Source organism: Cognatundibacterium jejuense (assembly GCF_014284255.1).
Classification (GTDB): Bacteria; Pseudomonadota; Gammaproteobacteria; order Burkholderiales; family Burkholderiaceae_D; genus Undibacterium; species Undibacterium jejuense.
Genome location: NZ_JACOFV010000006.1, coordinates 1 through 115,343 on the forward strand (window position 1 = coordinate 1; position 115,343 = coordinate 115,343).

92 protein-coding genes, 1 tRNA gene and 2 pseudogenes (1 of these 95 running past the window's edge) are annotated in these 115,343 nt (G+C 47.3%); 32 read left to right on the top strand and 63 right to left on the bottom strand.

What is annotated here, in order from left to right:
* Positions 1-227, top strand: a pseudogene (locus H8K32_RS07760) (hypothetical protein); the annotation flags it as partial.
* On the opposite strand, the gene H8K32_RS07765 reads toward H8K32_RS07760, so the two are convergent.
* Positions 213-716, bottom strand: coding sequence for a hypothetical protein (locus H8K32_RS07765; protein WP_186911920.1), 504 nt, complete (start codon positions 714-716; stop codon positions 213-215). The pseudogene H8K32_RS07760 and the gene H8K32_RS07765 sit on opposite strands and share 15 nt — an antisense overlap.
* A gap of 359 nt (positions 717-1,075) precedes the next feature.
* Here H8K32_RS07765 and H8K32_RS07770 point away from each other — a divergent pair, with 359 nt between their 5' ends.
* The 3 genes from H8K32_RS07770 (at position 1,076) to H8K32_RS07780 (ending at position 4,942) form a co-directional block, all read left to right on the top strand.
* Entirely contained in the window at positions 1,076-2,005 is a 930-nt protein-coding gene (locus H8K32_RS07770; RefSeq protein WP_186911921.1) for a peptidylprolyl isomerase, read from the top strand.
* 114 nt (positions 2,006-2,119) lie between these two features.
* A complete protein-coding gene (locus tag H8K32_RS07775; protein WP_186911922.1) occupies positions 2,120-2,698 on the top strand; it encodes a hydrolase in 579 nt (192 codons plus the stop codon).
* Positions 2,699-2,782: 84 nt separating this feature from the next.
* On the top strand, positions 2,783-4,942 hold the full coding sequence (locus tag H8K32_RS07780) for a C1 family peptidase (protein ID WP_186911923.1): 2,160 nt from the start codon (positions 2,783-2,785) through the stop codon (positions 4,940-4,942).
* 73 nt (positions 4,943-5,015) lie between these two features.
* Here H8K32_RS07780 and H8K32_RS07785 read toward each other — a convergent pair whose 3' ends face one another.
* The 3 genes from H8K32_RS07785 to H8K32_RS07795 all read right to left on the bottom strand — a co-directional run bounded on the left by H8K32_RS07785 (position 5,016) and on the right by H8K32_RS07795 (position 9,510).
* Positions 5,016-7,394 carry a DEAD/DEAH box helicase gene (locus H8K32_RS07785; RefSeq protein WP_186911924.1) on the bottom strand — a complete coding sequence of 793 codons (2,379 nt, stop codon included), beginning with the start codon at positions 7,392-7,394 and terminating at the stop codon, positions 5,016-5,018.
* 356 nt (positions 7,395-7,750) lie between these two features.
* On the bottom strand, positions 7,751-8,548 hold the full coding sequence (locus H8K32_RS07790) for a transporter substrate-binding domain-containing protein (RefSeq protein WP_186911925.1): 798 nt from the start codon (positions 8,546-8,548) through the stop codon (positions 7,751-7,753).
* A gap of 32 nt (positions 8,549-8,580) precedes the next feature.
* Positions 8,581-9,510 carry a pyridoxal-phosphate dependent enzyme gene (locus tag H8K32_RS07795; protein WP_186911926.1) on the bottom strand — a complete coding sequence of 310 codons (930 nt, stop codon included), beginning with the start codon at positions 9,508-9,510 and terminating at the stop codon, positions 8,581-8,583.
* 114 nt (positions 9,511-9,624) lie between these two features.
* Here H8K32_RS07795 and H8K32_RS07800 point away from each other — a divergent pair, with 114 nt between their 5' ends.
* On the top strand, positions 9,625-10,299 hold the full coding sequence (locus H8K32_RS07800) for a GGDEF domain-containing protein (RefSeq protein WP_186911927.1): 675 nt from the start codon (positions 9,625-9,627) through the stop codon (positions 10,297-10,299).
* A gap of 107 nt (positions 10,300-10,406) precedes the next feature.
* Here the strand turns inward: H8K32_RS07800 and H8K32_RS07805 are convergent, their stop codons facing one another.
* Together H8K32_RS07805 and H8K32_RS07810 are read right to left on the bottom strand one after the other, a co-directional pair.
* Positions 10,407-10,571 carry a hypothetical protein gene (locus H8K32_RS07805; protein WP_186911928.1) on the bottom strand — a complete coding sequence of 55 codons (165 nt, stop codon included), beginning with the start codon at positions 10,569-10,571 and terminating at the stop codon, positions 10,407-10,409.
* Between the two features lie 5 nt (positions 10,572-10,576).
* Positions 10,577-11,353 (bottom strand): hypothetical protein, encoded by a 777-nt coding sequence (locus H8K32_RS07810; protein ID WP_186911929.1) that lies wholly within the window; start codon positions 11,351-11,353, stop codon positions 10,577-10,579.
* Positions 11,354-11,742: 389 nt separating this feature from the next.
* Here H8K32_RS07810 and H8K32_RS07815 point away from each other — a divergent pair, with 389 nt between their 5' ends.
* Positions 11,743-12,816 carry an OmpA family protein gene (locus H8K32_RS07815; RefSeq protein WP_186911930.1) on the top strand — a complete coding sequence of 358 codons (1,074 nt, stop codon included), beginning with the start codon at positions 11,743-11,745 and terminating at the stop codon, positions 12,814-12,816.
* A gap of 121 nt (positions 12,817-12,937) precedes the next feature.
* Here H8K32_RS07815 and H8K32_RS07820 read toward each other — a convergent pair whose 3' ends face one another.
* The 5 genes from H8K32_RS07820 to H8K32_RS07840 form a co-directional block, all read right to left on the bottom strand.
* Positions 12,938-13,804, bottom strand: coding sequence for a DMT family transporter (locus H8K32_RS07820; protein WP_186911931.1), 867 nt, complete (start codon positions 13,802-13,804; stop codon positions 12,938-12,940).
* 110 nt (positions 13,805-13,914) lie between these two features.
* On the bottom strand, positions 13,915-14,670 hold the full coding sequence (locus H8K32_RS07825) for a LytR/AlgR family response regulator transcription factor (RefSeq protein WP_186911932.1): 756 nt from the start codon (positions 14,668-14,670) through the stop codon (positions 13,915-13,917).
* Positions 14,671-14,692: 22 nt separating this feature from the next.
* Positions 14,693-16,051, bottom strand: coding sequence for a sensor histidine kinase (locus H8K32_RS07830; RefSeq protein WP_246447206.1), 1,359 nt, complete (start codon positions 16,049-16,051; stop codon positions 14,693-14,695).
* 137 nt (positions 16,052-16,188) lie between these two features.
* Complete coding sequence (locus H8K32_RS07835; protein ID WP_186911933.1) at positions 16,189-16,635, bottom strand: ANTAR domain-containing response regulator; 447 nt, start codon at positions 16,633-16,635, stop codon at positions 16,189-16,191.
* A 120-nt stretch (positions 16,636-16,755) separates the two neighbouring features.
* Positions 16,756-19,260: a S9 family peptidase gene (locus H8K32_RS07840; protein ID WP_246447208.1), complete on the bottom strand. Its 2,505-nt coding sequence runs from the start codon at positions 19,258-19,260 to the stop codon at positions 16,756-16,758.
* Between the two features lie 345 nt (positions 19,261-19,605).
* On the opposite strand from H8K32_RS07840, the gene H8K32_RS07845 reads away from it, so the two are divergent.
* From H8K32_RS07845 to H8K32_RS07855, 3 genes are all read left to right on the top strand, one after another.
* Complete coding sequence (locus H8K32_RS07845) at positions 19,606-21,627, top strand: methyl-accepting chemotaxis protein (protein ID WP_186911934.1); 2,022 nt, start codon at positions 19,606-19,608, stop codon at positions 21,625-21,627.
* Between the two features lie 14 nt (positions 21,628-21,641).
* Positions 21,642-21,821 carry a hypothetical protein gene (locus tag H8K32_RS07850; protein WP_186911935.1) on the top strand — a complete coding sequence of 60 codons (180 nt, stop codon included), beginning with the start codon at positions 21,642-21,644 and terminating at the stop codon, positions 21,819-21,821.
* Between the two features lie 116 nt (positions 21,822-21,937).
* Entirely contained in the window at positions 21,938-23,467 is a 1,530-nt protein-coding gene (locus tag H8K32_RS07855) for a peptide MFS transporter (RefSeq protein WP_186911936.1), read from the top strand.
* A 105-nt stretch (positions 23,468-23,572) separates the two neighbouring features.
* On the opposite strand, the gene H8K32_RS07860 is transcribed toward H8K32_RS07855, so the two are convergent.
* The 4 genes from H8K32_RS07860 to H8K32_RS07875 all read right to left on the bottom strand — a co-directional run bounded on the left by H8K32_RS07860 (position 23,573) and on the right by H8K32_RS07875 (position 27,734).
* Positions 23,573-24,751 carry an acetyl-CoA C-acetyltransferase gene (locus H8K32_RS07860; protein WP_186911937.1) on the bottom strand — a complete coding sequence of 393 codons (1,179 nt, stop codon included), beginning with the start codon at positions 24,749-24,751 and terminating at the stop codon, positions 23,573-23,575.
* Between the two features lie 209 nt (positions 24,752-24,960).
* Positions 24,961-25,521, bottom strand: coding sequence for a phasin family protein (locus H8K32_RS07865; protein ID WP_186911938.1), 561 nt, complete (start codon positions 25,519-25,521; stop codon positions 24,961-24,963).
* Between the two features lie 207 nt (positions 25,522-25,728).
* The gene (locus tag H8K32_RS07870; RefSeq protein WP_186911939.1) at positions 25,729-26,232 is read right to left on the bottom strand and encodes a methylated-DNA--[protein]-cysteine S-methyltransferase; all 504 of its coding nucleotides are present in this window, start codon (positions 26,230-26,232) and stop codon (positions 25,729-25,731) included.
* A 17-nt stretch (positions 26,233-26,249) separates the two neighbouring features.
* Positions 26,250-27,734 (bottom strand): DNA-3-methyladenine glycosylase 2, encoded by a 1,485-nt coding sequence (locus tag H8K32_RS07875; protein WP_186911940.1) that lies wholly within the window; start codon positions 27,732-27,734, stop codon positions 26,250-26,252.
* A 255-nt stretch (positions 27,735-27,989) separates the two neighbouring features.
* Between H8K32_RS07875 and H8K32_RS07880 the strand changes: the two genes are divergently transcribed.
* A complete protein-coding gene (locus H8K32_RS07880) occupies positions 27,990-30,152 on the top strand; it encodes a M3 family metallopeptidase (protein WP_246447210.1) in 2,163 nt (720 codons plus the stop codon).
* Positions 30,153-30,360: 208 nt separating this feature from the next.
* On the opposite strand, the gene H8K32_RS07885 is transcribed toward H8K32_RS07880, so the two are convergent.
* Complete coding sequence (locus H8K32_RS07885; RefSeq protein ID WP_186911941.1) at positions 30,361-30,705, bottom strand: energy transducer TonB; 345 nt, start codon at positions 30,703-30,705, stop codon at positions 30,361-30,363.
* 130 nt (positions 30,706-30,835) lie between these two features.
* Positions 30,836-32,605: a methyl-accepting chemotaxis protein gene (locus tag H8K32_RS07890; RefSeq protein ID WP_246447211.1), complete on the bottom strand. Its 1,770-nt coding sequence runs from the start codon at positions 32,603-32,605 to the stop codon at positions 30,836-30,838.
* A gap of 520 nt (positions 32,606-33,125) precedes the next feature.
* On the opposite strand from H8K32_RS07890, the gene xdhA reads away from it, so the two are divergent.
* The 3 genes from xdhA to guaD are packed head-to-tail and all read left to right on the top strand — an operon-like array spanning position 33,126 to position 38,255.
* The gene (gene xdhA, locus H8K32_RS07895) at positions 33,126-34,616 is read left to right on the top strand and encodes a xanthine dehydrogenase small subunit (RefSeq protein ID WP_186912086.1); all 1,491 of its coding nucleotides are present in this window, start codon (positions 33,126-33,128) and stop codon (positions 34,614-34,616) included.
* Entirely contained in the window at positions 34,613-36,952 is a 2,340-nt protein-coding gene (gene xdhB / locus H8K32_RS07900) for a xanthine dehydrogenase molybdopterin binding subunit (RefSeq protein WP_186911942.1), read from the top strand. The genes xdhA and xdhB overlap by 4 nt, the downstream gene beginning before the upstream one ends.
* A 4-nt stretch (positions 36,953-36,956) precedes the next feature.
* The gene (guaD, locus tag H8K32_RS07905) at positions 36,957-38,255 is read left to right on the top strand and encodes a guanine deaminase (protein WP_186911943.1); all 1,299 of its coding nucleotides are present in this window, start codon (positions 36,957-36,959) and stop codon (positions 38,253-38,255) included.
* Positions 38,256-38,575: 320 nt separating this feature from the next.
* Here guaD and H8K32_RS07910 read toward each other — a convergent pair whose 3' ends face one another.
* A complete protein-coding gene (locus tag H8K32_RS07910) occupies positions 38,576-41,350 on the bottom strand; it encodes a TonB-dependent receptor domain-containing protein (protein WP_186911944.1) in 2,775 nt (924 codons plus the stop codon).
* Positions 41,351-43,006: 1,656 nt separating this feature from the next.
* Positions 43,007-43,549 carry a c-type cytochrome gene (locus H8K32_RS07915; RefSeq protein ID WP_186911945.1) on the bottom strand — a complete coding sequence of 181 codons (543 nt, stop codon included), beginning with the start codon at positions 43,547-43,549 and terminating at the stop codon, positions 43,007-43,009.
* Positions 43,550-43,959: 410 nt separating this feature from the next.
* Here H8K32_RS07915 and H8K32_RS07920 point away from each other — a divergent pair.
* The 4 genes from H8K32_RS07920 to H8K32_RS07935 all read left to right on the top strand — a co-directional run bounded on the left by H8K32_RS07920 (position 43,960) and on the right by H8K32_RS07935 (position 49,336).
* Positions 43,960-44,034, top strand: a tRNA-Arg gene (locus H8K32_RS07920).
* Positions 44,035-44,335: 301 nt separating this feature from the next.
* The gene (locus tag H8K32_RS07925) at positions 44,336-47,113 is read left to right on the top strand and encodes a M16 family metallopeptidase (protein ID WP_186911946.1); all 2,778 of its coding nucleotides are present in this window, start codon (positions 44,336-44,338) and stop codon (positions 47,111-47,113) included.
* Between the two features lie 540 nt (positions 47,114-47,653).
* Positions 47,654-48,454 carry a substrate-binding periplasmic protein gene (locus tag H8K32_RS07930; RefSeq protein WP_186911947.1) on the top strand — a complete coding sequence of 267 codons (801 nt, stop codon included), beginning with the start codon at positions 47,654-47,656 and terminating at the stop codon, positions 48,452-48,454.
* Positions 48,455-48,574: 120 nt separating this feature from the next.
* On the top strand, positions 48,575-49,336 hold the full coding sequence (locus tag H8K32_RS07935; RefSeq protein WP_186911948.1) for a substrate-binding periplasmic protein: 762 nt from the start codon (positions 48,575-48,577) through the stop codon (positions 49,334-49,336).
* Positions 49,337-49,396: 60 nt separating this feature from the next.
* On the opposite strand, the gene dinB is transcribed toward H8K32_RS07935, so the two are convergent.
* Positions 49,397-50,449, bottom strand: coding sequence for a DNA polymerase IV (gene dinB / locus H8K32_RS07940; protein WP_186911949.1), 1,053 nt, complete (start codon positions 50,447-50,449; stop codon positions 49,397-49,399).
* A gap of 152 nt (positions 50,450-50,601) precedes the next feature.
* On the opposite strand from dinB, the gene H8K32_RS07945 reads away from it, so the two are divergent.
* Positions 50,602-51,069, top strand: coding sequence for a thioredoxin family protein (locus tag H8K32_RS07945; protein WP_186911950.1), 468 nt, complete (start codon positions 50,602-50,604; stop codon positions 51,067-51,069).
* 201 nt (positions 51,070-51,270) lie between these two features.
* Positions 51,271-53,649, top strand: a complete 2,379-nt coding sequence (locus H8K32_RS07950; protein ID WP_186911951.1) for a PAS domain-containing sensor histidine kinase — start codon at positions 51,271-51,273, stop codon at positions 53,647-53,649.
* A gap of 31 nt (positions 53,650-53,680) precedes the next feature.
* On the opposite strand, the gene H8K32_RS07955 is transcribed toward H8K32_RS07950, so the two are convergent.
* Positions 53,681-54,721 carry a helix-turn-helix transcriptional regulator gene (locus tag H8K32_RS07955; protein ID WP_186911952.1) on the bottom strand — a complete coding sequence of 347 codons (1,041 nt, stop codon included), beginning with the start codon at positions 54,719-54,721 and terminating at the stop codon, positions 53,681-53,683.
* Between the two features lie 308 nt (positions 54,722-55,029).
* Here H8K32_RS07955 and H8K32_RS07960 point away from each other — a divergent pair, with 308 nt between their 5' ends.
* From H8K32_RS07960 to H8K32_RS07970, 3 genes are all read left to right on the top strand, one after another.
* Positions 55,030-56,631: a GMC family oxidoreductase gene (locus H8K32_RS07960; RefSeq protein ID WP_186911953.1), complete on the top strand. Its 1,602-nt coding sequence runs from the start codon at positions 55,030-55,032 to the stop codon at positions 56,629-56,631.
* Between the two features lie 323 nt (positions 56,632-56,954).
* Positions 56,955-57,779 carry a D-hexose-6-phosphate mutarotase gene (locus H8K32_RS07965; RefSeq protein WP_186911954.1) on the top strand — a complete coding sequence of 275 codons (825 nt, stop codon included), beginning with the start codon at positions 56,955-56,957 and terminating at the stop codon, positions 57,777-57,779.
* 69 nt (positions 57,780-57,848) lie between these two features.
* Positions 57,849-60,617 (top strand): M16 family metallopeptidase, encoded by a 2,769-nt coding sequence (locus tag H8K32_RS07970; RefSeq protein WP_186911955.1) that lies wholly within the window; start codon positions 57,849-57,851, stop codon positions 60,615-60,617.
* Between the two features lie 620 nt (positions 60,618-61,237).
* Here the strand turns inward: H8K32_RS07970 and H8K32_RS07975 are convergent.
* The 4 genes and pseudogenes from H8K32_RS07975 to H8K32_RS07985 form a co-directional block, all read right to left on the bottom strand.
* Positions 61,238-61,561, bottom strand: a complete 324-nt coding sequence (locus tag H8K32_RS07975) for a hypothetical protein (RefSeq protein ID WP_186911956.1) — start codon at positions 61,559-61,561, stop codon at positions 61,238-61,240.
* A gap of 1 nt (position 61,562) precedes the next feature.
* Positions 61,563-62,381 (bottom strand): RHS repeat-associated core domain-containing protein, encoded by an 819-nt coding sequence (locus tag H8K32_RS20570; protein ID WP_186912087.1) that lies wholly within the window; start codon positions 62,379-62,381, stop codon positions 61,563-61,565.
* 172 nt (positions 62,382-62,553) lie between these two features.
* A pseudogene (locus tag H8K32_RS20340) lies at positions 62,554-62,703 on the bottom strand (IS6 family transposase); the annotation flags it as partial.
* Positions 62,704-62,818: 115 nt separating this feature from the next.
* Positions 62,819-63,460: a YcbK family protein gene (locus H8K32_RS07985; RefSeq protein WP_186911957.1), complete on the bottom strand. Its 642-nt coding sequence runs from the start codon at positions 63,458-63,460 to the stop codon at positions 62,819-62,821.
* A gap of 336 nt (positions 63,461-63,796) precedes the next feature.
* Here H8K32_RS07985 and H8K32_RS07990 point away from each other — a divergent pair, with 336 nt between their 5' ends.
* A complete protein-coding gene (locus H8K32_RS07990) occupies positions 63,797-64,993 on the top strand; it encodes a GIN domain-containing protein (protein WP_186911958.1) in 1,197 nt (398 codons plus the stop codon).
* Between the two features lie 114 nt (positions 64,994-65,107).
* Here the strand turns inward: H8K32_RS07990 and H8K32_RS07995 are convergent, their stop codons facing one another.
* The 5 genes from H8K32_RS07995 to H8K32_RS08015 all read right to left on the bottom strand — a co-directional run bounded on the left by H8K32_RS07995 (position 65,108) and on the right by H8K32_RS08015 (position 70,247).
* Entirely contained in the window at positions 65,108-65,536 is a 429-nt protein-coding gene (locus H8K32_RS07995) for a hypothetical protein (RefSeq protein WP_246447213.1), read from the bottom strand.
* A gap of 28 nt (positions 65,537-65,564) precedes the next feature.
* Positions 65,565-66,473, bottom strand: coding sequence for a TraB/GumN family protein (locus tag H8K32_RS08000; RefSeq protein ID WP_186911959.1), 909 nt, complete (start codon positions 66,471-66,473; stop codon positions 65,565-65,567).
* A 97-nt stretch (positions 66,474-66,570) separates the two neighbouring features.
* Positions 66,571-67,365 carry a substrate-binding periplasmic protein gene (locus tag H8K32_RS08005; protein WP_186911960.1) on the bottom strand — a complete coding sequence of 265 codons (795 nt, stop codon included), beginning with the start codon at positions 67,363-67,365 and terminating at the stop codon, positions 66,571-66,573.
* 29 nt (positions 67,366-67,394) lie between these two features.
* On the bottom strand, positions 67,395-68,165 hold the full coding sequence (locus H8K32_RS08010; protein WP_186911961.1) for a CPBP family glutamic-type intramembrane protease: 771 nt from the start codon (positions 68,163-68,165) through the stop codon (positions 67,395-67,397).
* 36 nt (positions 68,166-68,201) lie between these two features.
* Positions 68,202-70,247, bottom strand: coding sequence for a UvrD-helicase domain-containing protein (locus H8K32_RS08015; protein WP_186911962.1), 2,046 nt, complete (start codon positions 70,245-70,247; stop codon positions 68,202-68,204).
* A 118-nt stretch (positions 70,248-70,365) separates the two neighbouring features.
* Here H8K32_RS08015 and H8K32_RS08020 point away from each other — a divergent pair, with 118 nt between their 5' ends.
* On the top strand, positions 70,366-70,848 hold the full coding sequence (locus tag H8K32_RS08020) for an AtaL-like protein (RefSeq protein WP_186911963.1): 483 nt from the start codon (positions 70,366-70,368) through the stop codon (positions 70,846-70,848).
* 15 nt (positions 70,849-70,863) lie between these two features.
* On the opposite strand, the gene H8K32_RS08025 is transcribed toward H8K32_RS08020, so the two are convergent.
* Genes H8K32_RS08025 through H8K32_RS08045 form a run of 5 tightly spaced genes read right to left on the bottom strand, consistent with a single transcriptional unit; the run spans position 70,864 to position 75,323 of the window.
* Positions 70,864-71,436, bottom strand: a complete 573-nt coding sequence (locus H8K32_RS08025) for a DUF4405 domain-containing protein (protein WP_246447214.1) — start codon at positions 71,434-71,436, stop codon at positions 70,864-70,866.
* Positions 71,384-72,208, bottom strand: coding sequence for an FAD:protein FMN transferase (locus H8K32_RS08030; RefSeq protein WP_186911964.1), 825 nt, complete (start codon positions 72,206-72,208; stop codon positions 71,384-71,386). Before H8K32_RS08030 ends, H8K32_RS08025 begins: the two co-directional genes overlap by 53 nt.
* Positions 72,205-72,735: an FMN-binding protein gene (locus tag H8K32_RS08035; RefSeq protein ID WP_186912090.1), complete on the bottom strand. Its 531-nt coding sequence runs from the start codon at positions 72,733-72,735 to the stop codon at positions 72,205-72,207. The genes H8K32_RS08030 and H8K32_RS08035 overlap by 4 nt, the downstream gene beginning before the upstream one ends.
* A 14-nt stretch (positions 72,736-72,749) precedes the next feature.
* On the bottom strand, positions 72,750-74,096 hold the full coding sequence (locus tag H8K32_RS08040) for a hypothetical protein (RefSeq protein ID WP_186911965.1): 1,347 nt from the start codon (positions 74,094-74,096) through the stop codon (positions 72,750-72,752).
* 51 nt (positions 74,097-74,147) lie between these two features.
* Positions 74,148-75,323, bottom strand: coding sequence for a cytochrome-c peroxidase (locus H8K32_RS08045; protein ID WP_186912091.1), 1,176 nt, complete (start codon positions 75,321-75,323; stop codon positions 74,148-74,150).
* 333 nt (positions 75,324-75,656) lie between these two features.
* Here H8K32_RS08045 and H8K32_RS08050 point away from each other — a divergent pair, with 333 nt between their 5' ends.
* The 6 genes from H8K32_RS08050 to H8K32_RS08075 all read left to right on the top strand — a co-directional run bounded on the left by H8K32_RS08050 (position 75,657) and on the right by H8K32_RS08075 (position 82,836).
* Entirely contained in the window at positions 75,657-76,745 is a 1,089-nt protein-coding gene (locus H8K32_RS08050; RefSeq protein ID WP_186911966.1) for a polymer-forming cytoskeletal protein, read from the top strand.
* Positions 76,746-76,981: 236 nt separating this feature from the next.
* Positions 76,982-79,075 (top strand): S46 family peptidase, encoded by a 2,094-nt coding sequence (locus tag H8K32_RS08055; protein WP_186912092.1) that lies wholly within the window; start codon positions 76,982-76,984, stop codon positions 79,073-79,075.
* Positions 79,076-79,256: 181 nt separating this feature from the next.
* On the top strand, positions 79,257-79,880 hold the full coding sequence (locus H8K32_RS08060) for a paraquat-inducible protein A (RefSeq protein ID WP_186911967.1): 624 nt from the start codon (positions 79,257-79,259) through the stop codon (positions 79,878-79,880).
* A complete protein-coding gene (locus H8K32_RS08065) occupies positions 79,867-80,535 on the top strand; it encodes a paraquat-inducible protein A (protein ID WP_246447216.1) in 669 nt (222 codons plus the stop codon). The genes H8K32_RS08060 and H8K32_RS08065 overlap by 14 nt, the downstream gene beginning before the upstream one ends.
* Complete coding sequence (locus H8K32_RS08070) at positions 80,528-82,210, top strand: PqiB family protein (RefSeq protein WP_186911968.1); 1,683 nt, start codon at positions 80,528-80,530, stop codon at positions 82,208-82,210. Before H8K32_RS08065 ends, H8K32_RS08070 begins: the two co-directional genes overlap by 8 nt.
* Positions 82,207-82,836, top strand: coding sequence for a PqiC family protein (locus H8K32_RS08075; protein ID WP_186911969.1), 630 nt, complete (start codon positions 82,207-82,209; stop codon positions 82,834-82,836). The genes H8K32_RS08070 and H8K32_RS08075 overlap by 4 nt, the downstream gene beginning before the upstream one ends.
* Before the next feature lie 24 nt (positions 82,837-82,860).
* Here the strand turns inward: H8K32_RS08075 and H8K32_RS08080 are convergent, their stop codons facing one another.
* Positions 82,861-85,695 (bottom strand): putative bifunctional diguanylate cyclase/phosphodiesterase, encoded by a 2,835-nt coding sequence (locus H8K32_RS08080; RefSeq protein ID WP_186911970.1) that lies wholly within the window; start codon positions 85,693-85,695, stop codon positions 82,861-82,863.
* A 366-nt stretch (positions 85,696-86,061) separates the two neighbouring features.
* Here H8K32_RS08080 and dbpA point away from each other — a divergent pair, with 366 nt between their 5' ends.
* Positions 86,062-87,456, top strand: coding sequence for an ATP-dependent RNA helicase DbpA (dbpA, locus tag H8K32_RS08085; RefSeq protein WP_186912094.1), 1,395 nt, complete (start codon positions 86,062-86,064; stop codon positions 87,454-87,456).
* A 111-nt stretch (positions 87,457-87,567) separates the two neighbouring features.
* Here the strand turns inward: dbpA and H8K32_RS08090 are convergent, their stop codons facing one another.
* The 21 genes from H8K32_RS08090 to H8K32_RS08190 all read right to left on the bottom strand — a co-directional run bounded on the left by H8K32_RS08090 (position 87,568) and on the right by H8K32_RS08190 (position 107,531).
* A complete protein-coding gene (locus tag H8K32_RS08090; RefSeq protein WP_186911971.1) occupies positions 87,568-88,098 on the bottom strand; it encodes an SLATT domain-containing protein in 531 nt (176 codons plus the stop codon).
* A gap of 61 nt (positions 88,099-88,159) precedes the next feature.
* Entirely contained in the window at positions 88,160-88,762 is a 603-nt protein-coding gene (locus H8K32_RS08095) for a hypothetical protein (RefSeq protein ID WP_186911972.1), read from the bottom strand.
* Between the two features lie 122 nt (positions 88,763-88,884).
* The gene (locus tag H8K32_RS08100) at positions 88,885-90,918 is read right to left on the bottom strand and encodes a primosomal protein N' (protein ID WP_186911973.1); all 2,034 of its coding nucleotides are present in this window, start codon (positions 90,916-90,918) and stop codon (positions 88,885-88,887) included.
* A 529-nt stretch (positions 90,919-91,447) separates the two neighbouring features.
* The gene (hemE, locus tag H8K32_RS08105; protein ID WP_186911974.1) at positions 91,448-92,533 is read right to left on the bottom strand and encodes a uroporphyrinogen decarboxylase; all 1,086 of its coding nucleotides are present in this window, start codon (positions 92,531-92,533) and stop codon (positions 91,448-91,450) included.
* Positions 92,534-93,067: 534 nt separating this feature from the next.
* On the bottom strand, positions 93,068-93,892 hold the full coding sequence (locus tag H8K32_RS08110) for a PPK2 family polyphosphate kinase (protein WP_186911975.1): 825 nt from the start codon (positions 93,890-93,892) through the stop codon (positions 93,068-93,070).
* A gap of 3 nt (positions 93,893-93,895) precedes the next feature.
* Positions 93,896-94,330 (bottom strand): CoA-binding protein, encoded by a 435-nt coding sequence (locus tag H8K32_RS08115; protein ID WP_186912095.1) that lies wholly within the window; start codon positions 94,328-94,330, stop codon positions 93,896-93,898.
* A gap of 111 nt (positions 94,331-94,441) precedes the next feature.
* Positions 94,442-94,864 (bottom strand): F0F1 ATP synthase subunit epsilon, encoded by a 423-nt coding sequence (locus H8K32_RS08120; protein WP_186911976.1) that lies wholly within the window; start codon positions 94,862-94,864, stop codon positions 94,442-94,444.
* A 71-nt stretch (positions 94,865-94,935) separates the two neighbouring features.
* Positions 94,936-96,339: a F0F1 ATP synthase subunit beta gene (gene atpD / locus H8K32_RS08125; RefSeq protein WP_186911977.1), complete on the bottom strand. Its 1,404-nt coding sequence runs from the start codon at positions 96,337-96,339 to the stop codon at positions 94,936-94,938.
* Between the two features lie 30 nt (positions 96,340-96,369).
* Complete coding sequence (gene atpG, locus H8K32_RS08130) at positions 96,370-97,239, bottom strand: F0F1 ATP synthase subunit gamma (protein ID WP_186911978.1); 870 nt, start codon at positions 97,237-97,239, stop codon at positions 96,370-96,372.
* 29 nt (positions 97,240-97,268) lie between these two features.
* Complete coding sequence (atpA, locus tag H8K32_RS08135; RefSeq protein WP_186911979.1) at positions 97,269-98,810, bottom strand: F0F1 ATP synthase subunit alpha; 1,542 nt, start codon at positions 98,808-98,810, stop codon at positions 97,269-97,271.
* A gap of 26 nt (positions 98,811-98,836) precedes the next feature.
* Positions 98,837-99,370, bottom strand: a complete 534-nt coding sequence (locus H8K32_RS08140; protein WP_186911980.1) for a F0F1 ATP synthase subunit delta — start codon at positions 99,368-99,370, stop codon at positions 98,837-98,839.
* Positions 99,371-99,372: 2 nt separating this feature from the next.
* Entirely contained in the window at positions 99,373-99,843 is a 471-nt protein-coding gene (locus H8K32_RS08145) for a F0F1 ATP synthase subunit B (protein WP_186911981.1), read from the bottom strand.
* 66 nt (positions 99,844-99,909) lie between these two features.
* Positions 99,910-100,152, bottom strand: coding sequence for a F0F1 ATP synthase subunit C (atpE, locus tag H8K32_RS08150; RefSeq protein WP_186911982.1), 243 nt, complete (start codon positions 100,150-100,152; stop codon positions 99,910-99,912).
* Positions 100,153-100,241: 89 nt separating this feature from the next.
* Complete coding sequence (gene atpB / locus H8K32_RS08155; RefSeq protein WP_186911983.1) at positions 100,242-101,081, bottom strand: F0F1 ATP synthase subunit A; 840 nt, start codon at positions 101,079-101,081, stop codon at positions 100,242-100,244.
* A complete protein-coding gene (locus H8K32_RS08160; protein ID WP_186911984.1) occupies positions 101,078-101,422 on the bottom strand; it encodes an ATP synthase subunit I in 345 nt (114 codons plus the stop codon). The genes atpB and H8K32_RS08160 overlap by 4 nt, the downstream gene beginning before the upstream one ends.
* A gap of 178 nt (positions 101,423-101,600) precedes the next feature.
* On the bottom strand, positions 101,601-102,143 hold the full coding sequence (locus H8K32_RS08165; protein WP_343067947.1) for an RBBP9/YdeN family alpha/beta hydrolase: 543 nt from the start codon (positions 102,141-102,143) through the stop codon (positions 101,601-101,603).
* A 95-nt stretch (positions 102,144-102,238) separates the two neighbouring features.
* Positions 102,239-103,132, bottom strand: a complete 894-nt coding sequence (locus H8K32_RS08170; protein ID WP_186911986.1) for a ParB/RepB/Spo0J family partition protein — start codon at positions 103,130-103,132, stop codon at positions 102,239-102,241.
* Positions 103,133-103,134: 2 nt separating this feature from the next.
* Positions 103,135-103,911, bottom strand: a complete 777-nt coding sequence (locus H8K32_RS08175; protein WP_186911987.1) for a ParA family protein — start codon at positions 103,909-103,911, stop codon at positions 103,135-103,137.
* Between the two features lie 20 nt (positions 103,912-103,931).
* On the bottom strand, positions 103,932-104,582 hold the full coding sequence (gene rsmG / locus H8K32_RS08180) for a 16S rRNA (guanine(527)-N(7))-methyltransferase RsmG (RefSeq protein WP_186911988.1): 651 nt from the start codon (positions 104,580-104,582) through the stop codon (positions 103,932-103,934).
* Complete coding sequence (mnmG, locus tag H8K32_RS08185; protein ID WP_186911989.1) at positions 104,582-106,537, bottom strand: tRNA uridine-5-carboxymethylaminomethyl(34) synthesis enzyme MnmG; 1,956 nt, start codon at positions 106,535-106,537, stop codon at positions 104,582-104,584. Before mnmG ends, rsmG begins: the two co-directional genes overlap by 1 nt.
* Before the next feature lie 232 nt (positions 106,538-106,769).
* The gene (locus H8K32_RS08190) at positions 106,770-107,531 is read right to left on the bottom strand and encodes a sulfite exporter TauE/SafE family protein (RefSeq protein WP_186911990.1); all 762 of its coding nucleotides are present in this window, start codon (positions 107,529-107,531) and stop codon (positions 106,770-106,772) included.
* A gap of 166 nt (positions 107,532-107,697) precedes the next feature.
* Between H8K32_RS08190 and H8K32_RS08195 the strand changes: the two genes are divergently transcribed.
* Positions 107,698-108,855 (top strand): iron-containing alcohol dehydrogenase, encoded by a 1,158-nt coding sequence (locus H8K32_RS08195; protein ID WP_186911991.1) that lies wholly within the window; start codon positions 107,698-107,700, stop codon positions 108,853-108,855.
* Between the two features lie 453 nt (positions 108,856-109,308).
* Here H8K32_RS08195 and H8K32_RS08200 read toward each other — a convergent pair whose 3' ends face one another.
* The 6 genes from H8K32_RS08200 to H8K32_RS08225 all read right to left on the bottom strand — a co-directional run.
* Complete coding sequence (locus H8K32_RS08200; RefSeq protein WP_186911992.1) at positions 109,309-110,289, bottom strand: branched-chain amino acid ABC transporter permease; 981 nt, start codon at positions 110,287-110,289, stop codon at positions 109,309-109,311.
* An 11-nt stretch (positions 110,290-110,300) separates the two neighbouring features.
* Positions 110,301-111,185, bottom strand: coding sequence for a branched-chain amino acid ABC transporter permease (locus H8K32_RS08205; RefSeq protein ID WP_186911993.1), 885 nt, complete (start codon positions 111,183-111,185; stop codon positions 110,301-110,303).
* Positions 111,186-111,298: 113 nt separating this feature from the next.
* The gene (locus tag H8K32_RS08210) at positions 111,299-112,510 is read right to left on the bottom strand and encodes an ABC transporter substrate-binding protein (protein WP_186911994.1); all 1,212 of its coding nucleotides are present in this window, start codon (positions 112,508-112,510) and stop codon (positions 111,299-111,301) included.
* Positions 112,511-112,596: 86 nt separating this feature from the next.
* Positions 112,597-113,319, bottom strand: coding sequence for an ABC transporter ATP-binding protein (locus H8K32_RS08215; RefSeq protein WP_186911995.1), 723 nt, complete (start codon positions 113,317-113,319; stop codon positions 112,597-112,599).
* Entirely contained in the window at positions 113,316-114,089 is a 774-nt protein-coding gene (locus tag H8K32_RS08220; RefSeq protein WP_186911996.1) for an ABC transporter ATP-binding protein, read from the bottom strand. Before H8K32_RS08220 ends, H8K32_RS08215 begins: the two co-directional genes overlap by 4 nt.
* A gap of 187 nt (positions 114,090-114,276) precedes the next feature.
* Positions 114,277-115,343: the 3' portion of a GMC family oxidoreductase gene (locus H8K32_RS08225; RefSeq protein ID WP_186911997.1), read on the bottom strand. Its footprint extends 559 nt past the window's final position; only the last 1,067 of its 1,626 coding nucleotides appear in the window; its start codon lies beyond the right edge, outside the window — the gene reads right to left on this strand; its stop codon occupies positions 114,277-114,279.

The following is a 115,343-nucleotide window of genomic DNA, read 5'->3' on the forward strand; positions in this document are numbered from 1 at the left end:
TACCTCGCAATATGGAATTAAAAGCCTTTGATCCTCATCGCAAAGAATTTAGCTGCATGTATGAAGTCGACCACGTCCCGCCGGTTGATCCGGAGGCGGAAGCCTGGTTTCAGGAAGGCATGCGTGTCGCGGGACGTGATTTGCAACCTAATCAGCGTTACCAAATCACGCACAAATTACTCGACTTCCGTTGTACTCTCACTACTAAGTCCTCATTTGTCGTGTAGCGAACATGCCTGCACTTTGGCCCCAAAGAAATTTGCTTGTAATTGAAACGCCTGCAAGATTCTTTGTCGTCCGGGTTCATCCTCTGGCAAGGCAAATACGACTTTTAAAAATTTGGGTGCATGGGCAGCGCGACTACTGCCGATATCGTTTGCCAATAAATCTTGCTCGAGCAATGTCATTACCGACGGGATGACATGTTGTTGTGCGGCACGCATTTCTTCCAATACTTCGGTCTCAGTCACATTCACTGTGTCGTGTGCGCCTTGAAATTTCTTTACGCCGCCAATGTTGACTGCCATACCGCCGGTAATTTCAAATTCGGTCGCGGATAGCCGCTCGTAATGAAATGCCTCCCAGCCTGGTACACCACGTCTACGTTGGGCGACCACGGCCATCGCGGCGGCGGCTGTACCACCGCCATTGATCATTCCGACAGGCAACATTTCCGCTAAACTTGGCGGGATGGGGGCGTTGATAGGTTCGGTCATGACAATTTCTCACTCTAAAGATGCTGAAATGCCATTGTATGCTGAGTCGGTGCAGGGATCATATAAGATCGTTTGGACATAGCCGGAGCGCAGATAAAGGGGAACTTATTGATAAAAAGACTGCCCAAGCAGCCAGACCATGGAAGAAACCTACCTGCGAGCAACGATGACAGATTCGTGACATTTTGAGCAGAATTGCTGCAAGAACGTAACGAAAAGTGAATATCTAGCAAGAAGCCCCTAATCACAGGTAGAATTCAGCGTCATTTAATTTGGAAGCATCTCTCTACGTGATATCTACGTCAGATATGCGATGATATTTATTCGCTGCACAGCAGTTCAACTTTAAGGAAATATTCATGTCGATCAAATCCCGCGTGGTTTTGGGTAGTGCTATTGCGTTGTTCGCGCTGAGCGCTTGTAATGATAAAGATAAAGCGGCATCTGCCACGACAGCTGCGGCAACTGATAGCAAAGAAGCAGTTGCAGCGACCGTCAACGGTACCCCTATCGCGAAAAAACAACTGGATCAGATCATGCAGCAACAAGCTGCTCAAGGGATGCCTGACAATCCAGAAACACGCAAAATGGTGATCGACAATCTGGCAATGCAAATCATCGTTGCTCAGGAAGCCGAGAAAAAAGGCCTGGATAAAGCACCTGAAGTGAAAGAACAGCTGGAAATGGCACACATGTCCATCCTGGCAAATTCTTTTGTTAAAGATTACATGAAGACAGCAACAGTGACTGATGAAGCGCTGAAAGCTGAGTACGACAAGTTCAAAGCTTCCCAAGGCGGCAACGAATACAAAGCACGCCACATCCTGGTAGCGACTGAAGCTGAAGCGAAAGACATTATCGCTAAAATCACTAAAGATCCAAAAGCGTTTGATGGCTTGGCAAAATCCAAATCCAAAGATCCTGGTTCTAAAGACAAAGGCGGCGATCTGGGTTGGTTTAACCCACACAATATGGTGCCTGAATTCGGTAACGCTGTAGCGAAACTCGAAAAAGGTAAATTCACGACTGAACCTGTTAAATCTCAGTTCGGCTACCACGTGATCATGTTGGAAGACTCACGTCCATTGGCAGTACCGTCCTTAGAAGAAGTAAAAGCCGGTATGACTCAGCAATTGCAACAGCAAAATCTGAAAAAAATGCTGGACGACATGAAAGCAAAAGCAAAGATTGATATCGTTGCTGCACCAGCTGCAGCTTCTGCTGCGGCAGTAAGCGCGGCACCTGCTGCACCAGCATCAACTGCAACTGAAGCTGCTGCATCTAAGTAATCGCCTTATCCTTCAAAAATGGCTCATCACCTCACGGTGGTGGGCCATTTTTTGTTTGCCAATTCGGTTTTTTAAACTGTACTTTAGTTTAGGTGTCACACATAGGAGAAGCACATGTTGGAATTAAATCCAAAATCAACCGCCTTAATTCTGATTGATCTGCAAAATGGCATTACTGCGTTGCCACTGGCACCGCGCTCTGGCGCTGAAATTTGTGCTATCTCTGAACGTCTGGCGGCGCAGTGTCGCACAGCGGGTGCTACCGTAGTGTTGGTCAATGTTGGCTGGGCAGCGGACGGTGGTGATGTCTTGAAACAGATGGTTGATGTACCGATGGCGAGACCCGCTGGTGGCTTATCGGCCGATTGGAGTGATCTGGTACCTGGCCTGGCACAGCCTGGAGATTTACACGTCACCAAACATCAATGGGGAGCTTTCTACGGCACCGATCTGGATTTGCAATTACGTCGCCGTGGCATAGACACCATCATTCTGGGTGGCATAGCAACTAACTTTGGTGTCGAATCGACCGCCCGTGCAGCCTGGGAACATGGCTATCAAACCATCGTTCTTGAAGATGCTTGTAGTAGCATGAGCGAGGAATTACACCGCATGAGCACGCAGCATATACTGCCACGCATCAGCCGCGTCAGAAGCTGTGCGGATATACATTTCCTTACATCGACGGACTAAGATTTGACCTCCTGCTTTGTGTAGAAAATGCAATAATGACGCCGCAAATGTTGCGTCATTATTCTTACCAAAACAGGATTATGCATGCCAAATAATAATTTCGTCTGGACTGGCAGTGAGATCACGCTGGACGTGCGTCCAGATCGTCTGGATATACGTGACCGTCAATTCACACCGGCGGTACGCCACCTTCACCCAACTTGTCCTTCTCCAGATTGGGTCGCTGCGCATTGGCAGGCATATGTCGATGCGGGCATGATCTTGAATCAAGGGTCAGCTGGTGCCTGCACCGGGTTTGGTCTGTCCGCAGTGATTAATTATCTGCATTGGTGCGAGAACCCCGATCATCAGCAAGTCAGCCCGCGCATGGTTTACCACCTCGCCAAATTTTACGATGAATGGCAAGGTGACGACTATGTTGGTTCCAGCTGCCGTGGTGCGCTTAAAGGTTGGAATAAACATGGCGTATGCAGCCGCGATCTGTGGCCATTTACCGTGCATGCTAATAACACTGCCGTCAGTTGGGAGGCACCAAAAACAGGTTGGGAACAAGACGCCCAAACACGGCCATTGGGTGTGTATTATCGCATCAACAAAGACAGCATCAGCGATATGCAAGCAGCACTTGCAGAGACGGGAGCAGTGTATGTATCGGCCAGTGTGCATACCGGCTGGTATTTGTCTTCCTATCGGCAGCCTAAAAAGCCGCAGCCACTGACCAACCTAGATCAATTACCTTTGATTCCGGCACAAGCTCAAGGCATCGGTGGCCATGCGTTTGCTTTGATTGGTTATACCTCGCAAGGCTTCGTGGTTCAAAATTCCTGGGGGACGGGATGGGGATGTCAGGGTCTGGCAATACTCACTTATGAGGACTGGCAAAATAATTGCACTGATGCGTGGGCGGTCTCCCTTGGTGTGCCAAGCAGCGGTGTCAGCGCCTACGCCAGTACCGATTCTTACACGCCATTTCAATCCGGCCCGTCGATGCTCGCGGGATTAGTACCACCGATGGCGAGTAGGCGAAGCGGGCCTCCTCAACATAAAAAACCAGTCCACGCTGCGCACAGTCTACCGCCGCTGAGTCTGGACCAGGCCTATGGTTTGAGTCTTGTCATGGATAATAATGGCGCACTTATTCAACGGTTGGTGGCATTCAAAAATGCCGCTACCAGCGCCGAGCACATTGTCTATCATGCGCCGCTCGCCGCTTACACCCAACATAAATCAAAACGTGCTTTCAAACTCACGCTGTTTGCGCTCAGTGGTCTGGCGGATGAAGACACTACCCTGGCACATATTGCCTCGCTGGCACCGTATTTTCTGGCGAATGGCAGTTATCCAATTTTCCTGACATGGAATAGCGGTCTGGGTGATAGCCTGGATCAATTGCTATCGAGTGAATTTTCTACAGCTGGTAAAAGCACCGCGCAAGACATGAGCATAGAAAGCTACGCCGCGACCAATGGTGGCAAAGCCGAGTGGACGCTGTTAAAACAAAATGCCGAACTATCTGTGCTCAATGACAGCCCACCACGCGGCTTGCATGTACTGGCGCGTTATTTGCAAAAATTGGCGAACGAAATTGGCCAAGACCATATGGAAATTCATCTGGTAGCTCATTCTGCAGGCGCACAACTGATTGGCAACTTGTTGCCGTATCTGAAAAAATTGAAGATCAAAACGTGCAGCTTGTTCGCTCCGGCTTGCAGCTTAGATTTTGCCAATGCAAAATTTTTACCTGTACTGGAATCGGGTCTGATTGCACGCAACCAATTTCATTTGCACGTATTATCCGACGAACTGGAAAAAACTGACAATGTAGCGCAGATTTACAGCAAATCTTTGCTGTATCTGTTGGCACGTAGCTTTGAAGCTCGACATAAAACGCCAATGTTAGGCATGGCAACGTCTTTGGACGCTGATTTTTTTTCCGGAAAAATCAAGGACAATGCACAATGGAATCCGGCGGCAATTCCAGCGCTCAGAAAATGGAACGACACGTATTGGGGTAAACAATTGCCTAGAGGATTTGCAGCTAAAGGGCAAGGTTTAACACCCAAGCAAGCGAGCACTTTACATATCCAGCAGCAACGCTACGTGCATAGCGGTCATGAGGCATTACGGGCAGGTCATACGACGTTTGATTACGATGAAAAAACCATCAGTGCAACACTTTTGCGCATCGCCGGAATGAAGCCGGACCAGACTTTGCCATATCCGGTTGGCAATTTAAACTTGTAAAAAACATTTTGAAATTTTGCATAAAAAAACCGCCATCAAACCAACGATGGCGGTTTTTTTTCATTGCTTTAATTTACTTCGATGGCTTACGACGCGTCGTGCCGCTGTCTTTATCAAACTTTGACGGACGACCATTCGAGAACTTACCTGCTGGCTTGCTATCGGAACGGCTGTCAGAACGCGCACCTGGCTTGCCTGCTGCCTTTTCTAATACGCGACGATCGCCACCAGATTTTTTCTGTCCTGCCGGGAAATCATGCGCCACGCCACCACTGGTTGGCTCGCCGACTGGGCTGATTTTAATCTGCTTACCAGCAACCCATACACCTTTGAGTTGCGCCAGCAATTCAGGTGGCATACCAACCGGTAAATCCAACGTGCTGTGATTATCAAAAATATCGATACGACCAATGTATTTTGCTTCCATGCCTGCCTCATTGGCGATGGCACCAACGATATTGGCTGGCGTTACGGTATCGGCTTTGCCGACTTCAATGCGGTAAGTTTGCATAGGAACGCTGACCTTGCCTTTGGACGCTTTTTCTTTTTTAGGCTTGGCGGGACGGTCGTCTTCATCTGGTGCGCTAAACGCACGTTCTACCACCTGATTCATACGGCTACCAGGTGCAGCGTCAGCGATACGTGGTGCGCGTTCAGTGCGCTCTGTACGTTCAGCACGTGGTTCGCTACGCGGCGAACGGGCTGGCGCGGAGGTACTGCCGCCTGCTTTTTCAGCACTGATGCGCAAAGACTGACCAGCAACACGAACGGATTTCAAATGATCGAGCATGTCTGCTGGCAAATCATCTGGCAAATCGAGAATCGTGTAATCGTCGTAAATGTCGATGCGGCCGATAAATTTGGATTCGATATTCGCCTCATTGGCAATCGCGCCAACGATATTACCCGGTTTAACACCATGTTCGTGGCCGACTGCGATGCGGTAAGTTTGCATACCTGGTTCCGCAGTACGTGGGCTATGCTCGCGACGGACACTGCGGTCTTCGCGTTCAAAACGATCACCACGGTCACGGCCAGGGCGGTCACCGCGATCACCTCTGTCGCCGCGATCATTACGTGCAGGGCGCTCATCACGCCAGCTATCATCGGACTTCACTTCTTTGCGATTTTTATCCAACAACAAAGGTTCGTCGCCGCGCGCCATTTTGGCTAACGCAGCAGCAATTTCGATAGCCGGAATATTGTGTTCACGCTCGTAATCTTCGATCAGCGATGTGTATTCGTCCAGACCACCTTCTGCTAATGCGGTGGAAATCTGATCTTTAAAGCGGGCGATACGCACATTGTTGACCGTTTGTATCGTCGGCAATTCCAGTGGAGACACGGGTTGGCGAGTAGCGCGTTCAATCGCTTTCAAGAGATTTTTTTCACGTGGAGTGATAAACAAAATCGCCTCGCCGCTGCGGCCAGCGCGGCCAGTACGGCCGATACGGTGAGTATAGCTTTCTGGATCATACGGTACGTCGTAGTTAATCACGTGGCTGATACGCTCTACGTCCAGACCGCGGGCGGCGACGTCGGTCGCAACCAAAATATCGATCTTGCCGTCTTTTAATTGCTGAATCGTGCGTTCACGTTGTTGCTGATTGATATCGCCATTGATTGCTGCAACGGAGAAGCCTCTTGCATCCAGTTTGGCGGCCAATTCTTCAGTGCCCAGTTTGGTACGTGCAAAGATGATCATGCCGTCGAATGTTTCTGCTTCCAGAATACGGGTTAACGCATCCAGCTTATGCATTCCGGAGACTAACCAGTAACGCTGGCGAATATTATCGGCAGTGCCAGTTTTAGCGGCAATTGTCACTTCAGCAGGCTTATTCAGATAAGTTTGTGCAATACGCTTAATCGCTGATGGCATCGTGGCCGAGAACAAGGCAGTCTGGCGACCTTCCGGTGTTTCTTGCAAAATGCGTTCAACGTCGTCAATAAAGCCCATGCGCAACATTTCGTCGGCTTCATCGAGAACCAATGTTTTAATTTTGGACAAATCCAAAGAACCCTTGTCCAAGTGATCAATCACCCGGCCTGGTGTACCAACGACCACGTGCACGCCACGGCGTAATGCTGATAATTGTGGGCCATAGCTTTGGCCGCCATAAATCGGCAACACGTGAAAACCTGGAATATGGCGGGCATAAGTCTGGAATGCCTCGGCAACCTGAATTGCTAATTCGCGGGTTGGTGCCAGCACCAAAGCTTGCGGTGTAGTTTGACGGATATCTAAGCGTGACAAAATCGGCAAGGCAAACGATGCCGTTTTGCCGGTACCAGTTTGCGCTTGGCCCAGGACATCGCGGTTATCCAGCAAAATAGGAATCGTTGCCGCCTGAATAGGGGAGGGTGTTTCGTAACCGACATCTTGTAAGGCGCGCAATAAAGGCGCACTCAGTTGCAGATCGGAAAAAGTAATAATAGGTGTGGATTCTGACATGGCGATGCTCGCTCGTTCGCTCGTATCGCAGGATGCGACAAGATTTGGGGCGTAGTTTACTCTGTTGTCATACAGTCAGGGAGAAACTACGGCTTAGTTTGCACAAAAAACAGGCAATTCTTCCTGAAAAGCCTACTTTTCCAGCTAAAAGTTAGTTTTAGAGCTATCTTTTTTTGCTCTTTTGTGAAAAAGAAATCGTTTAGCTTATTTAAAAAATTTTAAAAAAATCAAAACCTTTCAACGCAGAGACACCGAGACACAGAGAAAAATTGAACAAAATACCGCTTTTCTTAGGGTGGCCGTAACCCGTGCTAATCTCTCGGCGCTACCATTTGGCGGGTTGCAAGCTCACTCTCTTACTTCGCCATCAACCCATATCGACGCAACATTGCGTCTTGTTCACCATTCGCTTGAATATGAGCAATTGCCCGATTGATTTGCTCGATTTTCCAGACTGATTTTTGCGATAAACCACATTGGGTCGAGAGTACTGAGAACGGGGTCTTAGACAAAACAAACTGATCGCGTTGGTCTGGGAAATTTTTGAAATAGCCTTCAATCTCTGCCTCAGAACTGATTAAACCGTCTGCGCCACCCTTGGTCAGCAAACGAAACATACTTGAAACATCAGTTAAGTCGATACGTTTGATTTTTCCTGTTGCGACCTCTTTATCAATTTGTGGATAAAAATAACCTAGACGCGTGGCTATTTTTTTATCGAACAATTGCTGCGGAAATTGATTTAAAACAGGTTTGTCACGTAACACCACAACACGTTCAATCTGCGGCAAATTTGGTAAAGACCAAAATAGCTGATCGCGATTGTCTGTCCATTGCGGACTGAAATAGCACACCATATCAGCCTGACCAGTAAATAGGGCTTGCTCTACACGACGACGGGAGTAGACCACATACATCGTGCTTGCACCGATTTCTTTCGCAATTGCATCACCGAAATCTTTGAGTACGCCACCAGTCAGGTGGCTACTTTGATCAAATATATTCAGCGGATAGCCGAGTGTATCGAATACGGCAAACTTGATTTCCTGTTGTGCCTGTTGTGCCTGAACGTTTGCTGAAAACAGCCAGCAGCTCAGCAGCATCAGAACTGTGCTTCTTAGCTTAACAAAAACCAAATGCGTTCGATGTTTCACGCTGTCTTATCCTTCATCAAGTTAATGATTGTTCACGTATTCATCACGGGCATCAAACTGGAGGAATAAGGAAACCCACGGTTACCTTGCAGGCCGCCTGTATGAATTGCCACAACTCTTGTTCGTTCAGGAAAATACGCTTGCATACAAAGCGTATGTAGCGCAAATAGCATTTTTCCAGTGTAGACGGGTTCCAGCGGGATTCCAGTCTGACTTACAAAATTTTTGCAGAAAGACATTAGCACAGAACTAATTTTCGCGTAGCCACCATGGTGAAAATCAGTCAACAGACGATAGTTATCGTATTCGGGGTAACCAGCCTGTTGCAACAAATTTTTAATATCATTATGCAAATAATCTGCATTATTGAATGCAGCTACACCAATGACCTGACTCTTTCTCTCAGCACCCGCCAATACCCCTGCCATTGTCGCGCCAGTACCACATGCGAGCATGAAAACATCAGGGCAGCTTCCGATGCTAGTGCTTACTTCGGCTACTAATTCAGCGACGCCGTGCAATGCTGCAGGGCTACCACCTCCTTCAGGCAACCATACGTGTTGCGGACTCACCTCTGGCAGACACTGACGCCAATAATCAGGTTCGTCGCGCAGTTGTCGGTAGCATTCCCGGCCGACATAGCGTATTTGCATCCCTAAGCGGCGGCAATCCTCAAGCATCGCACTGTCCATGCCGTCAGCAGCACGTATCAATGCCGTCGACGCATAACCCAAGATAGCAGCAGCATGAGCCAAAGCATGAATATGGTTAGACCAGAGTCCGCCCATACTGACCAGATGTGGGTGCTTTCCTTGCAAAGCCATCAATGGATATTTCAATTTACGAAACTTGTTACCAGATACCTGGGAATGCAAAAGATCATCCCGTTTGACCCAAAGGTCTATCCCCGGGAATAAATCACTGTAAACTCGCTGACAAGGAGAGGAAGAGGCAAAGAACACGATGCAATTCTGACGGCGATGATGGTAAAGTAGTATTGTACGCGTACCATCTGCATGAAGTGAATGTCGCTTTGCCGTTCACCGCACCTGGTACTCATTTTGACCGGAGAGGACATGCCCGCAGATCTCGATCAGCCACTCGTCAGTGCCAGACATCAATTATCAGAATTGATTAAACAAATCAAAGAAACCGGGCAGCAAGACAATCTCTTGCCGACGCTGGAGACGGTATTGACCAAGCTTGAAGGATTGGCACAGCATGACCACCTGACCGGCGCACTCAACCGACGCACTTTACTCAGCATGCTCGAAGCTGAATTGGCGCGTTCTTATCGTACCGGACATACGTTCTCGTTTGCCGTCATCAGCGTCGACGGACTTGAAAACATCCTTGAAAAACATGGGCAAGCTGTGGCTAAACAGGTCTTGCAAATGCTCAGTAAAGAGGCCTTAGACATGTTACGCACGCTTGATTCCTTTGGTCGTGTCGCCGCAAATGAGTTCGCCATTGTGATGCCGACAACTTGGCTTGATCAAAGCATGAAAGCGATTGCACGTCTCAAAAAACGAACTTCTGCAGTAGATTGGAATAAACTGGCGCCAGATTTAGTCATCACGTTTTCGACTGGGCTGACCACCAACGCGATTAAAGATACAGCTGAAACCATGCTGCAACGTGCCACAATCGCATTACAAAATGCCAAAGCCAAAGGCCCTGATAGCATCACCGATATAGATCCTCCTTTACCAGAATACGACCCTAACGCTCCCGAAAATAATCCACTCTGAACGTAACAATGAGTAGAAATAAATGACATGTGCCAGCATGCTCAAGAAGTTTTGTGGTATTTCAATGGTGGCAATGCGATTGAATTTGTCCTTTATCGACATTTACCTCAAGGAGAGGTAGCGCATGAACGCGCTGCCTGAATGGTCTGGGACTGGATATCATGGAATTTACCAAGATACAAAATTCCCAAAAAGAGACTAGCAGCAACACCGATGAATACCAGCAGTTCAACGATGGCCTGCCCGCGCAATAATGAACGATCCACTGACATAAGCATTATTTCACGTCGAAAACTGTTGAATTAATGGGCACGTTGGCTTTGACTGAGACAGGCTTTGTAACAAGCACACCAAATTGATCTTTTGTAAGAAAATTGCGCGCATATGCTGGCAAAAATTTTCCATCAATTTGGATAAACTTGGTTATTCCCTTTGGTTCTAAAATACAAAACTCCCCTAAGGCTTTGTTGAACTCGCTACTTGCTTGGCATTTGAGCGGTATCCCGTTGACAACTTTAGGAACGGAATAGAGGGAAGTATCTTCCGCCGGCTCTTGGACCATATCCACCTGAAACTGCGGCCCAACGCGCTCACCGTTTTCTTGCACGTCAACTGCATAGCTCTTACCATTCTTTATTATCAGGTGCGATTCGGTTTTTACAATCGACGTTCCACAGCCTTTCTCTGGCACGTCGTCGTTGATATTGATACCGTAGCTAAAGTTGCTATGTAAATAGTTTTTGCCATCACTGATGTAGACGTCCTTATCGATGATGAAATCGACTGGCACGTTCACAAAAGGCTTCACTGGTAAATTTCTTGCTTTTGCCAATTCGACACAGGATTCATAAATCGTTTTGTACCAGTCACGGTATTGGGAGAAATTTTCTGGTTGAGTAACGGTGACGACTTCGTACGTCTGTCCCGCAACGCTGTTGGCATCACTATTTGTTGCATCTGAACTGTCCGCACTATTGCCGCACGCAACCAATTGAAAAGTGAGCATGGCAACGACACCAAATTTGACCTGTCCGTATTTCTTGTTTAACTGCATGTTGAATCTCCGCCTAATAAGCTTGCAATTGGAGGTAAGCCTTTCGTGGCATCAGCGATACCACGCGCGACTCTTCAATCGGTGGCGAGCGAGGCTTGCCAATAAGGATTAAAAAAACTCAGCTACTCAGTCATACCTTGACCTAGCCGACGATGACATAAAACGAATTTGTTCATGATTTCTCGGTTAGGTTATAAAATGAAACTAAATACTGCGGGCGAAGAGTAATGTGAAAAACAAATTACGTTTTGACAATTACACATTGTTACACTCCTCATAGCAACGTTAAACTAGAAAGATTTGTTCATTAAAATCTTGCTATTGAAAAAAAGTAGTCGTACTCCCCCACAAATACCGCACATCTTTACCTATATCAAACGTCGAGTTAAATGAAAAAACTATCGTTATCAACATTAAGTATCTGCCTGATCACTTTTTTAAGTATCGCGGGCTGCAATAAAAAACCGGTTGAAGCACATTCTGTGAACCCGGCTGCCAGTCCAGCGAGCGCCGCGTCGGAAACTGCGACGCCACCTACAATCGCTGCAACACCTGCAGCTCCAACTGCAGCAACGCCGTTTGATCTGGACTCCGTTGCCATGACTACTGTTAACCTGCCGCCATTTCCTTATGTTGACTATCCGGTAACGTTAGACGAAAGTTATCGCTCTGGATTACCTCCTACGCCATTTGATATTGCTTATGTCATTGCAGGAAATGAGTTAAAAACCGTAGAAGGAAAAGTGTCGATACGCCACTTCCCCAACAATCCAGCAAAGCTCTCTGTGGTCGCAGCACAGCGCAATTATGACGAAGCGATCAAAGCACTTGGTGGTGTGAAGGTGAATAAGCTTGAGCCCACAGATCCTGCCTTTATAAAAGCGCAACCAGGCGGACTTGAAACTCTTTTGGGGAAATTGCATATCAACGATAGTCCGCGCTCCGATAATCATGGCCTTGAGTCGTTTAGCCAATACCTTATCCGCACCAACAAAACCAATATCTGGATAGCTGTCATTGAAGAAAACGGTGGAATAACGACCACATTGGTCACCGTAGAAGAAAAAGCACTGGAACAAAGTGTTGCACTGATTAAGGCAGATGCGATGGCGGCAAGTTTGCAAACACAAGGTCATGTTGCCCTGTATCTTTCCTTCGATACTGACAGTGATATGATCAAAAGTGCGAGCAAACCGGTCGTAGAAGAAATCGTTAAACTGCTACGTTCAGATGACAAGTTACAACTCAATATCGAAGGTCACACCGACAACGTCGGTTCAGCTGAACATAACAAAACCCTGTCGCTAGCGCGTGCGCGTGCGGTAGTGAAGGAAATCACCGATAAAGGTATAGCCGCTGCGCGACTCAATGCGATTGGTCTTGGTGCAGAGAAACCTCTGCAAGACAATACGACAGAGCAAGGCAGAGCAAAGAATCGTCGCGTCGAGTTGGTAAAGCGCTGATTGGCTGGCGCTAAGTTGTACAACACAACTTAGCATTTCACAATTCCCAACTCACTACAGTTTAAGTCAGCCAAAGATCTCCGATAATCCAAATACCGCGACATCACGGTATTTGGAAGTCTCATTTTTTTGCGGGTGTCAACACGACCAAGCATGTCGCAAGCACTACCCCGGCGCATCCTGCCAGAGTGCTCAACGTGATATTTTCGTTGAGAAATAAAAATCCCCACAATAAAGCAAACAAGGGAATCAAAAACGTCACCGTCAGTGCCTTGGTAGGACCAATGTCGTGAATCAAACGGAAGTACAACAAATAGGCAATCGCGCTGCAAAGCAGGGACAGCGCGGCAGCGGCCAGCACAATGGTAGTCGTGACAGCGCCTGGAACGGGTGAAAATGGCAACGACGGTAACAGAAATAGCGCACCACCCACCTGAGACGCTGTTGCCATTAAAACCGGATTGACGTCGACCGACAGCTTCTTGGTATATACACCAGCTAAGGCATAACAAATCGTCGCCGCAGAACATGCCAGCAATGCCAGCAATAACTCGGTACTCCATTCCACTGGCCCCAACCGTACCAGCATGGCTACTCCAAGCACGCCGACCAACATGCCTGCCATTTTACGTAGTGTGAATTTTTCTCCTAAAAAAATCGCTGCCATCACTGCGCCCCACAAGGGACTTGTCGCATTCATAATCGCCGAGTACCCAGCTGGAATATGCTGCGCCGCATAGGCATAAAAGACTGCAGGTAAGGCAGTGCTGATGGCACCAAGTATCAGGAACGATTTCCAATACTGACGGAAAACAATCGGCTGTTTGCTGACTAACATCCAGGCAATCAGTGCCAGACCGGCCAGACCAACGCGGATCTCAGCCGTCCAGAATGCGCCAAGCACAGGAGCGATAATGCGCATGAATAAAAACGAGGCACCCCAAATCGCCGCCAGGCTAAATAATCGGAATAAGTCACTACTGCGCATGTCGGTTCCAGATAATCCAAAGAGCGTCAGCTTAACAAAGACTGCGGTTCTGCGCTCGCCAGAATCGGACACAAGATAGCAGACAATCTGCTCAGGATTGTAGATACAAATTACATAGGCTTAAAGCACCAGGCGTAGGCTTGACTGACTTTGAGTTTTTCATTACTACCATGCAATTCAACCGTGTAACGCCCCATCTCGTCGCGGTGTGCTTTGGATATCGCATCGGCGCGCACCACCACGCTGCGGTGAATTTGCCAGAATTGTTCACTATCGAGACCATCCATAATTTCTTTCAGTGGTTTGCGCACGTGGGCTTCATCGCTTGCGCATACCACCCGGGTATATTTTTCATCCGAAGTAAAAAACAGGATTTTATCGATCGCGAACATCTTGATCGTATCGCCAACACTGGCGCTGACCCAACGTATCCGCTCCGGCGCATTGCTGCGCAGGCGTTTATCTAACGCCGACATTAACTGGCTGATATCGGGCGCATCTTGCTTGCTGTCGATCCGTGTTTTCAAACGCTCTATGGCTTCAATCAGACGCGCTTGTAATATTGGTTTAAGCAAATAGTCCACAGCGCCAGCCGCAAACGCGTCAATCGCATAACTGTCATACGCCGTGGTGAACACGGCATGACAACGCCCTTTGACGGCATGGGCGACGTCTAAACCTGTCATGCCCGGCATACGGATATCTAAAAAGGCGATATCTGGTTGGTGTTCGTGTATCGCCTCAAGTGCTTCTGCGCCGTGTTCGCATTCAGCAACGATCTTTAATTCTGGCCATAGTTCAGCCAACATACGGCGCAGCTCTTTGCGTGGCAAATCTTCGTCTTCTGCGATGATTGCAGTCGTCATATTTTTCTCCCACCGTCTCTGATTATTTTTCTAAAGGTAAGCAAATGATTGCGGTAACACCGCCTTCAGGATTGGCTTTTAAAGTCAGGTTCGCAACATCGCCATACATCGATGCAAGGCGTTCTCTGATGTTTTCCAGACCAATGCCAGAGCCACTCGTCGTGCCACCAAAGCCAACACCATCATCTGCCACGCTCAGCTCAAGCAAGCTTTGCTTATCAAACACCAGTTCACGTGCGTTGATTGCAATATGAGCTGGCCCTATTTTTGGTTCAACGCCATGTTTGATTGCATTTTCGACCAGGGAAATTAACATTAAAGGCGGCAAAGCAGCATCTGCAATTTCAGATTCAATCGAGAAATTCAGGCGTGGAATTCTGGCCTGCATCAAATTCAAATAAGCACGAGCAGCATCGAGTTGCTGTTGCAGCCGTGCTTGAGAAGAACTGCCATCTGAGCGAAATTTTGGGATGGTCGTCCGTAAATAATCGACCAGATGATCAACGATTGCGGTTGCTCTGACTGGTTCGGTATTAATCGCAGAGCGCACGCCAGCTAAAGTATTAAACAGGAAATGGGGCTCCACTTGCGCCACCAACACCGACAAACGTAATTCAGCTTCGCGCCTGGCTTCTTGTGCCTGCTTTAGTTCACGCAAACGCTGATCTTCCAACAGCCGTTTTTTCTGACGGAAAAACAGCCACAGGTCAAATCCACCACCCAAAGAAATCACGATTAAGGTGTCGACGAAGCCGTTCACAACCGGTGTTAAGAACTGGTTGATATTTTGATTCGCTTCTTTAGCTGTTTGCTCATCTGACGATGCAGCGGTGGAGGCGGCACTTACTTGGGGTTTTGGTTTTACAGAATGGAAGCTGTTAATTCCACTCTCCAACTCTTTACTTGCCGGACTATTGTGTCCCTCAAATTTGGCTGCAAATTCAAAGCTGCCATGTACTTTTTTTTCTGAGCTGACCCAATCACAAAAATAATCGGATAATTGATAGATGCCATAGCTGAGCAATCCGCCAAATACCAACGCCAATGTCAGGTAAATAGCTTCTTTTTTTTCGACAAACTGAAGCTGCCGTACTAACACAGCCAAACCCGGCCCAGTCAGGTATAAAGCCGACACACCTATACTAATTGGCAACATCACCGGTAATACTTTACTCAGCGGCAAACTCAATAGCGTTGTGATTACCAGGATAAGCAAATCGATCACCACCAGTGGTATCAGCCATGCCAGGCTTCGATAGTAATACCATGTGCGCGAAAAAACCGGATAGTTGCGTGCCCGGGTAAGCCAGCTGTCACTACCGATTGAAACTTCAGGCGGTAGTGGCTGTTCAGTGGAGCGATTATCTATTTTAGTCATCATCCTTATGTTCCCTCAGGCAAAAGCATCGCTACTCAAGCTTAGCGAATCAACGCAAATTTAAGGAAAATCAGAATAGAAATGGAAGTATGCGACGAAATCGCAGATAGCCTGATGAAATCAGGCCAAAGCGCGATGGATTACGCAGTATCACCGGCGACCTGATCGCCGCTGACGTCGTCAGCACCGGATTCAGTCACGGCAGGTCGTTGTTGTTGCTTGGCAATCCGAACGATGGTGTTGCGTATCGAACTCAATACCGCGACAGAATTGAACGGTTTGACGATAAAACCTTGTACGCCACGTTGTTGGGCAGCTTGCAAAATTGTGGCATCGATCTTAGAAGAAACCATAAACAACAATGTCTTTGGTAATTCTTTACGCAAATTATCAAGGATAGCCAAACCTTCTTCATTCGCTTCGCCGATATCGATACAAATAATTTGCGGTTTGAGTTTGATCACCCGCGCCAAACTGGAAGGTGTCAGATTCGCATCACCAATCACTTCATGACCACCGTTATTTAATACGGATGTCAGCAAATTTCGGGCAACGGCATTCGCATCCAGGATAACGGCTTTAAGCATAAGTACACCATGAAGTTTGAGTCATCTGCATATTAATGCAAAAATATAAAAAGTAGTAAACCAGGTGCTGTCGTTGGCACATTCTGTGGCTGGTTTGCCCTGATTTGCTCGCATTGCAGCCTAGCGATTGCTATCTTCCCGTCCACCTACCTCAGGTTTTGCGTTTTTTACGTACATATCCAGCCAACGATCTTGCTCCCATAACATCTGCATAATGGATTCACGGGCGCGATAGCTGTGACTTTCGTTTGGTAACATGACCAGACGAGTCACTGCGCCCAGGCCTTGCAAGGCCTGATACATGCGTTCACTCTGTAGCGGGAAAGTGCCGGTATTGTTGTCTTGTTCGCCATGAATCATGAGTAACGGGTCTTTGATCTGGTTAGCAAAGTTAAACGGCGACATATCCTGATACACTTTTTCAGCCTGCCAGAAATTTCTGTCTTCAGATTGGAAACCAAAGGGTGTCAATGTGCGGTTGTATGCGCCGGAACGTGCAATACCGGCGCGGAACAGGCGGGTATGGGCGAGCAAATTTGCCGTCATAAACGCACCGTAACTATGACCACCGATAGCGATGCGATGGCGATCAGCGACGCCAAGCCGCACCACTTCATCGACAGCGGCTTCTGCATCCATTTTCAATTGTTCGATATAGGTATCATTTGGCTCCCTTTTACCTTCGCCAATAATCGGCATACCTGGACCATCCAGCACGGTATATCCACGCGCTAACATCACCGTCGGGCTGTTATACGAAATGCGGTTGTATTTATAGGCCGAACCTGTGACTTGTGCTGCTGCATCCGCCGTTTTGAATTCACGCGGATAAGCCCACATCAACATCGGGCGTGGTCCATCACGCTTAGGCTCGTATCCTGCTGGTAAGTACAAAGTCGCACTTAACTCTACGCCATCAGCACGTGCATACCGGATTTGTTGCTTTTTTATGCCCTTTAATTGCGGCAAAGGTGTAGCGAAATTCGTTAATGCGCGTGGCGATTCGTTGCCAGCGAGATCACGTACAAAATAGTTTGGACGCTCATCGCTCGATTCTCTGCTCGTAATAATCCTGCTACCATTGTCATTCAAGAGCCCCACCACGTGTTCATAATAAGGCGCTTGTGAACGGAATAAATGTACGCTCTGTTTGGTGGTGAGATCGTATCGGTCTAAGAAAGGTCGATCACCTTCAGGACTCGCGCCCAGACCAGCGAGAAAAATGGCTTTTTCGTCTGGCGTAGTTTTCAAGGTCGGTAAACCGAACTGATTCAACTCGATCACCGGATTACCCTGATTGGCGTATTGATCTTCCGTCTTACGACTAAACAGCAATTCCGGTTTAGCATCGGCAGCGCCGGGATGGATACGCCAGGTGCGGGTATCACGGGTTTTCCACCAACTTTCTGTGACGAGAGCCAAACCATCATTGCCCCACTGCACGCTGGCAAAACGCCATGCCAGTTCCATCAATTTTTGTGGTGGTGTATTAAACGGTGCTGGTTGTTGTACCAGCAAATCGCGTACTTTGGCGGTAACTTCCGGATCACCGCCAGCCTGCGCTTCCAGCCAATACAGGGTCGCGGGCTTGTCGGTGCGCCAGCCAAAATCACGCGGCCCCAGCTGGACTGCATCACTACCGATGGGTAAGCGCTCACGCATAGGGCGTTCAGCGACAGTCTTTATTTTCTTACCTTGTTTATCCCACAGTTCGATTAATTGACCGAAGCGATCCATGGGCAACATCGTGGAATAGGGACGGCGTAATTGCGTGGTCAAGATCATTTTGCCATCGGGTGACACCAGTGCTTTACTGAGAGTCAACACCGGATTTAGACGGTGCAATTCACCTTTGGTATTTACAAAACCTAATTGCGTTTGCAGTTCCCAATCCAATATTGCCGAATCGGTAGGTGTTTTGAGCATATCTGGGTAAGTGCGGTTTTGGGTAGTTTTGCCACCCTTGGTTTCCAGGGTATTTGGGCCGTCTGGGATAAATGGCGCGGGCGGCAAAGGCTTTTGACGCAGTGGCAGTAAATGCACAAATAATTGCTCGGACCCATCGCTCCATTCAAAACCGGGGCTGGTGGTTGCATTTAATTTATCGGCAATCAGCCGGTGCACTCGCGCTTTCTTGACATCGAGCAGCCATAACTCTACTCCACCCTCGACCCAGCAACTAAATGCGACCCATTGCTCATCGGGTGACCATGCAGTGTCGGCGATACGTGGATTCTTGGGCAAGCCACTGACTGCAACGGTTTTTCCGGTTGTAACATCGAGGATACTGAGGCCATTTCCGAACTCAAACTGACTCGCGGCACGAGTACGCGGATTGATGCGTAAGCCAGCGAGTCGCAATTCAGGCTGCGCAACTTCGGCGATGCCCGGCAAACCTGGCAACGACATCAACAAGGCAGTTTTACGTTGGGGACCTAACTTAAAATTCGGACCGCGTGGTGCATCAACGATCGCCTGCAACTCGGGTGGTGGCATTTTGTAGATGCCGTCATTGGGATTCACTGCTCTTGCGCCATTCGCTGATAAACAAAAAGGTGAGACAACCAGCAACAACAAAGGGGTCAGTCGGCGCAAGTTCGAAGGCATAGTCAAATAATGATGCATGTTTCTGAGTTCAAGACGCGGTCAATGAAAAATGAGGACCCAAATTGGGGGCATACATGAATGAGCTACCAATCTCATTCTGCCTGGAAAGTACAGCAGTGTAGCGCGACGCCATTCTTTGTCTACTGATAATTTTGAAATAGCGGTAAGGTCAACCGTATTTGCTGCAGCGCACATGGCTGCGCTTTTTACGACAAATACCGTCGCTTTTTCATGCTTTTTTCGTATTCTCAGTGTGCAATTGAGCATGAGACTCGCTCCTTAGGCTAATTATCCTTAGTATGATGCCTGTGTAGCGGGTGTCATTTCGCAACGAATGCAACTAGTCCATAAAAAGAGATTAATATGTCAACAACATCACCTACCTGGTTTGCCAACCTGGGTTTGCGCGGGAAAATGCTCATCGCGGTATTAGCGATGGTTGTGATCGGCTTCACCGTCACCACCAGTTTACTCAGTTTCCAGGCCAGCAAGATGCAATCGGAATCGGCTGAACAATATGCAACGCAATTGGCGATATATAACGCCGGCCTGATTACCGAAAAAATCGATCTCGCCCTGCATGCCGCCCGCAACATGGCTGCTAATCTGGCCGCGATGCAAGCGTCTGGCCAAGCGAACCGCGCGAATGCCGACCTGTTGTTAAAGAGCATCCTGGAAAGCAATCCTGAATTTACCGGTGTCGGCACTATCTGGGAACCCAATGTGTTTGACGGTAAAGATAGCGAATACATAGGCAAACCCGGACACGATGCGACAGGGCGCTACTTACCGTATTGGAATCGTGGCAGCGGTCAAACCCAGGTGGAAGCCTTGACTGATTACGACAAGGAAGGCGCTGGTGACTATTATTTGCTGGCCAAAAAGAGTGGTAAAGAAGTCCTGTTGGAACCATACATGTACAAAATCGCTGGTAAAGACGTATTCATGACGACGATAACCGTGCCGATTGTGATCGCTGGTAAGTTCGCGGGTGCGGTCACGGTTGACCTGCCGGTGGCAGGCTTTCAGCAAGAGGTGAGTAAAATTCGTCCTTACGAAACCGGTTATGCAAGTTTGTTATCGAACAAAGCAGTGTTTATCGGCGACGTAGACGCTAAGCGTGTAGGTACTGAATTAGGAAAATTATCCGGTAACGAAGCGGCGTTATCCGCCATTGCTCATGGCGAAACATACTCAGATACGATAGACGATACGAATTTAAACACGCGTATGTACCGGATTTTTGTGCCTATTCGCATCGGTGGTAGCGATACGCCGTGGTCATTTGTGATCAACGCTCCGGAGGACAAAATTCTGGCTCAGGTGCGTCACCTGCGAAACGTTTCTATCATCGTTGGCTTCTTAAGCGTGCTGGTGGTATCGGCAATGCTGGTCTTTGTCATCAATAAGTTAATCATCCGCCCTCTCGGTGGGGAGCCCGATGTTGCAGTGGATATCGCCAGACGCGTTGCAGAAGGTGATTTAACTACACATGTTGAATTGCAAGCCGGTGATCAAAGCAGCATGTTGTATGCGCTGCATATGATGCAGGTGCAATTGCGTGGCATCGTTGGTGCGATTCGCGAAAGTAGTGAATTTGTATCGGGCGCTTCAAGTGAAATTGCAAAGGGCAATCTGGATCTGTCGCAGCGCACCGAAAATCAGGCATCCTCGCTGGCACAAACAGCCAACAGTGTCGAACAGATGAACGACACCGTGAAAAAGAATGCTGATAATGCCGAGCAGGCGCGCCAACTGGCGGTTTCTGCTTCCCACACGGCACATCGCGGCAGTGCCGAAGTTGAAAAAGTGGTGGCGACCATGCAAAATATTTCGGTTGAATCACGCAAAATGTCCGACATCATCGCGACCATAGAAGGAATTGCTTTCCAAACCAATATTCTGGCCTTGAATGCCGCCGTAGAAGCTGCGCGGGCTGGCGAGCAAGGTCGTGGCTTCGCTGTTGTGGCGAGCGAAGTGCGCAATCTGGCTCAACGTAGTGCCATTGCCTCCAAAGAAATCAAATCATTAATTGAAAATTCTTTGCACAAGGTGAATGAAGGTACGGTAGTGGTCGATGCGGCTGGTGCCACGATGAAAGATATTTTGTCTGCGGTTGAAGGTCTGTCGACCATCCTCGACGAAATTTCAACCGCCTCGTCGGCGCAGAGCCAGGGTATTGCACACATTAACGGCGAAATCAGCCTGATGGATGAATCGACTCAGCAAAATGCGGCTCTGGTAGAAGAATCCGCCGCTGCAGCCGACTCATTGAAAGATGAAGCGCAAAAACTGTGGCAGTCGCTGACAATTTTCAATATTGGCAATAATGCCCCATCAGCAAGCTCATCCTCTGTGGCAAAACGCATACATCGTGCGCCTTGAAGTGGTGCTTTGCAATGAGCTGGATAGACCAGCTTAAAGGCATCCTAGCCTTTCAAAACACAAGGATTATCGAACTTGCGCAAGGAAAAGGTGAGAAAAAGCGACTGATTCTCGCCTTTTTTGAAAATCTCATTGGCACACTTTTTGCTGCATCGCAGCATATGTCTTTCTATATGAGTTTTTCATCGTGGTAAGCTAGCCGCCGAATTGATGCAATTCGAAACATTTTGCATTCAATATTGAAAATTAATTTGCCACAAAAGTATTTAAAAAGTATTTATTAACTAAAAACCAAAAAACGGAGAGCAGTTTGAACAAAATTCAACCATCCGGGGCGCACACCATCCTCGGGCACCCTGACAGCTTATTTGTCCTGTTTTTCACAGAAATGTGGGAACGTTTTTCTTACTACGGCATGCGTGCATTGCTGGTCTTGTTTCTGGTCACGAGTGCCGCAAAAGGCGGTTGGGGCTGGACCCGTGAAGAAGCAACCGCGCTATATGGCTGGTACACTGGTCTGGTATATCTGACACCTATCCTCGGTGGCTATATTGCTGATCGTTTCCTTGGCAGTCGCCGTTCTGTGGTGCTCGGTGGTTTCATTATTGCCGCCGGACACGCGTCACTCTTATTTGATACACCAACGATGTTTTACGTAGGTTTATCACTGGTGGTTGCCGGTACGGGACTGTTTAAACCGAACATTTCCGCCATCGTTGGTCAGTTGTATAACAAAGATAACGAACACGCACGTGATTCCGGCTATACCCTGTTTTACATGGGTGTGAATTCTGGCGCGTTCTTCGGTATTTTGTTGTGCGGCTATATCGGTGAAAAAATTTCCTGGTCGTATGGCTTTGCGCTGGCTGGCGGTTTTATGCTGTTGGGCGCTATTCAGTTCTTCCTCGGCCAGGGTATTTTCGGCGATATCGGTTTATCTAAGTCGCAACAGAAAACAGAAGTCGTCGCTGAAGTCGAACCTGAACCGCATATCGTTAAAGACCGATTGAAAGCGATTTTCGTTTTCTCTTTCTTTACGATTTTCTTTTGGTTCGCGTTTGAACAAGCGGGTGGTTCTATGACCATTTTTGCTGCCGATTACACCGACCGCACACTGGTTGGTACCAGCGGCATGCTGTTTAAAGTCGTCAACAGTCTGATGACGGTGATACCAACGGCGATTCTGAGCTGGTTGTTGCTGAAATTGTTTGCTGGCACGGCAAAACGCTATCTGGTATCGAATCTCCTGTTGATCACCTGTATCGGTATCATCTGGGCGTTGGTGATCTGGATGCTGGGTCGTGAATTCGGGATGTCACAATCAGACGTACCCGCAACCTGGTTTGGTGTACTGAACTCCTTCTTCCTGGTGATTCTGGCGCCGATGTTCTCTAAGATGTGGGATAAATATTGGTCGCCAAGCGGTCCGATCAAATTCGGTACTGGTCTGGTGTTGCTGGGTCTGGGTTTTGCTGCCTTGTCTTACGGCGCAGCAGGTATCCCTGCTGGTGCAAAAACAGCTTCTGTCAGCATGGTCTATCTGATCGCCGCTTACTTCTTCCATACGATGGGTGAGCTCTGTCTGTCACCAGTTGGCTTGTCGTATATCAGTAAATTGGCACCACAACGCCTGTTGGGTCTGATGTTTGGTGTCTGGTTCCTGAATACATCAATCGCGAATAAGCTTGCAGGTATGAGCGGTAGCTACATCGATAAAATCTCGGAAACGTATTCTCTGTCGACGTTCTTCCTGATCTTCACTATCGTTCCTATTGCTGCTGGTATCGTGATGATGCTGTTGAACAAGTGGATGGCGAAGAAAATGCACGGTATTCACTAACATCGGTGCGGTTTGCTTTAAAGTATAAAAAATCCCCGCTTGCCAAAACAAGCGGGGATTTTTTTATGGCGATATCAGCATCAATACCGCATCGAGTTCAACATATTACGGACGTTCAATTGCCAGTGCGACACCCATGCCGCCGCCAATACACAGGCTAGCCAGGCCTTTTTTGGCGTCACGACGAATCATTTCATGGATCAGGCTGACCAGAATGCGGCAACCAGATGCACCGATAGGATGGCCAATCGCGATCGCACCACCATTGACGTTGATCTTGCTGGTGTCCCAGCCCATTTCTTTATTCACACCAATAGCTTGTGCAGCGAACGCTTCGTTGATTTCCATCAGATCCAGATCTGCATGCGTCCAGCCGGCTTTTTTCAAGCACAATTGTGCTGCCGGTACCGGGCCCATGCCCATGATCGTTGGATCGATGCCAGCAGATGAATAAGCTTTGATGCGCGCCAACACTGGCAAACCCAGCCCTTCTGCTTTCTTGGCAGACATCATTATCACTGCTGCCGCACCGTCATTGAGACCGGAGGCATTACCTGCTGTCACTGTGCCGTTTTTGTCGAACGCTGGACGCAATGCTGACAGAGATTCGAGCGTGGCACCATGTTTAATGAACTCATCGGTATCAAAAACCACCGTGCCTTTTTTGCTGACGATTTCTACCGGAATGATTTCATCTTTGAATTTACCGGCTTTTTGTGCTGCTTCTGCCTTGTTTTGAGACGCTAAAGCAAACAAATCTTGCTCTTCACGAGACACGCTGTATTTCTTCGCAACGTTTTCAGCAGTGATACCCATGTGGTACTGGTTGTACACGTCCCACAGACCATCAACGATCATGGTATCGACCAGTTTGGTATCGCCCATGCGGAAGCCATCGCGGGAGCCATTCAATACGTGCGGCGAAGCACTCATGTTTTCCTGACCACCCGCAATAATCACATCGGCATCGCCCACTTTAATTGCCTGGGCTGCCAGATGCGTCGCTTTCAGGCCGCTACCACAGACTTTATTGATCGTCATTGCTGGGACGGTGTCTGGCAAACCGGCTTTGATGACTGCCTGACGTGCGGCATTTTGACCAACACCCGCGGTTAAGACTTGTCCAAGCAATACTTCATTAACCTGATCACCATTGAGACCAATTTTGGCTAACAAGCCCTTGATCACAATCGCACCTAATTCTGATGCCGGGATTTTTGCCAGGGAGCCACCAAATTTACCAACGGCAGTACGACCAGCAGCAACGATTACAACGTCTTGCATATGAATTCTCCAGTTTTCCAAAAAAATGAAATGCTTAGCAATAATTGAAACATTCACGCTTTACAACAAGCTGACAGATTACACCACCAACGACAATAACGGCGGCCTGAACTAAATTTCAGACGAAAAAAAACCCCCGTGGGAGTCGGGGGCTTTTAGCTTTTTCACTAAGCACGAAAGTTTATAAAAAATTCGCGCTTAATTTTTAATTACTTCTTTTTAGCAGTTGCTTTTTCAGCAGCTTGTGTAAATTGCTGAGTTGCTTTGCTGAGGTTTTCTTCCAAAGTCTGAACAGCTTGTTTCGTTGTTTTAGACAGTTGTTCGTAGCCTGCGTTGATGTTACCAACAACCGATTTCAAAGCAACAACAGCTTGTTCGGAACCAGCTGGTGCATTTTTTGTCACTTCGTCGATCAAACCGATTACTTTCGTGTTTGTTTCAGCGATGTGTGCTTCAACTGCTTTAGTGAATTCTTGCTGAGTTGCCGTTGTGATGCTTGCCAGGTGACGGCCATATGCCAGTGCTTTTTCTGCACTTGGTTGGGCTTGAGCTGCTGTCAATGTGAAGAATTCTTGTGGATCTTTAGCAGCCATTAATTGCTTAGCAGTTGCTGTACTTTCTTCGAAAGATGCTTTAGCAGCATTGACGTTCAGAGCAAACAATTGCTCCAGACCTTCAAATGCTTTTTTGTTCAATGCTGTCAAAGAAGCAAATTGTGCTTCCAGGTTAGTTTTAGTAGCAGCGATAAATTGTTCTGGTGATGTAGTCATGACATTCTCCGGTAGTGAGGATTAAGTAATCGGCAGCGCCTACCACGAATTTGTTTATGGTGCACCGCAACAACCCTGATTCTACACGTCGGATTTTATACGTCAAGTACTTTTTGTGCATCGCACCAAAATGAGCTAAATGATATTACTTGGCATAACAGCAATACTCAATATCCATGCGGGTTTCCAGCTTTTTTAGATAACTTATCAAGTCAACCGCAAACTCAAGGACTGATGTTTTTCTGCCTCAAACTTGAGCAGGCTTTGTTTATTTTTTAAGCCACCGGCATACCCGGTTAGCGCACCGCTAGAGGCAATTACGCGATGGCAAGGAACAATAATTGATATGGGATTGCGCCCATTAGCCGCGCCTACCGCTCTCACGGCTTGTGGATTTTCTATCTGTCTTGCGAGGTCGCCATAACTTAATGTGGCACCAAAAGGTATAGCTTGTAAGGCACGCCACACCTGCTGTTGAAACGGAGTTCCCGCTGAGAAATCTAAAGGTAAATCAAATTGCTCGCGAGTGCCGGCAAAAAATTCTCCTAATTGCTGCGTGGCAAGATTTAATGTATCCACGTCGTCTGTCCGTTGCCATCCGTCCATACCTTTGAAATGGCGGTGGTCTTCAAAATACACACCAGCCAATCCAAGCTCACTCGCCGCCAGAGTTAAGCGACCTAAGGGACTATCGAATTCAGTAAATTTCATTTTATAACTCCTAAGACCTATTTTAATGATTGCCATAGCAAAAGAGCAGCATAGGCACGCCATGGCGACCACAAGGCGGAACGCTCTAATAGTTGTTTCTCACTGCAGCGAATTTCAGCAGGTTCGCTTGCTTGGGCGGCCGCCTTTTGCAAACCCAAGTCGCCAGCTGGAAAGGCATCTGAAAACCTGAGCGCCCGCATTGCAATGTATTGGGCAGTCCATTCACCAACGCCGCGTATTTGCTTCATCTGCGTGATCGCTTGTTCCAGACCACGATCAGCGGCCTTTTCAAAACCGCCATCGAGGGCAAATTGCGCGACATTCTGCAAAGTAGCGGCACGTGCGCCTGGAATGCCAATACTCGCTACTTGGTCGATCGATAACTGCGTTAACAACAGTGGTGTTGGAAAATGATGTGTCACTGCTGCAAAGGGCGTTGTCACTGCGACGCCAAAGCGCTGCACTAAACGTCCCGCAACCGTGGTCGCACCAGCAACACTGACCTGTTGTCCGAGTACGGCACGGATCGCCAGTTCAAAGCTATCGAAGGCTCCGGGTACACGCAAACCAGGCGTTTTCTGAATCTGACTAGCCAACATAGGATCTTCTTGCAAATGGCTGTGGATCGTTTGCGGATGGGCTTCCAGATCAAATTGTTGACGAATTTTTGCCAATAAAGGCATCAATACTGGTGTTAATTCTGGTGCTACTTGCAAGCAAATCTGGTTTTTTTCAGGCAAATGACTGACCTTCAACCAACCCGACTTTCCGTCCATTGAAACACTACGTACATAAGCCATACCCGATTTTTCTACGATTACCGTTTCCAACCCCGGCATGGCACGACCACGTAAATAGTGCATCAAGGCGTCCCATTCATACGGAGGTCGATATGCAAGACGCAGCGTCAGGCTTTCATCTGCGGAAGGTGTGGCACGCCGTACTTCACCCGGCGTCATGTGATAACGCTCAGAAAACAAAGCATTAAAGCGACGCACACTACCGAACCCAGCGGCAAAGGCAATATCAGCCATACTTAATGCCGTTTCTTGCAATAATTTTTTTGCAAACAGCAAACGCTGGGTTTGTGCCATTTCTACCGGGCTGACGCCAAATTCTTGCAACAAAACACGGCGCATTTGCCGCGAAGATAGACCAACCTGTTGTGCCAGCGTTTCGATGCTGGATTCATTGAGCGCTCCATTCGCGATTTTTTTCCAGATCGCATGGGCAAGATTTTGCTGTATCGCGTATGGTGCAAGTTCTGGCCGACAGCGCAAACATGGCCGGAAACCCGCGGCCTCGGCAGCTGCTGCCGTCGTAAAAAATATACATGATGTTTCTCGCGGCGTTTTCACACCACAAATCGGACGGCAATAAATCCCTGTGGTTTTGACCCCCGTAAAGAACACCCCGTCAAAACGGTTGTCGCGCGCCGCCAGAGCACGATAATAGTGCTGCTGGTGTTGTGCAAGTGTCGGGATATGTTTATCAGAGCTCATGTTGAATTAGAAATTTGTTAAATACGCTGGTAACAAGGTGGCCGCGAATCACTCGTAACCATCGTCAGTAAAAGCAGGCTGCGCCAGACCTCTTTATACGCGGCCTCTCAGTTTTGATCTAGCCATTTTCGGACAAACAACTCTGTGTATGAACTCGCAATTCTTCTTCCTGCGCCACAAAATTATTGATTGAATTTTTTTAGTTTCGGCTAGTCTGATACTATTCAATTTCTCTTTTTTAATATATTAATTCACATGACCAAACCTCTGCTCATGCTGCTATGTTCTGCACTGGCAATTCAATCCGGTGTTGCAGCAGAAACTTCCGCGCCATCCACACAAGCTAGCCCTGTCAAAAAAACGCCACATCCAAAAGCGCTTGCGACGAATCCTTTACTGATAAAAAGCACGCTGCCATTTGAATATCCAGTTTTCGATAATATTCATAATGAAGACTATGCACCCGCATTTGCAAAGGCGATGCGCGAAGAAGATGCCGAGATCAAAGCAATTGCTAATAACCCGGCGAAACCAAGTTTTGAAAATACCATCGTCGCTCTCGAGCGTTCAGGGCAAACATTAAAACGCGTCAGCACGATTTTCTTCAATCAGACTGGCGCCAATACCAATCCGTCATTAGAAGCTTTATCTGGTGATCTGGCGCCGAAGTTATCTGCGCACAGAGACGCGATCGTGTTGAACGCGAAATTGTTTGAGCGTATTCAATCCTTGATGGACAAGAAATCCAGCTTACATTTAGACGCAGAATCTGAACGCTTGTTGGATCGCTATTACGCAGATTATGTGCGCTCGGGTGCGAAGTTGTCCCAAGCCGACAAAGAAAAACTGAAATCCCTGAATGCCCAGTTGGCCACCATGGAAAATAAGTTTAACCAGAACGTATTGAAAGAAATGAATGCATCTGCTTTGGTCGTTGATACTAAAGCTGAGTTAGCGGGTCTGTCAGTGGCTGAAATTGATATTGCTGCCGCTGCTGCCAAGGAAAAAGGTCTGGATGGCAAATATCTCATTCCGCTGATGAACACCACGGGCCAACCCCTGTTGGCAACATTGGAAAACCGTGGCACCCGTCAGCATTTATATGAAGCATCGATCAACCGTGGTAGTCATGGTGGCGACGCAGATAATCGCGAAGTTACGTTGACACTGGCCCGCCTGCGTGCCGAACGCGCTCAGTTATTAGGTTACCCTAACTTTGCTGCCTATAGTCTGGAAGACGAAACCGCAAAAACACCAGCGGCAGTCAATAAAATGCTGAGTGGGTTAGCCCCTGCAGCGGTTGCGAATGCAAAAAAAGAAGCTGCTGAATTGCAAAAAATGATTGACGACGAGCATGGTGGATTTCAGCTCGCAGCGTGGGACTGGGCGTTTTATAGCGAACGTCTGCATCAACAAAAATTTGCGTATGATGACAGTCAGTTACGGCCGTATTTTGAATTGAATAACGTATTGCAAAATGGCGTTTTTTACGCAGCCAATCAACTCTATGGCATCACTTTTAAAGAGCGTAAAGATTTGCCAGTGTATCAACCAACCGTGCGCGTGTTTGAAGTGTTTGATGCCGATGGTAAGTCACTCGCTATTTTTATCTCCGACATGTATGCACGCAGCAATAAGCGTGGTGGGGCATGGATGAATAACTATGTGGATCAGTCTGCTTTGTTCGGTTCCAAACCAGTAATTGCAAATCACCTCAATATTCCACAACCACCTGCTGGTGAACCAACCTTGTTGACACCAGATGAAGTTAAAACCGCATTCCATGAGTTTGGTCATGCGCTGCATGGTATGTTCTCGCAAGTACGCTATCCGCGCTTCTCCGGTACGAATGTGCCACGTGACTTCGTGGAATATCCATCTCAAGTCAATGAGATGTGGGCAGTTTGGCCTGAAGTATTAAAAAACTATGCCAAACACTATCAGACTGGTCAGGCAATTCCACAAGACCTGGTCGACAAAATCATCGCCAGCGGCAAGTTTAACCAAGGCTTTACGACCACGGAATATATTGCAGCAAGCTTGCTGGATCAACGCTGGCATCAATTGTCGGCGAAGGATATTCCAAGCGACACGATGGCATTTGAAGCAACAGCGTTAAAAGAAGCAGGGGTTGATTTTGCACCGGTACCACCACGTTACCGTACGCCGTATTTCTCACACAGTTTTGGAGGCGACTATTCTGCTGGTTACTACGCCTACCTGTGGAGCGAAGTACTGGATGCCGACACCGTAGAATGGTTTAAAGAAAACGGTGGCCTCAGTCGCAAAAACGGTAACTGGTTCCGTCAGCAACTTTTGTCACGCGGCGGCAGTATTGATCCTATGCAATCGTTCCGTAATTTCCGTGGTCGCGATGCAAAAATCGAACCTTTGTTGATTCGTCGTGGTTTGAATTAAGTTGATATTCTGACGCTTGATCGTTAAAAAGGGAGGTGCAAAAAATGCATCTCCCTTTTTAATAGGTTTAACCAGCATCTAGAGATGGTGCAACCCGCGCTACCAGATAGCCACAAAAAACAAAACGCCCGATGAAATTCATCAGGCGTTCGCAACTCTGTTCGCGCACAAGCTCTGTCAGGCTCGTTCGTCTGAGCAAAGCAAATAATTATTCAAGCTTCCAGACAAAATCAACTTTTGCCCAAGTTTGTTCAGGCTTGCCATCCTTGGTACCTGGTTTAAATTTGCACTGTGCCAACGCGGTCAGTGCAGCTTTATCCAGGCTCTTAGAACCGCTGGATTTCTCTACTTTAGAATCAACCACTTTACCGTCTGTACCAACCAGAAAACCCATGCCAACGGTACCGGTTTCTTCATTCATCAAAGCTGCTTTAGGATACTTTGGTGGATCGCAAGACTTATTGTCCATGACTGGTGCAGTTTCTGCTGCCATTGCGGAAGAAGCTGCAGCGAGTAGCAATGATGCAATCAATGTAGAGAGCGATGATTTCATAATGATATTTCTTTTCGTTTCGAATAAATATAAAAAGTACTTATTTTTGATGCATAGGACTGACATTGCATGGTTCTGGCAAGTAGTGAACCTAAACCTGCGCCAGACCAGCTATATCAGTCCTTAGGAATTAAAACTCTTCCCAACCGTCATCCGCACCTGCTGATTTCGCATTTGATGAACTCGACGCGCTTGATGTCTTAGTTGCTGGACGAGATGCAGGCAACGACTTCATCGGTGCGCGTGCTTTAGGTTTCGTGGCTCTCAAAGCTGGTTCTACACGTTTTGGCGCTGGCGCCTGTGCTGGACGATGCGTCAGTAAAGAGTCATTGCCACTCAATTTAAAGACGCTAACGACTTTCGCTAACTCAGCTGCCTGATCTTGCAAACTTTGCGCCGCCGCCGCTGCCTCTTCAACCAACGCTGCATTTTGTTGGGTCACGCCATCCATTTCAATAATGGCGTGATTGACTTCTTCAATACCGGCGCTTTGTTCCTGACTTGCTGCGGTAATTTCAGCGATGATGTCGGTCACGTGTTTCACGCTGCTGACCACCTGATCAATCGTCACACCCGCTTGTCCCACCAGTTTAGTACCGACTTCGACTTTTTCAACCGAGGTATCAATCAAGGTTTTAATTTCTTTTGCCGCCGCAGCACTACGCTGAGCGAGGTTACGCACTTCGGCGGCAACCACCGCAAAACCACGGCCTTGTTCACCAGCACGTGCCGCTTCCACAGCGGCATTCAAGGCCAGGATATTGGTTTGGAACGCGATACCATCAATCACGCTAATGATATCGACAATCTTCTTGGATGATTCATTAATCGAGCCCATGGTGTCCACCACCTGCGCAACCACCACACCACCTTGACGCGCAACTTCTGAAGCAGAAGCAGCGAGTTGATTCGCTTCTCTTGCATTGTCAGCATTTTGTTTAACGGTGGTCGTCAATTCGCGCATAGAAGACGTGGTCTTTTCTAGCGAACTAGCTTGTTGCTCAGTGCGGGAGGACAAGTCCAGATTACCCATCGCAATTTCGCTCGATGCAGTTGCAATCGTGTCTGTACCGGAACGGACTTGCGCCACAATATTAACAAGGCTGTCGCGCATGTTTTTCATTTCGAAAATCAGGCTATTTTGATCACCAGCAGCAACATCGATCGGGGCTGTCAGTTCACCAGCAGCAATCTGACCAGCAATTTGAGCAGCATAACCTGGCTCGCCACCTAATTGCTTGAGCAAACTACGGCTGATGTACAGCGCCGCCACCACACCGCCAGCAAGCGCAATCAACCCCAAAATCAACATCAGACTAGTCGCTGCCTTGAATGCTGAGCTAGCTTCAGCGACGACCTGACCGTTGACTTTATCTTCCAAAGTCACTAATTCATCCAAGGTATCTAACCAGCTTTGTTGTACCGGGCGTACTTTTTTAATCAAAGCGATAGTCGCCATTTCCTGATTATTCGCCAGACCTAATTCTTGTGCTTTTGCTGGCAAACCTGACGCCGCGCTTTCACGCTCGGTCAATTTGCTGATCAAGTCTTTCATTTCCTGACTTGGTACGCCGTCAGTTTCTGATAATTTCAAGAACTTTTCTTTGGCTTCAGAATATTTTTTGGATTGATCGGCAATTTTGGCCAGATCTTTTTCCATGTCTGCAGCTTCATTGAGGAGTGTCAGATTGCGTAAAGAGACCATGCGATCATACACAATGGCACGCATATCCAGCGCCAGACGAGTTTGTACATTACTGACATTTACGATATTTTCCAAACGGCCTTGAATCTGCGCCATTCTGGAAACACCGACGATCGTGACGGCAATGAGGAGTGCCAATACCAGAGCAAAACCTAGCCCCAGACGCTTACTAACGGTCATATTTGAGAAATTCATTGCGTAACTAGTCTGAAAAAATGGTTAAAACTAACAAAATCCCGGTTTTGCTTAGAATATCGGGGCAATATCAGCTGCTTAGGTAACGCTGACTACCTCTTATCTTACTTCGACTAAATGCGCTTCGGAAATAAGATGTAAATAAATTTTCGAGATATAAGTCAGAAATATACTTGAATTTTACTTCGTGGAAATGTCTTTTTTAAGTAGTTTCCACAACTCGAACTTGAGTACTGGTATTGCCGATAAAACTTATTATCAATTTAGCTCAATTTATTTAGAGACACGCTTTACACGCAACTTAATTATGAATCGCAATTTGAAACATGACCTGAATTTTCTTTGTCAATTTTTGTCAATTTCGACTAAATAACTTCGAAAATCAAAAACCGTTTGCGCCTTGATAAGCAGCATCACTGATTAGATATAAGCTTACTTTAGCGAAATGCTAATCTTAAGGATAAACACGATGTCATTCCTGTCAACGTGTAATTTCACAACACTTCCATTCGGGGTTTCCATGTCCGGCAAGATTCGTTATTTCTTTCAAAAGCAAATTCATCAAGTCGACAATATTCCGACAACACGTACCTTGCTCCAACATTTACGCGAAGACTTGCATTGCACTGGCACCAAAGAAGGCTGCGCTGAAGGTGATTGCGGCGCGTGTACGGTGGTCGTTGGCGAAGTTAACAATGGCCAATTGACAATGAAATCTGTCAACGCCTGTTTGCAGCTGATGCCAACACTTGATGGCAAAGCGATTTTTACTGTTGAAGACTTGCAAATCGGTGAAGACTTGCACCCTGTTCAACAAGCGATGGTCGAATGCCACGGATCACAATGTGGCTTCTGTACTCCGGGATTTGTGATGTCCTTATGGGATCTGTACCTTGATCGTGAACCACCCTGCGCACCATTGCAACGTAAGCAGATTGATATTGCCCTGTCCGGCAATCTTTGCCGCTGTACCGGCTATCGTCCGATTATTGACGCAGCACATAAAATGGAACAATTGCCACGCCAGCATTTCGATAAAAACGCTGTGCTGCGGATACTAAACACAATCGAGCAGAGCGAAACCCTCGACTACGTTCATGCTGGCCAACATTTCTTTGCCCCACGCAAGCTGAGCGACTTAATTGCGTTGCGCAAGACCTATCCACAAGCATGCCTGTTGGCAGGTGGTACGGACATTGGTATCTGGGTGACCAAGCAATTCCGCGATTTAGGTCATATTATTTATCTTGGTAAAGTCGTAGAATTACAACAGATCAGCGAAGAAAATGACACTTTAAAAATTGGTGCTGCGGTCAGCCTTGATGATGCATATCGCCATATTTGCCAGCACTATCCGCAAGAATTAAATGATCTATGGCAGCGCTTTGCCTCATTGCCGATACGTCACGCAGGTACGCTTGGCGGCAATGTAGCCAACGGTTCACCGATTGGTGATTCTATGCCATGGCTGATTGCCTTAGGCAGCCGTGTCGTTTTACATGGTGGTGCTGGTGAACGAGAACTGGCCTTAGAAGATTTTTATCTCGCGTATCAAAAGAAAGATCTGCAAGCAGATGAAATCGTCTCTGCGGTACGTATTCCCTTACCGCGCGCGAATCTGATTTTCCGCACTTATAAATTAGCGAAGCGTTTTGATCAGGATATTTCAGCAGTCTGTGCTGCTTTTTCGGCAGACCTGGTAGGTGACCGTTTAAGCAATGTGCGTATTGCTTTTGGCGGTATGGCTGCGACGCCAAAACGCGCACAGAAAGCCGAAATGGTCCTCAATCAACAGACATGGAATGAAGCCAGTCTGAATGTCGCCATGAGTGCCCTGGCGGAAGATTACGCACCTTTGTCAGATATGCGTGCGTCCGCCGGTTACCGTTTGCAAACTGCACAGAATTTATTGCGTCGTTTCTGGCTGGAAACCTGCCCGGATTCGCCGCTTACCACGCAAAGTGTGAATGCCTTTGCGAGTGCGAATATGAATGCGGCGGAGGCAAAATGAAAGATTTGGCACAAACAAATACATCAGCACCTTGGACAGAAGTCGGCAAACCACATCCGCATGAATCTGCGGTATTACACGTTTGCGGTACGGCTAACTACACCGATGATTTACCGGAATTGCAAGGCACCTTGCATGCCGCGCTCGGCTTATCCACGCAGGCACATGCAAAAATTAACAACATCAATCTGGATGCGGTTCGCGCGGCAGAGGGTGTCGTCGCTGTGTTTGCAGCAAAAGATTTTCCCGGCACCAATGAATGCGGTCCGATTATCAAAGATGATCCGATTCTTGCTGATGGTAAAGTCGAATATGTCGGTCAACCAGTGTTTGTCGTTGTCGCCCACAGCCACGATCAGGCACGCCGCGCAGCGCGCCTGGCAAAAATTGACTATGACAATTTGACACCCATCCTACATCCAAGAGCCGCACGCGACGCCGAATCCTATGTCCTGCCACCAATGTCTTTATCACGCGGGGATGCGCGGCAAGCGCTGGAAAAAGCACCGAATCGTATTCAGGGTAGCTGGCAAGTGGGTGGGCAGGAACAGTTTTATCTCGAAGGCCAAATCGCGTATGCGATTCCAAAAGAAGCAAACGGAATGGCGGTCATGTGTTCGACTCAACATCCAAGTGAAATGCAGCACATTGTCGCGCATGCGTTGGCTATACCGTCGCATAGCGTGCAGGTCGAATGTCGGCGCATGGGTGGTGGTTTTGGCGGTAAAGAATCACAATCGGGTCTGTGGGCAGCGGCAGCAGCCTTGTGTGCTTTCCATTTAAAGCGCCCGATTAAGTTACGTGCAGATCGCGACGATGACATGATGGTTACCGGTAAGCGTCATGAATTTCACTACGATTATGACGTTGCTTACGATGAGCAAGGCTTAATCCTCGGTGCGAGATTTGAGATGGTGTCGCGCGCTGGTTTTTCGGCAGACTTATCGGGGCCGGTAGCAACCCGTGCTGTCTGCCACGTCGATAACACTTACTACCTGTCAGATGTCGATATTCGCGCGATGTGCGGCAAAACCAATACCCAATCAAATACCGCGTTCCGCGGCTTTGGTGGGCCACAAGGTGCGATCCTGATTGAATATGTCATCGATGAGATCGCGCGCTTATTGGGACAAGATGCGCTCGATGTGCGCAAGCTAAATTTCTATGGTCGCAATGATGCCGAAGGTAGAAACGTCACGCATTACGGCCAGAAAGTTGCTGACAATGTCATCCATGAATTAGTGGCTGAGATTGAAGCGAGTAGCAGCTATCGTGCTCGTCGACTTGCCATCAACGAATTTAATGCGCAAAGTCCTGTTCTAAAAAAAGGGCTGGCGCTGACACCCCATAAATTTGGTATCGCGTTTAACGTCACACACCTGAATCAAGCGGGTGCATTAGTTCATGTATACCTTGATGGATCGGTGCTGGTCAATCATGGTGGCACCGAAATGGGACAAGGCTTGAACACCAAGGTAGCGCAAGTTGTGGCCCATGAGCTTGGCGTACCACTCTCTGAGGTTCGCGTGAGCGCAACCGATACGACAAAGATTGCCAATACTTCGGCCACTGCGGCGTCAACGGGTGCTGATCTCAACGGTAAAGCGGCGCAGGATGCAGCACGTCAGATACGCGAACGGCTGTCTGAATTTGCGGTAAAAACTTACGGTGGCAATGTTGTTGACGTACGATTTTCTGATGGACAGATTTACTGTAATGGCTCCAGCATTGCGTTTGAAGAGGTCGTCAATAAAGCTTATTTTGCCCGCGTACAATTGTGGTCCGATGGTTTTTACGCCACACCGCATTTGCAATGGGATAGTAAGACCATGACTGGTAGCCCGTTTTCTTATTACGCTTATGGTGCGGCGGTGTCTGAAGTGATTGTCGATACCTTGACTGGTGAATGGAAATTACTGCGGGCGGATGCTTTGTATGATGCTGGCAATTCCCTGAACCCTGCGATTGATGTTGGCCAGATAGAAGGCGCGTTTATTCAAGGCATGGGTTGGTTGACGACGGAAGAATTAGTCTGGAATGCCAACGGCAAATTGACTACGCATGCACCGTCGACGTATAAAATTCCGGCTATATCTGATTGTCCGGAAGACTTCCGCGTGCGTTTATTTAAAAACACCAATGTCGCTGATAGCATCCATCGTTCAAAGGCAGTTGGCGAACCGCCATTGCTGTTACCATTCTCAGTCTTCTTTGCCATTCGCGATGCGATCGCCAGCGTTGCTGAAGGTAAGATCAATCCACCGCTCACTGCACCTGCTACCAGCGAAGCCATTTTACGTGCTGTGACGGCAGTACAAACTTTGCAATCTCAGTAAATCCATGACTATCACTCTTGCCCTACGCGCCAGCCTTTTGCATTACACCGATGATCCGGCATTGACGGAGGACGGTATCCATTGGCATGCCGATGGTTTGCTGTTATTGGAGGGAGAAAAAATTGTCGCAGCTGGAGACTATGCTGCTTTAAAACATCTGGTTCCTGATGAACTGACGGTGCAACATCACCCAGGCAAAATCATTATGCCGGGTTTTATTGATACGCATATTCACTATCCACAAACGGATATGATCGCGTCGCCAGCCCCGGGTTTATTACCGTGGCTGGAGCAATATACGTTTCCGACAGAAAGACAATTCCAAAATCCAGCGCACGCGAATGATGTCGCTTCGTTTTTTTTGGATGAATTGCTACGCTGTGGCACCACCACGGCAATGGTGTATTGCACAGTGCATCCAGAGTCCGTCGATGCTTTTTTTACGCAAAGTGAACAACGTAATCTGCGTATGGTCGCTGGCAAGGTCATGATGGACAGACATTGCCCGGAATTTTTACAAGACACCGCAGAAAGCAGCGCGCGCGATAGCGACGCACTAATACAACGATGGCATAACCAAGGTCGCCAGTTATATGCGATTACGCCGCGCTTTGCGCCAACTTCAACGCCAGAACAATTGCATCTGGCCGGAGAGTTAGCCAAGCAATATCCTGACACATTTATTCAGACACACGTCGCGGAAAATAAAGATGAGTGTGCATGGGCCAGATCACTGTTCCCCAATGCCCGCAGCTATCTGGATATCTACGACCAGGTCGGTCTGATGCGTCCACGCGCGATGTATGCGCATTGCATCTGGCTCGATGATGAAGACAGACGACGCATGGCGGAAACGCAATCCGCAGTGGCATTGTGCCCGACATCGAACTTATTTTTAGGTAGCGGCTTGTTTGATTTTGACAAAGCAGAAGCAGCGAATGTGCCTTTGTCGATTGCTACCGACGTCGGTGGCGGAACATCGTTCTCGATGCTACAAACGATGAATGAAACCTACAAAGTTGCGCGCATGGGTGGACGCTATCTGCCAGCTTCTCGTATGTTTTACACCGCAACCTTGGGTGCCGCACGTGCCATGCAATTACACAATACCATAGGTAATTTTCAGTCCGGAAACGAAGCCGATTTTATTATCGTCGATCCAAAGGCCACGCCATTGCTAGCTCGGCGCAGTGCGCATATCAATTCTTTGGAAGAGCAGTTATTTGTTCTCGCAATGCTGGGAGATGACCGCTGTATCGAGGCGACTTATGCGGCGGGTAAGCTGGTACACAGTAAGATATAAGCGCCCCTAGCGTTGACACTTAGTTGCTATATATAAATCGCAAATTCCTTACTACACTCTTCCTGCCACAATGAAAGGGCAGATATTTTGTCAAAAATTTTAATGTAAAAAGCCCGCTTTGAAACAAAGCGGGCTTTTTTTGATACTGAAGGCCTCCATCAGGATCGGAATGGCAATCGTTGCAGTTAAATGTGGATTGATCCAAGTACACCAACGCTAACCGCTTCGCAGCGACAATAAAGTCCTTGCTTGGTCAACCACCATAAAAAAAACCGGGAAAACTTCTCCCGGTTTTTTTACATTCTAATTTAAGTTAAAAATTAGAATTTGTAGTTCGCAGTGACATAGCCAAAACGACCGTGTGGATCATAGTACGAAGGATCGTAACCAGATTGGAAGTACTGACCGCCTGTAATTGCCGTTGGTGGCATTTTATTCAAGAAATTCTTCATACCAACACGGATCGTTGTATTTTTCAAACCTGTATAAGTTCCTTGTAAATCCCAAGTTTGGAAGGCGCTAACAGGAATGGCTGTCGTGATAGGACTGAAACCTTGAGGAACGTTATCATCATATCCAGATTGATAATTTTGTGTCACGGTTAAGCCATACGCACCATTCGACCAGTCGAAGTTCAACTGATGTTTCCATTTGAAAATAATACCGCCGTTAGTAACCGCATTCAATACGTTACCATCAGCGTCAACAGTTTTTCCTACGCTTGGCTGTACGGTACCATCAGGCAAGGTAACCTCGAAACCACGTGTATAAGTACCATTTAAACGCATGCCGAAAGTACCATATTCTGGTGATTTCAACACCTTCCACTTAAGGTCAATGTCAACCCCATCAGTTTTCTCTCTACCGGCGTTCAGATTTAATAAAGTAATTTGTGAAATATTGCCTGACGCATCACGTGTTACCAATCCTGTGTAGGCTGGATTACCAGCAGCAGCACCTTTAACAACAGCTTGAGCACCGTATGAAGTGATCAAATTGCGGATGTTAATATTCCAGTAATCAACGGCAACGTTCAGATCTTTAGTTATATCAGCAACGATACCGAGAGAAAATTGCTTAGACTTTTCTGGCAACAGATTTAAATTGCCACCGGTCAATTGATTAAATTGGCCTTTGATTTTAGCAACTGGATCTGTAAAAGTTACCGTATTACTAAATGCTTGTGGGGTGTACAGCTCAGGCAATGCTGGTTGGCGGTAACCTGTACCATACGATGCACGTAACAGAACTTGAGAAATAGGGTGATAACTCAGACTGATTTTTGGGTTCGTAGAGGTTGCATCAGGGTATCTATCCGTCCGAGCAGCCAAACTTGCGTCTAAATTCTTGAGAAGTGGTACAGACAATTCACCGAATACAGAGGCAGAATGACGGCTTACATTAAATGGCAGAACCTGGTTACCATAGCCAGAGATGTCGCCAGTTTGATAAGCTGCACTTGGATTGTAATTCATGTTCTCGTTGCGCCATGAGAACCCTGCTGCACCCTGTGCCATACCTGCTGGCATTTTAAACAAATCGCCGGAAATTTTACCATCCAGAGAGTCGGTACCTAAACTAGAATCCAACATATTACCGTTGTAGTTCAGGGCAGCAATTTGTGCTGCCAATGCCGGAGTCTGGGTTTTTGTGAACGGATTAAATGCTGGGTTGTTACTCAGCAATTGAGCCATTTTGAATTGTTGCTGATAACCGCCCAGAGTCGCTTCAGATACAGTGCTCGAATTGTGTGTGTAAGCGATATCGTAGTCGTAATTCTGGAAAATCGTACCACGTAAGCCAGTTACAAAATGAATCTGATTTGAAGTGTCTGAGTGAACACGACCACCGCCGTCAAACGCACGATAGCTGACAGAAACCGGACCTGAAATACCCAATCCAGCTAAATACGAAGTTGGATAGTAAGGACTAGTTGGAGATAAAATAATCCCTGGGTAAACATTGTTCTTAACAAACAGTGTATCCGGATACAAGAATGCGGAAGAATAAGGTGATGCTTGTTCCGTCACTGTCGTTACCGCATGGGCAAAGAACCCATCAATGAAGAACTCATGATCATCTGACAGTTTGAAGCGGAAATTTGCACCTAAATTTGTACGATCCACATCTGGAACCAATGGAACCAGTGGTGAAGGATTATAACGGCAAGTAGCTTCCGCAACGTTCCATGAACTACCATTCTGTGCACATGTGTTGCCTGCTAAGCCACCAACTGCAAGTGGATTATCCTGGCTTACCCCAGTATTAATACTGTAAGGAGGAATAGTGTTAGGAGCTGGGGAACCTGGAATCGTATTGATGCGACCGCTAGGTGTTGCGCTTGTGTCCCACAACCCATTCACGTCATCCCAGGAATGCTGCGCGTAAGAACGCTGAGAGCCGTAGATGGCTTTTTCTTTTGAGGCATCTAGAGACACAGTAATGTTATAGCGATCTTTTTCAAAATCACCAAAGCCCGCAACGATACCTGCTTTTGAACTTTGACCACCGCCGTCCGAGGTTCCGCCGAAAGTGCCCGTCAATTCTATGCCAGAGAAATTCTTGCGGGTAATGAAGTTGATAACACCGCCGATAGCATCTGAACCGTACACGCCAGAAGCGCCATCTTTCAAGATTTCGACATGATCAATCATCGAAACTGGAATTGAATTGATATCAACTGTCGTACCATCAGATGCATAATTTGCAACGCGACGACCATTAACCAAAATCAATGTTTTATTTGCACCCAAAGCGCGCAAACTTGCAGAGGCTAAACCGTAGGTAGTTGAACCAGTACCTTGAGCAGTTGTAGTACCGCCTACAGCACTATTAATCGACAAGGTATTCAACAGTTGCTCTGTTGATGTCGCGCCAGTTTTTAAAATGTCTTCGTGTGTAACTACTTGAACCGGCAACGCACCTTCTTTTTCTGCACGTTTAATACTTGATCCAGTAATTTCAACGCGTTGTACTGCTTGTGCGTTTGTGCCAGGTGTTGCTTCTTGCGCAACGGCCACTTGACCTATTGCAGCAAATGCAACACCGCCAACGAACATCAGACGAACTGACTTCGCTAAAATTTTTTCAACCATAAAGAACTCCTCCTAAGTTTTTTGAATTTACGCTTGCACGTATCCAGCTTTTGTACTGAAATAAAATCTTCATATATACAGAAAATTTAAACAAACATTTCCTCAGATACTCCTGAATCAAATCTTTGGTTCACCAAGATATGTGACCAAATTATGAAAAAATATTTATGCGCTATAGGAACATTTTGAACAAATACATGTCAAGTGGGTCTTTTTTTTTTATTCAAAAAAACCACACTGATCTCATCTGGCAAGCGCTTTTTTTGTCACAAAATGGCGCGATTTTTTCTAAATTTATGTACATCTGAAATAATTCCGCAGCGCGATTTAGGCTCTCAGATTAAGGAAAAATCTTTTCATTCCAAATAATCTTCATAATAACTCTCACATCAAATCGATTTTGTTAATGATTTACACTGTTCATCGAATTTGTTGTGGGCTCACGTATAAAACTATGTTACATAGTTACGCACCAGATTTGTGCAAAGTCTACAACATCAGAAGGGTGAAAAAAATTGACAAAAAAAAGATTGCTTTTTCAATTGGATGTTGAGGGGATATTTTGTCGCTAAATTGCAACGAGAAAATATTGCCGATATGCATTAATGATCGCTAACTCGAAGAAGAACAGCATTTCTTTTGGTAGTGGTAAAAAAAGACGCTGAGAATTTCTCAACGCCTTTTATGATGCTTTTTATGCAATTAATGATATTTATAGGACTTACACAAGTCGCATACGAATCCCTTTGATAATTCCGTGTGCATTAGCACTATCCTTCCGTCGCACTAATTCAATATTGTTTGTGTTACTTTTAGCAATAATAGTGTCATCAAATAACAGATATTCATCCGAACTCATGACAGCCTGTGAACCCACATTATCCTAGACCGATTGTGGTGTCAGATGCTCGTGCAAGTACATTCGGTTAATGGCATCATGACTCATGATTTCTGTATGGTCAGCAAATTGGTCAGCTTATGATTTACTGGCGTCACAAGCAGATATCGGCAATAACCAAGGCGTCTCGGGCTTTGTTTCATTCCCTCCAAAATACCTAATTTCTTTAAATTATGGGTTTACATCAACTTGTAAACGTTTGTAACTGCGCAAGTCCCATTTAAAAAAGACAAATTGCCAATAATCAGGTGCTTACATACGGTCATTTAAGAAGTTTTAATCTACTGAATATGATTGCCAAAACGCAAACAATGCGGGCTAATGCGACATTAGCGTTCGCCGAATCACCAATTTTTTGTGTGTATAAACTAACGTTTAATGATACTTTGTAATGATATTTGTTGGTTTTTTGTACTCTTTTAGAAAATTTATTTGTAGAAACACCCGATCAGCAACTTTTTGCAGGTAAGTCAAAAATTGGGCACAACGACAAAGAAAAAACGCAATGTCTCAGTTGTCATTGTTAGCTACTGGAATTCAATAAAATTTTTTAGGTGTATCTGATCAACTTTGATGCTGTTAAGGATTGAAGCCTCTTGTGCGAATGTGCGATTCAGAATCTGCCATTCAGACCCATGGCACACTTAAACGAAAAAAAGCTGAGGCTCCTCATGGGAGACTCAGCTTTTTTTCTTTGTTGCCCTTGGCTATATCATCAGAATTACTTCAGAGTTTTGCCTGATGAAAGTAGATTTCTATTATTTCGCTGGAGCCTCGGCCGAGGCCGCTGCCACTTTTACTTCTGGTTCCGTAAACTGTCCACCACTTGCGTTTGCCATATGAACGACGGCGCGGGCGACTTCTACGTCGTCTAGATCTGGGTTGCCGCCTTTGGCTGGCATGGCGCGAATACCTTCAACGGCATGTTTCAACAAGGTGTCATACCCTTGTGCAAGGCGAGGTCCCCAAGAGCCGGCATCTGCAAATTTCGGTGCACCTGCAGCACCAGTGCTATGGCAAGCGGAACAAACCATTTTGTAGACGGCTTCGCCAGACTGCAATTGTTTAGGGCCGCTAGTGTCTTTGAATGTGAAACCTTCATCAGCAACAGGTTGAATACGTGCTGCAACAGCTTCGGCGGTCAAGGCAGAAGAACCAGCGCCGACCTTTTTATCGTTGGAAACGTATTGCACTAACAAAACAATCGCAATAATTGGAACCAAAAATCCTGCGAGAACTGCGGCGATGAGTTGTTTAGGTGTTTTTATCACTGATTCGTGTTCGTCGTGCGCGTCGCTCATGGTTTCCTCTTTGCAAATGAAATGGTCATCCCGGTTGCTTGCCAGTGATACAAATCAACTGACACCAAAGTTTTGGATTATAGAACCAAAAGATCAAGCTTTGCGGATAAAAGCATGGTTTGTCTGATTTGCATCAGTGAATTTTATTGTGCAAGACGGTAACAAGAGCCGGGATCGCCTGTCAGGATGCAATTTTGCATCGACATTCAACAATGAAAGTCAGACTTTTTTCCAGTTCAGGGTAACTTATTGAATTCGGTTGATCTTTTTTTGCGAGTCTTCCGCTATTAACAAGATCCAAAACGTCAAAAGTCCGCTTAGTTTCGCTAAATATTAAAAATATTGTGTTAGGTGCAATGCAAAATCGCTCTTAAACGGATACAATTGCGATCCTCAGAAGTGAGTACAACGCGACCGTCTTCCAACGGATAGGATACGAGTTTCCGAAGCTCGCAATACAGGTTCGATTCCTGTCGGTCGCACCAGTTGCATTACTTTTGATTCCCAAGCGCAAGTTACTTGCCACGCTGCTCTGCTCCCAAGTTTTCATTCGATACATGCTTAAGTCCAATGTCGCTGGCGCGATTTTGCACAAGTCCCATCATTTTAGTTGCTTCCACAATATCGCTTTGTGTCTGCTACACTCTTCCTGCTTGTTGTTATTAAATAATTTTAATTTTTAAATACTACCAACTTTACTTCGGTGTAAAACGCTCAATGGTCGCGTTGCGTGGGCATAGCATCCGGGTACATATGGTCAATATCTCAACTTCAAAAAGGTGTTCTATGACGTCTTCTCGTTTCTCGCTATCCGCTGTCAGTTTATCTTTGGCATTTGCTTTTGGTGGATTAATGCATGTACCTGCCATCGCAGCGGAGTCTGCACCTCCGGCGGCAGCTAACGCAAAATTACCGGCTGGCATACAGTTTGTACGAAACGTCGAAGGCATCAATGAGTATGTGCTACCGAATGGTTTAAAAGTATTGTTGGTACCAGATGCGAGCAAACCAAGCACCACCGTCAACATCACCTATCGTGTTGGTTCACGCTATGAGAACTATGGTGAAACCGGGATGGCGCATTTGTTAGAGCATTTGATGTTTAAAGGTAGCAAGCAACATCCGCGTTTGTGGGAAGAAATGTCGCAGCGCGGTGTGCAGTTTAACGGCACGACTTCCTATGACCGCACAAACTACTACGAAACCTTTGCGGCAAAACCAGAAACCCTGAAATGGGCGCTTTCCATGGAAGCGGATCGCATGGTGAATTCACGAATTTCTGGTGAGGACCTGAAAACAGAATTCTCGGTGGTCAGAAATGAAATGGAAAAAAACGAAAACTCGTCTATAGGCATGCTGATGCAGCGTGTCACTTCCAGCGCGTATCAATGGCATAACTATGGCAAAGATACGATAGGTGCACGCACTGACGTAGAAAATGTCAATATCCCTCATTTGCAAGCATTTTGGCGTAAATACTATCAGCCAGACAATGCAACGCTGACCGTTGCAGGCGCGTTTGATGCAAACCAGGTATTGCAATTAGTGGTCCAATATTTTGGTAAAATTCCACGCCCCAAACGCGTAATTGAACCAACCTACACTCTTGATCCGACACAAGATGGTGAACGTGATGTGACCGTGCGCCGCGTTGGCGAATCACCTGCCGTAGTGGCGATGTATCACACGATGCCTGCCGCGGATCCTGATTACGCAGCGACTGAGGCACTCGCCTTAATCCTCGCAGACAGCCCAAATGGCCGCTTGTACAAAGCCTTGGTAGAAGCGAAGAAAACCGTTGACGTCTTCCCTTATGCAGCCAATCTGGATGAGCCAGGTTTCTTACTGATAGGCGCAAATCTGCGTTCTGACCAGGATACTGCCGAAGCCAAGAAGATCATGGTCAGTACGATCGAGGGCTTTGCTCAACAACCGGTAACCGAAGAAGAATTAGCCCGCGCTAAAGCAAAGCTGAATTCGGATCTGGCACAGATATTTAATGACCCTGAAAAATTCGCGGTGGCTTTGTCAGACAACATCGCTTCCGGCGACTGGCGTTTATTCTTGTTGTTCCGCGATCGCGTCAATGCGCTGACCGTCGCCGACGTCCAAAGGGTTGCCACAACCTGGCTCAAAACCAGCAATCGCACGACTGGTAGCTTTATTCCTGAAGCAAAACCAGAGCGTGTACCAGCGCCAGCCAAGGTCAACGTGACAGAACAAATCAAAACCTTCAAACCTGGTGTAGCAATTGCTCAGGCCGAAGTCTTTGATAGCTCGACTGCCAACATCGATAAACGTACTCAGATTGGTTCACTCGACAATGGCCTGAAATATGCGTTGTTGCCGAAAACTACACGTGGCAATACGGTCGTCATGGCAATGAACCTATATCTGGGTGATGCACAAAGCCTTAAAGATCAAGCACTGAATGCTGAATTGGCAGCGGCAATGCTTAATCGTGGAACTGAAAAACTCAGCCATCAGGCATTTACTGAAGAACTCGATAAACTCAAAGCCAAGTTGCAAATTACGGGTGGTGCCGGTAATGTCAGCGTGACACTGGAAACTGTACGTGACAACTTGCCACGCGTGTTGGAATTGGTGCACGATGCCTTGCGTCAACCCGCGTTCAATGAAACGGAATTCACCCAACTGGTGAACGCACAATTGGCGCAACTGGAAGAATCCAGTAAAGATCCGCAGGCATTGGCTATTGATGCGGTACGTCAGGCGAACAATAGCTGGCCAGCTGGTGACCCGCGTCGTTATCAAAGTATCGCTGAAAAAATCGCAGGTTTAAAGAATGCTAAGTTGGCGGATGTTCGCGCGTTCTGGAAGGATTTCTATGGCATTAATCAAGCAAATCAGGCGCAAGTTGCCGTGGTGGGAGAGTTTGATGCGAATGCGCTTAAAGGCCAACTAGCATCTGCGTTTGGTGCATGGAAAGCTGGTCACGATTTCCAACGCCTGAACAAGGTGTACAACGCGACTCAAGGCAAAGATCAACGCATTGCGACGCCAGACAAAGCAAACGCATTTTTCTTTGCCAATATGAGCGTACCAACCAGCGCGCAAAGTCCTGATTATCCAGCCTTAGTCATGGCAAACTATCTGCTCGGTGGCAACGTAAATTCGCGAATATTTAACCGTATCCGTCAAAAAGATGGGATCAGCTATGGTGGTGGCTCCTCGTATTCTGCAGCGTATCTTGACGAGGTAAGCAGTTTCTCCGCCTATGCTATCTACGCTCCGCAAAATCGCGAAAAGCTAGAAACCGGTATGCGTGAAGAGATCAACAAAGCAGTCAGGGACGGCTTCACAGCAGCAGAATTAGAAGATGGCAAAAAGAGCTATTTGCAAGAACGTCAGCTAGAACGTAGTCAGGACAATCTGTTAGCTCAAAATCTCGCCAGTAACTTGTTCTTGGGATTAAATATGCAACATGATACTGAACTCGAGAAAAAAATATCGGCGCTCACCGTGTCCGATCTCAAAACAGCAATGCAAAAGTATCTGGCTTACGAAAAAATGGTACGTGTTTTTTCAGGTGATTTTAAGTAAGCACGTGTTCAATGCATAAAAAAAGGGTGTCGGATATTAATTGAATCGATTATTCCGACACGAGTTTGGCCTTGCTACTATTTCGGGCGAGGCCATTTTTTTACAGCTTCTCTCGCAGAACTGTGTCCTCGTCTTCGCGGAGGATGACCAAGTGCCGATTTGTTGCATGCCATACCAGTCATCCAACCGCCAAGCTGCAATGAGTCATTCCCGTGCAGGTGAGCATGTGGTGGCGCATTAGCCCCTTGATGCCGGATAGCAGCACAGCCGAAATGAAACAAAGTCGTTGGCATGCTGTTGCTTTATATAAAATGAAATAGGCTTGTACTGTTCTTTCATCCTGCCTTTGTTGTTCTCAAGGTACATTTTTAATCTTAGTCTGGCTTATATTATCTATCGGCAATGCTCATGATCACATGTGACATTATTGCTTTGAATTAACATCATGGAGATAAGAGAACCCCTAGGTTATAAAAAAGCAGAGCCGGAAGCAAATTCTGGCGTGCCTTCTCACTGACTACCCAGCTGTCGAAAAAATTTATGCGTGGATTTCCCACATTATTGAATGCAATATTCGTGGCGGTCATATTGACTTCGCTGCCTATCACTGCTGCCTCAGCGCCAGTAGACCGTCTGCGTCTGGCCTCTCTGGACTGGTCTCCTTATGTTAGTCCATCATTACCTGACGAGGGATTCGTTGCGGCGATAGTGAAAGCAGCGGCGCAAAAAAGTCAGTCAGAGGTCAGTATTGATTATTTTCCATGGAGCCGCACGGTACAAGTTGGTTTAAACGATGCGGACTATGCCGGATATTTTCCGGCGTTTTATTTGAAGGAGCGCGAGAAAAGCTGCTATTTCTCAAACACTTTGGGTAATAGCACGGTGGGTTTTGCATCGCTAAAAAATAAACTCTTTGATTGGCAAACCTTACAAGATTTGCAGTTTTATTATATTGGTGTGGTACAAGACTACGCGAACGGCGAAGAATTCGACGCGCTGGTCAAACAACGTATCATACGGACGGACACCGCCCCCTCAGACATCAGCAACGTCAGAAAACTACTTGCTGGTCGCGTTGATGTGATTGTGATCGACAAAAACGTGTTGCGTCAGTTGCTCATTACGGACAACAGCCTGAGCAAAGACAAACTGAATATTGTCTTTCACGCTAAAGAATTGACCAATTTTTCTATGCATATTTGCTTCCAGCATACAGCTCGTGGCTTGCGTTTACAGAAAATTTTCAATGCAGGTTTAAATACACTCAATATCAAACAACTCGAAAACCAGTATTTTTTGCAATTACAGCCAGGCGTTGTATCCAAGAGCACAGCGCATTGAGTATTTTATCTAAGTCAAACTCAACTTCTATCTTCTCTCATAGGAAGCCGGTCGAGAAGCAATTTTTGCTGGATACATTTTTGTCATATTCTATTCATTCATCGTGTGTAGAATCAGCGCATGAGTTTTTATGTTTCTCGCCTTATTTGTCAACGAATTATCATCGTCTGCGCGTTTGCGCTAGCTGCATGCAGCGCTTTTGCTACTGAATTGACAGTCGTCACGGAAGAATTACCACCACTGAATTACGAGGATCACGGCGTCGCCACCGGCTATTCAACTGAGCTTATTGAGGCGGTCTTGCGAGAAGCGAAGATCAAATCGACGGTCAATATTTTGCCCTGGGCACGCGCTTATCAAATGGCGACAACGCAGCCTAATACGCTGATTTTTTCGACCACCCGTAATGCTGATCGCGAGGAGTTATTTGAATGGATAGGCCCTATTAGTTCAAGACAGATCTACTTATACAAACTCAAAAGTCGCACAGACATTGAAGTCAAAACTGTCGCTGATAGCTTTCATTACAAAATTGGTCTGGTTCGCGAAATGGCATCCGCGAAAACGTTTTTAAAAAATAATAATGTGCCGGACACTGCAATAGACTATGCACCGACTGCAGAATCAAATCTAAAAAAATTATTAGTCGGCAGAATCGATCTGATCATTTCCCTGGATTGGAGCGCGGCATATCAAATGAAAAAAGAAAAACGCAACCCCAATGAGCTAGAACCTATGCTGGTGTTAGATGATAAAAGTAGCTATTACTTCGCACTGAACAAGCAAAGCGATCCGGTTCTGGTAAGAAAAATCCGTAAAGCGTTTGAAAAAGTGAAGCAATCCGGATTAATGGACAGACTCAGAAATAAATACATGCATTGACAAAGGTACCGTCCGGCTACTTCAATGAATATCAGGCTCTTTTTGCTACACAGCTTGTCGTCAAAACAAAGTTAATTGCCCGCTGCTCCCCTTATCAATCTCAGCTAGCCTGACCCCGAGTCCCAACAACCTCACCGGTAAATGCCGTCGAGCAAAGCCGGTTTCTAATAAGTGACCATAGACCTCCTGGCTCATGTTTTTACCCACACACTCCACCGTGGTGACACGAAAATCTGAAAAACGTATTTTGACGAAAAGTTTATGAATATGAGGGATAGCACCCGCCCTGTCCGCGCGCCGTTCAAGCGAAGTATATAACTCCGGCATTTCTGCCACACAGGCTGCGAGGTCAGGTAAATCGTTGGTATAAGTTTCTTCAACGCTGACCGATTTACGTTCGGAACTGGTGTCCACTTCACGCAAATCGATACCACGACAAAGCTGGTATAAGTTGTTTCCAAGCTTACCAAAATGCAAAGTTAAATCAGCTAATGACCATGTAAGCAAGTCCTTACATTCATTAATTCCCATGCTGTGTAACTTTGCAGTGGTGACCTTTCCCACACCAAATAAGCGCTTAACAGGTAAAACGGCGACAAAATCCTGTACCTGATCGGGCAAGATCACAAACATGCCATCCGGCTTATTCCAGTCACTGGCAATTTTGGCGAGAAATTTATTTAGAGCAACCCCAGCTGAAGCTGTTATACCTACTGTATCGGCGATGCGAGCACGAATTTCTTGGGCAATGAGCGTTGCGCTGCCATGGTGGTGTGAGGATTGACTGACATCCAGATACGCCTCATCGAGTGACAAAGGTTCAACAGCATCAGTGTAATCGCGGTAGATCGCCAAAATTTGACGTGAAGCAATGCGATATTTTTCCATCGCTGGCGGCAATATCACCAGATCCGGACAACGGCGTAATGCCTGCGACATTGGCATTGCAGAGTGAATACCAAAGCGTCGCGCTTCATAATTACAAGTTGCCACTACCCCGCGCTGATCCGGCCGTCCTCCAACGGCCAAAGGACGACCACGAAGAGACGGATCATCCCGCATCTCTATTGATGCGTAGAAACAATCACAGTCGCAATGGATGATTTTTTTCAACTCGGAGAATCAGGCATAAAAGGAATGCCCTATTTTAGCCTAAATTATGCAAATTACTGTATATAAAATCAGTATTTGTGATTGCATGTCCAATGACAAACCAACTGATTTACGTCACTATTGAGTTATTCTTCTCTTTTTAGATTTTGATCATGAAAAAAATTCTCTCTTTACTTGCTAGTTTTGCTCTGAGTTTGAGTTTAAATATTGCGCATGCTGACATCGCCCATCCTTACGATGAAACAGCAGATGCACCAGCGATGGTTACCAAAGCGCTGGCAGAAGCCAAAACAGCAAAAAAAGATGTATTGGTTATTTTTGGTGCCAACTGGTGCAAAGATTGCCTGGAATTAAGTAAATCTATGCAAGGTCAAAGCGCAGCCTTAATCGCCAGCAAATTTGTGGTCGTCAAAGTCGATGTTGGCCAATTCGATAAAAATCAGGATCTGGCCAATAGCTATGGCAACCCGATCAAAAAGGGCATTCCTGCCGCGGTGGTGTTAAAACCAGACAATACCGTCCTGTATGCGTCGAAAGGTGGTGAATTATCGAATGCGCGACGAATGAGCGAACAAGGTGTTTATGATTTTTTTAATCAGATTGTCACTCAACGTCAATGAGATTTTTATTATAAAATAGCAAAGTAATCATGTAACAAGGCTGGCAGACAAAAAGCATAGTTTGTTTGTTTGTCAGTCAGCATTTTCCCTCAAGTTTAAGCAGTACCGACGATCTTTGTAACGCCACACGAAGCTTGCATTACAGGCACTAGACTGCAAACTTAGTGTTCCCTTTTATCAGTAAACTGTGCGGGCAAGGCTATGACTGGAAAATCAAACCTGATCGCGATCGACTCCTCCATGCCGTCCTTACCGCCGCAGGATGAGTTGGAAAAAAGTCATACCTTGCTGAGTAACTTCTCGCGCTTTTTGCCGGGTATGTTTTTTCAGTTCCAACGCTATTCCGAACATCAATTTTCCTTCAAGTACGTCAGCGCAGCCGTTGAGCAATTGTTTGAGATAACAGCAGAACAGTTAATCAATGACGCCAGTATTTTGTATCGAAAAATACATCCTGATGATTTAGCGTATTTAATCATCGGCATACGCCGTTCCGCAGCAGAACTCACCATCTGGCATCATGAATATCGTGTTTTACGCACTGACGGCGGCGAACGTTGGTTAGCCGGTGATGCGACACCAGAGAAGCAGGCCGATGGCAGCGTGTTATGGCATGGTTTCATCAGCGACAATACCGAACGCAAACTCACGGAACAAAAATTACTCGCTGCCGAACAACAGATGCGGCTGGTAATGAAAGCCTCGAATCAGGGCTTGTACGATATCAATTTACAGTCGGGTAAAAGTACCTTCAGTCCGGAATATTTGCAAATGCTTGGTTACTCAGCAGAGGATTTTCCTGACTCTTCGCAATTTTGGAATTATTTCTGGTCTGATGGCGTACATAAAGATGATGTGGCAAATCTCAGAAAAGCGTATCAAAAACATTTTGCCTCGCGAGGAACAATTGATTACCACGCAGAATTCCGACAAAAAAATAAAGCCGGCGAATGGCGCTGGATTATGTCGATCGGGGCGGTAGTCGAATGGGATACTAACCAACGCGCAGTGCGCATGGTCGGCACGCATATTGATATCACTGAACGTAAGCGCATTGAAGAAGAATTGATGCTGAATCAGGAACTCCTCAATGCCAGCAAAAATCGCTACAAAGAATTAGCCAGAGAACTAGAAATTCTGATCGCCAATGCGCCGGTGGGCATCATGTTCGTCAGTAATGATGTGATTGTCAGGGCCAATCAGGCCTTGGCCGAGCTTTGTCGCTTTCCCGATGCGCAATCGATGATAGGCGTCAAAACTTCTTTCTTATATCAACATCTGGATGACTATGAAGCCTTTGGCGATGCGGTCATTCCCAAATTACTCGCCGATGAATTAGTTGAAATCGAATGGCGCTTGCATCGCAATAACGGTGAAGCATTTTTTGCACGGGTCGCTGGTCGCGCTTTGTCCTCAGAGACCTACCACAAGGGTACGGTCTGGATGATCGAAGACATCACCGAACAACGACGCACACTCGATGCATTGCGTGACAGCGAAGGTCGCTTGCAACGTCTGATGAATTCAAGCTTGATCGGTATCGTGCATGGCAATCAACGGAAGCGCCTATTGGACGTGAACCAAGTTTTCTGCCAGCTGTGCGGCTATACGCGAGAACAAATTATCGGTGAGAGCTATTTCTGGCGTGAGCTGATGTCAGAATCTGATCAATACATTTGTATGCAAGCGTATAACGAACTTCAAACGACTGGTACCACTTCGTCGTTTGAGATCATGCTCAGGCATGCGGATGGTCGCTCTATTCCTGTTTTGGTTGGTGTCAATCATCTGGAAAACTCCCAGCAAGAATGGGTAGCGTTCACTATGGACATCAGCGACCGTCTGCGCATGCATCAACTCAAAACCGAATTTATTTCCGTGGTCAGCCATGAACTACGTACGCCACTCACATCGATACGTGGCTCACTAGGCTTGCTAGAGTCCGGAGTGGCCGGTACCTTATCCGACGCTGCTCAACAATTGGTACGTATTGCTAACGCCAACAGTAAGCGCCTGATTGGTCTGGTCAATGACATCCTCGATATGGATAAACTCGCCAATGGTAAAATGAGCATCAAATCCGAACCCGTCGATCTGGTCGCTCTGTTATATCAGGCAATAGAAGCAAATACCGCCTACGCCACCAATTTGCACGTCTCGTTAGTGGCAGATGTACGCCTGATTCCTGATTCGACGACCGATACACCACACGCGTGGTGCCTTGGTGACAGTGACCGCTTAATGCAAGTCATCACCAACCTGATTTCGAATGCCGCCAAATTCTCTCCGGAAGACGCAGAAGTCAATATCCGGTTGTTCCAGTCCAACCATGTTTATCGGATGGAAATTTGCGATCATGGCCCAGGGATACCATTAGAATTTCAGGCGCATATTTTTGAACCCTTTACGCAGGCTGACAGCACTAATACGCGACAACAAGGCGGAACCGGTCTTGGTTTATCGATTGCAAAGACTTTGATAGAAAAAATGCGCGGTGAGATCTTCTTCGTCAGTTGTCCTGAACACGGCACGACTTTCTGGTTTGATTTACCAATTTATGATCCGGTAAAATCGGCTTAAACTTGAGTGGGTGCAACCCGCACGGTGCTCACTATACTTCAGTCTTGAATGTACTTAGCTTACGTGATTGATGAAATTCGCCAGGGCTAAGATTAGTCCAGCGTTTGAATGCACGCCTGAAGCTGCGGGCATCAGAATAGCCGAGTTGCTCAGCAATAAGTTCCTGACTCAGATCTGTTTGCAATAAGCGTTTGGCACGATCTATCCGGATGTTTTCGATAATCTGAAAATACGACATTCCTTCCCGCGCCAGCAAGCGTTGTAAAGAACGTGGGCTGGTTCCCAAGGCCTGTGCCATTTGATCAACATTATGTAGTTCACAATGCTGATTAACCAAGGTTCTTAACAAACTTTGCCGTCCCAGTGCGCCGACAGCTGCCAGCTCTTGTTCGCAAGCAGCTCCGGCCTCTTGCACGATCTTCAGATCGGGGGATTTTAAGGGTATTTGCAATATGTCATTGGTGATTAAAACACGACTGACATCAGCGCCGGTAACGACAGTACAAGCAAACATCTGCTCATACAAAGCCAAACTGATTTTTGTCATGCCACGTAATTCGACCTGGTGTAAGCGAAATGCTGGCCCACACAATTCGCGCGCGGCGTTGACGGCGGTGAGTAAATGATCGACCGCTAAAAAGTCCTGCAATTCAACGTCGTCAAACAACGCATGCGCAATCAAGGCTGAATACGGACTACCCGCTTCAAATTGCAAATGCACCATAGAACCAGCAATTAACTGATATTTGAGACCAAATTGCAAAGCATCCAAGATGGTTGGCTGCGCCAGCATGCCACGTGCCATCTGCCCTAATTGTGGTAGTGATTTTCGTGCCCCCGACCAGATACAAATCTCATCACCGGCATGATGTCGTGCTTGCAGCAAGCCTTCGCGCGCCTGTAAATAACTAATCCGGCCGCCCTTTTGCTGTTGAAATTCGGGAAATAAGTCAGGACCATGCCAGTTTTTCTCACGCGCAATCGCCAGCAAACCCGTGAACGGATGCGCCGGAAAAATTGCATCTTGCACCGATAACAACGGTGCAATGGTGTCGGAAACCTTGACTGACATTGTTTAAAATTATTTATTTCATCATTGATCTTCACGCGTTGTCTTGCACAAACAACGTGGCAGCAAATGTCCTTACTTTATCTGAACGGGCGTACTAATATCTTTCTTGCGCTGAAGTGAAACAATCTTGCTAGCGTTAGTATATTTGCGCAAGTCGTAGTTGTTACCGTACATGGTAAAGCGTGATTCAGCAACACTGCACTGCAACATAAAAAGAAGCCGGAGCAAGATTGCGCGTGATTTGGTTCATACCAAAAAACACCTCGACAATCCTGCATCCGTCTTCACCATAAAAATACGGAGACTCTATGAATCAAAACAGTGACTACATCGTGGTCGGTGGTGGTGCCGGTGGTTGTGCGGTCGCCGGACGCCTGACTGAAGATCCCAGTATCAGTGTGACGGTGCTCGAAGCCGGTGGCGGTGGTGACAGTTGGGTGGTCAATGCACCGATCGGTGTTGTCGCGATGTTGCCAACCAAGCTCAATAACTGGGCTTTTGAAACAGTCCCACAACCAGGCTTAAACGGACGACGTGGATATCAGCCACGCGGCAAGATGCTGGGTGGCTCGTCCGGCATCAATGCCATGGTGTATATCCGTGGCCATAAAGTCGACTACGATCACTGGGCAGCGTTAGGCAATACTGGCTGGTCGTATGATGATGTACTGCCCTACTTTAAACATTCTGAAAACAATGAAACCCATGGGGGGAAATTTCACGGTCAGGATGGCCCTTTACGCGTCAGTGAATTGCGCAGCGATAATCCGTTCCCGCATTTGTATGTGGAAGCAGGAAAGCAAGCAGGATTCCCGGTAAACACCGATTTCAATGGCGCGGAACAAGAAGGTGTCGGCATCTATCAGGTCACGCAATATCAAGGTGAACGTTGGACTGCGGCACGTGGCTATTTGCATCCGCATATGGGTAAGCGCACTAACCTCAGAGTAGAAACCGGTTGTCAGGTCACGAAAATTTTGTTTGAAGGAAAGCGTGCTATTGGTGTGCAAATGATGCAAAACGGCACACTCAAAACACTGCGCGCCAATCGTGAAATTTTACTGGCTGCAGGCGCTTTCCAAAGCCCGCAGTTATTGATGCTGTCTGGTGTTGGCGACGCTAAAGCCTTACAGGCATTAGGAATTCCGGTTATCCATCACTTACCTGGCGTCGGCAAGAATTTACAGGATCATCCGGATTTCGTTTTCAAATACAGGGCAAAGAGTTTAGATCTGTTGGGTATTTCGGCGGGTGGTAGTATTCGCATGATGCGGGAGTTCAGCCGCTATCAAAGTCAACGTCGTGGCATGCTATCGTCAAATGGTGCGGAGGGCGGTGGCTTCTTAAAAACCGATGCCAGCATGGCAGCACCCGATATTCAATTGCACTTTGTCGTCGCCATGCTGGACGATCATGCACGCAAGCTCCATCTGGGTCACGGTTACTCCTGCCACATGTGTTTATTGCGCCCTAAGAGTATAGGCGAAGTGACACTGGCGACGCCCGATCCACTGGCTGCACCCTTGATCAATCCGCGCTTCCTCGAACATCCGGACGATATGGAAAGCATGGTCAAAGGCTTTAAGCTAACGCGCAAAATCATGGATGCGCCAGCCTTGGCAAATGCGCGTAGCAGCGATTTCCAGACTGCCAATGTGCATACCGATGACGATATTCGTGCCGTTATACGCGCCACCAGTGACACGGTGTATCACCCGATTGGTACCTGCAAAATGGGCGTGGATGCGATGGCGGTGGTTGATCCTGCCCTGAAAGTGATAGGGCTGGAAGGATTGCGTGTGGTCGATGCCTCGATTATGCCAACCCTGATCGGTGGCAATACCAATGCACCAACCATGATGATAGGAGAAAAAGCAGCAGACATGATTAAGGCAGAGTTACGCCAGTAGCCAATAAAATTTGAGCGCTCAAACCTTTGAGCCATCGCTGCGCTTGTAAACGTCGCGGTGGCTACCCTATAAGCCGGCGTATGACCCGTTACCAATATCTCGCTGTAGTGCGCCACAGCAAGGCAAATTTGCTTGTTTCTTTCATGCGCCTTCAGCCTTTAACAAGGTCTATTATGCGCTTAGAAAAATACACCGCAGCACCAAAGTAAGTTGATCAACTTTCAGCAAAAAAACATCTCATTTACATTGCAAAAAACGCCACGAAGTTTCTGAGCTGGCATAGAATAGATCTCCTTTATATGAAGTGAACGGGATACGATTTCATGGATTTTTTGACCCTGACTGCGCGCGATGGCGCGACGGTGAGTATTTGCCATCAAGGTGCACATGTCTGTTCGTGGATACCAGCTGGCGGCACAGAACAACTTTTCTTAAGCAAAAAATCAGAGTACCAGGAAGGTGTGGCAATCCGCGGCGGAATTCCAGTCATTTTTCCGCAATTTGCCAGCATGGGTACCCTACCTAAACACGGTTTTGCCCGCACCGCTGAATGGAAGTTGCTACAGCAACAGCAAACGGAAGATGGTGCAGCACAAGCAATTTTTTACCTGAAAGAAAATATTGCTCGCCTGACGATCTGGCCGCATGTATTCAATGCACAATTGGCTGTCAGTGTGCACGACAATAGTTTGCAGGTCGCTTTATCGATACAAAATACCGGTGACACCACCTTTAGCTTTACTTCTGCCCTGCACACCTATCTGGCCGTCAACGATATCCGTGAAGCGCGTCTGCGCGGTCTGCAAGGAGCACTTTATCGCGACAGTCTGACTGGCAAGAGCCATTGCGAAGAAACTGCAGAACTGTTGCACATTGAGGGTGAAACCGATCGTATTTACGCCAATGTTTCAGACCAGCTGTGCCTGCAACAAGCGCATCAACATCTACATATTCACACCACGGGTTTTACTGATGCAGTGGTGTGGAACCCGGGACCACAAGCGGCACTCAAACTCAGCGATATGGAGCTTGATGGAGACCAGCGTATGCTTTGCGTCGAGGCAGCGAACATTATGCGCCCCATTTCACTGGCTCCCGGGGAAATCTGGACAGGTAGCCAGAGTTTTATGGTTACGCAGATTGAATGACTGTTAGTTTATTGTTTTGTTCTTACGTTGCCACTTTTTAAATTACCTTTGATCATTTTCAGGAATACTATGCCTACCCATTCTGTTCGCCAATCAGGAATCTCGGTGTCACTCAAACCAGTATTACGCGCTTTAGTACTCGGCGGCGCCATTTTGTTCACGGCTCCTGCGGCTTTTTCTGACACACTGCCTAAAGGCATCACTCAGGTGACCAGCGTTGAAGGTATCACTGAATATCGCTTACCGAACGGCTTGCGCGTTTTGTTAATGCCAGATGCCACTAAGCCGACGGTGACAGTCAATGTGACTTATTTGGTCGGTTCACGTCAGGAAAATTACGGCGAAACCGGTATGGCGCATTTGCTGGAACACATGATGTTCAAAGGCACGCCTAAAAATCCTAAGATCACTGAAGAATTCAACAAGCGCGGTATGCGTATGAACGGCACGACCTCATTAGATCGTACCAATTACTATGAATTATTCCAGGCCGATGACAGCAATCTGGAATGGGCGTTGTCGATGGAAGCCGATCGCATGGTCAATTCCAATATTGCCCGCAAGGACCTCGATACCGAAATGACTGTGGTGCGTAACGAATACGAACGCGGTGAAAACTCACCTGGTAGCGTATTGATGAAACGCATGCAAAGCGTAGCTTACGATTGGCATAACTACGGCAACTCTACCATCGGCAATCGTAGTGATATTGAAAACGTCAAAATCGAAAATCTGCAAGCCTTTTATCATCAATACTATCAACCGGACAATGCGGTATTGCTGGTCGCCGGTAAATTTGATCAGACCAAAGTTTTGCAATGGATTAATAACTCGTTTGGCAAAATTCCTAAGCCAAAGCGTAGCTTGCCAGTATTCTGGACGGTAGAGCCAACCCAGGATGGTGAACGTAGTTTCATGGTGCGCCGTGCAGGTGATATTCAAATCGTGATGATTGCTTACAAAGTACCAGCTAATCTGCATACCGATCGCGATGCCATGAGCTTTGCCAGCGACATCCTGACCAACGCCCCACATGGTCGTTTGCATAAGCAACTGGTAGAAACCGGCAAAGTTGTACAAGTATTTGCAACAGAGGTTGGACGTGTAGAACCTGGTCTTGTCATTATCGGTGCGGCAGTCAAAAAAGGGGATTCAGTCGATGCCGCTAAAGACGCCTTACTGGCGGGGATTGAAGATTTCAAAAATAATCCGCCAAGCAAGGAAGAAATCGATCGCGTCAAACGTGATAACGCCAATAGTTTTGAAAAAATGCTCAACAACCATGAGTCGATTGGTATCAGTATGTCTGAATATATCGCCATGGGTGACTGGCGCTATTTATTCAAAGACCGTGATGATGCCGACAAAATGACGTCAGAAGAAGTCGCCGCAGCAGTTAAACATTACATGGTGCGGGACAACCGCACGGTAGGTATGTTCATCCCGGAAGATAAGCCGCAACGCGCTGAGGTACCGGCAGCACCAGGCATTGCTGAAGTGATGAAAGACTTCAAACCTAAGGCCGCGAAACTCGAAGGTGAAGCCTTTGATCCAGCACCAGCCAACATCGACAAACGCACAGAAATTAGTCAGATCGGCAATCTGCAAGTCGCTCTTTTACCTAAAAAGAATCGTGGTGAAACGGTGAATGTCTCAATCTCTTTGCATTGGGGCGATGAAAAAAGTTTGTTTGGCAAGAGCACAGTCAGCGGTATGGCAAGTAGTTTGCTCGCCGCAGGTACCAGCAAATATAGCCGTGCCGACATCGACGATCAGATGTCTAAGCTGAAAATGAGCGGTGGCTTGTTCTCTTACCAGACGACCAAAGAAAATCTGGCCGCCTCACTGGCGCTGGTCGCACATGTGATGCGCGATGCCACTTATCCAGAAAGTGAATTCACGCAATTGCGCGATCAGACCCTGGTTGGGCTGGAAGCTTCACGTAATGAACCTGGTGCAATTGTCGGACGCGAAATGGCGCAGTATTTCAATGTCTATCCACAAGGCGACTTCCGTGCGCCTAAAACGCTGGATCAGTCTTTGGCAGATGTGCGTAGTGTCAAATTGGATGACATTAAAGCCTTCCACAACGACTTTTACGGCGTGTCTAAGGGGGAATTGTCTATCGTTGGCGATATGGACGTAACAGCGACCAAAGCAGCCATCAACAGCGCGTTTGGCGACTGGGCGAGCAAAGCGCCATACACCCGTATGGTCAGCCAACGTGCTGATCCGGCACCGGTGCGTAAAACTTTCAACACACCGGACAAAGAAAGTGGAGTGTATGCCAGCGCGATGACTTTGAGCTTACGTGAGGATGACGAAGCGTTTGCGGCCTTGCGTGTCGCTAACTACATCTTTGGCGGTGGCGCTGGTTTGAACTCACGCCTGATGGAGCGCATCCGTCAAAAAGAAGGCCTGTCATACGGTGTAGGCTCTAATCTGTCTGCGGGTGAGATTGATCCGGTAGGTAGTTTCAGCATCAGCGGCACAGCAGCACCACAAAATCTGGCGCGCGTTGAAGTAGCGATTAAAGAAGAATTAGCCCGTGCGCTGAAAGATGGCTTCACTGCCGACGAACTCGCCAAAGCAAAATCCGGCTTGTTACAACAACGCGTGCAATCCCGCACGAACGACGGCAGCGTGGCTGGCGGCTGGAATAGCAATTTATTCCTGAAACGCAGCTGGGCATGGTCACAAGCCATGGATAACAAAATCAAGGCACTGACGGTGGAGCAAGTGAATGAGGCATTCCGTCGTTACATTGATCCGGCAAAGATGAGTGTGTTCATTGCTTACGATGAAGCCAAAGCGAAAGCCGCCGCACCGTCAAAATAAGGCATTAAAAATAAAACCTTAGCAGGGATTGGCGGACTGCACCCGCCAATCCCACTCAGCCTGCGAACTACCCCTACTAACTAGTCAGACCTGCAATTTCCTTGCGACCCGCATGAATACTAGGAGGTTGTATCGCAGTAAGGTAGAACAAGCACATAAAGGGTTCTGTTGCAATCGCGAGTCCAAGGCCACCAAATCAGCTCAAACAGCACTCACTGAAACTTAGTTTTTTTTGTCACAACTTACATCACCTCATCTGAATCATATTTAATCAGCATTTTTCTATAAATCATCATTGCAGGTATTTGACTTTATATCTTTCATATTCTTGATCTTGTTCAGATTGGGAACTCGAAGCAATTGGAGGATTTTTTTGCCACCACCACGTTATTATTGCAGCTATTACTAAGCCAGCAGCTTCACAACCACCCGCAACAAACACCAGGAATAACTAAGAAGAACAATCTACCATCTGGATCAATACGAGTTAAAGGATTTCCCCCGACATACGCATACGTAAAAAAACCGGCAAAGGATGTTTCCCTTACCGGTTTTTTTGTCTATAAGTATAAAGAGATGAGACTGTGTACTATAGCCGTATTATGAGAACGTTATAAAAATTAGTTTTTAATGCCATTGACCTCAATACTTTGCAGCAATTCATCTAAAGAAAAGTCATCTAAATTCGCCCATTTCATACGTGCCTCTATAAATCTCCGTAAAGCGACAATTAATTCATGCACGTGACTTGGCATATTTTCTGCAACACAAATCTGTATCGTTCGAAAATCTTTCACCGAAAACGATAACAATCTACCGGTAGCGTCGTATCCGGCATATTCATTATGCTGAATATCGATTGCCTCAATACTCTGCTCCGCATCTTTTAACGACCAATAGATAGATACGTCGCCGTTTTCATCAATAATCAATGGCATTTTCATATTAAAACCTGTCACACCAATTTTTATCCGGAGACTTTTTCTCCCAAGGACGATGTCGTCCAATACCTTGCACTTGAGGAGTTTTACCATTGCCATCTGGCGAACCTCTACGATGGTAGTGAGGCCACTCGCCATATTTATTACCCGTTCTATTTCCCCACGGAGCAATTATTATATTTTTGTCAATGCCTATCTCTCCACCAGATTTAATACCAATCGCATTAACCACAATACCCGCTCCTACTCCTCCCCAGTATTCTCTCGAACTGAAATCAACTGCGTCATTGGTTCCCATTATTTCGCGAATTAAAGACGTCATCCCTAAAGACACACCGTCACCAAAACCTGCAGCGGCATTAACAACAGGCTGAGGAATAGCCGGCATATCAGCCCACCCCGCGCAGCTCCCATTTTCATTTCGATACAAACACATCTCCAATTCCGATGGATCCGTTCCAGAAACAGGATTCCCACCCACATAGGCATAGGTATTGATGCCACCGTTGAGTCCAATCGGATCACTCGTTACATACCGCCCCGTTTGCGGATCATAATACCGGTTGTAGTTGTAATGCAACCCCGTCTCTTGATCTTCATACTGCCCCGGAAACCGTAACTTGGACGTGATCGTTGCTTTATCAGTTGTGACTGCAGGTGTCGTGACCGTAGCGCGTCCAAATGGCGTATAACTCGCACTCCACACGATATTGCCTGCTTTATCGGTCGCTTGCATCGGTGTTTGCAAATGATCGTTATGGTAGTAGGCGATGGTGTCTTGACCTGAGCTGTTCTTGGTTTTGATGAACAGTATTCCGGTCATAAAGCCATTGTCTGGTTTAGGACCGTATTGGGTCGTAATGGTAGCGCTACCGCTTAATGTCGTGGTTTGATCTGCATTGAGTGTGATGTCTTGCGTTGCTTCTGCGATCAAGCCTTCGTCAGCGTAAAGGAAGCTGGTGCATTTTGCCGGGTTGAGGCTTGCTCCATCATATCTTTTCCAACATCGGTAAGAACTGGCACGCACAACGATTAATAGAAGAGTGATCCACAAACACGCCGCGCTCTTGCATCATCTCTTCAATACGGCGATAACTCAAAGGATAAGCGGCATACCACCGTATACAAACCAAAATCACTTCCAGCGGAAAACGTCAGCCTTTGGTGTTCACCGTCGTCATCAAAAATTACCGTTCGCATCAAACTCCTTCGTTTAAGGTAATCACTCTCTTTTCAAAATTAACGCGACATCCCTACTAACTACCCCTTCCAACTACGCTGCAAGCCGGTGTCCGTATGGATCCAGCCACCGTTTGCACTAGCGCGGTAATAGAAGCCCACACCACCCTCACGAAAACTGGTGATCAGCGAGCCCAGTACTTCTTCATGTAAATGGGGAATACGGATGTCAGCGGCTTTGCCGTCCATATGCAAGGATTTACGTGCGGCAGGAACACCTTGTTCGATCAACCGACGATTAGAATCTGGTGTGCGATATCCAGATAAAATTTCTAGCGGTTTGGTCATACCAAAACGCGCCACATAGGCTTGGGTGGCCCATAAGGTTTCAAACAACTTAGGATCGATTGCTGCGGATTGTTTGCCATTCACGTCACGCAAAATATGGCACAACTCCTGATAGGCAGAATCGATAATTTCACCATCTTTCCAGTAGAGCAATTTGCTACGCTCGTTGGATGCCGGGCGGATCAGATCAATCGTCCGTGGCTTTACCCAAAAATCGATGTCTAAAGCTTGCGAGTCGAACAGATCAGGCGGCGGCGCTAATTCGGACGATTTTGCATCCGCCGCATGCGCAGAGCCTATTAATTTTGTGGTGCTGAACAGGCCAGCAGCGGTGAGAAGAATACTTTTCTTTAATATTTGGCGGCGTGTAGTCATAGGCAGTCTGATTCAGAAATAAGAAAAGTGCTCACTAAAATGAAAAAAATCATGGCCTGAATTCCTGTGAAAGGGCTTATGCAAAACCATCAGGAGACAAAACGGCAAACAAAAATCTCGCTTTAATAAATACCCCAGGTTTCGCAACCGGGTCATTTTGTGAAGTTCCTGTACACCAAGTGTAATGCCAAAATACAAATATGCAACGCCCATCTCCTTTTTTTACATCCGGGAACACGGATTCTGCATTCCGTCGCAATCTATAGGCAATTCTGTCGATAACAAGACTACACTTAAGTATTGCTCAATATTAATTAACTCACTTAATTTTATATTATGAAAAAAAATATCGCCTGGCTAGTTGTAGCCCTGATCACTCTCTCAGCATGTGAGGTAAAAATTGATGGCGAAAAAATCGTCGGTAGTGGTAAATCCATCACCGAGCAAAGACCGGTAACCGCATTTACTGAGCTTGAAAATCAAAGTTTTTTCGATATCGTCATCACCAAAGGGGATAAAGACGAAGTCGAAATCACCGGGGATGATAATTTGGTTTCCCAAATCGAAACCGTTGTAGAAGGTCAACGACTCGTCATTCGGAATAAAAATAAGTCGTTTAGTTTTACCTGGAAAAATACGCCAGGTACCGTCAAGATCAAAGCAGCACACTTAGATAGCGTGGACAACTCCGGCAGCGGTGATATAGAACTACGCGGTCTTGAAAACGACAAGTTTTCGCTCAAATCGAATAGCTCGGGCGACATCAAAGCAATCGGCCAGGTGCAATCACTCAATGCAATAGCGAACGGCAGTGGTGACCTTCACCTCGATCAATTATCAGTTGCTCAGGCCGATATAAATATGAATAGCGCAGGCGACGTGAAGATGGGTAAGCTTAGCAAGCTACTGAATCTGAAAGTTAACGGTAGCGGTGATTTTCTGGCTGATTACTTGCAAGATGCGTCGGTCAACCTGATGTTACAAGGACCAGGTAGCGCGAAATTACGAGGTCAGGTCACAGAATTAAAAGTCGATGCCTCCGGTTCAGGTGACCTCGATGTTGAGGGACTCAAAGTAGCGCAAGCGACTTTACAATTGTACGGGCCTGGCGACGTCAATTTGGCTGGTGCAGCAGATAACTTGATGATTACCATTAACGGGTCAGGCGATGTCGATGCAAAAGACTTACACGCAAAAACGGTCGTGCTCAAAAATAATGGCCCTGCCAATGTTAGTCTCAACGTTGATCAAAACCTCAATGCAGAAATCTCTGGTTCAGGCGATTTAGACGCAAAATTGAATGCGGCCAATAAGATCGAAATAGTCATGAATGGTCCTGGAGCCAGTTCATTATCCGGCACTGCGGATAATCTTACTGCCAAGATCAACGGCTCAGGTGACCTGCATGCACGTGAATTGCTGTTACGCTTAGCCAACATCAAAGTAAATGGTCCAAGCGAGGCAGAAGTTAACGTTAAACAAACGAACGGCGCGCGTGTGGTACGAATTGACCGCAACGGCGTTGTGAATTAGCGTTTTTGATTCAACTCTACCCGCCCCAGAGCAATAGATGGGGCGAGTGAAGTTGAGCGTAATGCGTCTTACAAATGAAGTTTTAACGGCGACTAACAACGCTAAACGTCATGCTTACTTTTGAATCCGGTACGCATGTTGCAGCACCAGCCGACTACCAGCAATCAGGCTATTCAAACCTAAAATCAATTGCACTAATACCTGACCAGGGACTAACCAGATTTGACCGCGTGGTGGGGCTACGCGGGTCACTGCAGTTAATACCGGCTCTGCCCATGCAGCGTCTGGCGTGACGTCTAACAAAATATCGCCGTCACTATTGGTATGCAAATAAATTTCGCCGCCATGCAACAAATGAAAGCAAACACCATATCCAGCTTGAGGGTTCTTGCCTGTTATTTGTTGTAATTCACGGTCATGCAAATCCAGCCAGGCTTCGACATCATTGACGTTTTCCAGCGATACCCACGCGTGTTCACGCAACAAATACTCTGTCTTTGAGACTGTTCCGGCAGTCTCATCTGCAGGAAATTCAGACGACATATAATTTTTCTTTACTTATTCTTAGAATCTATTTGATCTGACGGACTTGCAATCCACGCTGTTTCAACAAATCGCTAATGCTATTGGTTCCCGCAATATGTCCAGCGCCAACCACCACCAGCACGTGCTTACCCGCTGCCATTAATTCGACGATTTTATCAGCCATGGCTGGGTTACGCTCATCGAGTAATCGTTTCATGATTTTTTTTGAGCCCGGATTTTTGTTTGCCTCGGCTTGCAACATGCTCACGACCTTTTCTGCGTTTCCGTCCTTCCATGCTGCAATAAGTTGGTTGGTATCACGTATTGCTTCACCGTTGCTTATACTTTCTAAAGTTTGCGACAACATGGCATCGCCTTCTTCATCACTCAGACCACCTAAAATCTGCGCCTGGTATTCCATGGTCTCTAACTCGACGATCGATTTTTTATCTTTCTTAGCACGATTGATGAAATGGATATCTACTCCTTGTGCAGGATCGTAGCCTTGTCGCGCAAAGCTACCTACCAACAGTCCCGTCGCAACCATCGCAGGCTTTAATGGTTGAAAGCGCTCTGCCACAGGTCCGGTCATCTTTTGTAAGGACTCCCATGTCGCTGGCTGCAGGTGATTTTGTAATTTGTCCGGCGCTGCATACTTTAACAAGGGTAAGGCCTTGACTGCTGCCTCGCCATCAGTGCCATCAAGCTCAACTGCTAAGGTGTCAGCCTGCTTATATGCTTTTTGGACTTTTTCCGGTAAGGGATAAAAACTTGCTTTCGCGAGATGAATGGAACCAAATAAATAGGCAGTATTGGTCGCCGATTTCACTTCCCATAACACGCCTTTAGCGGTGGTCTCTGCGGTAGTTTTGGCGTACGTATTTCCAGCAAACAGCGCAATCGAAAACAGCACAGAAATATGTTTCAGGAGAGCGTTAGAGAATTTAATTTGCATGATGATGGGAGTCAATGTGGAAAATATTTATTCGGAGAATTCAGATCGCGGAGGAAACGGGCAAATAATATCAAACCTGAGCGTGTAAAGTTTGCTTTTAGTCTTTATGCAGCATAGGGTGGCGGCGCCATTCTTCGGTAGCTTTTTTAAGTTCCCGGTCAATGTCTCCATTTTTACGCATTTTGTCTATTTGCTCGTTGAACGCATTTAAATATTTAAGACACGGACTTTTGCTGACAAATCCAACCAGGTTGGCTGTTTCTGTCACAAACGGTTTGACTGCCTGTATCCGCAGATCTAATTTTGATGTCATCAACGCATTGGTTGCTGGGTAATAACCTGTCAATACGTAGTCAAATCGATTGGCAATCAACATCCGGAAACTGGTTTCCATGTTGTGCGTCACTTCAACTTGCAAATGTTCATCCATGAAACTATCAAAGGGCTGACCAAAACGGTTTCCACGCGCAACACCACCCCGGCGTCCGATCAGATCTTCCTTTTTTGCGAAAGAAAATGACTCACCTTTACGCACAAAGACAGCAACCGGATTGCTCAACAACGGTAAGCTAAAGGTCAGAAATTCGCGGCGTTCCGGGGTATCTTTTAGACTAGTGACCAGATCGATACTACCGTTTTCTGCTGCGATTAAGACCCGCTTCCACGGTCCCAGATAACGAAATTCAAAAGGAACACCTATTGCATTTAATGCTTTAGTGGTCAGGGTGATACTCGCCCCCTGAAAATGCTGACCGTCATACCAATGTAGCGGGGGATAAGCGGGGTCAGCGGAAATAACAACTTTAGGGCAAGCTTCCTGCGCCAACACGGTTGCTGATGTGGCTAGTGATATGGTGAATAACACAAACAGATCCGAGAACCAGCGGTGCATCGACAACCCCTTTACCACACTGAAAATGATCAATTAAACATAATTGACAAGGTAACAAAAAGACTATTGTGTAGGCAATGTAAAATAACAGAACTGGCAAGTCCTTGTCGCAAACGAAGATAGCCTAACAGACAGCCGACACCTAGTTGCGCACTAATCGCAAACACCAGCAAATAATCTCTGTCATTGGTGGAGTAAAAATTTGCCAGATGTGCGAGTCCAAAACAAATGGTGTAAAACCAGAAGACATAAGGGTAATAACGAATAAAAGCTCTGCCACGAGCAAAACGTCTGCCGTTACCGATCGGCGCGCGTCTCATCAATATCTTGTCTACCAGAGCGGCCAGTAAAATAACCCCGGCAACAATCGCAATAATAGTGAAACTTTGTGCGCAGTACAAAGACAGCAAGACAGGTCCGACGAACAAGCTGTAGCCAACTCGCCGCAACCCAGCCCGGAATATAAGTTCTTCAATAATCGGGGCGACAAGTACAGCTAAGTACATATTACGAACATTGAAGTCCAACTTGTCTTCTAAACCTGCCCAATGCTCAAGAATAGCATTAATAGGGGTAGCAACTAATAGAATGAAACACAGATCAACAGCCAGTAGGAACAAGATCCTGCGCCAGCCATGACTCAGAGGAACGGAAACACCGCGTCCACGCTGAGGCTTCCTTAAAAAAACCAGCAATTCATGCCATTCTTGACGCCAGACAAAGCTCGGCTTTGTACTCCGCACTGGCAATTCCTTTACTACGCTATCGCCAGATATTTCTTCACTACATTGTTGCACCATCCGCTAACCTCAATATCAATCTGAAAACATTTTTACTCAATCGATTGTCAGATGATGGTTTGTTTTTGTCAACAAAGCTTTTAAATTCGCTAAGCGTTCTTTTGGGGTTAGTGTTTCGGCTTCGGTGGGCACGGCGTCGCCTTCATCAAGCTTCATTTCTTTAATGAATCGGGAGACATCACAATGCACCGGGGCGCCAGCGCGTTTGCGCTTTTTGCACCAGGTAATATGCAGGCTGCGCTGGGCGCGCGTGATGCCCACATACATGAGTCGCCGTTCTTCCTCTATACGCGCCGCTAAGGTCTCTATTGGTGCATCTGGGTCGCCTTTGTGCGGCAAGATGCCTTCTTCAACGCCAACTAAAAACACGTGCGGATATTCCAGTCCTTTGGATGCATGCAAGGTCGACATCCGCACGGCATCTGGTTCTTCGTCTTTGCCTTCCATCATACTCATCAAGGCCACCATCTGCGTCAGATCCAGCAGACTGCGGTGATCATCGGTGCCGTCCTTGCCGCCACTGCCTTTGGTTTTCAGCCACTGCGTAAAATCGAGCACGTTTTGCCATTTGCTCTGCGCAGCGCGATCATCAAAGCTATCGTACAAATAGGCTTCGTAGTTGATTTCTTTCATCAAGTCATCGAGCAATTCTGCCGCGTGCCCTTCGCGGTGCGCATGCGCCTCAACGTGATTGATAAAGGTCGCAAATTCACGCAAAGGCCGCAATTGTCGCTCAGTCAGCTTCGCTTCGATGCCGCCCTTAAATACCGCCGCAAATAATGAGCATTGCCATTGACCAGCGAATGCGCCTAACACTTCCAACGTGGCCTGACCGACACCACGTTTTGGCGTGGTAATGGCGCGAATGAACGCCGGATCATCGTCTTCGTTAGCAATGAGGCGTAAGTACGCAATGATGTCTTTGATTTCTGCACGGTCAAAGAAGCTCTGACCACCAGAAATCGTGTACGGAATTCGTTCTTTGCGCAAGGCTTGTTCTATCACTCTGGCCTGATGATTGCCGCGATACAAAATCGCATAATCGGAATACTTGGCGCGGCGTTCAAATCTGTGCGCAGAGATCATGATGGCGACTTGTTCTGCCTCTTGCTCATCGTCTTGCATGCCCAGCACTTTGACCGGATCACCGAGACCGTGTTCTGACCACAATGATTTTTCAAACAGCTTGGGGTTATTACCAATCACCGCATTGGCGGCTTGCAAAATACGCGTGCTGGAACGGTAATTTTGTTCGAGTTTAATGATTTCCAGATTGGGAAAATCAACTTGCAGGGTTTTCAGATTTTCGATAGTTGCGCCACGCCACGCGTAAATCGCCTGATCATCATCACCCACGGCGGTGAACATGGGCTTTTTGCCGATCCCGCTGACTAATAATTTCACCAGCTCGTATTGGCAGGTATTGGTGTCTTGATATTCATCGACAAGCAAATAACGCAAACGGCGCTGCCATTTGTCGCGCACCTGTTCGTTACTGCGGAATAACTCCACCGGCAAGCGTATCAAGTCATCGAAATCGACGGCCTGATATGCTGACAAGGTGGCAACGTAGCTGCGATAAATGCGTGCGGCAGTGGCTTCATCTTCGTCTTGTGCCTGTTTCAGAGCTTGTTCGGGATCGATCAGCGCATTCTTCCACAAGGACATGGCGGTTTGTATCCGGCGTATCAATTGCTTATCGGTGGTAATCGCCAAATCCTGCACCAAAGCAAAGCAATCATCGCTGTCCATAATCGAAAAACGGTCTTTCAATCCCAGTGCCTGCGCTTCTTGGCGCAGAATTTTGACGCCCAGCGAGTGGAAGGTCGATACCGTCAATTGCTTGGCCTGACGCGGTTCCGCCAGCAGTTTGGCGATACGTTCCTGCATTTCCAGCGCGGCTTTATTGGTAAATGTCAGTGCCGCGATGTGCTTGGGTTCATAGCCGTGTAATTCGATCAGATTGACGATTTTTTGGGTAATCACCCGGGTTTTACCCGAGCCAGCTCCTGCCAAGACCAGGCATGGGCCGTCCATATAATTGACAGCATTTCTTTGGGGAGCATTGAGACCGTGGGACATAGGCGCTTGAAAAACAAAGTAAGCGCTATTGTAGCCTTATGCCAGCATGACAGCGGGATTTACCACGATAGCGGTCAACAAGAGTAAACTAGCGCCCAACTAATTTGAAAGCAAGATCATGAAATTTGAACATTTGGTCGAAATTAACGACATCCTTAACCCTATCGCTGATTTTTTAACCCGCGAGCAATTGTGGCGTGGTCTGGTCATGCGTGCCGACTCACCTAAACTGTTTGTGCCGCATCTGGATGAAGCCAGCATCATAGACCGTACCGAAGCCAGCATGACCAGAACTTTGCGTTATGGCAATTTATCAGTCACAGATACGGTCAATTTTGTGCATCTGGATCATATCCACTATGACGTACCAGCGCAGGGTGAAATACCGCCATCTTCCTTGCGCATGGTGATCGAAGAGCCACAGCCTGAGCATTTGTTTGTACGCTTTATCTACGAAAACAGCGCCAGCGCAGAGCAAGATCAGGCAGAAGAAATGTATAACGAATACCGTCGTTCAGCATATCTGGAAGCGGATATCGACACCATCAGAATGATACGTGAACTAGCTGAAGCCGGACGTCTGGATACGCCGCTGAATTAAACAGCAAACTATTCGTCAAGCTTTAGGATGTCGCCTGCCCAAAAAAATGTGCAGAAAAAGCAATACGGGCAAGGCGCAACCTATCACCCAATGCGCAACCGACCAAAGTGGACGGGCGGTTTCGCTGGCGAAGTAGTACAAACCATAACCAGTGACCGCCAGCCACATCAAGCTAAGGATCATGGTCCAACCACTTGCCCGGTTACGATGGGCACGATGGGCGCGACGCATGTGTTGCAGCAACAAACTACCCACTAACACCGCAAATGGCATGATCAAGGCACCGTGGACTTGCATAGACCAGTGTTCTAAGGGATGTACCGTTTCTCCAAACTCACCCATCACACGCAGGCTGAAATGCGCGATAAGCCAGGCAATGCCGCTCAACAGTAAGGCAGTCAGCACGGCGTAGATACTGAGCTTATGCCAATTTTCTAACTTGAACTGCAGACGCACAGCACTTGTTGAAGTGGGATGACGCAGACTTTGTTTGTGGGTACGCATAGGCTGGCTAATAATGAATGGCTGGCGATAATCAGAGAATAAATGCTTTTGCCTGATAAGTTTCCAGACAAGGATGACGCGCATCGTGCGTTGCGGCAAGTAGCTTGGTCAGGCCATCCGCCAGCATACAGGAAGGTGCGAGCACCGAATAGCTGTGAGCGGCATGCAAAGAACGCCCGTTACGACCATCGAACAAGGCGCTATGCCATTCGCCACGCCATTTTTTCTGAGAAAAATACGTCGCCGAACTTGCCATTGCCTGATCTTGCAAAAGGATATTTCTTGCCATTGTCGTAGGTTGTTGCGGATCACGAATTGCTATTGCGTGTTGGCCCAACACGCGGAGATCGCCACCAGCATTAACGCAAGCGTGTTGTATACCAAAGTTTTGTAATGCCAGAATCGCCTGATCAACCGCATACCCCTTAGCGATTCCACCGACATCTAGCCAGTCGTTGCGTAATTTTTTTATCTGACCATCGTTGAACAGTTCATAGGCCTGTTTGCCGCTTTGATATTCGGGTAGCGGCGTGCTTGCGCTGTGAGGTAAAAATTCGCAGGCAGCGAGACGGCTGGCAATTCTCACGTCAAAAATCCCGGCTGTGACCTGATTCAGTTCTTGGGCAAGATTCAGAACGCTGAAGGTATGAGGACTTAATTTGATCTTTGCGCCGATAGCAGCGCGATTAAAGCTTGTAATGTCGCTGGCATCAGAATGAAAACTCATACACTCATGGACGTCGCGCACTACGCCAAAAGCAGCTTGAAATGCCGCTTGCAGCAGGTTGTCCGGCAACGCATCCAAAATGCTGATATCGACCAAAGTGCCTAACCAAGGCTGGGCACGACGGTTCATTTTTTCAATGTCACCTGAGCGATGGCAGCAATACGACGAACACCATCCGTCACGTGGGTACATGACAAGGTCGCGCCGCTGATATTGGCAATCCCTTCGCCGACGACCAAACCCGTGTTTGCCGTTTTTCCGACAAATTGCCGACGCCAGTTGGCATTGCGAATTTCAAAGCCGTGGCTTTCACGATAAGTCAGAATTTCAACTTGTTTGACGCTGGCATCCGGTAACAAACCAACAGCATAAGAAATCAACTCAAACTTGCCGATGACGTCATCCAACACCACGTAACCTAACAAGGTATTGTCTTTGTATGCGGCGATAGTACGCCAGGCAACGGAGCGTGCTGGCACACCGGCGATTTTTTCAACCTGCTTCATTTGCTCAGTATTTAATTGCAAGGGCTGCGCATTGAAGTGATTGGCCTCTGGAAAAATACTTTGTTGTGCTTGCTCTACCGTCAGATATTGCGTGGCAAAAGCACTGCTGCTCACAGCAGCGAGTGTTGTCAAAGACAGAGGAGCAAGCATTTTCATAAAAACAATCAGAACGAGTAACCAACACCGAGATTATATCGATCTTGGTTGCTATCCTGCTGGAACTTTTGGTAGTCCGCTTTCAGCACTACGCCTTCACCGATGCGGAAATTAGCACCCATGGTCGTTACTTTTTGATCTGCTGCCGGAGCTAAACCCAGACCTTGCGGCATTGCCGTATACGATTGTGCTGTATTGAACTGCTCATAACGTAAGAATGGAGTCAGGCTGTAACTATCTGTTTTCCAAACCTGATACGCAGCCTGCGTGTACCAACCATAGAACGAGGATGGAACCGGCGTTACTTGTCCCGCAAAAGTCTGATTCAAAGCAGCAACGCCAGTGATGGTGCCGCGGGTATACAAGGCGCTCACATCAAGCTTGCCGGGGTTGTAGCGGGCATGCATATCCCACAAAGTGACGCGGGCATCGTTCGCGACGGAATTAGGCGCACCCTGTCCTGCTTTACCTGTAAAGGCCGAGCCACCTAACAACAAACCTGGCACACCGCGCCAGTTCAATGCTGCGTGCATGCTCAGGTCACGCGATTTAGCGAGCTGCCCTTCCTGGTGAATACTGCCTAAAGGAGATGTGCTGCCGTCAGTGCTGGTGGCGTCCCATTTATTGATATCAAAACCTGTCGTCAGACCCGCGTCCCAGCTAATGCCGTTGTCATGCGTTCCGGACAAGCCAAAACCTGCTTCGCGCCAGGTACTTGGGATAATCGCAGTTTCAACAAAATTTCGCTTTACGCCATAGTAAGCAGTTGGTTCATGATTGGTGTTGAGCAAACCGACTGGCATCAAAAACAGACCCGCTTTGCCACTCAAACCCGGACGAATTTCATGCTCTACGTACAATTGCTCAACTTCGCTCTCACCTTTGTCATCTTTGGAAGTGACTGCGTGTTCCCATTCAAATTCGGCAACCATTTTAGTTTTTTCGTCAAAACGATGGGTGATGCCAATGACTGCACGAGCGACATCCGTTTGCGCCTGGCTGTTTGACTGACGAGGGCGGGTGTAATTGACCTCACCGTAGCTGCTGATCACGGTCTGCGAACCTGATTTGCTTGCTTGTTCTGCCATTGCAACCGCTGAACCAGTGGTCGCGGCTGTAACACTAGAGATTGCCGCCGTATTTTCTGCAACGCTGGTGCTCAATTGTTGTTGATTCTTGGCGACACTGTCTGTTTTTTGCTTGGTCGCAGCCAATTCAGCTTTAATCGCATCCAATTCAGCGGCAAGTTTTTCTATTTTTTGAAGCAAGGCTGCTTCATCAGCGTGAGCTGGCGTAACAAAGGCGGTAGCGATGATGGCGCTGCAAATGCTCAGGGAAAAGATATTTTTTTTCATATTCACTTTCGGTATTTTAATTTTTAATGTCGATATTTTTATTGCTATTGCTTAAGGCTTGTAACCGTCGTTCAAGGTCGATAGGAAGGTAATCACATCCTCTACCTCTGATGGCGTCAGTGCAGCAGCCATGCCTGGTTGGCGGTTGTATGGCACTTCCTTCACATTGACGTTACCCGCATAAGCGGCAGGCAAATCATTAAATTTTTGAATACTTCCATCTGTGCCAAATGGGAACCACTCTTCAGGATTGGTATCACGGCGCACATAAAAATTGACGACATCGCGCAGGTTATTAAATTGGCCGTTATGGAAGAACACTTTGCGAGTCGCTACGTTACGCAGCGTTGGTACCTTGAATGCGCCGCAAAATTCAGTACGTTTGGTTAAATCAGTACGATCCGGGCCACAGACACCCATGTCGAAATAATCTGCTGCTGCGGTTGCCGGTATCAGCTTATTCCTCGGCACACCCAGATTGTCGAAGGTGAAGTCGGTAAACAGTGGGGCTGATCCATCTGCTCCCTTCTTGCTGATGTGGCAGGCCGCACAATTACCCTTAGTTGGATTATTGAACAAAGCAAGTCCGCGTAACTCGCTGTCCGACAGGGTGGCTTTGCCTGCTAAAAAGCGATCGTATTTTGAATCGTAGGGATGAAAATCACTGTCTTCCAATTGATACTGTTGTAATGCAAACAAGGCACGTTCAAATGCGCTGTCCACATTGCTAAAAATAGTGGCGCCAAAGGCATTTTTGAATTCGTTGACATAGCCCGCGCGCTGCAATTTGGCAACGACGTCGGCACGTCCGTTGTTGGCCATTTCGTGTGCGGCCATGAATGGCGTCTCGGCTTGTACCGCCAGGTTTGGTGCCTTACCGTCACGGGTAAATCCACCTAAAGGCTTACCGTCGTCACCAAATGCAAAAGCCGGTGTTTTATCGAGATAGCGCAATGAAGGAACTGCGCGAAAGCCTGGCACATCCAGGTTTTGACCACCAAGTTGGACGCTGAGATTATTGGTTTGGGCGTGCGCATTGCTAGGATCATGGCAAGTTGCACAGGACATTTTCCCTGATGCTGAGAGGCTGATATCGGAAAAGATTTTTTTTCCGACCTGCGCGGCTGCACTCATACCCGCATCAGAACCCGCGTTGCTCGCTGGCGCGGCGGAAGTACCACCACCGCCACCGCAAGCACTTAACACGGTGATTGAAGCACTCAGCATAAGGCCCAGCAAAAAGCGCGGACGAAAATAGACATAGGCTGCTTTAGAGGCAGCAATTGAGGTGGATGGCATCATAATTGTAAAAGAAAGCGCAGACTTGTCGCTTTAGAGAAAGAGACAATTCTTAACACAAATGAGAATGATTGCTATTGTATTTTATAATGATTGATAATTACAACTAAAATTGCCTGATGTTGTCGATCGAGTACAAAATAAAAACCCAGTATTTGATCTTTTTATCAATCAAAAATCTGCCAAGTGTCGTTTTCTCACGCTTAACTCTGGGATAATGGCGAACAATTTTGTTTTCACCCTCACCTTTTAAGGTCCATCATGACTAAACGCGCCGCCAAGCCAGCAGTGACCCTGCCTGCTATTCCAGCTCCAGAACCGTTCCAAGCCAAGACCCTGAAACGCAAGCAATTTGCCAGCACTGGTGATGTGCATATCCAAGGTGATGTGACGATCACGACGCAATTAACCGTCGGTGGCGATTTGTTGATTGATGGTGATTTGATTGCAGAAGAAGTGTATTGCCTCGGTAAGCTGACGGTGACTGGTGATATTCAGGTGCAGTCTTTGTACATCGGTCATACGCTCGATGTGGGTGGCAATATCGATGTTGAATTTTTGGTTAAAACTGGCTGCAGTGCCGAATGGATGGTACGCGTACTGGAAATAGATCAGCGCAAACCAGCAAAAGATGGCAGCAGTTTTATGGATGCTCTGGTCCATCCGGCTATCCTGGCGCGTCATGAGCACAACGATGTGTTTGGCGGTTTTGGTGATATCCAATGCCTTGGTTATTTGTCTTGTGCGGATCTTGATTGCCACGGCAATCTGCAACTCGACGATGATCTGGAAGCATCGGAAGTGCAATTCGTTGGTGGTCATCTGGCAGCCAGCGCCATTCACGTTGCGGGCGATTGCAATTGCCAGGGTGAAGTATTCAGCGAAACTAATATTGAAGTCGAAGGCAGTCTGTTTGCCGGCGAAATCATCAGCCAGGGTAATGTTGCTGCGGGTTCTATCGGTAGCCAGGGCGATATCAGCGCCTGGGGCAGTATCCGTGCCAAAGGTGAAATCAGCAGCTTGTTTGGTGAAATCCACGCAGGCCGCTGGATCGCCACGGCTGCCAGTTTGTACGCGGCAAAATACATCAAGGCCGGTGAGTCAGTGGTCGGTGAAAAAGGCATCAGCTGCGGGAAGGACTACGGCATTTTCGCTGGCTCTACCCTACCACGTTCTGAATGGGCGACCAATGGCATGATTTCGGCAAACGCCAAACCGCGTCTGATCTTGTCTGGTGAATTTGTGGCAGATAAAAAGCTGCGCCATATCGATGCGTTAGAAAAAAAGCGCGATAAAGAACTGGATTGGGAAATTTCACGTCGTGTAAAACGTGAAATGTTGGCAGAGTAAAGATCCCACGAGATACCCTGTCGCCAGCAGCACTCGGTATCTCAGTTTGACCTCTTTGCAATCTGAACGACAATGATGCTGTGCTTATTTGTACGCCTTATTTACCTCTAATAACGATAGTTTCCTCTCTTGCTCGCTTGCTCGCTTGAGACTGAGAAACAAAACAATTCACGGAGCACAATTTGAACAAATTGAATTTCTTTTCTTTACTATTAAGCAGTGCTGCAATCAGCAGCATGTCAATGGCATATGCCGATGAAGGTCAATGGCAGCCACACCAGTTACCTCAACTGAAAGCGGAATTAAAACGAGTAGGCATTGTCCTTCCCGCTGAAAAATTAGCCGATCTGACCAAAGCGCCATTGAGCGCGATGTTATCGCTGGGCGGATGTTCCGCATCATTTGTCTCCGATGCCGGTTTAGTCGTGACTAATCATCATTGCGCTTATGGTGCGATACAACGCAATTCCAGCGCCCAAAAAAATTACATCAGTGATGGGTTCTTAGCTAAAACCATGAGCGAAGAATTGCCGGCCGGTAGCGATTCGCGCATGTATATCACGGACAAAGTTGACAACGTTACGGCCCAGGTTTTGCAAGGTATCAGTCCTACAATGACTGGTAAAGATCGTCATGCTATGGTCGAAAATAAAATCAAAGCATTGATTACCGAGTGCGAACAAGACAAAGCCTACCGTTGTTCTATCCCTAGTTTTCATCGTGGCATGGAATATTACCGGATACGTCAATTGATGATCCGTGACGTGCGTCTGGTGTATGCGCCTTCGGACAAGATCGGCAATTTTGGCGGTGAGGTCGATAATTTTGAATGGCCACGCCATACCGGCGATTTTTCATTTTTACGTGCTTATGTTGGCAAAGATGGTCGTCCTGCAGACCCATCACCCGACAATATCCCGTATAAATCTAAAGATTTCTTAACGATTTCAGCATTGGGTCTGAAGAATGGCGATCCGATTTTACTGGCAGGTTACCCCGGCCGGACTAGTCGTTATAAATTGCCAGAAGAAATCCGCTTCGCACGCGATGTCAGCTATCCAAAGCGCATTGCTGAATCACAATCTGACGTGGAAGTAATTAATGCAGCAACACAGGGAAATCCCGATGCGGTAGTGCGCTATGCAAGTGTGGTCAAGGGCATCAATAATGGTCTGAAAAAAACCCAAGGATTGGTTGATGGCTTTAACCGCAAAGACATCGCGGCCATCAAAGATGAGCAGGATGCCGAATTCCGCAGCTGGTTTAGTAAAAATAATCCAGACAAAGATTTTTTGAAAGAACTCGATACCGTGATCGCCAGTGATATGGCATTGACGGAAGAAGAGTTTGCCTGGTCAGTGGCGAACAATAGCGAGCTATTGAGAAGCGCCCGTACCTTGTATCGTCTGGCACTGGAAACCGCGAAGCCAGATGCACAACGTGAAGCTGGCTTCCAGCAGCGTGATGTCGCGTTTATTGCAGCACGGCTGAATCGTCTGGAACAATCGTATATGCAAAATGTCGATCAGGCACGCTATACCGCTGCATTACAAAGGTATAACAAACTTGATGCTAAAACCCACCCACAAGGACTCGACATTTTATTGCCGATGCCGGAATCGGTTGCCAGCATGTATCAACAAAGCGAGTTGGGAAATACGGCCAAACGCCTCGCGTGGCTGAAACAAGATGCTGCCGCGTTCTTACAGTCAGATGATGCCTTTATTAAACTCGCGATCAAATTACACGATATCGGGATGACACTCGAAGAGCGTCGTAAAGAAGTGAACGGAAATCTGGAACGCGTTATTCCACAATATATGCAAGCAGTGATCACCTGGAAAAACTCGCAAGGAAAGCCTGTCTACGCCGATGCCAACTCTACACTACGCGTTACTTATGGCACGGTTGCTCCATACAGTCCCAAAGACGGCGTGACCAAGGGTCCGTTCACCACCGTCGAAGGTATTGTTGAGAAACATACCGGCAAAGAGCCTTTCATTGCGCCAGATAATTTGCTGACAGCGATCAAAGAAAAACGTTACGGTGTATTTAAAGATGCGACACTTGGCACAGTGCCAGTAGATTTCTTGTCCAGTGCCGATACTACGGGTGGTAATTCCGGATCAGCAGTCTTGAATAAAAATGGCGAACTGATTGGGTTGAATTTTGATTCCACTTACGAATCAATTACCAAGGATTGGTATTTCGATAGCGCCATCACACGTGCAATTCATGTCGATATCCGGTACATGTTATGGGTTATGAAAGAAGTAGATCATGCAGACAACGTACTCAAGGAAATGTCAGTCAAATATCCGATTAAATAAAAATAAAGCATTTAAGCTGAAGCTCTGATCATTAAAACGGCATGTCGCAAGACATGCCGTTTTTTTTATTTCGTCAATAAATTTAAATGAGCAAAATTATCACTAACGGGGATGGCAAGTATCCAACATTATGTTTTAATGTCACGCTGCATTCCCTCTTGAAATAAATGGATAGCTTTTTATGTCAGAAGTAAAACTCGTGGTGTGTCACGAATGCGATCTGATTTGCCAGGAAAAAACACTCGCTGTTGGTGAAGCCGCCAGTTGCCCGCGTTGTCGTGCCAAACTATTTCAGCACCGTGGTTCGACCCTGGAACAAACACTGGCAATGGCATTTACCACTGTAATTCTGTTTTTAATCATGAACACCTTCCCGCTGATGGCATTGCATTTGCAACAAAATACGCGCGAAACCAGTTTATTAGGAGCGGCGTTAGCAATGTGGGATCGAGAAATGCCGGTATTATGCGTGCTTGTGATACTCACCACGATAGTTGCCCCTGCGATGCAAATTGGCATCGAAATTTATGTTTTATCGCGACTAAAGTGGGGCAAGCAGCTCAAAACCACAGGCTTGCCTATGGTCATCTTACAAAAGCTACGCCCGTGGAGCATGGTTGAAGTATTCATGCTGGGATTGTTAGTATCTTTGGTGAAATTAAAAGATTTAGCCGATATTATCGTCGGCCCGGCCTTCTGGTCTTGTTCAGGTTTGATTGTCGTCTCAGCTTACATGGGAACAATGTTAACGCCGCATAATGTCTGGAACTGGTTTCAGCAAAGGAAATCAGATGTCCAGGTTTGAAGACGAACAAATCCCTCCAGCATTGACGCCAATGCGTCATCATTTAGCGACCGGCGCCAGCGCTAATTTGGCAACATGCCGCATTTGCGAGACGCTCTGTCACATTCACGCCAATGATGCCAAATGCCCAGTCTGCGGAACACATCTGCATTTGCGCAGTAAAACAGCATTCAGCAAATCAGTGGCCTATCTGATTGCAGCTTATATTCTGTATATCCCCGCCAATTTATTGCCGGTCATGCATACCGAAACCATTTTCGGCCCTGAAGACGATACCATCATGAGCGGCGTGGTGTTGCTGTTCGCTTCCGGTTCCTGGCCTTTGGGATTATTGGTATTTTTTGCCAGCGTGATGGTGCCATTGCTAAAGCTTTTTTCTATGAGCTTTTTACTGTTTACTTGCTGGCGGCGCTCAGCCTCTCACCCTTTGCAACGGACGCAATTATTTCGTATCGTTGAAACGGTTGGACGCTGGTCGATGTTAGATATTTATGTGGTTACTGTGTTAGTTGCCTTGGTGCAGTTTCAAAGCCTGGCGGCTGTTTATCCGGGTGAAGGCGCGTTTGCATTTGCTACAGTCGTGGTACTGACGATGTTGTCAGCAATAAATTTTGATTCTCGTTTAATTTGGGATGCAATAGATACCGATGAATGATCATGTTCCACCCTCTCCTGAGGGACAAGATACCGCTGCCACAGCACGTGCTCAAGCGGCACAAATTCCCACTGTAAACGTCCATTCACGTCGGCGGCTGCCATCCGTGGTCTGGATCGTCCCCTTCATTGCGGCTTTAATCGGCTTGTGGCTGGTGATTCATAGTATCACCAGCCAGGGTCCGGTAATTACGATCACGTTTAAATCCGCAGAAGGTCTTGAAGTCGGTAAGACTAAACTGCGCTACAAAGACGTTGATGTCGGACAGGTCAAGGCGATCAGTTTATCGAGTGATAGGAAAAACGTGATTGTGACGGCGCAATTGATTAAAAGTGCTGCGGATATTCTTGCTACTGATACGCGTTTTTTTGTGGTCAGACCGCGCATATCTGGCGGCTCAGTATCCGGTTTGAGTACGTTGTTGTCAGGTGCTTACATTAGCGTCGACGTAGGTGTCGCCAAAGATAGTACGGATGAGTTCACGGGCTTGGAAACGCCGCCTTTAGTCACACGCGATTCTGTCGGTCATGAATTTATTTTACATGGCAAACAAATCGGTTCCATCAACTACGGCTCCCCAGTTTACTTCCGGCATATTGATGCTGGACATGTCACGCAATACAGTCTGGATAAAGATGGCAAGGGTATTACGCTACGAGTCTTTATCGACGCACCGTATGACCAGTACGTCAATACGCAAACCCGCTTCTGGCACGCCAGCGGTGTAGAAGTGTCGTTGGACGCAAATGGCGTCAAAGTCGCCACTGAATCGTTGACCTCAATACTCGATGGTGGCTTAGCATTTCAGGACGTCGACGATGCGCCACCAGGTTTAAAACCTGCCGACAATGGCACAGTGTTCAGCTTATTTGAAAACCGCGAACATGCGATGCGCTCTCCCGATACCAGAGTCCGATCCTACGTGATGTATTTTAAAGATTCGCTGCGTGGTTTATCTAAGGGGGCCCCCGTTGATTTACACGGTATTGTGATCGGCGAAGTGAAGTCTATCGGTGTGGATTTTTCTGAAAGTGGCGATGTGCCGCGCTTTCCTGTCGAGGTCAGCATTTATCCGGATCGTCTGCGTTCGCAACTCAGAAATGGCGCACAAGCACCGGATGACGATACCGCACGCAAAGAACATGCTTTGCTTGATCGCCTGGTTGCGAAAGGCCTGCGAGCACAATTAAAATCCGGTAATTTGCTGACCGGACAGCTCTATGTAGCACTGGATTTTTTCACCGATGCGCCGCCAGCAAAGATCAACTGGAATAGCGATGTTCCAGTATTACCTAGCAATAACGGTGGCTTGGCAGAAATTCAGGATACGGTAGGTCGGATCGCTAAAAAAATTGACAAGCTTCCATTCGAACAACTATCCGGTGAACTGTTGACCGCAATGACGAAGCTAAATAAGACGCTGGAAAACACAGAAAAATTAAGTCGTCATCTTGATACTGAAGTCACCCCAGAATTGACTTCAACCTTAAAGGAAGCGCGTGCAACCTTGACCAGCGCCAACGCCGTATTATCAGAAGATGCACCGGTACAACAAGACTTACGTGAAGCCCTCAAACAGGTTTCCAAATCAGCGCGCTCGTTGGCTAATTTTGCCGATACTTTAGAGCGTCATCCGGATGCGTTGGTGTTTGGAAAAGAGAAAGTTAAACCATGATCAAGTTCAATCAATACTCTTTGATTTCGCACCAGCAACTGCTACGCAAGCTGGGCGTTGCGGCACTTGTTACGACGCTGGTGGCTTGTGCCAGTCCAAATAAAGACCGTTTTTATCAGCTCGCTTACGCCAATCAAGACCATACGTCTGATGATGCAAAATATGACGTCATTCTCGATACAGTCACGATACCTGATGGGATAAATCGGCCACAATTAGTAGTACAAAAATCGCCGACAGAATCACAAATTCTGGATGAACAACGCTGGGTAGCACCGCTGGATGAACAAATCAGACAAACGTTTCTTTCTAATTTGCAGGCACAATTGCCAGAGGCGTGGTTAGCTCTACGTGCTGATACACACGCGACTTTACCGCGTTATTTTGTTCATGCTGAGATCCAGCAATTACAAATAACGCCAGGCCAGGACATAGCGATCGATATTGTCTGGACTATTTCCGACGCCAACAAAAAACCGTTACGGCGCCAGCATTTACGACGCTCAATGGCATTAAACGACGCAGATTACGGTGGCATTGCCCCAGCAATTTCCAGTGTATTACGCAGCATATCTGAGAACATGGCCAAAGATATCTTGCAAGCGACTCAGCAACGCCTGAAATAAATGTTTCATATTGGTGGTCGTTGATTAGTTCACGACCACACTTCGCCATGCAGTAGGAGCCAGATAGCCTTGCGCCCATGCCAGCACCTGATTAGCTGGCATGGGGCGTGCAATACCAAACCCTTGAGCAAGATCGCAACCCAAACGCATCAAAGCAACACCGTGCTCGGTGGTCTCAACACCTTCAGCAATGACCTCTCGTTTAAACGCCCGTGCCAGACCAATAATTGCACCAATCAAAGCCAGATCATCCTGGTCATCCAACATATCGCGGATAAAACTCTGATCAATTTTCAATGTATTGGCCGGTAAGCGTTTGAGATAAGATAAAGAAGAATATCCCGTGCCAAAATCATCTAGGGCGAAACGCACTCCTAACTGCTGCGCTGCCAGCATCACTTCGTGCACATATTGAATGTCTTGAATCGCTGCCGACTCCAGAATTTCAATTTCCAGACTTTGGGATGGCAATTGTGGAAAGGCAGAAAGAATCTCGCTAAGCTTTTCTAGAAAATCATGACATTGGAAATGTCTGGCAGCAATATTGACACTGATCACCCATTGGTGACCAGCAGCGATCCACTCCTGCAGGTAAGCTAGTGATTTACGCATCACCCATTCACCGACTTCAATAATCAGATCCGTTTGTTCTATCAGTGGCAAAAATTCCATAGGACTAAGTATGCCGCGCTCCGGATGGTCCCAACGCAGCAAAGCTTCCATTCCTATCACGAGCCCACGTCGCATATCGACCTTGGGTTGAAAATATAAGACAAATTCATTGTTATATAAGGCTTCACTAATCCGTACGCGTTGGTTGTGATGCGTGCGCACTTCCTGATCGCGTTGAGCATCGAACAAATGGTATTTATTGCGACCGCTGATCTTAGCCTGATACATGGCTTGATCGGCAAAGCGTAACAAGGCATCAGGGCTCTGTTCATCGCGTGGATAGATCGCCACACCAATACTGGCTGACATGACGGTGTTGCGCTGTTCGATCTGATATGGCTGTGCTAATTCGGCCAACAGAAGCACCAGATTTTTATCTACCTCTGCCAGATCATGTTGATTTTGAAGAAGGACTACAAATTCATCTCCTCCAAGACGCGCGACCAAATTTCCTTCTCCAACGCTGCGCTCCAATCTGCGTGCAACGCGTTGCAACAGCTTATCGGCGAACTCCTGACCATATTGTTCGTTCACAGCCTGAAAATGATCTAAATCCAGCAGACACACAGCGAGGAATGTATTTTGTTGACGCGCTATCGTAATCGCATTTTGAAAATGCGCGGTCAAAGAACTACGATTCGCCAATCCAGTCAAAATATCATGACCAGCCTGCCAGGAAATTTGTCTCAATAATTGGCGTTGTTCGCTCAAATCCCGGAAAATCAACACGCAACCCCGATGCGTACCATCAACCTGCCGAATCGGCGCAGCGGTAAAATTAATGTCTAACAGCTTGCCATTGCGGCAGCGTAAAGCTTGATTATTGGCTTGGTACGTAGAGCTTTGCCATTCAATATTTTGCAGAAACGCAAAAAACAAACTTTGCTGTTCGGGGTCGGATAATTCAAATACCTCAGTCAACAATAAACTTTGCGCCTCGTCCCGGCTCCATCCCGTTAACTGCCGCGCCACCCGATTGAGTGTCAGAATACGACCGTCAATATCGGTACTAATCACAGCGTCACCAATCGAATCGAGCGTGGTTTCGACTCTTTCTTTTTCTTCTGCGAGATCAGCCTGCATTTGCTTGCGTTCGCTGATATCGACCAGTGCGCCGATCACACCTGATGGTTTTCCTTCCACGCTAGTGTAGGTTGCTTCGTAATAAATGACGTCCAGATCTTTGTCCGCTGTCGGGACATTCATTTCTAAGACCAATTGTTGTCCCTGGTGCGCATCTTTTTGAGTGTGCAGGTTATAACTGATCTGCTCAATTAATGGCAAGATTTCTTGCATGGGACGCCCCACAGCGTGCTGCGCACTCATACCGAACATTTGCGTCCACGCGGCATTCACACCACGGCAAATTCCGTTGCGATCTTTAAAAAAAATAGGGATGGGTAAAGCAGTCAACAATTGCCAGGTAAAGTGTAATTGCTCGTTTTGTTCAGCCTGACTCACGCGCAGTGAAGTCACCAACTGTTCGACCTCTGCTGCCATACTATTAAAAGTAGAACTAAGCGCTCGTCCCTCCGAAGTGCCGCCCACTTCCATACGAACGGAGTATTCACCGTGTTGAAAGCGATGATTTGCCGCGGCCAGTTGTGCCAAAGTCTTTGCATTGGCTCTCACCACCAACGCTAATAATGAAAAAACCACTATCAGCAAAAAACTGGAAATAAGTAATTGTTGCTGCACTTTTTTCCAGATGAGATACGTTGCGGGAGCAGCATTTGCATCTATTCGCAACTTGCCAGTTTGTCCGTTTGCGAGGGCAACCGTGGTCTGTAGTTTCAATGGTGGAAGTTTGATCAGGTGTCCAAACCAGGGCGGCGGGTTTTTTGGTACTGTTTCTGCCTTAGTTAAATTTGATGCGTGAGGTTGTTGATGACTCTCTACGTTTTGTTGATCTGCGCTCCAGTAAATCGCTGCAAGCTCCGGTGTTGCGCCGAGCTCTTGCTCGAATAAGCGCGAAATATCAGTAACATTGCCACTTTCATCAAGTTCCGTGATGCGTGTGCTCAGGTAATGGGCTGTTTGCGTCAGAACGACTTGTTGTCTTTGATGCGCTAGTCCAGTTTCAGCATCTATTAAAAGGTAATACCGCAAGCCTGCAACGGCAAGGACGAGAACTAGTAATGGTACAAATAGGCGGTTATACGCGCCTTGTTGTAACCATAAATGCATGATTTTTCTGATAGTTTGCACAAATTCTATGAAAATCTAAGGTGAGAATAACTGTAGTTTTTATTCAATAACCGCAATTTTGCCTAACTTTCGGCGGAATTCTAAGTTTTATCACAACGAATATGTAATCAAATGTTACCGAGTGGCAACTATATGTAAGAAATGTTTACCGCTTTGTCTTAGTTGGCACCGCAAAAAGGCTCGCAAGAATAGCGCGGTTATACAAAATCAAAGGTAATTTTCTTTCGCCGCCTGCTATTTTCTGCTGTCTTGTGCTTCATGCCCTACAATAACGCCATAGAAGCTGGCATTGCTCTTTTATTGCCACGCACAGAGTGCATAGCACTTATCCATCCGTTTTTTGAAATGAGCTCCATGTCCGACTCCACTGCCTTTAATTCGCTCCCCTTGTCTCCTGCCATCCTCGCTAATCTGGAGAGTTTGGGTTATCAAACGATGACCGCCATCCAGGCAGAGAGTTTGCCTATCGTGTTGCAACAACGTGATCTGATTGCGCAAGCCAAAACCGGTAGCGGAAAAACGGCCGCTTTTGGACTCGGGATATTGGCCAAACTCAACCCGACGTATTTTGCTGTGCAAGGTCTGGTTATTTGCCCGACCCGCGAGCTCGCTGATCAGGTGGCAAATGAATTACGCCGTCTCGCCCGCGCCATCGAGAATGTCAAAATTCTGACCTTGTGCGGTGGCACCGCTATGCGCCCGCAAATCGCTTCGCTGGAGCATGGTGCACACATTGTTGTAGGCACGCCCGGTCGTCTGATTGATCACATCAGCCGCGGCACGATCAAGCTCAACAGCGTACAAACCTTGGTACTGGACGAAGCCGACCGCATGGTCGATATGGGCTTTTATGATGATATCTACACGATCGTTGAAGCGTGTTCCCCGCGCCGTCAAACCTTATTGTTTTCTGCGACCTATCCCGACAATATTCGCAAAGCCAGCGAACAATTGCTACGCGATCCGGTTGAAATCAAAGTCGAGTCACAACACGCTGCGAATCACATTGAGCAGTTGTTTTATCTGGTCACACCAGAAGAGCGCAATGAAGCCGTCGCGCGTTTGTTACACCACTATCAACCGATTTCTACCATTGCCTTTTGCAATACCAAAATTCACTGCCGCGAATTGACTGAAGAGTTGCAAGCTCAAGGTATCAGCGCCCTGGCCTTGCATGGCGATCTGGAGCAACGGGACCGCGATGAAGTATTGATCCGTTTTGCCAATCAAAGTTGTTCAGTATTAGTAGCAACGGACGTGGCGGCCCGCGGGCTCGATATTCAAACTTTGGGAGCGGTCATCAACGTTGACGTGTCGAAAGATACTGAAGTACACATTCACCGCATCGGTCGTACTGGCCGCGCTGGTGAAAAAGGTCTGGCACTGAGTCTGGCAACCCCAAATGAAAAAAAGTGGGTGAAGCTGATCGCAGAATATCAGGGGGAAGCCGTCACTTGGGCCGACATCAATGCGCTGGAAGCCGCACCAGATCAAACGTTACAAGCACCGATGACGACCGTTTGTATCTTTGGCGGAAAAAAAGATAAATTACGTCCTGGTGATTTGCTTGGCGCATTAACCGCCGACATTGGTCTGAAAAAGGAACAAGTCGGCAAAATCAACGTGTCTGAATTCTCTACCTACGTGGCGATTGATCGTCACGTCGCGCGCAACACTGTGGATAAACTTAGCCGCACGAATATCAAAGGACGTCAGTTTAAGATGCGTATTATCGATTAATTGATGACGCGTTGCTGATCGTGTTCTTCTGCCTCATCGGTACACCATCACTTCGGTAATCGGATGCGTGCGTAGTGAAGCGCTCGTTGGCAAAGATCGGTTGCTATTTGCCTATGACTGACGCACTGTCTGCGCTTCACCCGTATAGAAGATATTTTTTTGGATACGTTCAAACACCGAGACCGGGACATGCGGCGATTCGTCAGAAATACGGTCTAACTCTTCACGTAAAGTATCGAGATAATGTTTCTCGGCAGTCTCGGTATGTTCTGCGTACAGAATTTCCAATTTGCGACGGATGGCGCCGTAACGAGCAGCGGTTGCTCTATGCTTTTCCGATCGTTCAGAATATTTAAAAAAAGTCTGCAAACTCGATAATACAGCGGCAATGGCACTCAGGGTTCCGACGACAATTTTCGCGCCAGAGCTAATTTCTACCGAGCTTAATGAGGCAAAAACCGAGGTACCGATCACGGTCGTGATTAAAATCACTGGTACGCCAAGCCAACGCCCGCGGGTCGAAAGCAAATTCGCCATTTCGTAGTGTGCCATCTGCGATTCGCGTGCGCGGCGCAGCCATGCGAGCACGAGTTCACGTTGATTCGCGGGAGGCTGATAGGACGAAGAAGGTTTGCTAGACATAAATTGGTTTTGGAATAGGGAGAATTTGGCAGATGCCTGATTCTCCCACAATTCTTTATAGCTAGATAACTGATGTATGAGGTAAATCCTTCATTGTCTGCGTCTGACGAATTTCAAACAAATTCCATAGCGCACTGATCCACAGACCAATGCCTGCACCAAGGCAGATATTCACGTCACTTGGCCCATTCGCTGAGCAAAGTGGAAAAAGCACCGCCAACAATACAAAGTAAGCCCCCGTCAGGTAATGTTTAGGCTGATGGAACAGACGAGCTAATGGGAAAAAATGTAAGCCAACGATCAATACAATCAAAGGAAGATTCCATGTGGCGAGACCAAATTTATTGAGTAGGTTAATGCCGATAAATATCGCCAACCATTGTGCAGCATTGATCAAATGATAGGCTTTATTGGTCAACCGACTATCCTGGTCATTCTGGATACCGGTAAGCGTGGATCTGACTCTCTTGTCGATGCTGACCGCCCAAGCAATGATTGCGATACCACATGCTACGATCAGTACGTTAAATAGCGTTTGATGGCTGCCTGAATAATAATTCCAAGAAAGTAGCCACAGACTGCCAAAGACGGCAAAAATCATTGCTCCTATCGGGCGGCGTTGACTGGCTTGGGCTGAGACGGGTTGCACGAAAGCTTGTTCCATGATGATCCTCGCAAACTGGTTGATTGATGTTTAACTGGCACTCAGTATGCAATCTGCAGTTCGAAAAAGTCAGTGCAGATGATCACCAATCAACAATGACATTTGTCACAAGATGAGCACTGCTAGATGTCAACAGGATCAATCTCCACCGACCATTTGACCCGACTTTTTAACGATCGGAGGGTTACGATCCATTCTTTCACAAACGCTTGCAGCGCTGGTCTTGAAGCCGATTCAACCAATAATTGCGCGCGATCAACATTGGCGATGCGCGTCATGGTCATCGGAATAGGGTCATTGATGGTAATCCCTATGTGGGTCTGGCATGCGGCTGCTTGTTGCAAAAATTCCAATGCTTGTTGCAATTCTTTTGCCTCTGCGCGGAGCAAAGCCTGGTACATAAATGGTGGTAATTGTGCTTGTTGTCGTTCTAGCAAAAGATCTTTTGCAAAGTCTTCGTAGTTGTGCGCCATCAAAGCATGATACAAAGGATGATCCGGGTAACGGGTTTGTACCAATACTTCAGACATGTTACCGCCCTCTTTTTGTGCCGTCCGCCCGGCACGTCCGGACACCTGCATCAATTGGGCAAACAAACGTTCGCTGGCGCGGTAGTCTTGCGAGAACAAAGCGGCGTCAGGGTTCAACGCGGCAACCAGCGTCAGGCGTTTAAAATCATGTCCTTTGGCAACCATCTGGGTGCCGATCAGGATATCCACATCACCATCGTGTACACGTTCAAACGCGGCGGCAGCGCTTCCTTTGAGTCGAGTTGAATCGGCATCAATCCGAAATACCTTAGCGTCAGGAAAGATTGCAGCCAGACTTTCTTCCATTCTTTGCGTACCACGACCTAAAGGTTGCAGATCAATATTGCCACAAGTCGGGCATGAACGCGGGATACGTTGTTCCAATCCACAGTGATGACAACGCAAACGATGATCGCCTTTGTGTAAGACTAAGTTAGCTGTACATCGGGTACATTGGCTGATCCAGCCGCAAGCATCACAAGCGAGAACAGGGGCGTATCCACGCCGGTTCAAAAATAGAAGTGATTGCTCACCCTTCTCGAGACGTAGTTTTATTGAGGAAATCAAACGTGGGGTCAAACCATCGCTGGGTTTTTCGCGCTCCAGATTAATGATTTTTACAACTGGTAAAACAGCATTCTTGACTGCCCGTTCACGCAGATTTAATTGGTGATAACGACCGCTTTGGGCTCCCTGCCAGCTTTCCAAGGACGGTGTAGCCGAACCCAATACGACAGGAATATTCAACTGACGCGCACGCCAGATCGCCAGATCGCGCGCGGAATAGCGCAACCCCTCCTGTTGCTTGTAAGAAGGGTCATGCTCTTCATCAACAATAATAAGTTTCAGATGCGGGATTGATGCCAGCATCGCCAGACGCGTGCCCAAGATAATGCGTGCCTGCCCCTGATGAGCGGCGAGCCAGTGCAATAATCGTTCGCCTTCCGCCATGCCGCTATGTAAGGTCGATAACATCACACCCGGGAACCGGGCTCTGATGTGTGACTCAAACTGTGGCGTCAAATTGATTTCAGGCACTAAAATGAGGATCTGACTTTGCTCATCACGTGCTAGTACTTTGGTTGCCGCTTGTAAGTAAACTTCGGTTTTTCCGCTCCCAGTCACACCAAATAGCAAATTGGCAGCGAAGCCGGGTGCACCCGTAATTTGATCGACTGCAGCTTGTTGTTCAGCGTTCAAATCTGGTTCTGCGGTCGGCTGAGTATCATTCGGAGCGCTTAATTTGGCTAATTTTTTTAAATTTCGCTGGAGAGAAACCGGTTTAATTGCCTTTAGGTTCTTTGGCAACGCTGGCAATGCCACCTCGCCCAAAGGCCTTTGATAGTAATCGGCGGCAAATTGCACTAATGCCATCCAATCCGGCAACAAGGGTGTTAGCTCCGTCCGGACGGTGATAACGTCTTTGATCTTATTTTCTGGGACGTCGGTGCTCTCACGAATATCAACAATGACACCAACCAATTCTTGACGTCCAAATGGAACGACAAGTAATTGCCCGATATAGGGAATGCTTGCCTTGTCAGTCGCGGTCGAAAGCACGCAACGGTAATCAAACAGTGTGTCAAGAGGAGTGTCGAGCGCGACACGAAGAAAAATAGCTTTCACGGCCTAGTTTTTTGGCAATAAACAAGCGTAAACATTGATTTTATAAGGCCTTTTTGAGTTGTCCACAACTTCTGTGGATAACTTTGTGGAGAAAGATCTATTGACATTGGTTTTTGTTAGTGTTTATGCGGGTCTTGGGCTAGAAGTGGTTCTACATCAAAATTTTAATGTCTTTTAAAATCAATGACTTACAAATATTCGTCGAATAAAAAAAAATATTTTTAAAGCTTTTTTACAACGCCCTGAATTTGTGCATAAGTAAGTAAAATCAGTGAAAGAAATATAAAAGTTATTAGCTATTATCCACTTGGTTTTCCACAGCTTTTCGGTTGGGAAGGCGCATAAATACGAGGTTGTGCATAGCAACATGACGCGTTGGCGCGGCAAATCAGTCATTGTCGTTTTGCCAGCACCAACGATATTCAAATTTTAATACTTTTATCCGGTTCTTTGATTATATGACGGGCAGCAGATTACCCTAATCTGTGCATTTCAAATTATGTCATGCAACTTTATAGGGCAAGTCTGATCACTTATTACGCTGCTGACGGCTATATTCGTGCACGGTATCAACCAGAACACTAACGGATTCTGGCGGCGTAAACTGGGAGATTCCATGTCCCAGATTGAACACATGGCCATGACCTGCGGTCGGCGTCCCATAGGCATCCAGGGTTTGTATCACCTGCTGGCGGATTTGCTCCGGGTCAGCAAACAAGATCGCTGGATCTAGATTTCCTTGCAAGGCAACCTTGTCACCTACGCGGGAACGTGCTTGTCCCAGATTGACTGTCCAATCCAATCCTACTGCGTCAGCACCGATGGCAGCAATCTTCTCCAACCATAGGCCGCCACCTTTGGTGAAGACGATGGCGGGAATGCGTTTGCCGTCTTTTTCCTTTTGCAGCTTAGAAACGATGTCTTGCATATAGGATAAAGAAAATTCCTGATACGCAGCATCCGCCAATGCGCCGCCCCAACTATCAAAAATCATCACTGCCTGTGCTCCGGCATCAATTTGTGAATTCAGATAACTAGCGACGGCATCCGCATTCACACGCAAAATGTGATGCATCAAATCTGGACGCTTGTACAGCATGGTCTTGACCTTATGGAACTCTTTCGAGCCCTGGCCTTCGACCATGTAGCATGCCAGCGTCCAAGGGCTGCCTGAGAAGCCAATCAACGGTACGCGACCATCAAGCGCAGTGCGGATTTGCGTCACAGCATCAAACACATACTGCAGACTGCCTTCTTCCGGAACTTTTAAAGCCAAAATGTCTTTTTCGTCTTTTAATGGACGTTCAAATTTTGGCCCTTCGCCTTCTTCAAAATATAAACCCAAGCCCATAGCGTCTGGCACGGTCAGAATATCGGAAAACAAAATCGCTGCATCTAATGCATAACGATCAATAGGTTGCAAAGTGACTTCCGTCGCGAACTGCGGATTTTTCGCCAGACTCATAAACGATCCGGCCCCTTTACGGGTCGCACGATACTCTGGCAGATAACGTCCGGCCTGGCGCATGAGCCACAATGGGGTGTAGTCGGTTTCTTCACGCATTAAAGCTTTAAGAAAGGTATCGTTTTTCAGTGGCGAAAATTGGTGGCTCATGGGGGCTTTCAAAAAACTAAGGTTCACAGCAATGAATAAATATCATCGCAAATTTCGGATTAGTCGACATTATCGCTTAAGCCGCAGGGATCAGCATCTGATCTTGCGCAAGTTGCGTTTAAGGCTGTGAATTTCTTTTGAATAACTGTGGATAACTTTGTGGATAGATTTTCTTTATTTGAGGTTTACCTCGATTTTTTAATTACGTATGACAAGTTAACTTCCTAAGTCATTGATTTTATTATATATAAATATTCATAATCAGAAAGGTGCTTATTTTTATAAAAATAATGTACTTGACAGTTTGTGCATAAGTAATGATTTCAATTGGTGGTTTACGTTATTTATAATGCAAATGTATGGCCAATACCACTTCAAGCTTGAGCAATGAGTTTCGCTATCTTTAGATAACATGCATCGATTGAATTAGCTTCTTCGCCCATTTTTTGTCAGCGATGTTTCTGGTTGCAGACCTCCCCAAATCGAGAGACCTGCAATCGGGTTGAATGTTAGCAAAAAGCACGCTTATTTTCGTTATTCAACAATCAGTTTGCTATATTCGAGATTGCCGGGTGGATACTTGAGGTTAAGACTTGCAAGTCGTTCGTCAACAATACTGGCGATGACAAGATTTCTTTGGGTCTTAGAATCAGACGGCACCACGTACCAGGGTGCTTCCCGGGTATCCGTCGCCGTTAAGGCTCTTTCATATGCGCGTTGGTAAGCTTCCCAATGCACACGTTCAGCCAGATCTTGCATATCAAATTTCCAATGTTTATCCGGATCGGCTAAACGTTCCTCAAGACGCTGTTTTTGTTCAGCATTGGAGATGTGGAGGAAAAATTTCAAAACGATGGTTCCCGTTTCGACCAACATGCGTTCGAAGTCACGGATATGCACATAACGACGTTCGCATTCAGTGTCGTCAATCCAGCCATGCACTTTGCTGATCAGTACATCTTCATAATGGCTGCGATTAAAAATCACAATTTCGCCTTTACCTGGCACTTCTTTGTGAACACGCCATAAAAAGTCACGGTCTTTTTCAGCTTGGCTCGGCGCTTTAAACGCCACGGTACGGGCACCCAAGGGATGGAGTTGACCAAAGACGCTTTTCACAGTTCCGTCTTTTCCCGACGTGTCCATGCCTTGCAAAATGACGAGAAGCTTGTGATCGTGATTGGCGGCAAAGACCTCTTGCAGCCCGGAAATTTGTTCAGCCAGCGCAGTGGTTTGTAATTTGTCAGCTTGTTTATCTTCCGATTTCTGACCAGTAGACGAACCGATTAGCTTACGGGAGGCATCAGCATCTTTTAGTTCGAATTTGGCTGGGACATGAAATAGTTCAGCGACGCTCATGGTTTATTGACTTTCGGTGTAGGTGTTTATATTCACAAGAAGCCGCTGGTGTTCTATTTTCAGACAGCGATCCATAACAACGATTAACCCAGCCTCATGCGCTGATCGGGCAGCGTCAATATTCACTATACCGGACTGCATCCACAGACAGCGCGCGCCGATCTGTATCGCAGCTTGGGCAATCGGTGGAATGTCGTCTGCGCTGCGGAAACAATCAACGATGTCGATATGGTGGTGCTGTTGTGCTTCTGCCAGATCGGCATAACAGCGTTCCGACAAAATCATTTTTCCTGCTTCGCGTGGGTTGATGGGAATAATGCGGTAGCCGTGCGCTTGCATATCGGCCGCGACGGAATAACTGGCACGGTGTATTTTGGGCGACAAACCGACCACGGCGATAGTTTTACTTTTTCGAAGCAAGTCCGCTATGTCTGCCATAGGTTGGTCAAAAATGGCTGATGCGTGCATTAATCACCCTCATAAAACAAAAAGACAGCCGGAGCTGCCTTTTTATTGTACTGCTTTCGTCGCGTCAATGACGACAACGAATTAACGCTTTTGACGCAATTTGTTAATCGCTGCCAATTGGGCGATCGCGGTTGCCAATTCAGCCTGCGCTTGCGCATAGTCGATGGTGGAATCGCGATTAACCAAAGCTTGTTCAGCCAATTTCTTAGCTTCAGTCGCTTTAGCTTCGTCCAGGTCGTGGCCACGAATCGCGGTATCAGCCAAAACAGTCACTCCGTCTGGTTGCACTTCCAGCAAACCGCCAGCAACGAAAACGAATACGTCTTCAGACTGACCAGCCACTTTGATGCGCACCGCACCCGGTTTGATACGGGTTATCAGTGGAGTATGTTTTGGATAGATACCCAATTCACCAGCCTCACCCGGCAACGCGACGAATTCAGCTTCACCAGAAAAAATCAATTCTTCTGCTGAAACTACGTCAACGTGAATAGTGTGTGCCATGTTGGACCCTTTTTGTTCGCTTGAAAAAGCTCTTGCTGCGACGTTGCCGCCGCAGCGCTAGTGCTTAAGAATTAAGCAGCCAGTTTTTTCGCTTTTTCGATTGCTTCGTCGATAGTACCTACCATGTAGAACGCTTGTTCTGGCAAGTGATCGAGTTCGCCGGAAGCGATCATTTTGAAGCCCTTGATCGTGTCTTTCAGCGAAACGTATTTACCTGGAGAACCGGTAAATACTTCAGCAACGTGGAAAGGCTGAGACAAGAAACGTTGCATCTTACGTGCACGTGCAACCAGCAATTTGTCTTCAGGAGCCAATTCGTCCATACCCAGAATCGCGATAATGTCGCGCAATTCTTTGTAGCGTTGCAGAGTACCTTGAACAGCGCGTGCTGTTTCATAGTGCTCTTGACCCACAACTTGTGGATCCAACTGACGGGATGTCGAATCCAGTGGATCAACCGCTGGGTAGATACCCAGAGAAGCGATGTCACGGGACAGAACAACTGTCGAATCCAAGTGAGCAAACGTTGTTGCTGGAGATGGATCGGTCAAGTCATCGGCTGGAACATACACGGCTTGGATCGATGTGATCGAACCAGTTTTTGTGGATGTAATACGCTCTTGCAGACGGCCCATTTCTTCAGCCAGTGTCGGTTGGTAACCCACAGCGGAAGGCATACGACCCAGCAACGCGGAAACTTCAGTACCGGCCAGTGTATAACGGTAGATGTTATCCACAAAGAACAGAACGTCTTTACCTTCGTCGCGGAAACCTTCAGCAATAGTCAAACCAGTCAAAGCAACGCGCAGACGGTTACCTGGTGGTTCATTCATCTGACCGTACACCATCGCAACTTTGGAGTTTTCTGGGTTTTCCAGATCAACCACTTTTGCGTCAGCCATTTCGTGATAGAAGTCATTACCTTCACGAGTACGTTCACCAACACCAGCAAACACGGACAAGCCGCTGTGTGCTTTAGCGATGTTGTTGATCAGTTCCATCATGTTAACGGTTTTACCAACACCAGCACCACCGAACAGACCAACTTTACCACCCTTAGCGAATGGGCAAACCAGATCAATCACTTTGATACCGGTTTCCAGCAATTCCTGGGATGGTGACAGTTCGTCGTAAGCAGGCGCTTTACGGTGAATCGATGCTGTCTGCTCGTGGCTGACAGGACCGCATTCATCGATAGGGTTACCCAAAACGTCCATAATACGACCCAGCGTTGCTTTGCCGGTTGGTACCATGATTGGATGACCTGTGTTGCTGATAATCATGCCACGACGCAGACCGTCAGAAGTACCCAGAGCAATGGTACGGACAATGCCGTCGCCCAATTGCTGCTGAACTTCCAAAGTCAACTCGGAGCCTTCCATTTTCAAGGCATCGTAAATCTTAGGCATCGCGTCACGTGGGAATTCAACGTCCACCACAGCGCCGATACACTGAACGATTTTGCCATTAGCCATGTTCGTTCCTTCAATAAATATTTATACAGTTTAGACCGCTGCCGCGCCGGCGACGATCTCGGAGAGCTCTTTGGTAATGGCAGCTTGACGGGTTTTGTTATAAACCAGTTTCAACTCACCAATGACGTTACCTGCGTTATCACTTGCTGATTTCATCGCCACCATACGGGCCGACTGTTCAGACGCCATGTTTTCAGCCACTGCTTGGAAAATCAGCGCTTCTACATAACGGATCAGCAATTCATCAATCACCGTATTTGCATCTGGTTCATAGATGTAATCCCAGGAATGGGAAGACTTATCTACCGCCAGGCGATCCGCTGTCAGAGGCAATAATTGCTCCATCACCGGTTCTTGCTTCATGGTGTTAATAAACTTGGTATAACTCAAGTAAACCGCGTCGAGTTTGCCTTCCTGATAGGCATCCAGCAAAACTTTGACTGGGCCAATCAATTTATCGAGGTGCGGAGCGTCGCCCAATTGCACTGCATGGGAAACCACCTCTGCGCCAATACGATTCAGGAAGCCTAAACCTTTATTACCAATTGCGACCGCTTCTACTTTTGAACCCTTACCTTCGAGTTCACGCAATTTGTTGGTGACCAAACGTAACACGTTGGTGTTCAAGCCACCGCACAACCCTTTATCTGTCGTCACAACGATCACTCCGACCTTCTTGGAGTGATCTTGTTGAACCATGAAAGGATGCGTGTACTCTGGGTTGGCTTGCGACAAGTTAGCAGCGATGTTACGAATCTTTTCACTGTACGGACGAGCCGCACGCATCCGGTCTTGCGCTTTACGCATTTTGGACGCAGCGACCATTTCCATCGCTTTCGTGATTTTCTTCGTATTTTCTACGCTTTTAATCTTGCCACGTATCTCTTTGCCTGCAGCCATGAGTATTGACTCCTTCTAGCTACAGTAAATTAATAGGCGCCGGATTTTTTGAAATCAGCAATTGCGGCAGCCATGGCAGCTTCGCCATCTTTGTCCAGTTGCTTGGTTTCTTCGATCTTTTGCAACAAAGCAGCATGGCTTGTTTTCATGAAGTTGTGTACGCCAGCTTCAAAAGCCAATACTTGCTTAACAGGTACATCATCCAGGAAGCCTTTGTTCACGGAGAACAAAGTGACAGCCATCAAAGAGATAGACAATGGTGCGTACTGAGCTTGTTTCAGCAATTCAGTAACACGGGCACCACGATCCAGCTGCTTGCGGGTTGCTTCGTCGAGGTCAGATGCGAACTGAGCAAACGCTGCCAATTCACGATACTGCGCCAAGTCAGTACGAATACCACCGGACAAGTTTTTGATAACTTTAGTCTGCGCTGCACCACCAACACGGGAAACCGAGATACCAGCGTTAATCGCTGGACGGATACCGGCGTTGAACAGGGAAGTTTCCAAGAAGATCTGACCGTCGGTAATCGAAATTACGTTAGTTGGAACGAATGCGGAAACGTCACCAGCTTGAGTTTCAATGATAGGCAATGCTGTCAGAGAACCTGTTTTACCTTTAACTTCACCTTTGGTGAATGCTTCAACATAGTCTGGGTTCACGCGCGCTGCACGTTCCAACAAACGGGAGTGCAGGTAGAACACGTCACCTGGGTAAGCTTCGCGGCCTGGTGGGCGGCGCAACAACAGGGAAACCTGACGGTAAGCCACAGCTTGTTTAGACAAATCATCATAGATGATCAGTGCATCTTCACCGCGGTCACGGAAGTATTCGCCCATCGCGCAACCGGAGTAAGCGGATACGTATTGCATCGCTGCAGATTCAGCAGCAGTTGCAGCAACAACGATGGTGTATTCCATGGCGCCGTGGGCTTCGAGAGCGCGCACAACGTTTTTAACGGAAGAAGCCTTTTGACCGATCGCAACATAGATACATGTTACGTTTTGGCCTTTTTGGCTGATCACCGCATCAATCGCTACCGCTGTTTTACCAGTTTGACGATCGCCAATGATCAATTCACGCTGACCGCGGCCAACTGGTACCATCGCGTCGATAGACTTGATACCTGTTTGCAGTGGTTCAGAAACGGATTGACGAGCAATAACGCCTGGAGCGATTTTTTCGATTGGTGCAGTCAATTTAGCATTGATTGGACCTTTGCCATCGATAGGCTGACCCAGCGCGTTAACAACACGACCGCGCAGTTCAGGACCGATAGGCACTTCCAGAATACGACCAGTACATTTCACTGTGTCGCCTTCGGAGATGTGTTCGTAGTCACCGAGAATAACGGCGCCAACGGAATCACGTTCCAGGTTCAATGCCAGACCAAATGTGTTGCCTGGGAATTCCAGCATCTCACCTTGCATCGCGTCAGACAGACCGTGGATGCGGCAGATACCGTCGGTAACGGAAATAACCGTACCTTGATTACGAATCTCAGCTGTGTCGCCAAGGCCTTGAATCCGGCTCTTGATCAACTCGCTGATTTCAGATGGGTTGAGTTGCATACTAACTCCTAATATTTATTACGTTCTTACGCGGTCAGGGCTACGTGCATTTTTTGCAGCTTAGCGCGAACCGACGTGTCAAGCACCTGATCACCAACCACGATACGCACACCACCGATCAAAGCAGAATCTACTTTCACGGTAGGATGCAGTTTGCGGCCAAATTTCTTTTCCAATGTCACTGCCAGATCGCTTAACTGGGCTGCAGACAGTTCAAAAGCACTTGTTACTTCAGCATCTGCAGCGCCGTCGAAGGCGTTTTTCAGAGCGTGAAATTGGAAAGCGATTTCAGGCAGCAAAGTCAGGCGATCATAGTCAGCGAGCGTCGCTACGAAGTTTTTGGCTTCAGTAGTCACTGGCGATTTGAGCGCAGACAGGAAAATCTCAGCTTTTTGAGAAGCCGAGACTTTTGGGTTGTGTGCAAGAGCTTGTACATCGGAATTCGCACCCACATGACCCATTTCAGTGACCAGTTCCGACCAGGCGGACAGGTTACCGGTTTGGGCAACACGGAATAGCGCTTCAGCGTAAGGACGAGCGATCGTTGCGAGTTCGGCCATGATTACAGCTCGGTTTTCAGTTGAGTCAACAAATCTGCGTGAGCGGATGCGTTGATTTCACGTTTCAGAATTTGTTCTGCGCCTTTGACTGCTAATGTAGCAACCTGGTCGCGCAATTCTTCGCGTGCTTTAGTAACTTGATTTTCTGCGTCAGCCTGAGCAGCAGCGACGATGCGAGCAGCTTCAGTGGATGCAGTGTTCTTGGCTTCTTCGATGATCAATTGCGCGCGTTTTTCTGCGTCAATGATACGTTTTTGGCCTTCATCACGCGCACCAGCCAATTCAGCTTGCACACGCTTTTCAGCAGCTTGCATTTCAGCGCGGCCACGGTCGGCAGCTGCCAGTCCGTCAGCGATTTTCTTAGCGCGCTCATCGAGCGCGTTCATCAGTGGCGGCCACACAAACTTCATGGTGAACAATGCCAAGATGAAGAAAACCCCAAACTGAACAAACAAAGTTGAGTTAAGGTTCACGGTAATTCCTTATCTAGATGGATCAAGCCAGAAGCCAGCGACTTCCGGCACGAAAAGGAAAGACTATTAAGCGTGGAACGGGTTTGCGAACGCGAACAACATAGCGATACCAACACCGATCAGGAACGCAGCGTCGATCAGACCAGCCAACAAGAACATCTTAGTTTGCAATGTATTCATCAATTCTGGTTGACGTGCAGATGCTTCCAGGTACTTACCACCCATGATAGCGATACCGATACAAGCACCGATCGCGCCCAAACCGATGATCAAACCGCAAGCCAAAGCAACAAAAGATAAATCAGTCATGACATTTCCTTAAAAGTTAAAAATAATAAAAAGCTAAAACTAAAACCAAAAAACTAAAACTAAATCAACACTTACTACTTACTGCAATCTTAGTGATGTTCGTGCGCTTGACCGATATAGACCAGTGTCAACATCATGAAAATAAACGCTTGTAAGAACACAATCAGAATATGGAAGATCGCCCAGATGGAACCTGCAATCAGGTGACCTGCAACACCAAATACTGTTGCCATTGAACCCAACAAAGCGATCAACAAGAACAATAATTCGCCCGCAAACATGTTACCGAACAGTCGCATACCCAGGGATACAGTTTTTGCCGCGAATTCGATCAATTGCAGAATCAGGTTGAATGGCGCCATTTTGATACCGAATGGTGCGGAGATCAATTCGTGCAGGAAGCCACCCAAACCTTTGATTTTAACGCTGTAATACAGCATCAAAGCCAATACGCCTAAAGAGATACCGATGGTACCGTTCAGATCGGACGTTGGTACCACACGGTGGTGCATGTCTGCCAAAGACTCAGGAGCAACACCCAAGCTTACTAATAAACGGAACAAACCAGAGAACATATCAACTGGCAAGAAATCCAGTGAGTTCATTAAAGCAACCCAGATAAATACGGTCAGCGCCATCGGAGCGATGAACGAACGGTCACCATGAACGATGCCTTTAGATTGCTCTTCAACCATTTCAACCAGAATTTCGACCGCTGCCTGGAAACGACCAGGCACACCGGAAGTTGCCTTACGTGCAGCCAGCCACAGCACTAAGCTGCCGACGATACCGCACAGCACGGACCAAATAATGGTGTCGTAATTTAAGATGGAAAAATCAACGATTTTATCTTGGTGATGTGTCGATAAATGTCCTAAGTGATGGACAATATATTCTGACGCTGTTGGTGCGTTCTCGGTTGCGCTCATGGTCGTTGTCTAAAGAGTAAAATGAAATAACTTTTCAGTACTACGATGAAGGCGATCAAAAAAGCCGGCCAGTTGACATCGTGGTACAAGGTAACAACTGCACCCATCAGGGCAATTGTTAATCCAATCTTGATAAATTCACCGATGAAAAAACTCATCGGGTTGGCTCCTCCAGGCTTTCGGGCGCTCATCGTCAGGCGCAACGCGAAAAAAGCGTTTGGAATTGCACAGCACAGTCCGCCTAACAAGGCTGAAAATGCTAAAGAAATCGTCCCAAATACACCAGCAACTAGCGCGACGACCAGAGCTGCCACCATTTGCAGCAGTACGATACGCGCCATGCTTTCCTCACTTAATTTATAGATCTTGCTCGAATTCACCGCATTTGCCTCGAAATATTATCGGGCAGCGTAAATCCTTGCCTATCAAAACCACGGAATTATACGTGGTAGTGCGTAATAACGTCAAACGATACCTTCAGTGCACCAGAATGAGACACTGCCTATTTTTTTTGCAACTTCAGCCTATTGGCACCAACTTCTTCAACCAGCTCTGGCCTTGCTTCCAATTGCCGAGACCCGATTCACTGTTGATGTGGCCTTTCGCGCTTAGCGAATGAAATTCGCTTCCCCAGCAGTGTGCCCAATGTCCGCTTAACGCAACATCGCACCAAGGATCATTATCCGAAGCGATCAGAATACTAGGTACCGGCAGGCGATTTTCTGGCATAGGACTAAAGCTGGGTGCTGGAAACGTATTTTGTCCTACATCTGGCACTGCCACCAAAAACAGACCTTTAACTTGTTTCACGTGTAACGCCGATGTCTTGAGCGACGCAACCCAGTGTACGGCCAACGCACAGCCCAAACTATGAGCAACCAAAATAACGTCTTCCTTACAATCGTCTATGTGAGCGGATAATTTGGCCATCCAAACATCGAGTTCAGGTTGATCCCAATTCTCTTGTTGCACCCGTTCGATATTGGGCAAGCTGGTTTCCCATAAGCTTTGCCAATGCTGGGGACCGGAGTTGTATAAACCTGGGAGAGTAAGAAGTTTCACGTGGAACGCACCATGAGAATAAAAATGACCCATTCAAAAACGGGGACGAAAAAAAAGCTGCAAAACCAAATTGGTTTGCAGCTTCATGTTATTTTTTACTGACCGCGTATTTTTAAAATCACGCCATCAAGAGAATCGAGATCGGCAAAGTCGATCAGCATTTGCCCCCTGCCCTTGCTTCCCATTTTCAATGTCACCTGGGTTGCCAGCAGATCGGATAACTCTTCTTCGAGTCGCGTAATGTCACGCGACTTCTCAGCTTTGTCGCGTGGCTTGCCTGGCGAATTCATTTCAGACGTGGTTTTTGCCACCAGCTTTTCTGCTTCACGCACCGACATGCGTTTTGCCACAATCTGATTTGCCAACTGTATCTGGGTTGCCGCATCGGTAGCAAGCAAAGAACGCGCATGCCCCATATCGATATCGCCTGCCATCAACATGGTTTGTACTGGCTTGGCCAGGTTCATCAAACGCAACAAATTGGACACAGCACTACGTGAACGGCCCACCGCCGTTGCCGCTTGCTCATGGGTAAATGAGAAATCGGTAATCAAGCGATGTATGCCCTGAGCTTCTTCCAAAGGATTGAGATCTTCACGCTGAATATTCTCAATCAAAGCCATCGCTGCCGCGGCCTGGTCGTCTACATCTTTCACCAATACTGGCACTTCTTCCAGACCAGCCATTTGTGAGGCACGGAAACGACGTTCGCCGGCAATGATTTCATACCGGGTAACGCCGTTATTTTGTCCGATAGGACGTACCAGAATTGGTTGCATCAAGCCTTGCGCTTTGATCGATGCGGCCAGTTCTGCCAGTGCACCTTCATCCATACGGGTACGTGGCTGATATTTACCAGCTTGCATATGCTGAACTGACAGGCTGGTTGGCGCACCACTAACTGTGGGTACAGCATCCGCAAAATCGCCGGCACCACCAAGTAAGGCGTCGAGACCACGTCCCAAACCCTTTTGTTTTTTTATGACCATATTCATTTTTCCAACTGTTTAATTCTTTCGACCATTTCTGCACCGAAGGCAATGTAAGCCTGTGCACCTTTGGACGAGGGATCGAAAACCACGCCAGGAATGCCATACGATGGCGCTTCAGCCAACCTCACATTGCGTGGGATTAGAGTTTTAAAGACTTTGTCGCCAAAATGCTGTTCCAGCTGATCAGAGACTTGCTGGGACAAGGTCATGCGCGGATCGAACATGACACGCAACAAACCCACAATTTTGAGATCCGGATTCAGATTTGCAGAGACTTTTTTGATGGTATTTGCCAGATCTGACAAACCTTCTAGCGCGTAGTATTCGCACTGCATAGGAATAATCACGCCGTGGGCGGCACACAGACCGTTCAGGGTCAACATCGACAAGGCAGGTGGGCAGTCAATCAGGATGAAGTCATAATCAGCACTGACAGCCGCTAAAGCGTCGCGCAAGCGCTTGTCACGATTCTCCAGCTCCACCATTTCAACTTCAGCACCGGCCAGTTCGCGATTGGCTGGCAATACATCAAATCGGCCTGATTCGGAACGCAAACGAGCCGTCGCTACGTCCGAAATACCGAGCAATACTTCATACACAGAAGAGGTTAATTTTGCTTTGTTAATCCCCGCGCCCATCGTGGCGTTGCCCTGAGGATCAAGATCGACCAGTAAAACACGTTGGTCCAATTTCGCCAGTCCAGCGGCAAGATTGACAGTGGTTGTGGTTTTGCCCACGCCACCTTTTTGATTTGCTACACAAAAGATTTTTGCCATACAGGTTTTCCGTGGGTGATTCAGACTGGGGATTTTTTAACAAAAACAAGATGCCGCTCTGCTTGTAAACCCGGCACCGACAAAGCTTGCATGCCTGTGACTTGCCAGCCCTCAGGTAGCCGCTCGATTTCCTGCGCTGGTGCCACACCTTTCATGGCGATAAATTGGCCACCATCAGCCAGCAAATGTCCCGACCAATTAATGAAGTTACACAGTTCAGAAAAGGCACGTGAAGTAATCACGTCAAATTTCTCTTTTACCTGCAAAGCTTCCACGCGGCCAGTGTGTACAGTCACGTTCGTCAAACCGAGTTCGGTTTTTGCCTGACTCAGAAAGGCAGTCTTTTTACTGACCGTGTCGATCATAGAAACCCGAGTATCCGGATAGGTAATCGCCAACATCATGCCAGGCAAACCGCCGCCCGCACCGACATCCAGTACGTTTTTTGCATTAACAAAAGCCGGTGCCGCCGACAGAGAATCGAGCAAATGCTGCTTGACCATCTCTTTAGGATCACGAATTGCTGTTAAATTATAAACGGAGTTCCATTTTGATAGCAGCAACAAATAGGCAATCATCTTATCGATTTGCGCACTTGTTAAAGCTAGATCCAATTCTTGCACACCGTCGGCGAGCATGTTACGCAAAGCACTCGTATCGTTGATACTCATCAAACATCTCCTGCTGCGGGCATTGTTTCTTCTAGTACATCCGGGGCGGCGGCAAATTCTTTAAAACCGCGTTTTTTCAAATGCACCAGCAACAACGAAATGGCTGCCGGAGTCACGCCAGAGATACGACCACACTGCCCCAGAGTTTCTGGCTGATGTTTATTCAATTTTTGGCGCACTTCGATAGATAAGCCGTTGACTTCCATATAGTCAAACGTCGCAGGCATTTTGAGGTTTTCGAAATGTGCATGACGTTCAACTTCTTTAGCTTGCCGGTCAATATAGCCCGCATATTTAACTTGAATTTCGACCTGTTCACGTACTGCTTCGTCATTAACACCAGGGCCAGCTAAAGCTTGTCCTTCGAGACCAACCAACCCCATCAGGCTGTTGTAAGTCACTTGTGGACGGCGCAATAAATCAGCCAATGAGTACTCACGCTCGAGTGCTTTACCGACCACACGCTCGGCTTCTTCAGCACCGAGGATACGTGGATTAACCCAGGTAGAACGCAGGCGTTCCATTTCACGTGCAACACTTTCACGCTTTTGTTCAAACATCTGCCATTGCGCATCGCTGACACAACCAAGCTGGCGACCGATTTCGGTCAGCCGCATATCAGCATTATCTTCACGCAAACTCAGACGGAATTCTGCACGGCTGGTGAACATACGGTAAGGTTCTTGTACGCCTTTGGTAATCAGGTCATCCACCAATACGCCGAGATAAGCCTCATCACGGCGTGGCACCCAGACATCTTTACCCTGGGTTTGCAAGGCGGCATTCAGGCCTGCCAACATACCTTGCGCTGCTGCTTCTTCGTATCCGGTAGTGCCATTGATCTGTCCGGCGAAGAACAAGCCTTCGATCTGGCGGGTTTCTAAGGATGATTTCAAACCACGAGGATCGAAGTAATCATATTCAATCGCATAGCCTGGGCGCAGGATATAAGCATTTTCCATACCGCGCATAGAGCGAACTAATTCCAGTTGCACATCGAATGGCAGGCTGGTGGAGATGCCGTTGGGATAAAACTCACTGGTCGTCAGACCTTCAGGTTCAAGGAAGATCTGATGCGATTCTTTGCTCGCGAAGCGATGGATTTTATCTTCGATCGATGGGCAGTAACGTGGCCCAACACCTTCAATCACGCCGGTATACATCGGGCTACGGTCTAAACCGGCACGAATAATATCGTGGGTTTTTTCGTTCGTATGCGTGATCCAGCAAGGAACCTGCTTAGGATGCATCGCGGTATTTCCCATGTACGAGAACACTGGCACCGGATCGAGATCACCAGGCTGCTCTTGCATGACAGAGAAATCGATACTACGGCCGTCAATCCTTGGCGGCGTGCCAGTTTTGAGGCGTCCTTGAGGCAAAGCCAATTCTTTCAAACGGGCAGACAGCGATATCGCTGGCGGATCACCTGCTCTACCTGCGGAGTAATTATTCAGGCCAACGTGGATTTTTCCGTCAAGGAAAGTCCCTGCCGTCAAAACAACTGCACGTGCGCGGAATCGGATACCGACTTGAGTTACCGCGCCAACGACGCGATTGCCTTCGACCAATAAGTCATCTACTGCCTGCTGGAACAACCACAGATTGGGTTGATTTTCCAGGCGGCTACGGATCGCTTGCTTGTACAAAATGCGGTCCGCCTGCGCTCTGGTTGCTCGAACTGCCGGGCCTTTTGACGAGTTCAGAATACGAAACTGTATCCCTGCCTCATCTGTGGCGATTGCCATTGCACCACCCATGGCATCAACCTCTTTCACCAAATGCCCCTTACCAATGCCACCAATAGATGGATTGCAAGACATCTGACCGAGGGTCTCGATATTGTGGGTCAACAACAGCGTGGACTGCCCCATGCGCGCGGCGGCGAGGGCAGCTTCTGTACCGGCGTGACCACCACCGACAACAATCACATCAAATTCTTTAGGATAAAACATGGCTAGCTTCTGACAAACAAGGACTTAAGAGGCACGATTATAGTTTGTTTTTGCGTTGCAGCAGTTTTCAAAATGCAAATCTACAAAAAATAAGTCCCGATGTTTCACGTGAAACATCGGGAGCAGGAGTAAAAATAAGTAAACTCACAAGAAAGAATGCCTAAATTTTAATCAATTCTAGTTTGTGTAGCAGTGTCTTAAAAATATACATCGATTGTTTCACGTGAAACAATCACTTCAAAAACCCATCATAAGTTGTTTTGCAAATCAATGCGACCACCACAAACAGAAACATTTTTCGTACAAAACCGGTGCCATGCTTAATCGCCATATGGGAACCCAACAAAGAACCACCCACCTGGCATACTGCCATTGTTGCACCCAATATCCACAGAACATGTCCGCTAAACCCAAACCAAGACAAGGCTGCGGCATTGCATGCCACATTCAACACCTTCGCGACAGCCGAAGCACGTAAGAAGTCGTAGCCAAAAAAACGTACAAACAAAAACATAAAGAAACTACCTGTACCAGGGCCAAAGAACCCATCATAAAATCCAATCGTAGCACCCACTAACATACCAAGCAGAATTTCTTTACGACCAGAAAACACAGGTTTATCCAAAGCGCCAAACTCTTTTTTCTTAAACGTATAAATCGCCACACCAACCAACACAAACGGCAACGCTTTACGTAACTGATCCGGAGATACATGTGTAACGAGATATGCTCCAGCGAAAGCGAACACAAATGCCGCCAATGCGGCAGGCAATGCCATCTCCCAACGTATGCGAACTTTACGCAAATAGTTTTTCGCCGCTACACCCGTGCCCCAAATACCGGCAAATTTATTTGTGCCCAATAAAGTAGCAGGTGCTGTACCTGGCATCAAAGAAAACAAAGCTGGTACTTGTACCAATCCCCCGCCACCAACGATTGCATCAACAAACCCAGCAAAGAATGCCGCACCACCCAACAACAATATATCGACCATACTATTAACCTTATTCCAACAATCAACAAACATCCGTGCAATACACCATTTTTCCGACAGTTTTGCGTAAAGAGCAAAGTTCTGGCAAGCTAGAGAGGATAACAAGTCTCTGCCCACTCAGGTCATACAGTTTTCAGTATCTTTTACCAGAACAGGAAATACCCGCATGAATCACTTCGAGTTTCAGACTGTCCCGCATATCATCAGCCAGACTGGCGCCGCGAATCACGTAGGCCAGACCATTGCCCTTCACTACCCTGCAACCAGACATGTATTGTTGGTCACCGACGCCGGCTTCCTGAAAACCGGATTAATGCAAGCGGCGATTGACAATATCCGAGCGCAGCAAATTGAAGTCAGCGTGTTCTCTGATGTCGTCGCTGATCCACCTGAAGCGATCGTGCTCGCCGCCGCATCTCAAGCGCACATCTTGGGTATCGATCTGGTAGTTGGTTTTGGTGGCGGCAGTTCAATGGATGTCGCCAAACTGATCGCCATTTTGGCTGGTAACGAACAAGAATTAAGTAGCATGTATGGCATCGGCAATATCAAAGGTCAACGTCTTCCCCTGATTCAAATACCAACCACCGCCGGTACCGGTTCCGAAGCAACACCCATTGCCGTTGTAACCACGGGAGAAACCAGCAAAATGGGTGTTGTGGCACCGCAGCTCTACGCCGACATCGCAATTCTCGATGCACAATTAACCTTGGGGTTACCTGTTGCAGTCAGTGCCGCCACAGGGATAGATGCGATGGTTCATGCGATCGAAGCCTTTACCACCAAACATAAAAAGAACCCCCTGTCGGACATGTTGGCAAAGCAAGCGCTGCAACTACTATGGAGTAACATTCGCACGGTTTGTCGTGAACCACAGAATCTGGCCGCCCGTCAGGCCATGTTGTTGGGTGCATTCCTTGCCGGTCAATCGTTTGCCAACGCCCCTTGCGCTGCAGTACATGCCCTCGCCTATCCGATCGGTGGAATTTTCCATGTGCCACACGGCCTGTCCAATTCACTGGTCTTACCAGCCGTGCTGCGTTTCAATGCAAGTGCTGCACATCCCCATTATGCCGAGCTCGCTGCCATCGTTGCCCCACACGAGCAAGGTAGTAGCGAAGCAAAAAGTAGCGCTTTGATCAATGCACTGGAACAATTAACCTGCGAATTGGGCATCGCCACCCGTTTGCAGCAAGTCGGAATCAAGGAAGGCGACCTCGACAAAATAACCACAGATGCCATGCTCCAGACCCGCCTACTAGGCAATAACCCGCGTGAGGTCACGTGGCAGCAAGCAAGAGCGATTTACGCTGAAGTTCTATAAAGCCGGACAAAGTTCGTTAGCAAAAAGTGGTTCTTTTGGCAAGCAAATATCGATGAGCAGTCAACCGCACCAGCATCATTAAAGTGAGAAACCCGGAAAATTAATTCTTCCTTTTTCAAAACAAAACAGGCTGTGGATAGTCTTACACTTTTCCACAGCCGTTCCAAATGTTATTTACGCCTATCAAACTAACTCACCGGTGGACAACTTCTCTTTTTTCCACAAACTACGAGATAGACCTCCCAAAATCGTTGATGCTAAAGTCAATCTAAGCAGATTAAGACGAGATTTTAATCAAAACACATAAGTCCTCGCATTTATCAAAAAAAAACTCGCTAGGATGCTTTAAATCGCTCTTAAACAATACAAACTCATCACAACTCCCAACACAAAAAACAAAAAGCCTCACAAATTACTTTGCGAGGCTTTTTTATCCATCAAATCATAAAAAATTTAATGCGAAACAGAACTCCGCTTCGCGCCGAACACCGCGGCCAGTTCACCGACGATCCCCTTACGGAATAACAACACACAGACAATAAAAATAAATCCAGTCACCAAAGTGACCGAGTCCCCAAGTGTGCGGAACCACTCAATATGGGATACGTCTGCAATCCATGATCCTATATCACCCAATTTATCCTCAAGAGCAATGATCAACACCGCACCAACGATGGGCCCAACCAAGGTACCCAAACCGCCGACCAGCGTCATCAACACCACCAAACCTGACATCGCCCAATGTGCATCGGTCAATGTCTCAAAACCGATAACAACTGTTTTTGTGGCACCTGCGAGACCCGCAATCGCGGCGGACAATACAAACGCCAGCAACTTGTATCTATCCACGTCATACCCGAGCGAAATCGCGCGTGCCTCATTTTCTTTGACGGCGTTCAAAACCTGTCCGAACGGTGAGTGAATCGTCCGCACAATCAGCGCAAAACCAGCAACACAAATTGCTAACACAACGTAATACATCGCCATGTCGGAACCCAAATCAAGTACACCAAATAACTTACCCCGCGGCACCCCTTGCAGCCCATCTTCACCACCCGTGAACTTCGCTTGCAAAAATACAAAATACAGCATTTGCGCCAAGGCTAAGGTGATCATCGTAAAATAAATTCCTTGACGACGAATCGCCAATGATCCCATCACAAAACCAATCGCCGCAGCGACCACAACACCAGCAAGGATACCGGCCTCGAACGACCAACCCGCATCACGCAAAACCACACCTGATACATAACCAGCAGCACCAAAAAAAGCCGCATGTCCAAATGACAGAAGACCAGTAAAACCGATCAGCAAATTGAAGGCGCAAGCAAATAACGCGAAGCACAAGACCTTCATCAAAAATACGGGATACATCAGCTGCGGTGCCACCAGCAATAAAACCAGAGCCGTTCCATACGCAATTTTTTTATTCATCACAGCTCCGCCTATCTTTCTTTTCCAAACAAACCAGCAGGACGTATCATCAGCACAATCGCCATTACGATAAACACGACCGTCGCTGATAATTCAGGATAAAAAACACGTGTCAAACCTTCAATCACACCCAGGCCTAAACCAGTTACGATAGAGCCTAGTATCGACCCCATTCCACCAATCACCACCACAGCAAATACAGTGATGATCAAGTTTGACCCCATCAACGGTGAGACCTGAATGACCGGCGCTGCCAGCACACCAGCGAACGCCGCCAACCCCACGCCAAACGCGTAAGTTAATGTCACCATCAAAGGCACATTGACACCAAAAGCCTCAACCAATTTAGGGTTCTCAGTACCAGCACGCAGATAGGCGCCAAGCTTGGTTTTCTCGATCACAAACCAGGTCGCAAAACACACCACCAGCGATGCGACAACAACCCACGCGCGATAATTCGGCAGTATCATGAAACCCAGATTAGTCGCACCACTAAGGGCTTCAGGAACGGAATACGGTTGACCCGACACGCCATATACAGAACGGAAAATCCCTTCCAGCATCAGCGTGATACCAAAGGTCAAAAGCAGGCCATACAGGTGATCAAGTTTATAGAGCCAGCGTAACATCGTGCGTTCAATCACGATGCCAAACACGGCAACGATTAAGGGGGCGGCAATCAACATAAACCAGTAATTAATGCCGAAGTATTCCAGCCCCATCCAGGCCAGAAAAGCACCCATCATATACAAAGCGCCATGCGCAAAATTGATCACATTGAGCAGGCCAAAGATCACAGCCAACCCGAGCGACAACATCGCATAAAACGAACCATTCACCAATCCGAGCAGCAACTGGCCCAGCATCGCCTGCAGCGGAATACCAAAAATTTCCATGGCACTCTTCAAAAAAAATCCGTCAAAAAAACGGAAACATGTCAAAGAAAGTCAGCGTCCACGAGTACTCGCGGACACTGACAAGAGCATTCACATTCAACGATCAATGCGCATTATTTCCACAACGCGCACTTCGTATCTGCCTTGGTGGTAAACGCTTGCTCACCCGGAATTGTCTGAATTACTTTGTAGTAATCCCAGGGTTCTTTAGAATCCGCCTGCGCTTTCACTTGCATCAAATACATATCGTGAATCATGCTGCCGTCAGCGCGTACGTAGCCATTTTTAACGTACATATCGTTGAACTTCATACTGCGCAATTTCGCCATGACTTTATCGGTATCATCGCTACCCGCTGCTTTCACCGCGTTCAGATATTGCATCGTTGCAGAGTAATCTGCGGCTTGCAAACTAGACGGCATTTTTTTCATTTTTTCAAAATACCGACGAGCCCAGGTGCGTGCTTCCGGCGTCTGATTCCAGTACCAGCTATCAGTCAGATACATGCCATTGGTCAGGTTCAGACCCAGTGAGTGAATATCGTTAATGAACATCAGCAAACCAGCTAATTTCATGGTCTTGGTGATGCCAAATTCATTCGCCGCTTTAATCGCGTTGATGGTGTCACCACCGGCATTCGCCAAGCCAAGAATCTGCGCTTTTGAGGATTGCGCCTGTAACAAGAATGAAGAAAAATCAGATGCTGATAAAGGATGTTTGACCGACCCACTGACCGTTCCACCACTCGCTGACACCACCTTGGTTGTGTCACCTTCTAAGGCTGCACCAAACGCATAATCAGCGGTCAGGAAATACCAACTTTTACCACCTTGTTTCACAACCGCTGAACCAGTCCCTTTTGCCAAAGCAACGGTATCGTAAGCATAGTGAATTGTGTACGGCGTACATTCAGCGTTGGTCAATACAGCCGTGCCAGCACCGATAGAAATAAATGGTTTTTTCTTTTCTGCTGCGACTTTCGCCATGGATAAACCAGTGCCAGAATTGGTACCGCCAATCAACATATCAACGCCATCGCGATCAAACCATTCACGCGCTTTGCTGGCGGCGATGTCAGCTTTATTCTGATGATCGGCACTGACTAATTCAATTTTTTTCCCAAGCACGGTACCGCCAAAATCAGCAATCGCCATCTTGATAGCTTCTATCCCGCCTTTACCATCAATGTCGGAATACACACCGGATAAATCGCTGATAAATCCAATCTTCACAACGTCACCGGATACCTGTGCACCAGCACCGCTGGCCCATCCCGCGCACGCCATTGCTACTGCCAGACTAAGAAATTTTGATGTGGTTTTCATGTGTCTTCTCCAAGAAATAAGGATCAATACCTGCTCTGATTTTTTGTGCGAACTTATGTCAAATTTCTACTTCAATGTGTTCTACTTCAGACGCCCAACAACTGATTCAATACCGGCATTTTTTCTTGTAATTGCCCAGCAGAAAAGCTCTCTACGATTTGCCCGTGTTCCATCACATAAAACTGGTCCGCCAAAGGTGCCGCAAAGCGGAAATTTTGCTCAACCATGACGATCGTGTATCCCTTTGCTTTGAGCGTCAGAATCATGCGCGCCAAAGCTTGTACAATCACAGGAGCGAGTCCCTCCGATATCTCATCGAGCAAGAGTAATTTTGCACCTGTACGTAAAATCCTCGCGACCGCCAGCATCTGTTGCTCGCCGCCAGATAAGCGCGTTCCCTGACTGTGTTTCCGTTCAGCCAGGTTCGGAAACATTGCATAAATTTCTTCTACCGACATGCCTTTTTCATGACGCGATACAGCAGGCGGCAACATCAGATTTTCTTCTGTGGATAAAGACGAAAATATCCCCCGCTCTTCCGGGCAGTAACCGACACCAAGATGCGCAATTTTATGTGTCGCCATTGCGATGGTTTCTATGCCATTAATTTTAATCGAGCCTTTACGCGCCCCAGTCAAACCCATGATCGCGCGCATAGTCGTGGTACGACCCGCGCCATTGCGGCCGAGTATCGTGACCACCTGCCCCTGATTTACACGTAAATTTACATCATGCAAAATGTGGGACTCGCCATACCAAGCTTGCAAGCCCGAAATTTCCAGACTAGGAATTTGTGCATCGACACTCATGCATGCGCCCCTTCCAGTTCGGCACTGGTACTGCCCATATAGGCTTCCATCACTTGCGGATTTTCTGCGACTTCAGCATATGAGCCTTCTGCCAATATTGCACCGCGTTGCAAGACAGAAATGCGATCACAAATTCCGGAGACGACTTTCATATTGTGTTCCACCATCAAAATGGTCCGGCCTGCTGATACCTTTTTGATCAGCTCCGTCACGCGATGCACGTCTTCGTGCCCCATTCCCTGCGTAGGCTCATCCAACAACATCATTTCTGGTTCCATCGCCAGCGTGGTGGCGATTTCCAATGCGCGCTTTCTACCATAAGGCAAATCGACCGTCATCGTCTGAGCAAATTCAGTCAAGTCCACCTGTGCCAGTAAATCCATAGCCCGATCATTCAAACGATTCAGCGATGCATTACTTTTCCAGAAATGAAATGAGCTCCCCAACGCCCGCTGCAAACCAATGCGTACGTTCTCTAAGACGGTCATATGAGGAAACACCGCTGATATCTGAAAAGACCGGATAATGCCCTGACGTGCGATTTGTGCAGGTTTGTCGGCAGTGATATCACGACCGTTGAACAAAATCTGTCCGGACGTCGGATTTAGAAATTTGGTGAGCAAATTAAAGCACGTGGTTTTACCAGCGCCATTCGGGCCGATTAAGGCATGGATATGTCCCCGCTGAATTTGCAGGTTAACCTCATTGACCGCAGTAAAGCCTCTGAACTCTTTAGTCAGACGCTTTGTCTCCAGGATGACTTGAGTCATCTCATCTCCTTTGTTTGTCTTGCCTGAAACATGACAAACCCGCTGTCATTGCAGTGGGTATTTATTTTTCTCTGTGAGATCAAGCTCAGCAGACGATTTCTTCAATTCGGTTTCGATTCGGTTTCGATAGTAACGACTAAATCTGCTTGTATGCAAGCGTTAAAACAGCAAAAAATAAAAGAAATTGTTAATGCCTATCCTGCAAAATATATATCGCCGCTTTCTCCGCAATCATGATGGTCGGGGAGTTCGTGTTGCCAGAGGTAATGGTCGGCATCACTGACGCATCCACCACCCGCAAACCCGCAATGCCAAGCACGCGCAGCTGACTATCCACCACTGCGCTGACATCATCCTTACGTCCCATCTTACACGTACCGACCGGATGAAAAATCGTGGTTCCGATATCACCTGCCGCCCTTGCTAACTCTTCTTCGGTTCGGAATTGTGCACCCGGCTTCATTTCTTCAGGCTGATATTTTTTTAACGCTGGTGCAGCAATAATCTTACGTGTCAATGTCAATGAGTCAGCGGCAATTTTTCTATCTTCTGCTGTGCTCAGATAATTTGGTGCTATTTTTGGCGCGGCAAATGGATCCTGACAAACAATCCTTACGTGGCCACGGGAGCTGGGGCGTAAATTACAAACACTCGCTGTGAACGCCGGAAAATCATGCAAAGGATCGCCAAATTTTTCCAAAGATAAAGGTTGCACGTGGTATTCCAGATTCGCACTAGTTTGCGTCGCATCAGAGCGCGTAAACGCACCTAGTTGCGACGGTGCCATAGACATTGGCCCACTCTGCTTCAATGCGTATTCAAGGCCGATGGCAGCTTTGCCCCACCAGCTATTCGCCATGGTATTGAGGGTTTTTGCACCAGTAATTTTAAATGCCGAACGGATCTGCAAATGATCTTGCAAATTCGCCCCCACCCCCGCTAACGCGTGCTGTACGGAAAGCCCGAGACTATGCAAATGCTCCGGATCACCAACACCAGAATGTTGCAATATTGAAGGTGAACCGATGGCACCAGCGGCTAGAATAGTTTCGTGTACAGATTCTGCAAACCATTCCTGATCACCGCCAACAAATTCAACGCCAATACAACGCTTTCCATGTTCACCATCTTTAAAACGCAAACGACGTACCTGGCATCCGGTCATGATGGTCAGATTGTCGCGTGCCGCAGCGGGACGTAAAAATGCCTTGGACGTATTCCAACGTATGCCGCGTTTTTGATTCACATCGAAGT

Excerpts from the sequence above, each read along its gene's own strand:
- H8K32_RS08120 (WP_186911976.1), bottom strand. The coding sequence starts at position 94,864 with ATGGCACACACTATTCACGTTGACGTAGTTTCAGCAGAAGAATTGATT.
- H8K32_RS08015 (WP_186911962.1), bottom strand. The coding sequence starts at position 70,247 with ATGTCCCACGGTCTCAATGCTCCCCAAAGAAATGCTGTCAATTATATG.
- H8K32_RS07970 (WP_186911955.1), top strand. The coding sequence starts at position 57,849 with ATGCCTACCCATTCTGTTCGCCAATCAGGAATCTCGGTGTCACTCAAA.
- H8K32_RS08110 (WP_186911975.1), bottom strand. The coding sequence starts at position 93,892 with ATGAGCGTCGCTGAACTATTTCATGTCCCAGCCAAATTCGAACTAAAA.
- H8K32_RS07825 (WP_186911932.1), bottom strand. The coding sequence starts at position 14,670 with ATGACGACTGCAATCATCGCAGAAGACGAAGATTTGCCACGCAAAGAG.
- H8K32_RS08005 (WP_186911960.1), bottom strand. The coding sequence starts at position 67,365 with ATGCACCGCTGGTTCTCGGATCTGTTTGTGTTATTCACCATATCACTA.
- H8K32_RS08050 (WP_186911966.1), top strand. The coding sequence starts at position 75,657 with ATGACTAAACGCGCCGCCAAGCCAGCAGTGACCCTGCCTGCTATTCCA.
- H8K32_RS07930 (WP_186911947.1), top strand. The coding sequence starts at position 47,654 with ATGCGTGGATTTCCCACATTATTGAATGCAATATTCGTGGCGGTCATA.
- H8K32_RS08140 (WP_186911980.1), bottom strand. The coding sequence starts at position 99,370 with ATGGCCGAACTCGCAACGATCGCTCGTCCTTACGCTGAAGCGCTATTC.
- H8K32_RS08200 (WP_186911992.1), bottom strand. The coding sequence starts at position 110,289 with ATGAATAAAAAAATTGCGTATGGAACGGCTCTGGTTTTATTGCTGGTG.
- H8K32_RS08090 (WP_186911971.1), bottom strand. The coding sequence starts at position 88,098 with ATGTCTAGCAAACCTTCTTCGTCCTATCAGCCTCCCGCGAATCAACGT.
- H8K32_RS07875 (WP_186911940.1), bottom strand. The coding sequence starts at position 27,734 with ATGAGCTCTGATAAACATATCCCGACACTTGCACAACACCAGCAGCAC.
- H8K32_RS08095 (WP_186911972.1), bottom strand. The coding sequence starts at position 88,762 with ATGGAACAAGCTTTCGTGCAACCCGTCTCAGCCCAAGCCAGTCAACGC.
- H8K32_RS07850 (WP_186911935.1), top strand. The coding sequence starts at position 21,642 with ATGAGCTGGATAGACCAGCTTAAAGGCATCCTAGCCTTTCAAAACACA.
- H8K32_RS08035 (WP_186912090.1), bottom strand. The coding sequence starts at position 72,735 with ATGCTTGCTCCTCTGTCTTTGACAACACTCGCTGCTGTGAGCAGCAGT.
- atpB (WP_186911983.1), bottom strand. The coding sequence starts at position 101,081 with ATGAGCGCAACCGAGAACGCACCAACAGCGTCAGAATATATTGTCCAT.
- H8K32_RS08115 (WP_186912095.1), bottom strand. The coding sequence starts at position 94,330 with ATGGCAGACATAGCGGACTTGCTTCGAAAAAGTAAAACTATCGCCGTG.
- H8K32_RS07990 (WP_186911958.1), top strand. The coding sequence starts at position 63,797 with ATGAAAAAAAATATCGCCTGGCTAGTTGTAGCCCTGATCACTCTCTCA.
- dbpA (WP_186912094.1), top strand. The coding sequence starts at position 86,062 with ATGAGCTCCATGTCCGACTCCACTGCCTTTAATTCGCTCCCCTTGTCT.
- rsmG (WP_186911988.1), bottom strand. The coding sequence starts at position 104,582 with ATGAGTATCAACGATACGAGTGCTTTGCGTAACATGCTCGCCGACGGT.
- xdhA (WP_186912086.1), top strand. The coding sequence starts at position 33,126 with ATGTCCGGCAAGATTCGTTATTTCTTTCAAAAGCAAATTCATCAAGTC.
- H8K32_RS07880 (WP_246447210.1), top strand. The coding sequence starts at position 27,990 with ATGACCAAACCTCTGCTCATGCTGCTATGTTCTGCACTGGCAATTCAA.
- H8K32_RS08195 (WP_186911991.1), top strand. The coding sequence starts at position 107,698 with ATGAATCACTTCGAGTTTCAGACTGTCCCGCATATCATCAGCCAGACT.
- guaD (WP_186911943.1), top strand. The coding sequence starts at position 36,957 with ATGACTATCACTCTTGCCCTACGCGCCAGCCTTTTGCATTACACCGAT.
- atpD (WP_186911977.1), bottom strand. The coding sequence starts at position 96,339 with ATGGCTAATGGCAAAATCGTTCAGTGTATCGGCGCTGTGGTGGACGTT.
- H8K32_RS20570 (WP_186912087.1), bottom strand. The coding sequence starts at position 62,381 with ATGACCGGAATACTGTTCATCAAAACCAAGAACAGCTCAGGTCAAGAC.
- H8K32_RS07845 (WP_186911934.1), top strand. The coding sequence starts at position 19,606 with ATGTCAACAACATCACCTACCTGGTTTGCCAACCTGGGTTTGCGCGGG.
- H8K32_RS07985 (WP_186911957.1), bottom strand. The coding sequence starts at position 63,460 with ATGACTACACGCCGCCAAATATTAAAGAAAAGTATTCTTCTCACCGCT.
- xdhB (WP_186911942.1), top strand. The coding sequence starts at position 34,613 with ATGAAAGATTTGGCACAAACAAATACATCAGCACCTTGGACAGAAGTC.
- H8K32_RS08040 (WP_186911965.1), bottom strand. The coding sequence starts at position 74,096 with ATGAAAAAAAATATCTTTTCCCTGAGCATTTGCAGCGCCATCATCGCT.
- atpA (WP_186911979.1), bottom strand. The coding sequence starts at position 98,810 with ATGCAACTCAACCCATCTGAAATCAGCGAGTTGATCAAGAGCCGGATT.
- H8K32_RS07830 (WP_246447206.1), bottom strand. The coding sequence starts at position 16,051 with ATGATGACTAAAATAGATAATCGCTCCACTGAACAGCCACTACCGCCT.
- H8K32_RS08045 (WP_186912091.1), bottom strand. The coding sequence starts at position 75,323 with ATGCTGAGTGCTTCAATCACCGTGTTAAGTGCTTGCGGTGGCGGTGGT.
- H8K32_RS07870 (WP_186911939.1), bottom strand. The coding sequence starts at position 26,232 with ATGAAATTTACTGAATTCGATAGTCCCTTAGGTCGCTTAACTCTGGCG.
- H8K32_RS07770 (WP_186911921.1), top strand. The coding sequence starts at position 1,076 with ATGTCGATCAAATCCCGCGTGGTTTTGGGTAGTGCTATTGCGTTGTTC.
- H8K32_RS07810 (WP_186911929.1), bottom strand. The coding sequence starts at position 11,353 with ATGCAGTTAAACAAGAAATACGGACAGGTCAAATTTGGTGTCGTTGCC.
- H8K32_RS08075 (WP_186911969.1), top strand. The coding sequence starts at position 82,207 with ATGATCAAGTTCAATCAATACTCTTTGATTTCGCACCAGCAACTGCTA.
- H8K32_RS08160 (WP_186911984.1), bottom strand. The coding sequence starts at position 101,422 with ATGGCGCGTATCGTACTGCTGCAAATGGTGGCAGCTCTGGTCGTCGCG.
- H8K32_RS07800 (WP_186911927.1), top strand. The coding sequence starts at position 9,625 with ATGCCCGCAGATCTCGATCAGCCACTCGTCAGTGCCAGACATCAATTA.
- H8K32_RS07860 (WP_186911937.1), bottom strand. The coding sequence starts at position 24,751 with ATGCAAGACGTTGTAATCGTTGCTGCTGGTCGTACTGCCGTTGGTAAA.
- H8K32_RS07935 (WP_186911948.1), top strand. The coding sequence starts at position 48,575 with ATGAGTTTTTATGTTTCTCGCCTTATTTGTCAACGAATTATCATCGTC.
- H8K32_RS08065 (WP_246447216.1), top strand. The coding sequence starts at position 79,867 with ATGTCCAGGTTTGAAGACGAACAAATCCCTCCAGCATTGACGCCAATG.
- H8K32_RS08025 (WP_246447214.1), bottom strand. The coding sequence starts at position 71,436 with ATGCGCGTCATCCTTGTCTGGAAACTTATCAGGCAAAAGCATTTATTC.
- H8K32_RS07960 (WP_186911953.1), top strand. The coding sequence starts at position 55,030 with ATGAATCAAAACAGTGACTACATCGTGGTCGGTGGTGGTGCCGGTGGT.
- atpE (WP_186911982.1), bottom strand. The coding sequence starts at position 100,152 with ATGACTGATTTATCTTTTGTTGCTTTGGCTTGCGGTTTGATCATCGGT.
- H8K32_RS07885 (WP_186911941.1), bottom strand. The coding sequence starts at position 30,705 with ATGAAATCATCGCTCTCTACATTGATTGCATCATTGCTACTCGCTGCA.
- H8K32_RS07765 (WP_186911920.1), bottom strand. The coding sequence starts at position 716 with ATGACCGAACCTATCAACGCCCCCATCCCGCCAAGTTTAGCGGAAATG.
- H8K32_RS07775 (WP_186911922.1), top strand. The coding sequence starts at position 2,120 with ATGTTGGAATTAAATCCAAAATCAACCGCCTTAATTCTGATTGATCTG.
- H8K32_RS08055 (WP_186912092.1), top strand. The coding sequence starts at position 76,982 with ATGTCAATGGCATATGCCGATGAAGGTCAATGGCAGCCACACCAGTTA.
- H8K32_RS08010 (WP_186911961.1), bottom strand. The coding sequence starts at position 68,165 with ATGGTGCAACAATGTAGTGAAGAAATATCTGGCGATAGCGTAGTAAAG.
- hemE (WP_186911974.1), bottom strand. The coding sequence starts at position 92,533 with ATGAGCCACCAATTTTCGCCACTGAAAAACGATACCTTTCTTAAAGCT.
- H8K32_RS07840 (WP_246447208.1), bottom strand. The coding sequence starts at position 19,260 with ATGCATCATTATTTGACTATGCCTTCGAACTTGCGCCGACTGACCCCT.
- H8K32_RS07975 (WP_186911956.1), bottom strand. The coding sequence starts at position 61,561 with ATGAAAATGCCATTGATTATTGATGAAAACGGCGACGTATCTATCTAT.
- H8K32_RS08070 (WP_186911968.1), top strand. The coding sequence starts at position 80,528 with ATGAATGATCATGTTCCACCCTCTCCTGAGGGACAAGATACCGCTGCC.
- H8K32_RS07835 (WP_186911933.1), bottom strand. The coding sequence starts at position 16,635 with ATGCTTAAAGCCGTTATCCTGGATGCGAATGCCGTTGCCCGAAATTTG.
- H8K32_RS07815 (WP_186911930.1), top strand. The coding sequence starts at position 11,743 with ATGAAAAAACTATCGTTATCAACATTAAGTATCTGCCTGATCACTTTT.
- H8K32_RS07780 (WP_186911923.1), top strand. The coding sequence starts at position 2,783 with ATGCCAAATAATAATTTCGTCTGGACTGGCAGTGAGATCACGCTGGAC.
- H8K32_RS08215 (WP_186911995.1), bottom strand. The coding sequence starts at position 113,319 with ATGAGTGTCGATGCACAAATTCCTAGTCTGGAAATTTCGGGCTTGCAA.
- H8K32_RS07890 (WP_246447211.1), bottom strand. The coding sequence starts at position 32,605 with ATGAATTTCTCAAATATGACCGTTAGTAAGCGTCTGGGGCTAGGTTTT.
- H8K32_RS08080 (WP_186911970.1), bottom strand. The coding sequence starts at position 85,695 with ATGCATTTATGGTTACAACAAGGCGCGTATAACCGCCTATTTGTACCA.
- H8K32_RS08170 (WP_186911986.1), bottom strand. The coding sequence starts at position 103,132 with ATGGTCATAAAAAAACAAAAGGGTTTGGGACGTGGTCTCGACGCCTTA.
- H8K32_RS07995 (WP_246447213.1), bottom strand. The coding sequence starts at position 65,536 with ATGTCGTCTGAATTTCCTGCAGATGAGACTGCCGGAACAGTCTCAAAG.
- mnmG (WP_186911989.1), bottom strand. The coding sequence starts at position 106,537 with ATGTTTTATCCTAAAGAATTTGATGTGATTGTTGTCGGTGGTGGTCAC.
- atpG (WP_186911978.1), bottom strand. The coding sequence starts at position 97,239 with ATGGCTGCAGGCAAAGAGATACGTGGCAAGATTAAAAGCGTAGAAAAT.
- H8K32_RS07805 (WP_186911928.1), bottom strand. The coding sequence starts at position 10,571 with ATGTCAGTGGATCGTTCATTATTGCGCGGGCAGGCCATCGTTGAACTG.
- H8K32_RS07950 (WP_186911951.1), top strand. The coding sequence starts at position 51,271 with ATGACTGGAAAATCAAACCTGATCGCGATCGACTCCTCCATGCCGTCC.
- H8K32_RS07965 (WP_186911954.1), top strand. The coding sequence starts at position 56,955 with ATGGATTTTTTGACCCTGACTGCGCGCGATGGCGCGACGGTGAGTATT.
- H8K32_RS08030 (WP_186911964.1), bottom strand. The coding sequence starts at position 72,208 with ATGAACCGTCGTGCCCAGCCTTGGTTAGGCACTTTGGTCGATATCAGC.
- H8K32_RS07925 (WP_186911946.1), top strand. The coding sequence starts at position 44,336 with ATGACGTCTTCTCGTTTCTCGCTATCCGCTGTCAGTTTATCTTTGGCA.
- H8K32_RS07910 (WP_186911944.1), bottom strand. The coding sequence starts at position 41,350 with ATGGTTGAAAAAATTTTAGCGAAGTCAGTTCGTCTGATGTTCGTTGGC.
- H8K32_RS07785 (WP_186911924.1), bottom strand. The coding sequence starts at position 7,394 with ATGTCAGAATCCACACCTATTATTACTTTTTCCGATCTGCAACTGAGT.
- H8K32_RS08190 (WP_186911990.1), bottom strand. The coding sequence starts at position 107,531 with ATGGTCGATATATTGTTGTTGGGTGGTGCGGCATTCTTTGCTGGGTTT.
- H8K32_RS07820 (WP_186911931.1), bottom strand. The coding sequence starts at position 13,804 with ATGCGCAGTAGTGACTTATTCCGATTATTTAGCCTGGCGGCGATTTGG.
- H8K32_RS07865 (WP_186911938.1), bottom strand. The coding sequence starts at position 25,521 with ATGACTACATCACCAGAACAATTTATCGCTGCTACTAAAACTAACCTG.
- H8K32_RS07945 (WP_186911950.1), top strand. The coding sequence starts at position 50,602 with ATGAAAAAAATTCTCTCTTTACTTGCTAGTTTTGCTCTGAGTTTGAGT.
- H8K32_RS08220 (WP_186911996.1), bottom strand. The coding sequence starts at position 114,089 with ATGACTCAAGTCATCCTGGAGACAAAGCGTCTGACTAAAGAGTTCAGA.
- H8K32_RS08210 (WP_186911994.1), bottom strand. The coding sequence starts at position 112,510 with ATGAAAACCACATCAAAATTTCTTAGTCTGGCAGTAGCAATGGCGTGC.
- H8K32_RS08060 (WP_186911967.1), top strand. The coding sequence starts at position 79,257 with ATGTCAGAAGTAAAACTCGTGGTGTGTCACGAATGCGATCTGATTTGC.
- H8K32_RS08000 (WP_186911959.1), bottom strand. The coding sequence starts at position 66,473 with ATGCAAATTAAATTCTCTAACGCTCTCCTGAAACATATTTCTGTGCTG.
- H8K32_RS08020 (WP_186911963.1), top strand. The coding sequence starts at position 70,366 with ATGAAATTTGAACATTTGGTCGAAATTAACGACATCCTTAACCCTATC.
- H8K32_RS07955 (WP_186911952.1), bottom strand. The coding sequence starts at position 54,721 with ATGTCAGTCAAGGTTTCCGACACCATTGCACCGTTGTTATCGGTGCAA.
- H8K32_RS07915 (WP_186911945.1), bottom strand. The coding sequence starts at position 43,549 with ATGAGCGACGCGCACGACGAACACGAATCAGTGATAAAAACACCTAAA.
- H8K32_RS08205 (WP_186911993.1), bottom strand. The coding sequence starts at position 111,185 with ATGGAAATTTTTGGTATTCCGCTGCAGGCGATGCTGGGCCAGTTGCTG.
- H8K32_RS08175 (WP_186911987.1), bottom strand. The coding sequence starts at position 103,911 with ATGGCAAAAATCTTTTGTGTAGCAAATCAAAAAGGTGGCGTGGGCAAA.